The 115,343-nt window shown below is 51.6% G+C and carries 104 protein-coding genes, 3 tRNA genes and 1 pseudogene (2 of these 108 running past the window's edge); 46 read left to right on the plus strand and 62 right to left on the minus strand.

Translation table 11 applies throughout. The annotated features are described in order from the left end of the window. Together ytfR and ytfQ are read right to left on the minus strand one after the other, a co-directional pair. Window positions 1-1,052: the 5' portion of a galactofuranose ABC transporter, ATP-binding protein YtfR gene (gene ytfR / locus OGY71_RS22555; RefSeq protein ID WP_286613740.1), read on the minus strand. 451 nt of this gene lie to the left of the window's left edge; only the first 1,052 of its 1,503 coding nucleotides appear in the window; its start codon is at window positions 1,050-1,052; the stop codon falls past the left edge of the window. A 121-nt stretch (window positions 1,053-1,173) separates the two neighbouring features. Further along, window positions 1,174-2,130, minus strand: a complete 957-nt coding sequence (gene ytfQ / locus OGY71_RS22560; RefSeq protein WP_003025728.1) for a galactofuranose ABC transporter substrate-binding protein YtfQ — start codon at window positions 2,128-2,130, stop codon at window positions 1,174-1,176. 309 nt (window positions 2,131-2,439) lie between these two features. Here ytfQ and ppa point away from each other — a divergent pair, with 309 nt between their 5' ends. From ppa to OGY71_RS22575, 3 genes are all read left to right on the plus strand, one after another. Next, window positions 2,440-2,967: an inorganic diphosphatase gene (ppa, locus tag OGY71_RS22565; RefSeq protein ID WP_003025726.1), complete on the plus strand. Its 528-nt coding sequence runs from the start codon at window positions 2,440-2,442 to the stop codon at window positions 2,965-2,967. A 199-nt stretch (window positions 2,968-3,166) separates the two neighbouring features. Beyond that, window positions 3,167-4,237, plus strand: a complete 1,071-nt coding sequence (gene yncE / locus OGY71_RS22570; protein WP_003830402.1) for a 7-bladed beta-propeller protein YncE — start codon at window positions 3,167-3,169, stop codon at window positions 4,235-4,237. Between the two features lie 84 nt (window positions 4,238-4,321). Next, window positions 4,322-6,331, plus strand: coding sequence for a TonB-dependent receptor domain-containing protein (locus tag OGY71_RS22575; protein WP_286613743.1), 2,010 nt, complete (start codon window positions 4,322-4,324; stop codon window positions 6,329-6,331). Between the two features lie 57 nt (window positions 6,332-6,388). On the opposite strand, the gene OGY71_RS22580 is transcribed toward OGY71_RS22575, so the two are convergent. The 3 genes from OGY71_RS22580 to tamA are packed head-to-tail and all read right to left on the minus strand — an operon-like array spanning window position 6,389 to window position 12,242. Beyond that, the gene (locus tag OGY71_RS22580; RefSeq protein ID WP_003025723.1) at window positions 6,389-6,733 is read right to left on the minus strand and encodes a gamma-glutamylcyclotransferase family protein; all 345 of its coding nucleotides are present in this window, start codon (window positions 6,731-6,733) and stop codon (window positions 6,389-6,391) included. Window positions 6,734-6,735: 2 nt separating this feature from the next. Then, window positions 6,736-10,512 carry an autotransporter assembly complex protein TamB gene (tamB, locus tag OGY71_RS22585; protein WP_191221903.1) on the minus strand — a complete coding sequence of 1,259 codons (3,777 nt, stop codon included), beginning with the start codon at window positions 10,510-10,512 and terminating at the stop codon, window positions 6,736-6,738. Then, on the minus strand, window positions 10,509-12,242 hold the full coding sequence (gene tamA / locus OGY71_RS22590; RefSeq protein WP_003025718.1) for an autotransporter assembly complex protein TamA: 1,734 nt from the start codon (window positions 12,240-12,242) through the stop codon (window positions 10,509-10,511). Before tamA ends, tamB begins: the two co-directional genes overlap by 4 nt. A gap of 212 nt (window positions 12,243-12,454) precedes the next feature. On the opposite strand from tamA, the gene msrA reads away from it, so the two are divergent. Beyond that, window positions 12,455-13,093, plus strand: a complete 639-nt coding sequence (gene msrA / locus OGY71_RS22595; RefSeq protein WP_003830412.1) for a peptide-methionine (S)-S-oxide reductase MsrA — start codon at window positions 12,455-12,457, stop codon at window positions 13,091-13,093. A gap of 150 nt (window positions 13,094-13,243) precedes the next feature. Continuing rightward, on the plus strand, window positions 13,244-14,584 hold the full coding sequence (gene paeA, locus OGY71_RS22600; RefSeq protein WP_003830418.1) for a polyamine export protein PaeA: 1,341 nt from the start codon (window positions 13,244-13,246) through the stop codon (window positions 14,582-14,584). Between the two features lie 66 nt (window positions 14,585-14,650). On the opposite strand, the gene OGY71_RS22605 is transcribed toward paeA, so the two are convergent. Then, complete coding sequence (locus OGY71_RS22605) at window positions 14,651-14,857, minus strand: DUF1107 domain-containing protein (protein WP_003025710.1); 207 nt, start codon at window positions 14,855-14,857, stop codon at window positions 14,651-14,653. A gap of 328 nt (window positions 14,858-15,185) precedes the next feature. Between OGY71_RS22605 and OGY71_RS22610 the strand changes: the two genes are divergently transcribed. Then, window positions 15,186-15,743 carry a YtfJ family protein gene (locus tag OGY71_RS22610; protein WP_003830421.1) on the plus strand — a complete coding sequence of 186 codons (558 nt, stop codon included), beginning with the start codon at window positions 15,186-15,188 and terminating at the stop codon, window positions 15,741-15,743. On the opposite strand, the gene cysQ is transcribed toward OGY71_RS22610, so the two are convergent. Then, window positions 15,733-16,473 carry a 3'(2'),5'-bisphosphate nucleotidase CysQ gene (gene cysQ, locus OGY71_RS22615; protein ID WP_003830423.1) on the minus strand — a complete coding sequence of 247 codons (741 nt, stop codon included), beginning with the start codon at window positions 16,471-16,473 and terminating at the stop codon, window positions 15,733-15,735. The genes OGY71_RS22610 and cysQ overlap by 11 nt on opposite strands. A gap of 188 nt (window positions 16,474-16,661) precedes the next feature. On the opposite strand from cysQ, the gene cpdB reads away from it, so the two are divergent. Then, window positions 16,662-18,605: a 2',3'-cyclic-nucleotide 2'-phosphodiesterase gene (cpdB, locus tag OGY71_RS22620; RefSeq protein ID WP_126957072.1), complete on the plus strand. Its 1,944-nt coding sequence runs from the start codon at window positions 16,662-16,664 to the stop codon at window positions 18,603-18,605. A 47-nt stretch (window positions 18,606-18,652) separates the two neighbouring features. Here the strand turns inward: cpdB and OGY71_RS22625 are convergent, their stop codons facing one another. Further along, a complete protein-coding gene (locus OGY71_RS22625) occupies window positions 18,653-19,033 on the minus strand; it encodes a winged helix-turn-helix transcriptional regulator (protein WP_032934267.1) in 381 nt (126 codons plus the stop codon). Between the two features lie 90 nt (window positions 19,034-19,123). Between OGY71_RS22625 and OGY71_RS22630 the strand changes: the two genes are divergently transcribed. From OGY71_RS22630 to OGY71_RS22640, 3 genes are all read left to right on the plus strand, one after another. Next, window positions 19,124-19,972 carry an SDR family oxidoreductase gene (locus OGY71_RS22630; protein ID WP_063941647.1) on the plus strand — a complete coding sequence of 283 codons (849 nt, stop codon included), beginning with the start codon at window positions 19,124-19,126 and terminating at the stop codon, window positions 19,970-19,972. An 81-nt stretch (window positions 19,973-20,053) separates the two neighbouring features. Further along, complete coding sequence (locus OGY71_RS22635) at window positions 20,054-20,878, plus strand: AraC family transcriptional regulator (protein WP_126957070.1); 825 nt, start codon at window positions 20,054-20,056, stop codon at window positions 20,876-20,878. A 76-nt stretch (window positions 20,879-20,954) separates the two neighbouring features. Continuing rightward, complete coding sequence (locus OGY71_RS22640) at window positions 20,955-21,920, plus strand: DMT family transporter (RefSeq protein ID WP_063941648.1); 966 nt, start codon at window positions 20,955-20,957, stop codon at window positions 21,918-21,920. A 68-nt stretch (window positions 21,921-21,988) separates the two neighbouring features. Here the strand turns inward: OGY71_RS22640 and OGY71_RS22645 are convergent, their stop codons facing one another. Further along, window positions 21,989-23,560: a methyl-accepting chemotaxis protein gene (locus OGY71_RS22645; protein ID WP_126957068.1), complete on the minus strand. Its 1,572-nt coding sequence runs from the start codon at window positions 23,558-23,560 to the stop codon at window positions 21,989-21,991. 244 nt (window positions 23,561-23,804) lie between these two features. On the opposite strand from OGY71_RS22645, the gene ytfE reads away from it, so the two are divergent. Next, the gene (ytfE, locus tag OGY71_RS22650; RefSeq protein WP_003025690.1) at window positions 23,805-24,467 is read left to right on the plus strand and encodes an iron-sulfur cluster repair protein YtfE; all 663 of its coding nucleotides are present in this window, start codon (window positions 23,805-23,807) and stop codon (window positions 24,465-24,467) included. Window positions 24,468-24,625: 158 nt separating this feature from the next. On the opposite strand, the gene cycA is transcribed toward ytfE, so the two are convergent. Next, a complete protein-coding gene (gene cycA / locus OGY71_RS22655) occupies window positions 24,626-26,035 on the minus strand; it encodes a D-serine/D-alanine/glycine transporter (RefSeq protein WP_003830438.1) in 1,410 nt (469 codons plus the stop codon). 308 nt (window positions 26,036-26,343) lie between these two features. Beyond that, window positions 26,344-26,964 carry a BamJ family beta-barrel-assembly machinery protein gene (gene bamJ / locus OGY71_RS22660; protein WP_032934269.1) on the minus strand — a complete coding sequence of 207 codons (621 nt, stop codon included), beginning with the start codon at window positions 26,962-26,964 and terminating at the stop codon, window positions 26,344-26,346. A gap of 219 nt (window positions 26,965-27,183) precedes the next feature. On the opposite strand from bamJ, the gene OGY71_RS22665 reads away from it, so the two are divergent. Next, window positions 27,184-27,834, plus strand: coding sequence for a LysM-like peptidoglycan-binding domain-containing protein (locus tag OGY71_RS22665; RefSeq protein ID WP_003830442.1), 651 nt, complete (start codon window positions 27,184-27,186; stop codon window positions 27,832-27,834). A 64-nt stretch (window positions 27,835-27,898) separates the two neighbouring features. Here OGY71_RS22665 and OGY71_RS22670 read toward each other — a convergent pair whose 3' ends face one another. The 6 genes from OGY71_RS22670 to OGY71_RS22700 form a co-directional block, all read right to left on the minus strand. Then, entirely contained in the window at window positions 27,899-28,822 is a 924-nt protein-coding gene (locus OGY71_RS22670; protein WP_008786017.1) for a DMT family transporter, read from the minus strand. Between the two features lie 142 nt (window positions 28,823-28,964). Next, complete coding sequence (gene rplI, locus OGY71_RS22675; protein WP_003025676.1) at window positions 28,965-29,414, minus strand: 50S ribosomal protein L9; 450 nt, start codon at window positions 29,412-29,414, stop codon at window positions 28,965-28,967. A gap of 41 nt (window positions 29,415-29,455) precedes the next feature. Further along, on the minus strand, window positions 29,456-29,683 hold the full coding sequence (gene rpsR, locus OGY71_RS22680; protein ID WP_000135199.1) for a 30S ribosomal protein S18: 228 nt from the start codon (window positions 29,681-29,683) through the stop codon (window positions 29,456-29,458). A 4-nt stretch (window positions 29,684-29,687) separates the two neighbouring features. Beyond that, the gene (gene priB, locus OGY71_RS22685; protein ID WP_003025674.1) at window positions 29,688-30,002 is read right to left on the minus strand and encodes a primosomal replication protein N; all 315 of its coding nucleotides are present in this window, start codon (window positions 30,000-30,002) and stop codon (window positions 29,688-29,690) included. A gap of 6 nt (window positions 30,003-30,008) precedes the next feature. Then, window positions 30,009-30,404, minus strand: a complete 396-nt coding sequence (gene rpsF, locus OGY71_RS22690; protein ID WP_003025672.1) for a 30S ribosomal protein S6 — start codon at window positions 30,402-30,404, stop codon at window positions 30,009-30,011. Window positions 30,405-30,562: 158 nt separating this feature from the next. Further along, window positions 30,563-31,327 (minus strand): TSUP family transporter, encoded by a 765-nt coding sequence (locus tag OGY71_RS22700; RefSeq protein WP_003830447.1) that lies wholly within the window; start codon window positions 31,325-31,327, stop codon window positions 30,563-30,565. Window positions 31,328-31,626: 299 nt separating this feature from the next. Between OGY71_RS22700 and yjfY the strand changes: the two genes are divergently transcribed. Next, the gene (gene yjfY, locus OGY71_RS22705) at window positions 31,627-31,902 is read left to right on the plus strand and encodes a DUF1471 family protein YjfY (protein WP_003025668.1); all 276 of its coding nucleotides are present in this window, start codon (window positions 31,627-31,629) and stop codon (window positions 31,900-31,902) included. Window positions 31,903-32,033: 131 nt separating this feature from the next. Here the strand turns inward: yjfY and OGY71_RS22710 are convergent, their stop codons facing one another. Genes OGY71_RS22710 through ulaA form a run of 6 tightly spaced genes read right to left on the minus strand, consistent with a single transcriptional unit; the run spans window position 32,034 to window position 36,443 of the window. Further along, the gene (locus OGY71_RS22710) at window positions 32,034-32,720 is read right to left on the minus strand and encodes an L-ribulose-5-phosphate 4-epimerase (protein ID WP_063941652.1); all 687 of its coding nucleotides are present in this window, start codon (window positions 32,718-32,720) and stop codon (window positions 32,034-32,036) included. Next, the gene (locus OGY71_RS22715) at window positions 32,720-33,574 is read right to left on the minus strand and encodes an L-ribulose-5-phosphate 3-epimerase (RefSeq protein ID WP_003830452.1); all 855 of its coding nucleotides are present in this window, start codon (window positions 33,572-33,574) and stop codon (window positions 32,720-32,722) included. Before OGY71_RS22715 ends, OGY71_RS22710 begins: the two co-directional genes overlap by 1 nt. 9 nt (window positions 33,575-33,583) lie before the next feature. Then, complete coding sequence (ulaD, locus tag OGY71_RS22720; protein WP_003025660.1) at window positions 33,584-34,234, minus strand: 3-keto-L-gulonate-6-phosphate decarboxylase UlaD; 651 nt, start codon at window positions 34,232-34,234, stop codon at window positions 33,584-33,586. Between the two features lie 12 nt (window positions 34,235-34,246). Next, window positions 34,247-34,714, minus strand: a complete 468-nt coding sequence (gene ulaC / locus OGY71_RS22725) for a PTS ascorbate transporter subunit IIA (protein ID WP_003830454.1) — start codon at window positions 34,712-34,714, stop codon at window positions 34,247-34,249. 10 nt (window positions 34,715-34,724) lie between these two features. Continuing rightward, window positions 34,725-35,030, minus strand: coding sequence for a PTS ascorbate transporter subunit IIB (gene ulaB, locus OGY71_RS22730; protein WP_003025655.1), 306 nt, complete (start codon window positions 35,028-35,030; stop codon window positions 34,725-34,727). 15 nt (window positions 35,031-35,045) lie between these two features. Continuing rightward, window positions 35,046-36,443, minus strand: coding sequence for a PTS ascorbate transporter subunit IIC (gene ulaA, locus OGY71_RS22735; protein WP_003830456.1), 1,398 nt, complete (start codon window positions 36,441-36,443; stop codon window positions 35,046-35,048). Between the two features lie 367 nt (window positions 36,444-36,810). On the opposite strand from ulaA, the gene ulaG reads away from it, so the two are divergent. Continuing rightward, window positions 36,811-37,875 (plus strand): L-ascorbate 6-phosphate lactonase, encoded by a 1,065-nt coding sequence (gene ulaG / locus OGY71_RS22740; RefSeq protein WP_003025649.1) that lies wholly within the window; start codon window positions 36,811-36,813, stop codon window positions 37,873-37,875. A 106-nt stretch (window positions 37,876-37,981) separates the two neighbouring features. Continuing rightward, window positions 37,982-38,737: an HTH-type transcriptional regulator UlaR gene (gene ulaR, locus OGY71_RS22745; RefSeq protein WP_003025646.1), complete on the plus strand. Its 756-nt coding sequence runs from the start codon at window positions 37,982-37,984 to the stop codon at window positions 38,735-38,737. Here ulaR and yjfP read toward each other — a convergent pair. After that, window positions 38,734-39,483: an esterase gene (gene yjfP, locus OGY71_RS22750; RefSeq protein WP_286613746.1), complete on the minus strand. Its 750-nt coding sequence runs from the start codon at window positions 39,481-39,483 to the stop codon at window positions 38,734-38,736. The two genes, ulaR and yjfP, sit on opposite strands and share 4 nt — an antisense overlap. Window positions 39,484-39,664: 181 nt before the next feature. Here yjfP and bsmA point away from each other — a divergent pair, with 181 nt between their 5' ends. Together bsmA and yjfN are read left to right on the plus strand one after the other, a co-directional pair. After that, a complete protein-coding gene (gene bsmA / locus OGY71_RS22755; protein ID WP_057066585.1) occupies window positions 39,665-39,994 on the plus strand; it encodes a biofilm peroxide resistance protein BsmA in 330 nt (109 codons plus the stop codon). A gap of 147 nt (window positions 39,995-40,141) precedes the next feature. Further along, entirely contained in the window at window positions 40,142-40,417 is a 276-nt protein-coding gene (gene yjfN / locus OGY71_RS22760; RefSeq protein WP_003830465.1) for a DUF1471 family protease activator YjfN, read from the plus strand. 86 nt (window positions 40,418-40,503) lie between these two features. Here the strand turns inward: yjfN and OGY71_RS22765 are convergent, their stop codons facing one another. From OGY71_RS22765 to nnr, 21 genes are all read right to left on the minus strand, one after another. Then, window positions 40,504-42,126 carry an isovaleryl-CoA dehydrogenase gene (locus tag OGY71_RS22765; RefSeq protein WP_149335660.1) on the minus strand — a complete coding sequence of 541 codons (1,623 nt, stop codon included), beginning with the start codon at window positions 42,124-42,126 and terminating at the stop codon, window positions 40,504-40,506. Window positions 42,127-42,210: 84 nt separating this feature from the next. After that, the gene (locus tag OGY71_RS22770; protein WP_003830470.1) at window positions 42,211-43,377 is read right to left on the minus strand and encodes a glutathionylspermidine synthase family protein; all 1,167 of its coding nucleotides are present in this window, start codon (window positions 43,375-43,377) and stop codon (window positions 42,211-42,213) included. Between the two features lie 2 nt (window positions 43,378-43,379). Then, window positions 43,380-44,015 carry a DUF1190 domain-containing protein gene (locus OGY71_RS22775; RefSeq protein WP_003830472.1) on the minus strand — a complete coding sequence of 212 codons (636 nt, stop codon included), beginning with the start codon at window positions 44,013-44,015 and terminating at the stop codon, window positions 43,380-43,382. A 9-nt stretch (window positions 44,016-44,024) separates the two neighbouring features. Continuing rightward, complete coding sequence (locus OGY71_RS22780) at window positions 44,025-44,423, minus strand: DUF350 domain-containing protein (protein WP_003830474.1); 399 nt, start codon at window positions 44,421-44,423, stop codon at window positions 44,025-44,027. Window positions 44,424-44,442: 19 nt separating this feature from the next. Continuing rightward, complete coding sequence (locus OGY71_RS22785) at window positions 44,443-45,102, minus strand: YjfK family protein (protein WP_218667667.1); 660 nt, start codon at window positions 45,100-45,102, stop codon at window positions 44,443-44,445. 56 nt (window positions 45,103-45,158) lie between these two features. After that, the gene (locus OGY71_RS22790) at window positions 45,159-45,857 is read right to left on the minus strand and encodes a PspA/IM30 family protein (RefSeq protein WP_063941658.1); all 699 of its coding nucleotides are present in this window, start codon (window positions 45,855-45,857) and stop codon (window positions 45,159-45,161) included. Between the two features lie 15 nt (window positions 45,858-45,872). After that, window positions 45,873-46,277 (minus strand): YjfI family protein, encoded by a 405-nt coding sequence (locus OGY71_RS22795; protein ID WP_003830480.1) that lies wholly within the window; start codon window positions 46,275-46,277, stop codon window positions 45,873-45,875. Between the two features lie 124 nt (window positions 46,278-46,401). Then, window positions 46,402-47,133, minus strand: coding sequence for a 23S rRNA (guanosine(2251)-2'-O)-methyltransferase RlmB (gene rlmB / locus OGY71_RS22800; protein ID WP_003830482.1), 732 nt, complete (start codon window positions 47,131-47,133; stop codon window positions 46,402-46,404). A 72-nt stretch (window positions 47,134-47,205) separates the two neighbouring features. Further along, on the minus strand, window positions 47,206-49,668 hold the full coding sequence (rnr, locus tag OGY71_RS22805; RefSeq protein ID WP_126319451.1) for a ribonuclease R: 2,463 nt from the start codon (window positions 49,666-49,668) through the stop codon (window positions 47,206-47,208). Window positions 49,669-49,706: 38 nt separating this feature from the next. After that, window positions 49,707-50,132, minus strand: a complete 426-nt coding sequence (gene nsrR, locus OGY71_RS22810; protein WP_003830485.1) for a nitric oxide-sensing transcriptional repressor NsrR — start codon at window positions 50,130-50,132, stop codon at window positions 49,707-49,709. A gap of 216 nt (window positions 50,133-50,348) precedes the next feature. Further along, window positions 50,349-51,647, minus strand: coding sequence for an adenylosuccinate synthase (gene purA / locus OGY71_RS22815; protein WP_003025606.1), 1,299 nt, complete (start codon window positions 51,645-51,647; stop codon window positions 50,349-50,351). A gap of 102 nt (window positions 51,648-51,749) precedes the next feature. Continuing rightward, window positions 51,750-51,947, minus strand: a complete 198-nt coding sequence (locus tag OGY71_RS22820; protein ID WP_003025602.1) for a DUF2065 domain-containing protein — start codon at window positions 51,945-51,947, stop codon at window positions 51,750-51,752. Between the two features lie 82 nt (window positions 51,948-52,029). Then, on the minus strand, window positions 52,030-53,034 hold the full coding sequence (hflC, locus tag OGY71_RS22825; RefSeq protein ID WP_003830491.1) for a protease modulator HflC: 1,005 nt from the start codon (window positions 53,032-53,034) through the stop codon (window positions 52,030-52,032). Window positions 53,035-53,036: 2 nt separating this feature from the next. Then, window positions 53,037-54,290, minus strand: coding sequence for an FtsH protease activity modulator HflK (gene hflK, locus OGY71_RS22830; protein ID WP_063941660.1), 1,254 nt, complete (start codon window positions 54,288-54,290; stop codon window positions 53,037-53,039). 189 nt (window positions 54,291-54,479) lie between these two features. Beyond that, the gene (gene hflX, locus OGY71_RS22835; RefSeq protein WP_003830495.1) at window positions 54,480-55,760 is read right to left on the minus strand and encodes a ribosome rescue GTPase HflX; all 1,281 of its coding nucleotides are present in this window, start codon (window positions 55,758-55,760) and stop codon (window positions 54,480-54,482) included. Window positions 55,761-55,834: 74 nt separating this feature from the next. Beyond that, complete coding sequence (hfq, locus tag OGY71_RS22840; protein ID WP_003025584.1) at window positions 55,835-56,143, minus strand: RNA chaperone Hfq; 309 nt, start codon at window positions 56,141-56,143, stop codon at window positions 55,835-55,837. Between the two features lie 84 nt (window positions 56,144-56,227). Further along, window positions 56,228-57,178 carry a tRNA (adenosine(37)-N6)-dimethylallyltransferase MiaA gene (gene miaA / locus OGY71_RS22845; protein WP_003830497.1) on the minus strand — a complete coding sequence of 317 codons (951 nt, stop codon included), beginning with the start codon at window positions 57,176-57,178 and terminating at the stop codon, window positions 56,228-56,230. Then, window positions 57,171-59,057: a DNA mismatch repair endonuclease MutL gene (gene mutL, locus OGY71_RS22850; RefSeq protein ID WP_286613749.1), complete on the minus strand. Its 1,887-nt coding sequence runs from the start codon at window positions 59,055-59,057 to the stop codon at window positions 57,171-57,173. Before mutL ends, miaA begins: the two co-directional genes overlap by 8 nt. Before the next feature lie 9 nt (window positions 59,058-59,066). Continuing rightward, complete coding sequence (amiB, locus tag OGY71_RS22855; RefSeq protein WP_003830500.1) at window positions 59,067-60,398, minus strand: N-acetylmuramoyl-L-alanine amidase AmiB; 1,332 nt, start codon at window positions 60,396-60,398, stop codon at window positions 59,067-59,069. 16 nt (window positions 60,399-60,414) lie between these two features. Further along, window positions 60,415-60,876: a tRNA (adenosine(37)-N6)-threonylcarbamoyltransferase complex ATPase subunit type 1 TsaE gene (gene tsaE / locus OGY71_RS22860; protein WP_003830502.1), complete on the minus strand. Its 462-nt coding sequence runs from the start codon at window positions 60,874-60,876 to the stop codon at window positions 60,415-60,417. After that, window positions 60,848-62,395 (minus strand): bifunctional ADP-dependent NAD(P)H-hydrate dehydratase/NAD(P)H-hydrate epimerase, encoded by a 1,548-nt coding sequence (nnr, locus tag OGY71_RS22865; RefSeq protein WP_206160198.1) that lies wholly within the window; start codon window positions 62,393-62,395, stop codon window positions 60,848-60,850. Before nnr ends, tsaE begins: the two co-directional genes overlap by 29 nt. On the opposite strand from nnr, the gene queG reads away from it, so the two are divergent. Then, on the plus strand, window positions 62,394-63,533 hold the full coding sequence (queG, locus tag OGY71_RS22870; protein ID WP_126319459.1) for a tRNA epoxyqueuosine(34) reductase QueG: 1,140 nt from the start codon (window positions 62,394-62,396) through the stop codon (window positions 63,531-63,533). The genes nnr and queG overlap by 2 nt on opposite strands. 269 nt (window positions 63,534-63,802) lie before the next feature. Here queG and OGY71_RS22875 read toward each other — a convergent pair. The 3 genes from OGY71_RS22875 to orn all read right to left on the minus strand — a co-directional run bounded on the left by OGY71_RS22875 (window position 63,803) and on the right by orn (window position 64,733). Beyond that, window positions 63,803-63,878 (minus strand) — tRNA-Gly (locus tag OGY71_RS22875). A gap of 37 nt (window positions 63,879-63,915) precedes the next feature. Continuing rightward, window positions 63,916-63,991, minus strand: a tRNA-Gly gene (locus OGY71_RS22880). 196 nt (window positions 63,992-64,187) lie between these two features. Then, window positions 64,188-64,733, minus strand: a complete 546-nt coding sequence (gene orn / locus OGY71_RS22885; protein ID WP_003830507.1) for an oligoribonuclease — start codon at window positions 64,731-64,733, stop codon at window positions 64,188-64,190. Window positions 64,734-64,838: 105 nt separating this feature from the next. Between orn and rsgA the strand changes: the two genes are divergently transcribed. From rsgA to mscM, 3 genes are all read left to right on the plus strand, one after another. Continuing rightward, window positions 64,839-65,891: a small ribosomal subunit biogenesis GTPase RsgA gene (gene rsgA, locus OGY71_RS22890; RefSeq protein ID WP_286613751.1), complete on the plus strand. Its 1,053-nt coding sequence runs from the start codon at window positions 64,839-64,841 to the stop codon at window positions 65,889-65,891. A gap of 92 nt (window positions 65,892-65,983) precedes the next feature. Next, window positions 65,984-66,952 (plus strand): archaetidylserine decarboxylase, encoded by a 969-nt coding sequence (gene asd / locus OGY71_RS22895; protein WP_003830511.1) that lies wholly within the window; start codon window positions 65,984-65,986, stop codon window positions 66,950-66,952. 17 nt (window positions 66,953-66,969) lie between these two features. Further along, the gene (mscM, locus tag OGY71_RS22900) at window positions 66,970-70,284 is read left to right on the plus strand and encodes a miniconductance mechanosensitive channel MscM (protein ID WP_003830513.1); all 3,315 of its coding nucleotides are present in this window, start codon (window positions 66,970-66,972) and stop codon (window positions 70,282-70,284) included. A 94-nt stretch (window positions 70,285-70,378) separates the two neighbouring features. Here mscM and yjeM read toward each other — a convergent pair whose 3' ends face one another. Further along, a complete protein-coding gene (gene yjeM, locus OGY71_RS22905) occupies window positions 70,379-71,881 on the minus strand; it encodes a glutamate/gamma-aminobutyrate family transporter YjeM (RefSeq protein WP_240389566.1) in 1,503 nt (500 codons plus the stop codon). 214 nt (window positions 71,882-72,095) lie between these two features. After that, window positions 72,096-73,073, minus strand: a complete 978-nt coding sequence (gene epmA, locus OGY71_RS22910) for an elongation factor P--(R)-beta-lysine ligase (protein ID WP_079939036.1) — start codon at window positions 73,071-73,073, stop codon at window positions 72,096-72,098. 323 nt (window positions 73,074-73,396) lie between these two features. On the opposite strand from epmA, the gene frdA reads away from it, so the two are divergent. Genes frdA through frdD form a run of 4 tightly spaced genes read left to right on the plus strand, consistent with a single transcriptional unit; the run spans window position 73,397 to window position 76,687 of the window. Then, window positions 73,397-75,187, plus strand: a complete 1,791-nt coding sequence (gene frdA, locus OGY71_RS22915; RefSeq protein ID WP_003830519.1) for a fumarate reductase (quinol) flavoprotein subunit — start codon at window positions 73,397-73,399, stop codon at window positions 75,185-75,187. Further along, window positions 75,180-75,914 (plus strand): fumarate reductase iron-sulfur protein, encoded by a 735-nt coding sequence (gene frdB / locus OGY71_RS22920; RefSeq protein WP_003025540.1) that lies wholly within the window; start codon window positions 75,180-75,182, stop codon window positions 75,912-75,914. Before frdA ends, frdB begins: the two co-directional genes overlap by 8 nt. A gap of 10 nt (window positions 75,915-75,924) precedes the next feature. Then, entirely contained in the window at window positions 75,925-76,320 is a 396-nt protein-coding gene (gene frdC / locus OGY71_RS22925; protein ID WP_003025537.1) for a fumarate reductase subunit FrdC, read from the plus strand. Window positions 76,321-76,330: 10 nt separating this feature from the next. After that, complete coding sequence (gene frdD, locus OGY71_RS22930; RefSeq protein ID WP_003025535.1) at window positions 76,331-76,687, plus strand: fumarate reductase subunit FrdD; 357 nt, start codon at window positions 76,331-76,333, stop codon at window positions 76,685-76,687. Between the two features lie 41 nt (window positions 76,688-76,728). Here frdD and ampR read toward each other — a convergent pair whose 3' ends face one another. Continuing rightward, window positions 76,729-77,604, minus strand: coding sequence for a LysR family transcriptional regulator AmpR (ampR, locus tag OGY71_RS22935; RefSeq protein WP_003830523.1), 876 nt, complete (start codon window positions 77,602-77,604; stop codon window positions 76,729-76,731). 131 nt (window positions 77,605-77,735) lie between these two features. On the opposite strand from ampR, the gene OGY71_RS22940 reads away from it, so the two are divergent. After that, on the plus strand, window positions 77,736-78,881 hold the full coding sequence (locus OGY71_RS22940) for an extended-spectrum class C beta-lactamase CMY-2 (protein ID WP_000976514.1): 1,146 nt from the start codon (window positions 77,736-77,738) through the stop codon (window positions 78,879-78,881). 93 nt (window positions 78,882-78,974) lie between these two features. Beyond that, window positions 78,975-79,508 (plus strand): lipocalin family protein, encoded by a 534-nt coding sequence (locus OGY71_RS22945; RefSeq protein ID WP_001221666.1) that lies wholly within the window; start codon window positions 78,975-78,977, stop codon window positions 79,506-79,508. On the opposite strand, the gene sugE is transcribed toward OGY71_RS22945, so the two are convergent. Then, window positions 79,505-79,822 (minus strand): quaternary ammonium compound efflux SMR transporter SugE, encoded by a 318-nt coding sequence (gene sugE, locus OGY71_RS22950; protein WP_000118520.1) that lies wholly within the window; start codon window positions 79,820-79,822, stop codon window positions 79,505-79,507. The two genes, OGY71_RS22945 and sugE, sit on opposite strands and share 4 nt — an antisense overlap. A 256-nt stretch (window positions 79,823-80,078) precedes the next feature. Between sugE and OGY71_RS22955 the strand changes: the two genes are divergently transcribed. Then, entirely contained in the window at window positions 80,079-80,678 is a 600-nt protein-coding gene (locus OGY71_RS22955; RefSeq protein ID WP_003830562.1) for a LuxR C-terminal-related transcriptional regulator, read from the plus strand. A gap of 30 nt (window positions 80,679-80,708) precedes the next feature. Here the strand turns inward: OGY71_RS22955 and ecnB are convergent, their stop codons facing one another. The 3 genes from ecnB to efp form a co-directional block, all read right to left on the minus strand. Then, a complete protein-coding gene (gene ecnB / locus OGY71_RS22960) occupies window positions 80,709-80,855 on the minus strand; it encodes a lipoprotein toxin entericidin B (protein ID WP_003025482.1) in 147 nt (48 codons plus the stop codon). 107 nt (window positions 80,856-80,962) lie between these two features. Continuing rightward, a complete protein-coding gene (gene ecnA / locus OGY71_RS22965; protein WP_003830568.1) occupies window positions 80,963-81,097 on the minus strand; it encodes a lipoprotein antitoxin entericidin A in 135 nt (44 codons plus the stop codon). A 57-nt stretch (window positions 81,098-81,154) separates the two neighbouring features. Further along, the gene (efp, locus tag OGY71_RS22970) at window positions 81,155-81,721 is read right to left on the minus strand and encodes an elongation factor P (RefSeq protein ID WP_003025478.1); all 567 of its coding nucleotides are present in this window, start codon (window positions 81,719-81,721) and stop codon (window positions 81,155-81,157) included. A gap of 41 nt (window positions 81,722-81,762) precedes the next feature. Here efp and epmB point away from each other — a divergent pair, with 41 nt between their 5' ends. Then, window positions 81,763-82,791: an EF-P beta-lysylation protein EpmB gene (gene epmB / locus OGY71_RS22975; protein ID WP_003830570.1), complete on the plus strand. Its 1,029-nt coding sequence runs from the start codon at window positions 81,763-81,765 to the stop codon at window positions 82,789-82,791. Between the two features lie 184 nt (window positions 82,792-82,975). Further along, on the plus strand, window positions 82,976-83,839 hold the full coding sequence (gene yjeJ, locus OGY71_RS22980) for a YjeJ family protein (RefSeq protein WP_003830572.1): 864 nt from the start codon (window positions 82,976-82,978) through the stop codon (window positions 83,837-83,839). A gap of 178 nt (window positions 83,840-84,017) precedes the next feature. On the opposite strand, the gene OGY71_RS22985 is transcribed toward yjeJ, so the two are convergent. The 3 genes from OGY71_RS22985 to OGY71_RS22995 all read right to left on the minus strand — a co-directional run bounded on the left by OGY71_RS22985 (window position 84,018) and on the right by OGY71_RS22995 (window position 86,604). Next, a complete protein-coding gene (locus OGY71_RS22985) occupies window positions 84,018-84,371 on the minus strand; it encodes a DUF4156 domain-containing protein (protein WP_003025468.1) in 354 nt (117 codons plus the stop codon). A gap of 252 nt (window positions 84,372-84,623) precedes the next feature. Continuing rightward, on the minus strand, window positions 84,624-86,267 hold the full coding sequence (gene groL, locus OGY71_RS22990; protein ID WP_003830576.1) for a chaperonin GroEL: 1,644 nt from the start codon (window positions 86,265-86,267) through the stop codon (window positions 84,624-84,626). A gap of 43 nt (window positions 86,268-86,310) precedes the next feature. Further along, a complete protein-coding gene (locus OGY71_RS22995; RefSeq protein WP_000027827.1) occupies window positions 86,311-86,604 on the minus strand; it encodes a co-chaperone GroES in 294 nt (97 codons plus the stop codon). 275 nt (window positions 86,605-86,879) lie between these two features. Here OGY71_RS22995 and yjeH point away from each other — a divergent pair, with 275 nt between their 5' ends. Next, on the plus strand, window positions 86,880-88,145 hold the full coding sequence (gene yjeH, locus OGY71_RS23000; RefSeq protein WP_286613756.1) for an L-methionine/branched-chain amino acid transporter: 1,266 nt from the start codon (window positions 86,880-86,882) through the stop codon (window positions 88,143-88,145). Window positions 88,146-88,194: 49 nt separating this feature from the next. Here the strand turns inward: yjeH and OGY71_RS23005 are convergent, their stop codons facing one another. After that, the gene (locus OGY71_RS23005; RefSeq protein WP_003025457.1) at window positions 88,195-88,671 is read right to left on the minus strand and encodes an FxsA family protein; all 477 of its coding nucleotides are present in this window, start codon (window positions 88,669-88,671) and stop codon (window positions 88,195-88,197) included. Window positions 88,672-89,009: 338 nt separating this feature from the next. Here OGY71_RS23005 and aspA point away from each other — a divergent pair, with 338 nt between their 5' ends. From aspA to OGY71_RS23040, 7 genes and pseudogenes are all read left to right on the plus strand, one after another. Further along, window positions 89,010-90,446 carry an aspartate ammonia-lyase gene (aspA, locus tag OGY71_RS23010; RefSeq protein WP_003830668.1) on the plus strand — a complete coding sequence of 479 codons (1,437 nt, stop codon included), beginning with the start codon at window positions 89,010-89,012 and terminating at the stop codon, window positions 90,444-90,446. A gap of 115 nt (window positions 90,447-90,561) precedes the next feature. Next, a complete protein-coding gene (dcuA, locus tag OGY71_RS23015; protein ID WP_003830670.1) occupies window positions 90,562-91,863 on the plus strand; it encodes an anaerobic C4-dicarboxylate transporter DcuA in 1,302 nt (433 codons plus the stop codon). A 128-nt stretch (window positions 91,864-91,991) separates the two neighbouring features. Beyond that, entirely contained in the window at window positions 91,992-92,339 is a 348-nt protein-coding gene (gene cutA / locus OGY71_RS23020) for a divalent cation tolerance protein CutA (RefSeq protein WP_003025447.1), read from the plus strand. Next, window positions 92,315-94,024, plus strand: coding sequence for a protein-disulfide reductase DsbD (locus OGY71_RS23025; RefSeq protein ID WP_063941668.1), 1,710 nt, complete (start codon window positions 92,315-92,317; stop codon window positions 94,022-94,024). Before cutA ends, OGY71_RS23025 begins: the two co-directional genes overlap by 25 nt. A gap of 36 nt (window positions 94,025-94,060) precedes the next feature. Further along, on the plus strand, window positions 94,061-94,636 hold the full coding sequence (locus OGY71_RS23030; protein WP_008785982.1) for a transcriptional regulator: 576 nt from the start codon (window positions 94,061-94,063) through the stop codon (window positions 94,634-94,636). 152 nt (window positions 94,637-94,788) lie between these two features. After that, window positions 94,789-94,864 (plus strand) — tRNA-Phe (locus OGY71_RS23035). A gap of 163 nt (window positions 94,865-95,027) precedes the next feature. Further along, a pseudogene (locus tag OGY71_RS23040) lies at window positions 95,028-96,287 on the plus strand (tyrosine-type recombinase/integrase). Window positions 96,288-96,472: 185 nt separating this feature from the next. Here the strand turns inward: OGY71_RS23040 and OGY71_RS23045 are convergent. From OGY71_RS23045 to OGY71_RS23055, 3 genes are all read right to left on the minus strand, one after another. Beyond that, a complete protein-coding gene (locus tag OGY71_RS23045) occupies window positions 96,473-97,357 on the minus strand; it encodes an integrase domain-containing protein (protein WP_286613758.1) in 885 nt (294 codons plus the stop codon). A 926-nt stretch (window positions 97,358-98,283) separates the two neighbouring features. Then, window positions 98,284-98,490 (minus strand): helix-turn-helix domain-containing protein, encoded by a 207-nt coding sequence (locus OGY71_RS23050; RefSeq protein WP_286613786.1) that lies wholly within the window; start codon window positions 98,488-98,490, stop codon window positions 98,284-98,286. Window positions 98,491-98,492: 2 nt separating this feature from the next. Then, a complete protein-coding gene (locus tag OGY71_RS23055; RefSeq protein WP_063941671.1) occupies window positions 98,493-98,954 on the minus strand; it encodes a hypothetical protein in 462 nt (153 codons plus the stop codon). Window positions 98,955-99,392: 438 nt separating this feature from the next. Between OGY71_RS23055 and OGY71_RS23060 the strand changes: the two genes are divergently transcribed. The 8 genes from OGY71_RS23060 to OGY71_RS23095 form a co-directional block, all read left to right on the plus strand. Further along, the gene (locus tag OGY71_RS23060; protein WP_286613760.1) at window positions 99,393-101,369 is read left to right on the plus strand and encodes an ATP-dependent nuclease; all 1,977 of its coding nucleotides are present in this window, start codon (window positions 99,393-99,395) and stop codon (window positions 101,367-101,369) included. Between the two features lie 154 nt (window positions 101,370-101,523). Continuing rightward, the gene (locus OGY71_RS23065) at window positions 101,524-102,141 is read left to right on the plus strand and encodes a DUF6088 family protein (RefSeq protein ID WP_286613762.1); all 618 of its coding nucleotides are present in this window, start codon (window positions 101,524-101,526) and stop codon (window positions 102,139-102,141) included. After that, on the plus strand, window positions 102,141-103,208 hold the full coding sequence (locus OGY71_RS23070) for a nucleotidyl transferase AbiEii/AbiGii toxin family protein (protein WP_286613766.1): 1,068 nt from the start codon (window positions 102,141-102,143) through the stop codon (window positions 103,206-103,208). Before OGY71_RS23065 ends, OGY71_RS23070 begins: the two co-directional genes overlap by 1 nt. 182 nt (window positions 103,209-103,390) lie before the next feature. Then, a complete protein-coding gene (locus OGY71_RS23075; RefSeq protein ID WP_286613768.1) occupies window positions 103,391-105,718 on the plus strand; it encodes a tellurite resistance TerB family protein in 2,328 nt (775 codons plus the stop codon). A 3-nt stretch (window positions 105,719-105,721) separates the two neighbouring features. Next, on the plus strand, window positions 105,722-107,038 hold the full coding sequence (locus OGY71_RS23080) for an ATP-binding protein (protein ID WP_286613769.1): 1,317 nt from the start codon (window positions 105,722-105,724) through the stop codon (window positions 107,036-107,038). Continuing rightward, complete coding sequence (locus OGY71_RS23085; RefSeq protein WP_286613771.1) at window positions 107,035-109,230, plus strand: DEAD/DEAH box helicase; 2,196 nt, start codon at window positions 107,035-107,037, stop codon at window positions 109,228-109,230. Before OGY71_RS23080 ends, OGY71_RS23085 begins: the two co-directional genes overlap by 4 nt. Window positions 109,231-109,358: 128 nt before the next feature. Then, the gene (locus OGY71_RS23090; protein ID WP_286613774.1) at window positions 109,359-113,324 is read left to right on the plus strand and encodes a hypothetical protein; all 3,966 of its coding nucleotides are present in this window, start codon (window positions 109,359-109,361) and stop codon (window positions 113,322-113,324) included. Next, a protein-coding gene (locus OGY71_RS23095) for a hypothetical protein (RefSeq protein ID WP_286613776.1) crosses the window boundary here: on the plus strand, window positions 113,317-115,343 show its 5' portion. The gene runs 121 nt beyond the window's last position; only the first 2,027 of its 2,148 coding nucleotides appear in the window; the start codon lies at window positions 113,317-113,319; its stop codon lies beyond the right edge, outside the window. Before OGY71_RS23090 ends, OGY71_RS23095 begins: the two co-directional genes overlap by 8 nt.

Genomic DNA, 115,343 nt, shown 5'->3' on the forward strand with positions numbered 1-115,343 from the left:
GCAATAATGCCATCCGTTTTGCGATCCTCCGGACAGAAACCGATCCCCAGACACGAAGCCTGATGTGGCGAGCGCAAAGTCTGCGATTTGCCTTTGATCAGCGCACTTCCGCTGTCGGCGGGTTTAATACCGAAGATCACCTCCGCCGTTTCCGTTCGCCCGGATCCCAGTAGTCCGGCGAGACCGACGATCTCACCGGGACGCACCTGTAGATCAAATGGCGCGATGGTGCCTTTTTTGCCAAAGCCGCTGAATGCCGCCACCGGTTTATCACTCAGCAACGTGCGGCCCGCACGCTGTAGTGCATGGGTATCCAGTTCACGGCCCAGCATCATTTTGACCAGTTCGATCTGAGGCAGTTCTCGGGTTTCACGGCAGCCAACGAAGCCGCCGTTACGCAGAACGGTAATGCGATCGCTGACCTGATAAACCTGATCGAGAAAGTGGGTGACGAAGATCAGACTGACGCCCCGATCGCGCAGATGTCGCATCAGGCCAAACAGCATTTCAACTTCCTGGGTATCAAGGCTGGCGGTCGGCTCATCGAGGATCAGCACTTTCGCGGAGAGATCGATCGCCCGACAGATGGCGACGATTTGTTGCATCGCCACGGAAAAGCGGTTCAGCGGCTCGCGCACGTCGAGGGAAAAACCGTATGACGCCATCAGCTCCGTCGCGCATTTTTCCATTTGCTTGCGCTGAAGCAGGCCAAAACGCCGCGGTTCACGACCAATAAATAAGTTATCGGCAACCGACATATTGGGCAGCAGGTTCACTTCCTGGTACACGGTGCCAATCCCCAGTTGTTGGGCATGGGCGGTGTTTTTGGGGGAGATCGGTTGGCCTTCGAGCCAGATTGTGCCGCGATCGGCATGGTAAACGCCGGTCAGCGCTTTGATGAGCGTCGATTTGCCGGCTCCGTTTTCTCCCAGCAGCGCCATAATCTCGCCACGACGCAAGCTGAAATCCACGTTATCCAACGCTTTGACGCCGGGAAAGAATTTGCTTAATCCTTCGGTGCGGAGGATTTCCTGATGTTGGTCGGTGGTCATGGCATTCCTCCGGTACGAGGTCACGGCGTTTCGTAGGCCTGATAAGCGCAGCGCCATCAGGCAACAAATGCCGGATGGCGGCGTAACGCCTTATCCGGCCTACGGAAGACCGACAGAAAAACTAGTAGCCCATGTTTTTCTTCTTCTCTAACTCTTCTTTCGCCGTATCCGGCAGATAGAGGATCGACTTGGTAATGGTCAGCTTCTCAGGCATCGTGCCGTCTTTTTTGAATTTCTCCAGCGCGTCGAATGCCGGGCCGGCCATATTCGGCGTCAGTTCGACGCTAGCATTGGCTTCGCCGTCAATCATCGCTTTGTAGATATCCGGTACGCCATCGATAGAACCGGTGAGAATATCTTTGCCAGGTTTCAGGCCCGCTTCTTTGATCGCCTGAATCGCACCGATCACCATGTCATCGTTGTGGGCGTAAACCATACAGATGTTCTTGCCGTTGTTTTCCGCTTTGATAAAGCTCTCCATCACTTCTTTCCCTTTACTGCGGGTGAAGTCACCGGACTGAGAGCGAATAATTTTGATGTTTGGCGCACTGGCAATGGCTTCAGCAAAGCCTTTCTTACGATCGATCGCCACGCTGGCCCCAACGGTCCCTTGCAGCTCAACGACGTTACACGGCTTGCCGTCCACTTGTTTAATCAGCCAGTCGCCGATCAATTTACCTTCCAGCACGTTGTCGGCGGTGACCGTGGTCATATAGAGAGATTTGTCTTTTACATCGATGGAACGATCGAGCAAAAAGACCGGAATGTCGGCATCTTTAGCTTCTTTTAACACCGGCTCCCAACCCGTTGCCACGACCGGCGCAATAAAGATGGCGTCGACGCCCTGCGCAACAAATGAGCGGACTGCTTTAATCTGGTTTTCCTGCTTTTGCTGGCCATCAGCGATTTTCAGCGTAATTCCCCGCTTTTCGGCCTCGCTTTTCGCGACGTTGGTTTCTGCGGCGCGCCAGCCGGATTCAGAGCCAACCTGCGAAAATCCTACGGTTAAAGGGGCTGCCATTGCCATAGACGACATGGCTGCCGAAACTGCTGTGACTAAAAGTAAGCGCTTCCACATAAGTGCGTCCTCGTAGGGTGATTATTGTTGGTTAATTAACCGTTGCGAAAAAACTATAGACAATTGAGCATGTAACGGATTGCGTTACATCACACTTCAAAAAAGTAAATAAAACGTTAATCACAACTTTGTAATCGCTTTCATCTCACTATGAAAAATGCGGCTGAAGATATGGATTTTTCTGTCACGAGAGAGAGGTAAAAAGAAGAAAATGCACGCAGAGAAAGCGAAAACAAGCGGAGACATTCCGCGCGAGTTGGCTATAATACCCGCCACTTGTTTGCCATAGCTTATTTAAAGGAAACAGACATGAGCTTACTCAACGTCCCTGCCGGTAAAGACCTGCCGGAAGATATCTACGTTGTTATCGAGATCCCTGCAAACGCAGATCCGATCAAATACGAAGTTGACAAAGAGAGCGGCGCCCTGTTCGTTGACCGCTTCATGTCCACCGCGATGTTCTATCCGTGCAACTACGGTTACATCAACCACACCCTGTCTCTGGATGGTGACCCGGTAGACGTTCTGGTCCCGACTCCGTACCCGCTGGAGCCAGGTTCAGTGATCCGCTGCCGTCCGGTTGGCGTACTGAAAATGACCGACGAATCCGGTGAAGATGCGAAACTGGTTGCTGTACCGCACACCAAGCTGAGCAAAGAATACGATCACATCAAAGATGTGACCGATCTGCCGGAACTGCTGAAAGCGCAGATCACCCACTTCTTCGAACACTACAAAGATCTCGAAGCGGGCAAATGGGTGAAAGTTGACGGTTGGGACAACGCTGAAGCTGCTAAAGCTGAAATCGTTGCTTCCTTCGAGCGCGCGAAGAAGTAAGTTCGCGTTAGCTTAAAGCCCTGAACGCCAGCCCCTGGTTAGTAAGGGTTTCTTAATTTCTACTTTCTTTTCCCCCTCCCCTTCGCTGTTTTCTTTTTGACCTACCAGATTGGGTAGTCACATTTCATTTATGTTAATTGCGAATGAGATTAGATCTCATTATCATTCTCAGCATGTAAATAAATGTGAATAAAAGTCAATGAACCTCCACAATGTGAAGTCCCTGAAACGCTATTCCTGCGTGGCTCTCGCCATAGCACTGTTATTTACCAGCCTGTCCAGCGTGGCACAGACGCTACCTGAGAAAGATTTTCTGACCCGCGACGTTGGCAACGGCGTGTATGAACTGGCGGTTGATAGCCAGCAGAATGCGCTTTTTGCTGCCTCGTCGCCGTCGTTTGATAAAGATAAAACCAGCGGGCTTATCTATAAACTCGATCTGGAGAAACTCACCACGACTGAAGTTATCGAAACCAGCCGTCGTGCCTTTGCCACTGCCCTGGATGAAGAAAATCAGGTGCTGTACGTGGGTAACACGCTGGAGGGTTCCGTCACACTCATTGATACCCGCAGCGGTAAAGAGCTGGCGATACTGCAACTGAGCGAAGCCAAAAACCCGAAAGAAATTGTCCATACCCGCGAAATGGTGCTCGATAAACAGCATCACCGCCTGTACGTTTCCGGCGTGGCTGAAAAAGGCATTGTCTGGGTGGTGGATACGCAAAAGCGCGAGAAAATCGCTACCCTTGAAAACATGGGCCAGTATCCGACCGGCATGGCCGTCGATGCAAATAAGAACCGCCTGTATGTCGTAAATGGCCGCAACGAACTTATTACACTGGATACCACCAACCATCAAATTATTAGCCGCTTTAGCATTGAGCCAGGCAAAAAACATTTTTTCCTGAATATTGCTTTGGATGCAAAAAATAATCGCGCATTCCTGACCGATCCTGATTTAGCGGATGTACTGGTTGTTGATATTAATACCGGTAAGGTTATTGCCCCCATTAAGGTTATCAACTCGCTGGCGGTGATATATAACGAAAAACGCCAGGAAGTGTATATCACCCACCGAAATGCAAAACGCATCAGCATTGTGGACAGCAAGACTTATCAGGTAAAACAAAGCATTGAAACCAATGCGTTACCTAACAGCCTGGCGCTCTCGTCTGATGCCAACACCCTGTATGTCAGCGTCAAACAGCCGGAAAAAATGGCAGGTGTGAAGCCCGACTACGTGCTGAAAATCGACCTCTCCAAATATTAATAATTAAAAACGCTTCTGACACCTTGCAGCTTTTCTGGGCTGCAAGGTGATGCTTTTATTTTTTACTTTTCAGGTGTCTATATTATGAAAACGCGTCAACTTATTACGCTGACAGGGATCGTTGCATTCTCAGGCGGTGTTATTTTCCCCACTCAGGCAGAAGAACTCACCGAAACCTCACGCAATAGCGAAGATGAAATGGTGATCACCGCATCCGGGTTCTCGCAGCAAAAGCGCGAAGCGCCAGCCACCATTTCCGTTATCGATCGTAAAACGCTGGATATTCAGCCGGACCGTAGCATTGGTGAAGCGATTAAAAACCTTCCTGGCGTCTCGGTCACTAACAGCAGCGGCATGAACGCTGGCAGCATTATGATCCGCGGCATGGACCCGTCCTATACCGCGTTTATGGTCAACAGCGTCAAACAAAATACCGGTGAATCTCGCCCTTACGGGCATGACATCGGTACTGAAGCCAACTTCTTACCGCCGATGGAGGCCATTGAGCGTATCGAAGTTATCCGCGGGCCCATGTCCTCGCTGTACGGCTCAGATGCCATCGGCGGTGTGGTCAACGTTATTACCAAAAAACCGTATGGTGCAACAGAGTGGACAACGGCAATTGCCGCCAATACCTGGCTTCAGGAGCACCAGTATTTGGGTAATACCAGCCAGATGAATCTGTTTACCATGGGGCCGATTGTGCCCGATGTTCTCGGCCTTAGCGTAGCGGCCGACTGGCTCGACCGTCGCGATGACGATCGCAATAACTATTTCGGCAAACACAACCGTAAATCCGTTGATATGACGCTGGGCCTGGCCGCTAGCGAAAATAACCTGTTCGACCTCAATGTGGTCACCGGTGAGCAGGAGAAAAACCGTACCCAGAAGCGCGGCGCGCCGTGGTCATGGCTGTTCGATCGTAACGCCGCCACCCTAACGCATACCGGCTGGTATGCCGACGACACCATCGCAACGACCAACTACATAAACTATGAAAAAGGCCGTTCAAAGTACGTTTATGACAGCCAGTCGCCGCAGTATGTGCAGATGGAGAACTACGTCGCCAATTCGCAAACCACCTTCACGCTCGACAACCATAAACTGACCGTTGGGGCGAATTTCACCCGCGAAGAGCTGAATGACCGCTTTGATGTGGCCAACAAAACGCTGCCCGGATCTGAGCCAGTGACAAAAATCAGCCGTAACGGTTGGGCATTGTTTGCTGAAGACGGCTGGAGCATTGACGACTTCATCCTGACCACATCAGCGCGTATGGACCAGGATGATAACTTTGGCACACATATTACGCCGAAAATGTACGGTAACTGGGCCTTCAGCAATGACTGGGCGCTGAAGGGCGGCGTTTCCGCAGGTTATAAAAAACCTGAGCTGCGTGCGACATCCAGCGACTTTGTCACCCCATACGGCTCGACTGTACCTTATCCCTTCCTGACCGTCGGTAACGACGATCTGAAACCAGAACAAAGCGTTAACTCTGAGCTGGGCCTCTACTGGACGGGGAATGCGCTGTCGCTGGATAGCACCGTCTTCTATACGCAGTTCAAAGACAAAATTGCTGAACAAACCATTTGCGAAACCACATCGACGAATCAGTGCTCCGTGAATGGCTACAAGGCGGACTCCGTCAGTAAATACTTCAACGTCAGCAAGGCGGACGTGTACGGTATAGAACTGAATGCCGACTGGCAGATTAGCGCAGATGTGAAAGCCAACGCTAACTACACCTGGAACCACAGCGAACAGAAAAGCGGCGTAAACAAAGGCTACGCGCTCAACGATTATCCGCGCCATATGGCGAACCTGTCGCTGAACTGGGCGGCAACGCAGAGTCTGGACGTATGGAGTACGGTGAATTACCGCAGCAGTAACCGCAACAGCGGCAATAACTATAAGTATGATGACTACACGATGGTCGACGTAGGCGTACGTTATAAGCTCAATAAGCACACGCAGCTGATGGCAGGGATCTACAACGTGCTGGATGAGGATCCGAAACTGACGACTGCATGGAATGAATCCGCGCAGGTGGAAGGACGCCGCTATAACCTCGGCGCGCGCGTGGAGTTTTAAGCCTTTAATAAACAACGCCACCCGAAGGCGGCGTTGTTTATTCTGGTAGGCGATATATCAGTACTGGTCTCTGTCTAACCAGTTACCGCTTTCAATCAGCGTTAAGCCATCAACCGGACGTTGGTACACGTACATCCATGCACTTCCGTACGGCGTTTGAATTAACTGGCGTGCGTATTCACCGCCGCGGGTACGCAGAGCGTCAAGCTCTGCCAGCGTGGCGTTATCAATACGATAAACTTCCCCGTGTACTGTTCCATTTCCCGGAACCGCGCCTGGATAGTGGCCCAGGCTGTACAACTGGTAGTTATCGATACTGAAATTTCCCAGCAACAGGGCATTGGTCATCCAGTGGCTGTTGCCTTGTTTGGTTCGTAAACTGCCGTAGACAAATATTCGCATTGCTAAAACTCGAACTGATAGAGCAAATCAAGTGCCTGATCTACGCCAGACACTGCTTCCAGATATAGCTTAGGCATCAGACGATAACGTAGCGTGAGTGTCGCTAAGGAGTCAAATATACCCACACCATATTTCACCTGCAGACCTGGCAGTACGTATCCGCTGACAACCACCTGAGATGAGTCGCCCACCCCTTGCGTGTCCAGTGCCAGATTGCTTACGCCAAATGTCTCCCCGATTTTACCCACAACCTGACCACTTTGTGCAACCCCCAGACCAATAAGCATTGAAGTCATCGCTGCGCTATCGCTCTGTTCGCTATCCAGCCCTTGTCCACGTAGCAGGTAGGAAAGCGCCATTTGCTGCGACATTGCCGGGTCGGAGAAGATCTCCGCCTTCGGTTCATCGGCGGTACCGGTGACGCGAACGCCAGCGATCACATCGTCTTCGGTGGCATCTGGGTTACGAATCGCTTCGATGTTGAGCAACGGCTGATCCGGCGGACCGGAGAACAACAGCTCGCCCTTACGCACAATCAGATCCTGACCATAGGCGTGGAAGCGACCGCTCGGGATATTAATTTGCCCGTTAAGCCCCAGACCTTGCTTATCCTGCACCACTTTCAGATCGCCCGTCAGACGCGCTTTCAGACCAAAGGCGTCAAGACGCACGTTGTTACCAACGTGGATGTTCAGGTTGCTGTTGATCGGAATACCGGCGGTCTGCGGTTTCTCGGGCTGCAGATTGTTGTTAAGCATGACCATATCGCTGGAAACCCCAACCGCGCTTTCCGGCAGGTCATGTACCACGATACGCGCCCACGGCACATCCACGTTGCCATCGAGAGTAAACAGGCTTGGTGTAGCTTCAAAGACCACGTCCGGCGATACATCCAGGCGGACCATCGGCGGTACGGTAATACGTACCCTGCTGCCTTTAGCCGCAACGCGCGCCCGCCAGTTGTCTATCTGACTCCAGTCGGCATCGCCGCTCAGGTTAATTTCGCCCTGCTGCGTACGCACCACGCCCGCCAGCGTTGAGCGTGTTCCGGCGAAGTTAACAGCTAACTGGCTTGGCTGCATGTCAAACGGCATGAAGTTACCGTCAATATCCAGACCGCTCAGTTGCAGCTGTCCGAGCAACTGCGGGCTTTGCACATCTCCGCCCAGCCGCAGGTTGGCGTTGATCATCCCTGCCGCTTTTTCACCGCGCGAGAAGATGGGGTTCACCATCGCCAGATTGAAGTTGCGAATATTGACGTTACCGCCCAGATTACGACGCCCTTGCGGGTCCGTTACCTGCACCTGCCCGTCAAACTGCCCGTTGTTGGTCAGACGAATCAGCCAGCCCAACTCGGCACGGTTATTGTGCAGGTCGGCGGTCAGATTCAGCGTTTCAAACGCTACGGGGAGCGAGGCATCATTCACGCTTTGCGTGACCTTGACGTTACGTCCGCTCAGGGTGACCTGCCCCTGTGGCAGCCCCTCTTTGGTGGTGTCCCAGCTCACATCAGCTTTGCCAGTGAACACACCGCTGGCCTGGGTTGTCTCCGGCATAAACGGTTTTAGCATAGCCAGGTCGAAGCGGTTAAGGTTCACCACCGCGCGACCTTCTGCACCGGCATCAATGGTTTGTGGTACGCACAGCTCCGCATTCGGGTTGTTCCAGCAGTGCGGCCCGATACTAATTTTCTGTTCCTGATTACGATAATCCAGCGCGATAGCCCGGTTGAGCGACCACGGACCGACCGGCGTCTGGAAACGGGTATTGCTTAACTCTCCTTTCCAGCGCTGTTCTTTGCGATCAAAGCTCCCGGCAAGATCCAGTTGCCCGGAAACCGGCTCACCCTGAATGCGTAACTGCAGCTCATGCTGCTTTTCACTGCCTTTGGCGTTGAGCGTCACCAGACCAATATTCACGTCAGGTTGTACAATCCGCTCTACGCGAACGTTGAGATTACCGGCGATTTGCTCGGCCGATTTCACATCGCCTTCGACGCGCACCTGAGCAACGGAAAGTTCCTGCCAGCGCAGACCACGGGCGGTAATATCCGCCAGCAGCTGTGGTGCTTCAACCGTACCGCGAACTTTTACCAGCCCTTTCGCCGTACCGCCCAGCCCCGGCAGCGCGTTATCCAGGCTTGGGGCATCAATCGTCGCGTCGAGGTTAAGGTCTTTAACCCCCAGTTCGCCTTTTACGTCCGCACTGTTACGTCCCAGCTCCAGATGCAGGCCCGGGATCGTCCACTGCAGGTAGCTATTCCCCTTCAGCGAACCGTTCACATTGACCTTGTTCTGTTTCACGTTGCCGGTCAGCTTCAGCTCCGGAACCTCCATCTGCCAGCTTCCGCCGTACAGACTGCCGCGCGTTTTCACCAGGCCATTCAGTTTTGACGGCCAGTCCGGGATCGCTTTCACGGTATTGATACCATCCAGCGTTAGCTCCCCGCGCCAGCTGATCGCCTGCTGCCAGTCCACCAGCGCTTTCAGCTCAGTTTTCCCTTCCAGCGCCGCAACGCTGAGTTTATCGAGATTGATCTGTTGCTCGTTGCCTTTGGCGTCCAGCGTGATAATAGCCGGAGGAATATCCTGACCTTTCACGGCGGTACGCATCGACAGCGTATAGTCGGTCATCTTGCCGGTCAGTTTGAGCTTGATGTCATCGGCCTGGAACTGTTTCTCACCGGTAAACGGCCAGTAAACCTGCTTACTCACCACCTCAATGTTGAGCGGCAATCCGGCTTCTGCCAGGCGCGTCTGCGCACGCAGGTCCATATCCACCGGACCAGACAGATTGACGCCGACTTCCAGCTGTTCGCGCAGCGCGCCGCCAACCTTCAGCTTCACCTTTTCGCCTTTTAACGGGTCGATGTTTAGCGTGCTGTTTAACGTAATATCAACCGGCCACGTGTCGGTCAGTTGCGCCGTGCCGCTGGCTTTTACCGTTCCCTGATTCGAGTCGATATCCAGCGCGTCGAGCTTCATGTTGCCGTCTATGCTGCTCACTTTCAGCAGCATGCTATGTACCGTTAAATCCGTATCCCCAGTCACGCGCAGCTGCTCGCCGCGAAACTCTTCAATATTGAGATTGAGCGGCAGATGGACATCGGTCATTTCCGGCAGTACCGGCTTTGAGAACAGATCTTTTAGCGTTTCGCCGAGCGGCTTTTCATCCGGCTGCGGGTTTTGAATCTTCGGTTCGACAACCTCTTCCTGTGCCACTTCCGCCACTTTAGGCAGAGCAATCAGCAGCCCCTGTAATGACGTTGGCTTCAACGTCAGCGTTTTTTCCTGCCAGTTCAGGCCGGAAGTAAAATCCAGCACTGAAACCGTGGTGTCATCGATTTTGATATTGATGTTGTTCAGCGCCACGCGCGAAAGCGTGATGGGGTAAGGCGTGGAAAGATTAAGCGGACCGCTCTCTTCTTCCTCTACCGGCGCGGATGGCGGCATCTTTTTGCTGTCGATTGCCACGTTGATGTTTTTCAGCGCCAGATCGTTGACGCACAGGCTGCTGTCCCACAGACAGTTAAGCCCCACGGCCAAATGCACTTCACCAGCATTCACCGCCACGCCTGGCTGGTCGTAGCGAATATTTTTCAGTGATAGATCCCGCCAGCCGCCGGTGACCTGACCAATTTCCAGACCCGGAACCCACCGATTAGCTGCTTTGAAGATCAGATGCAGGCCCGAGGTGGTACCGACGAGGAACGCCACCGAGCCTAACAACAGCAGGATAAAAATCAGCACGCCGAGGCTTATCTTCTTCCATAAACTCATAATTCAGGCCCCAGACCGATGTAAAACTGTAAACCATGTTCATCTTTGTCGCCGACCGGGACGGCAAAGTCGAGCTTGATAGGTCCCACTGGTGATTGCCAGCGTACGCCGACCCCGGCACCGGTTTTGAAATCGCTTCGGCGAATATCGCTGACCGCTTCACCGCTATCGACAAACATCGCGCCCCACCATTTACCGGTCACGTTGTACTGGTATTCCAGCGAGCCAGTTGCCAGCTTAGAGGCCCCTTTCAGCTTGCCGTCGCTGCCTTCCGGCGAAATAGATTTGTATTTGTAGCCGCGAATACTGCGATCGCCCCCGGCAAAGAAACGCAGGTCCGGCGGTACTTTGTCGAAGTCTCCGGTTTCAATCCAGCCGAGGTTGCCGCGCATCACAAAGCGATGCCTGTCGTACAGCGTGCGGATCCAAACGTTTTGCGCCTGGAAGACGGAGAAATCAACGTCTGAACCCCAGGCCGTGTTGGAGTAATCAATGGAATAACGCTGAGAGTCGCCCCAGACAGGCATCAGGCCGCCGCGTGAGCGCGTCCGGCTGATCATCACGCCCGGATAGAGCAGCATAGTGGTGTTGGTGACGTTACCCTGGGTAAAGTGGTCGAGGCTCCAGCGCAGGTTAATCGCGCGCTGCCAGCCGCTGGAGAGGTCCCAGTAGCGGGAAACCGCAAGCGTTGTAGAATCCTGCTCGGTGTCGTTTAAATCGGTACGCTTAAAGCCGCCCTGTACCAGGTAATACTGTTCCAGCGGGTTCTTTAACAGCGGCATTTTATAGCTGAAATCAAGCACCTGCTCTGGCGCCGAGATACTGGCGCTGGTCGTCAGGCTATGGCCGTAGGAGTTCATCCACGGCTTTTTCCACGAGGTCTTCACCCGTGGCCCGACGTCAGTTGAATAGCCGACCCCGGTTTCGATGGTGTTTTCGGTTCGCGGTGAGACCACGCCTTTCAGCGGCAGCACTTTGGTTTTGCGGGCTTTATCAAACTCCGGTGCGACGACCACGGAATTAAACCATCCGGTCGCCGACAGACGACGGTTCAGTTCGCCCAGATCTTTCGACTCGTACTCTTCACCTTCTTTAAAGGGCACCAGATTTTGCAGATACTCATCGCGAATTTGCGAGCCTTCAAAAGTGACATGCCCAAAGCGATAGCGTTCGCCGCTGTTGTAATCGATATCCCAGAACGCCTGGCGACGCTCAAGCGCTATTCCAAGCTGGCTTTTATTAAATTCACTGTCGAAATAACCTTTACGCAGCGCCACGCTGGTGAGTGACTTTTTGAAGTTGTCATAGTCCCCCTGATTCAGCACGGTGCCGATTGCCGGGCGCGTTTTCAGCAGATCCAGATAATCTTTATCCGTACGCGCGCCACCGCGCAAAATCACCTCAGTGCCACCAATCAGCACCGGCTCGCCGGGGGTCACTTTGGCAATCAGCACCTGGCGGCCTTTCGCCGGCGGTGGACGCAGTTCAAAATCAATGGTCGGCTCAAAGTAGCCCAGCGCTTTTAGCCCTTCGCGGATGGCATCATCAACGCGCGCACGAAAGCGTCGGTCTGGAGTGACTTCATCACTTTGAATCGTGGACAGCTGCGCACGGACGTTTTTCTCCAGCGGTCCTGATAATCCTTCGACCTGTAAGCGAACATTCGCGGCGGCGGCGGATCCACTTAAGCACAGTAATCCCACCCAACATAACTGACGGATATGTGGCACATTTTCTCCTGAATATCCTTTTTTCCCACCCCTGGAAAAAAATACTATGCCGTTCCTCGGCTTAACAAAAAATCAACAATAAGAGTTGAAAAACAGACGACAACCCAAATATTTCTTATGTTTAACTCTAGACGTATTCACGCCGTTTATTGTGGGCAAAGACGCGTCTCGTTACAACCTTAACCCAAATGACTGATTTCGGGAGAACGGCCGTGAGTTTATTTGATAGAAAGCATCTTGTTACTCAAGCAGATGCGCTACCTGGACGCAACACCCCGATGCCAGTGGCAACGCTGCATGCGGTTAACCAACATTCGATGACCAATGTGCCCGACGGTATGGAGATAGCTTATTTCGCCATGGGATGCTTCTGGGGCGTTGAGCGTTTATTTTGGTCATTGCCAGGGGTCTACAGCACGGCGGCCGGGTACACCGGCGGCTACACCCCAAACCCAACCTATCGGGAAGTGTGTTCTGGCGATACCGGGCATGCCGAAGCGGTACGCATCGTCTATGACCCGCATGTTATCAGCTACGAACAACTGCTGCAGGTGTTCTGGGAAAATCACGACCCGGCTCAAGGCATGCGTCAGGGGAACGACCAGGGCACGCAGTATCGCTCCGCCATTTACCCGTTAACGCCGGAACAAACCGCCGCCGCACAGGCCAGCCTTGAGCGTTTTCAGGCAGCAATGACCGCCGCAGGCGACGAGCGCACCATTACTACGGAAATCACTACGGCAACCCCGTTCTATTATGCCGAGGACGATCACCAGCAGTATCTGCACAAAAATCCTTACGGATATTGTGGCATTGGTGGTATTGGTGTTTGCCTGCCGCCACAAGGATAATTTCCCCCTCTGGCGACTTTACAGTGCCTTACGCTATACTAGCTTCTGAATTTACCGGCTCACTTCCACGAGCCGGTTTTCAATGTGTATTTCACACGGATTTATCAACTTCTCCCTTCCGAGGATCTGACCTGAACGGTCGGATAAGATATGTTAAACAGTATTTTAGTCATTCTCTGCCTGATCGCCGTGAGTGCGTTTTTCTCGATATCTGAGATCTCGCTTGCTGCATCACGCAAAATAAAACTTAAACTGCTTGCCGATGAAGGCAACGTAAACGCACAACGTGTTTTGAAGATGCAGGAAAACCCCGGCATGTTTTTTACCGTCGTGCAAATTGGCCTTAACGCGGTCGCCATTCTCGGCGGTATCGTCGGTGATGCAGCATTCTCCCCGGCGTTTTACAGCCTTTTCTCGAAGTACTTCACTCCAGAGCTGTCCGAACAGTTAAGCTTTATTCTGTCGTTCTCGCTGGTTACTGGCCTGTTCATCCTGTTCGCGGATTTAACCCCGAAACGCATCGGTATGATTGCGCCAGAAGCTGTGGCTTTGCGTATCATCAACCCGATGCGCTTCTGCCTGCTGGTCTTCCGCCCGCTGGTATGGTTCTTTAACGGTCTGGCAAACAACATTTTCCGTCTGTTTAAGATCCCAATGGTGCGTAAAGATGACATCACCTCGGACGACATTTACGCCGTGGTCGAAGCGGGTGCGCTGGCGGGTGTTCTGCGCAAGCAGGAGCATGAGCTGATTGAAAATGTGTTCGAACTGGAATCCCGTACCGTCCCGTCTTCAATGACCTCGCGCGAGAATATTATCTGGTTCGATCTCCATGAAGATGAGCAAAGCCTGAAGAACAAGGTGGCGGAACATCCGCACTCCAAATTCCTGGTGTGTAACGAAGATATCGACCACATCATTGGTTATGTTGATTCAAAGGATCTCCTCAACCGCGTACTGGCGAACCAAAGCATGGCGCTGAACAGCGGCGTACAGATCCGCAATACGCTGATCGTCCCGGACACGCTGACGCTCTCTGAAGCGCTGGAAAGCTTCAAAACCGCAGGCGAAGACTTTGCCGTCATCATGAACGAGTACGCGCTGGTGGTGGGGATTATCACGCTCAACGACGTTATGACGACGCTGATGGGCGATCTGGTAGGCCAGGGTCTGGAAGAGCAGATTGTGGCGCGCGATGAAAACTCATGGTTGGTCGACGGCGGTACACCGATTGATGACGTGATGCGCGTGCTGGATATCGACGAATTCCCGCAATCTGGCAACTATGAAACCATTGGTGGTTTTATGATGTTCATGCTGCGTAAAATCCCGAAACGCACCGACTCGGTGAAGTATTCAGGCTACAAATTTGAAGTGGTGGATATCGATAACTACAAGATCGATCAGCTGCTGGTGACGCGTCTGGACAGCAAACCTACTGTTTTGGTACCAAAACTGCCAGATGCAAAAGAAGAGGCAAAGGCGTCTTAACGCCCTACAGAAACATCAACGGCTCCCATCAGGAGCCGTTTTTTTAACTACTGCATAGCACTTTGATCAAGCCATCTCAGTTTGCAGACGCAAGACCTGACGGTTAACTTCGGACATCACGGAAAAATGCAGTTTGTCCTTCACTTTTGGGATAAGAATCTTACCCTTATCAAATTCAAAAGCGCCTACATCCTTGATATATAACCGTCCACGAAACAGGATCTTCACGTACTTCGCCACCTGCAGCGGGTTGTATCGTTGGAAAATTTTCATTGTTGTCTCCTGCTGAGCATTACGCCTTTGCGGTACCACAATCGGTCCGACAATCCTCAGGCGCAAATTTTAATGCCCTATGACTATAGACTATCTCGTTGATGTTTCCAGCGTGTATAAGTTTATTTACCTTCAAGTTACAATTATTCAGAATTATCTTTTCAACGCTTCGCTGTCTTCAGTATAAGCCTTCATTTTTCGCAGGATTTGTGCGCCCGTCCGCAAACTGGCATCGCGCTTGCGGGAAAAAGCATCATTCGCACATATGATTAAATTCCAGACCCAAGTGGTCGGATCACCTGCAAAATAAAAGAAAGAAGGAAAAACTATGACCTTACGAAAACTGCTGGCGCTGTCGTGCCTGCTACTGCCGATGATTGCCTCCGCACATAAGTTTGAGACTGACCAGCGCGTACCGCCGGTGGGGATCGCCGATCGCGGCGAACTGATTCTCGATAACGATAAGTTTAGCTACAAAAGCTGGAATAGCGCGCAGTTGCCAGGCAAAGTGCGAATTGTGCAACACATTGCCGGACGCACCTCCGCCAAAGAGAAAAATGCGACGCTGATCGAGGCAATCAAAGCCGCCAACCTGCCTCACGACAAATACCAGACCACCACTATCGTCAACACGGATGACGCCATTCCCGGCTCCGGTATGTTTGTGCGCAGCAGTCTGGAGAGCAATAAGAAGCTCTACCCGTGGTCGCAATTCATTGTCGACAGTAATGGCATTGCGCGTAAAGCCTGGCAACTGGATGAAGAGAGCTCCGCTATCGTCGTACTCGACAAGGACGGACGCGTGCAGTGGGCAAAAGATGGCGCATTAACGCAGGAAGAGGTGCAGCAGGTAATTGCCCTGCTGCACAAATTACTCAGTAAATAGAGACGCGGAAGCCGGGGTTGAGGAACGATTCACGTGGGGTGTAATCCAGAGGTTTCCCCTGCCAGTCGTGAACGTGCGCTCCGGCTGCGGCGGCAACGGCATGGCCAGCGGCGGTGTCCCACACGTTGGTTGGCCCAAAACGCGGATACAGCTGTGCGTGCCCTTCCGCCACCAGGCAGAACTTCAGCGATGAGCCAATCGAGGTGGTCTGGTGCTCACCCAACTGTTGCAGATACTCTTTTAACTCATTGTCGGCATGCGAGCGGCTAATGACCACCAGCGGCGGACGCGCGTCACGAACCTGAATTTGTTTGCGTACGCCGCACTCTTCTTTCCACGCTTTACCTTCTGCTGCGCAGTACATCACTTTCATTACCGGCGCGTAAACCACGCCCAGAACCGGCTTTCCTTTCTCGATTAGCGCAATATTGACGGTAAATTCACCGTTACGCTTAATGAACTCTTTGGTCCCGTCCAGCGGGTCCACCAGCCAGTAGCGCTGCCAATGCTGGCGAACATCCCAGCCAGGAGGCGCCTCTTCAGACAGAACCGGAATATCCGGCGTCAGCGCCAGTAATCCTTCGAGGATCACCGTATGCGCGGCGATATCTGCCGCCGTGACCGGAGAATCATCCTGCTTGCTGGTAATCTCCATCGGTTTGATTCCATCGTAGACCTGCATAATGGCATCGCCCGCGTTCCGTGCAAGCTGGCATACATGTTCTAGCATTCTCCACCTCGTTTCTGTCAGTGGTGTTAACTTATTGTTTTACTTATACCCGATCGTCAGGGGATCCGCCAACTGTGATAGCGTCTGCGGTTTTAAACGCTATATTCATGTCATGATTCACAGTTCTGTAAGCAAGAAGATTTATATACATTTTCTTTTGTGGCTTAGATCTTAAAAGGATGCCCCTGATGATTAAGTTTAGTGCAACGCTTCTGGCAACGCTGATTGCAGCCAGCGTCAATGCCGCGACCGTCGATCTGCGTATAATGGAAACCACTGATTTGCATAGCAATATGATGGATTTCGATTATTACAAAGATACACCGACTGAAAAATTCGGTCTGGTACGTACGGCAAGTCTTATCAACGCTGCGCGTGGTGAAGTCAAAAACAGCGTGCTGGTTGATAATGGCGATCTGATTCAGGGCAGCCCGCTCGGGGATTACATGGCGGCCAAGGGGCTGAAAGCGGGCGAAACACACCCGGTATATAAGGCGCTGAATACCCTGGATTACGCGGTGGGTAACCTCGGCAACCATGAATTCAACTACGGTCTGGAGTATCTGCACAACGCGCTGGCCGGGGCGAAATTCCCTTACGTTAACGCCAATATCATCGACGTTAAGACCAAGAAGCCGCTATTTACGCCTTACTTGATCAAAGACACTGAGGTGGTCGACAAGGAAGGGAACAAGCAAACGCTGAAGATTGGCTATATCGGCTTTGTGCCACCGCAGATTATGACCTGGGATAAAGCCAACCTCAGCGGCAAAGTCACGGTGAACGACATTACGGAAACTGCACGCAAATACGTTCCGGAAATGAGAGAAAAAGGCGCCGATGTCGTGGTGGTGGTTGCTCACTCCGGGCTTTCTGCCGACCCATATCAAACGATGGCGGAAAACTCCGTTTATTACCTCAGTGAAGTACCGGGCGTGGATGCCATTATGTTTGGTCACGCTCACGCCGTCTTCCCGGGTAAAGACTTTGCCAATATTAAAGGCGCAGATATCACAAAAGGTACGCTGAATGGGGTTCCTGCTGTGATGCCGGGTATGTGGGGCGATCACCTGGGCGTGGTGGATTTAGTGCTGAATAACGACAGCGGTAAATGGCAGGTCACTCAGGCGAAAGCCGAGGCGCGCCCGATCTATGACGCCGCAGCAAAAAAATCACTGGCAGCAGAAGACAAAAAAATCGTTGAGATCCTGAAAGCCGATCACGATGCCACGCGTGAGTTTGTCAGCAAACCGATCGGTAAATCCGCCGACAACATGTACAGCTATCTGGCGCTGGTACAGGATGACCCGACCGTACAGGTGGTGAACAACGCGCAGAAAGCCTATGTGGAACACTTTATTCAGGGCGATCCGGATCTGGCAAAACTGCCGGTACTTTCCGCCGCCGCGCCGTTTAAGGTCGGTGGACGCAAGAACGATCCGGCAAGCTTCGTAGAAGTCGAAAAAGGTCAGTTAACCTTCCGTAACGCCGCTGATTTGTATCTCTATCCCAACACTCTGGTGGTGGTGAAAGCCAGCGGTAAAGAGGTGAAAGAATGGCTGGAATGTTCCGCCGGGCAGTTCAATCAGATTGATATCCACAGCAGCAAACCACAGTCGTTGATTAACTGGGATGGCTTCCGTACCTATAACTTCGACGTGATTGACGGCGTGAATTATCAGATTGATGTTTCACAACCCGCCCGCTACGACGGTGAATGTCAGACCATTAACCCGAAAGCGGAACGTATTAAAAATCTGACCTTTAACGGCAAACCAATCGATCCGAATGCCACCTTCCTCGTCGCGACCAACAACTACCGCGCCTACGGCGGTAAGTTTGCCGGAACCGGCGACAGCCACATCGCGTTTGCCTCTCCGGATGAAAACCGCTCGGTGCTGGCGGCGTGGATTGGTGCAGAGACGAAGCGTACCGGTGAAATTCACCCGGCGGCAGATAACAACTGGCGTCTGGCGCCAATTCATAGCGACACACCACTGGATATTCGCTTTGAAACATCACCGTCTGATAAAGCCGCGGCATTTATTAAAGAGAAAGGCCAGTATCCGCTGAAGAAAGTCGCGACCGATGACATCGGTTTCGCTATTTATCAGCTGGATTTAAGTAAGTAATTTTCGTGCCGGATGCGGCGCAATAGCGTCTTATCCGGCCTACAAAACTACGCAGCCCGTTCGTCCCGCTGCGCTAAAACCTGCGGCAAATTCAGTTCTATCCAGTCCGCCAGCGCGGCAACTTTATCGCTCACCTGCTCACCCAACGGCGTCAGGCTATACTCCACGTGCGGCGGTACCACCGGATACGACACCCGATTGATAAACCCGTCATGCTCTAACGCTTGCAGGGATTGCGCCAGCATCTTTTCACTGACCCCGCCCATCTTACGGCGCAAATCGCTGAAACGGTGCGTACCGTCGCGCAGCGCCACCAGAATCAACACGCCCCAGCGGCTGGTGACATGTTTTAACACCTCGCGGGAGGGACACTGTTCGGCAAACAAGTTGCCATCGCGTAACTGCTGGGAGAGCGTCGAAGCTGTCATTTTCATACTAACCTTTTTGTGCGTACTTACTAAAAGTAAGTTTAGGTGTTAGCGTGATTAAACACAAGACCAATACCAAGGAGTCACTCCATGATCGCAATTACCGGCGCCACCGGCCAACTGGGCCAACATGTTATTGAATCTCTGCTGAAAACCGTTCCTGCCAGCCAGATTGTGGCAATTGTGCGTAATCCCGCTAAAGCGACGGCGCTTAGCCAGCAGGGCATTACCGTTCGTCAGGCGGATTACAGCGATGAAGCCGCCTTGACGGCTGCCTTACAGGGTATCGACAAGCTACTGCTAATCTCCTCCAGCGAAGTGGGACAACGCGCCTCGCAGCATCGCAACGTGATTAACGCAGCGAAAGCCGCGCACGTGAAATTCATCGCCTACACCAGCCTGCTGCACGCCGACACCTCCCCGCTGGGGCTGGCTGATGAGCATGTGGCAACCGAGAAGATGCTGGCTGAATCCGGTATCGCATACGCGCTGCTGCGTAACGGCTGGTACACCGAAAACTATCTCGCCAGCGCACCGGCTGCACTGGAACACGGCGTGTTTATCGGGGCTGCAGGTGAAGGCAAAATCGCCTCAGCGACCCGCGCCGACTATGCCGCTGCCGCCGCGCGCGTCATCAGTGAAGACGTTCATTCCGGTAAAACTTATGAGCTGGCGGGCGACGCAGGCTGGACCCTGAGCCAGTTGGCTGCCGAGCTGGCAAAACAGAGTGGTAAAAAAGTGGTGTATCAGAATCTGAGCGAAGCAGATTTTGCCGCCGCACTTAAAGGTGTAGGCCTGCCTGCCGGGCTGGCGGACATGCTGGCTGACTCAGACACTGGCGCCTCCAAAGGCGGTCTGTTCGACGACAGCCATACGCTGAGCAAACTGATTGGTCGCCCGACCACCTCGTTGGCTGACAGTGTCAAAGGCATCGTGTAAGTGTTAAAAATTAGTTAATTGTGGTGGCATCCCCGCGCATCCTCTCTGATAATGACAGGATGATGCGTGGGGAGAGAAAACGTGCAAGGTGTACCTGAGCAGTTTATTGATGAGAAAGACAGCGCCCGCTTTCGCCATCTGGCGCAGGTGCCGGGCGTTGAGCTGTATCATGCGCACATCTCGCGTTACGCTTTCGAGCCGCACACCCATGAAGCGTTTGGCATTGGCGCGATAGAAGTCGGAGCCGAACGTTTTCGCTATCGCGGCACGCAGTATGTTGCCCCCGCCCATTCCGTCGTCACCATGAATCCCGATGAGCTGCATACCGGCGAAGCCGAAACCGCCGACGGCTGGCGCTATCGGATGATTTATCTTGAACCCTACCTTCTGGAAGAGGTCACCGGGATCCGCCACTGGTGGTTTCATGACGTAACGCGTCACGATCCGCTGCGCTCGCGCCAGATCTGCTCGCTGATCCACAGCCTGTGGAACACGGAAGATCCGCTGGCGCAAAAAGGACTCCTACTCGATCTGATCGACACGTTCCAGCCACTGGCCCGCCATGCGCCGGTATTGACGGAGGGGGCGCATCGCTTTGAACGGGTACGCGAGTATCTGCACGATAATTATATGCATCCGGTCACGCTCGACGAGCTGGCGCGGGTTGCATCGCTGAGTCCCTGGCATTTTCAGCGCCAGTTTAAATCTCATTTCCACGTCACGCCGCATCAGATGCTGATGGCGATCCGCCTATGGCGAGCCAAAGGTTTTCTCACTTACGGTATGCCCGCCGCAGAGGTCGCCGCCGCAACCGGCCTCACCGACCAGTCGCATCTCACCCGCGCGTTTACTCATCGCTACGGCATTACGCCGGTACGTTATCAGAAACAAGTCGTCCGGCGTTGATCAGCAATCTCATACAATACGGCGGCATTTTTCCTGCCTACACTCGACTCATTGTTAAACGATGTGGATGTCAAAAATGATTAGCGGTGTGTTGTATGCCCTGTTGGCCGGGCTGATGTGGGGATTAATTTTTGTTGGACCGCTGATCGTACCGGAATACCCGGCGGTATTGCAGTCGATGGGGCGTTATCTGGCGCTGGGGCTGATCGCATTGCCGATTGCCTGGCTGGGACGTGCGCGCCTGCGTCAACTTGTGCGGAAAGACTGGGTAACTGCGCTGACGCTAACAATGATGGGGAATCTGATTTATTACGTTTGCCTGGCAAGCGCCATCCAGCGCACCGGCGCACCGGTCTCCACGATGATTATTGGTACATTACCGGTGGTGATCCCGGTCTTCGCTAACCTGCTCTACAGCCAGCGTGACGGCAAATTATCATGGTGGCGTCTGTCGCCTGCGCTGGTATTGATTGGTATAGGACTGCTGTGCGTGAATATCTCGGAGCTGAATCAGGGGTTACCAGACTTTAGTGGCTGGCGTTATGGTTCCGGCATCGCGCTGGCGCTTGTCTCGGTGGTGTGTTGGGCATGGTATGCGCTGCGTAATGCCCGCTGGCTGCGCGAGAATCCGGATAAGCACCCGATGATGTGGGCGACGGCCCAGGCTCTGGTAACGTTGCCTGTTTCTCTGGTCGGTTACATTGCCGCCTGCCTGTGGCTTAACGGGCAAACGCCGGACTTCGCTCTGCCCTTCGGTCCGCGTCCGGGCGTGTTTATCGGTCTGATGATAGCCATTGCGGTATTGTGTTCGTGGGTTGGCGCATTGTGCTGGAACGTCGCCAGCCAAAAATTACCGACGGTGATCCTCGGCCCGCTGATTGTCTTCGAAACGCTGGCTGGCCTGTTGTACACCTTTATTCTGCGCGAGGAATTTCCACCTCTGCTGACGGTTAGCGGAATTGCGCTGCTGATGGTTGGGGTGGTGATAGCCGTCAGAGCCAAGCCACAGAAACCGAGCGTCGTGGTGGTTTCACAATCATAATGTGCCGGATGGCGCTGCTTATCCGGCCTACAAGGATTGTACGATCTCATGTAGGCCGGATAAGGCGTTTACGCCGCCATCCGGCGCGACACTTTAAACACCGCTACCGTCTGGTTCAACCGCGCGGCCTGCTCTTCAAGCGCGGCAGCGGCGGAAGCGGACTCTTCTACCAGCGAGGCGTTTTGCTGGGTCACGCGATCCATTTCGGCAACCGCCTGGCCTACCTGATCGATACCCCGACTTTGTTCATCAGAAGCTGAGGCAATCTCCCCCATGATGTCGGTCACGCGGGTCACGGCGCTAACTATTTCCGCCATCGTTTCGCCCGCTTCATGCACCAGCGCCGTGCCGGCATTGACCCGATACCCCGAGTCATCAATCAGCGCTTTGATCTCCTTCGCCGCCTGGGCACTACGCTGCGCCAGCGTCCGAACCTCGCCTGCGACCACGGCAAATCCGCGTCCCTGCTCGCCCGCACGCGCCGCTTCCACCGCCGCGTTTAGCGCAAGGATATTGGTCTGGAAGGCAATGCCGTCGATAACATTGGTAATTTGCGCGATTTTGCTGGAACTGGTGGCGATTTCATCCATCGTACGCACCACGCCATCGACCACGTTTCCGCCTTTTTGCGCCGTTTGTGAAGCATTTTTTGCCAGACTGGTCGCCTGACGCGCGTTATCTGCGTTCTGTCTCACGGTTGCGGTAAGTTGTTCCATGCTGGCAGCAGTCTCTTCCAGAGAGGCGGCCTGCTGCTCGGTACGTGAAGAGAGATCGTTACTGCCTGCGGCGATTTCACCCGCGCCGGTATAGATGGTATCGGCCCCGTCACGCACCACGCTGACCGTATTCGCCAGCGCCTGCTGCATGTCACGGACGTTGCTTGCCAGCAGCGCCATTTCATTACTGCCATCGGCGCTGATGGGGTGCGTCAAATCGCCTGCGGCAATGTGGCGAATATGTCCCATCACCTCGTGGAGCGGCTTGAGCAGCACTCGCTGCATCGCCAGCCAACTGGCGATAATCACGGTGACGACAATCAGCATCACCGCGGACAGCAGCCAGATTATCTTCTGGTAATCACTCTCATTGTCCTGCACTCCGGCAGTGGCCAGCGCCGTTTGCGCACTACGCCATTGCCGATAAACTTCCTGCATGGCCGTTTGCTTTTGCTCGGCATTCTGCTTGAACATCTCTTCCAGCTTTCCTTCAGCCAGCAGCACGTTCATTTTTGCCAGCGTCGCAGAATAGATGCCGTACTGCTCTTCCAGTCGATCGGCCAGATGCTCATCCAGCCCAGGCGTTTCCGGCAGAGCGTAGTATTTATCGTAATGATCTTTCGATTCGGCCAACAGGCGATTTGCCGTGTTCACCAGCTCCTGCAACTGACCGCCGTTAATCTCGCTGGCCATCGTTCCCTGTAAACGCAGCATGCCCCGGTTGAGCGTGACGCGAGCCTGGTTCAGGCTAATCCACGCATCGGTAAACTCGGCCACGTTCTGGCTGGAAAGTTGAGACACGTTAAAGTTCTGCTTATCGTTATTGAGTGCGCCAATAAAGACGCCCGCGGAGATGAGCTGCATTGCGCCCAGCGCGAGTAACACGGTGATAAGTAAGGTTATCACTTTGATTCGTTTGAACATCTGTAGCCTTTTATTATGCAGGTATTGTCTGAGGTCTAACTATCGGCAGCGGCGTGCGCTTATTTAATCCTGTCGTGCGGCTTTTTTCACCGTACCTTTCCTTTCCAATAAGATTCAGCATCTTAACGAGATAAGAAATTTTCGTGACGTCCATCACAAAACACCCCACCCCGAAAGGGTTATATCCTTTGCCATAAGTTGCATTTAAAATACATCTTATATTATTAAGAATGAGGTAACGGCAATGTCATATCGCGATCAACCTTTAGGTGAACTGGCGCTCTCTATTCCTCGCGCTTCGGCCCTGTTTCGTAAATACGATATGGATTACTGCTGCGGCGGTAAGCAAACGCTGGCACGCGCTGCCGCGCGTAAAGAGCTGGATTTAGACGTTATTGAGGCGCAGCTTGCGCAGCTGGCTGAACAGCCGCTGGAGAAAGACTGGCGTACCGTGGCTCTGGCTGAAATCATCGACCATATCATCGTGCGTTATCACGACAGACACCGCGAACAGCTGCCGGAGCTGATCCTGCAGGCCACTAAAGTTGAACGCGTTCACGCAGACAAACCGAACGTACCGCGCGGTCTGGCGAAAAACCTGACCATGCTGCATGAAGAGCTGTCCAGCCACATGATGAAAGAAGAACAGATCCTGTTCCCGATGATCAAACAGGGCATGGGTAGCCAGGCGATGGGGCCAATCAGCGTGATGGAAAGCGAACATGACGATGCGGGTGAACTGGTAGAAGTGATCAAACACATCACCCATAACGTAACGCCGCCACCAGAGGCCTGCACTACCTGGAAAGCCATGTATAACGGCATTAACGAGATGATCGACGACCTGATGGAACACATCAGCCTGGAAAACAATGTTTTGTTCCCGCGTGCCCTCGCAGGTGAATAAAAAAAGGCGCCCGAGAGCGCCTTTCTGAAGTCCGAATTCGGCCACTGCATATGTGGCCTTTTTTGTGTCAGAACGTAGACCTGATAAACGCAGCGCCGGCGGCATATGCCGGATGCGGCGTAAACGCCTTATCCGGCCTACATCTCACTGCTTAGCGATTATCGCGTACCTGCCATACGTTTCTTACCGATGAACAACCAGCCCAGACCCAGCGCGATGAACCACAGCGGCGTGACGATCAGCGCCTGACGGGTATCATCTTCCAGCGTCAGCAGTACCAGTACGAAGACGAAGAACGCCATACATACCCAGCACATCAGCTTGCCTAACGGCATCTTGTAGATTGATTTTTCATGCAGGTGAGGACGCTGCTTGCGGTACACCAGGTATGAGCAAAGAATGATGGTCCAGACGAACATGAACAGAATCGCCGATACGGTGGTGATCATGGTGAAGGCGCCAATCACGCTCGGGTTCACGTACAGCATCACCACGCCGCCCAGCAGACAGATACAGGAGAAGGTTAAACCCTTCGCCGGAACTGCGCGTTTAGACAGCTTGGCAAACGCTTTAGGCGCAACGCCTTCCTGCGCCAGACCGAACAGCATACGGCTGGTAGAGAACACGCCGCTGTTTGCAGAAGAGGCAGCTGAAGTCAGCACCACAAAGTTGATCAGGCTCGCCGCAGCAGGCAGACCAACCAGCACAAACAGTTCAACGAATGGGCTCTTGGTTGGCACTACCGAGCTCCACGGCGTAACGGACATAATCACGATCAGCGCAAAAACGTAGAACATGATGATACGGATCGGAATCGAGTTAATGGCGCGCGGCAGCGATTTTTCCGGATCCTTGGTTTCCGCTGCGGTCGTACCCACCAGCTCAATACCCACAAACGCGAACACCGCTATCTGGAAGCCGGCAAAGAAGCCGCTCAGACCTTTCGGGAACCAGCCACCGTCATTCCACAAGTGCGTGAACGATGCCTGAACGCCGGTTGGCGACTGGAAGTGCGTCAACACCATCACCAGACCGACGACAATCAGGCCGATGATGGCGACGATTTTGATCATCGCAAACCAGAACTCCATCTCACCGAACATTTTTACGGTGGCGAGGTTGAGGCTCAGCAGCAGCACGATCACCGCCAGCGAGGCGACCCAGTCTGACAGTTCGGGGAACCAGAATTGCGCATACGCGGTAATCGCGACAACGTCTGCCATTCCGGTAACGACCCAGCAGAACCAGTAGGTCCAACCGGTAAAATACCCAGCCCATGGCCCGAGCAGGTCGGAGGCGAAATCACTAAACGATTTGTACTCCAGATTCGAGAGCAGCAATTCACCCATTGCACGCATCACGAAAAACAGCATAAAACCGATGATCATATACACAAAGATGATCGACGGTCCGGCGAGACTGATGGTTTTACCGGAGCCCATAAACAGGCCAGTACCGATAGCGCCACCAATGGCAATAAGTTGAATATGACGGTTTGTGAGATTGCGCCGTAGCGACTGTTCAGACGACGCCTCTTCAGCGGTGTCGACTTTTACCTGATCTACCATGTTTTTTCTTCCTGTACCTGTCTGTGTTGTTCAGGCTCTACGGCCTTTAGTGTGTCTATGATACGACGATCCTGTTATCAGGACTCATCGATATTAGGTAAGAATTGGCGGGATGAATACTAAGATTTAGATATAATGTTAATTTAATGTTTAAAGTGAGTGTCATATCACTCTGATAGCGCGAATCAGCTCACAAAAATACACGCTGATGGGGCATTTGCAAGATAAAATATCGACAACGACGTAACTATAGATTTTCACGCTATTTTTTTGTTCCCCCCGGCCTTGGGGGGAACAGAAGTCACTGCTTACAGGATCTCAAGCAGCTCAACTTCGAACACCAACGTGCTGAACGGAGGAATGGACGCGCCAGCGCCACGCTCGCCGTAAGCCAGTTCCTGAGGAATAGTCAGTTCCCATTTGGAACCTACCGGCATCAGGGTCAGCGCTTCAATCCAGCCTGGGATTACGCCGTTAACCGGGAATTCAGCTGGTTCGCCACGTGCGACAGAGCTGTCAAACACGGTACCGTCGATCAGTTTACCGGTGTAGTGCACGCGAACGCGGTCAGTACGTGCCGGAATAGCACCTTCACCCTGGGTCAGAACACGGAACTGCAAACCAGATTCAGTGCTGTTCACACCGTCTTTCTCACGGTTTTCTTCCAGATATTTGACGCCATCAGCCGCCATAGCCTGGAAACGCTCGCGACGTACTGCGTCAGCGCGTTCGTGGATTTCACGCAGTGCGCGATGCACAACATCAACCGGCACTGCCGGGTGCTTACCTTCCAGCGCGTCAGCGATACCCGCTACCAGCGCTTCAGGCAACAGTCCTTCCAGTCCGGATTCGCTCAGCTGTTGTCCTACCTGCAAACCAATGCCGTAGCTTGCTTGCGCTTCGATAGTGTCAAAAGTCGGGTTAGCCATCATATTTCCTTTCATCGGATGTAAAGTAGCGGGCAGCATATCAGCCATGCCGCATCCGGTAAAACTTTGTCTCGGGAACAGATGACAAATCGCGAGGAAACATAAACAATAGGAATATCCCGCGTTGACGTCACGAAAGCGGGTAATATGACGAACATCATAGCGTTAGCCATCTATACTCTATGATCGAGGAACGAGACGCGGAGCAGGAGGAAAGCCATGCCCGGGCGCTTTGAATTAAAACCAACCCTGGCGAAAATCTGGCATGCACCGGACAATTTTCGCATTATGGACCCGCTACCGCCTATGCACCGCCGCGGCATTATTATTGCCGCTATTGTGTTGGTGATAGGTTTCCTGCTCCCTTCCAGTGACACCAGCGATGCCCCTGTGGTGACGCGTACTGCCCAGCTGGATTTACAGTCACAGTCGCAGCCACCGACCGAGGCTCAACTGCAGGCACAGCTCGTCGCGCCGCAAAATGATCCCGGCCAGGTCGCTCCGGTTGCGCCAGAGCCAATCCAGGAAGGAGAACCTGATGCGCAGCCTCAGGTCCAGCAATCTCAGCCGCAGACACAACCTTTCCAACAGGATAGCGGAATTGACCAGCAGTGGCGCTCCTACCGCGTAGACTCAGGTAAAACGCTGGCGCAGGTATTCCGTGACCATAACCTCCCGCCAACCGATGTCTATGCGATGGCACAGGTTGAAGGCGCCGGAAAACCACTGAGCAATCTGAAAGACGGTCAGATGATACAGATCAGGCAGAATGCCAATGGCGTGGTGACGGGATTAACCATTGATACCGGGAATGGTCAGCAAGTACTGTTTACCCGCCAGCCTAACGGCAGTTTTATCCGCGCCCGTTAAGCGCTGTGACCCCGCGATTCCAGGCCTGATAAGCGATAGCGCCATCAGGCATCAAGGTGAAACGTCAGCGTTTCACCTTGTTCACCCACCAGATCCCCGAACACACCAGCACCAGCGCTACCGCATATTTCCATTCGAGAATGTTTTCACCGAGGAATATTGCCGACAGTACTGCTCCCGAAACCGGGATCAGGAAGTTAAACGGCGCAATCATCCCCACGCGATTATGCTTGAGCAGAATACTCCACAAGGCGAAAGCGACCGAAGAGAGTAACGTCAGGTAGCCGAGAATCGCCACCGAAGATGCACCGTGTACGGTTAGCGTGCCGCCAAAAGCGTAGCCGCCGATAACCAACGCCAGGCCGCCACCGCCCAACTGGTACCCTGTCATTACCGTCGGGTCCACCGTCTGAGAAATACGTTTTCCATATAGCGTGGCAGCAGAGAGAATAAAAGCTGCCATCACTACTGAGCCGTCACCTAACAGGCTGAAGCTAAAATCCATTCCGCTGCTAAAGTTCACCACCATTACGCCGGTAAAGCCGAGAATACAGCCCAGCGCTTTGTTGTAACTCAGTTTGTCGTTATGGTAGATAAAATGGGCCAGCAGCACGCTGAAGAAGGTCCCGGTCGCATTCATGATGGACCCTTTCACTCCCGTCGTGAACGCCAGGCCAATGTAGAAAAAGATGTATTGCAGCGAGGTTTGCGTTAGCCCCAACAGCGTGAGTTGGCCGTACTGACGCGGACTTAACCGGCCAATCGGTTTACGCTGCGCTACCGCCAGCAGTAGCAGCAATAATCCCGCAAACAGAAAGCGATATCCGGCAAAGACAATCTTTGAGGGAATGTCATCCGTGGCAATCTGGAAGATCTCATATCCGCTTTTGATCGCCGGATAGGCACTCCCCCACAGCAGGCAGCAGAACGCCGCGCTCAGGTAGACAACATTTTTACGTGCAAACAGAGGTTGGTGCGTTGGTTCCATTCCATCACCACTTTGAAATAATGTTTTATTTTTGTGATTATCCCGAAAAGGATAAAGAATAGCCAGAGAGAAAAGCGGGGGAACAGAAAAGCAAAACGCCGGCACAGGGCCGGCGCTTTTACGCGGTCATCAGAATAAAAACTTATTCTGCAACTACGTTTACAGTCAGCTTAGCAAACACTTCGCTGTGAACCTGGAAGCTCACTTCGTGCTCGCCAGTGGTACGCAGAACGCCGTTCGGCAGACGAACTTCGCTCTTAGCTACTTCAACGCCAGCTGCAGTTACAGCGTCAGCGATGTCGCGAGTACCGATGGAACCGAACAGTTTACCTTCGTCGCCAGCTTTAGACGCGATGGTTACGGTTTCCAGTGCGTTGATTTTCTCAGCACGAGCTTCAGCAGCGGACAGAACGTCAGCCAATTTAGCTTCCAGCTCAGCGCGACGCGCTTCGAAAAATTCAACGTTTTTCTTGGTAGCAGGAACAGCTTTACCCTGTGGTACCAGGAAGTTACGAGCATAGCCCGCTTTAACGTTAACCTGATCACCCAGGCTACCCAGGTTTGCTACTTTATCAAGCAGAATAACTTGCATTACCTTATCCTCTCAAAGTCGTATTAATGGACCGTGACCGATTACTGATGACGATCAGTGTACGGCAGCAGGGACAGGTAGCGAGCGCGTTTGATAGCGCGAGCCAGCTGACGCTGGTATTTTGCACGGGTACCGGTGATACGGCTTGGGACAATCTTACCGCTTTCGGTGATGTAGTTTTTCAGCGTAGCGATATCTTTATAGTCGATCTCTTGAACGCCTTCCGCGGTGAAACGGCAGAACTTGCGACGACGGAAATAACGTGCCATATGGCTAGTCTCCAGAATCTATCAATTCAATCTGCTCGGCATGCAGAACCATTTTGCTCAGGCCGTTCTTTGCTTTGTGGCAAGAGATGAACCCCTGAACGGTCACTGCGCTACCGACCGTTATACTGTGAGTAATGGCCTGGTTTTCGTGTCCGCTAATAATAACGGGCATTTGGCACCACGCCTGCCGGTGAAACCCGGCTTCCTCCTGCACAGAACGATGCTCAAGCACGAACTGGCAATGAGGAATTCCTGATGGACTGACCTTTCGAAGGGGGGCCCTGCACACAGTGCCGGACAACGCCAGACGGTTGGTCATCAGAAATTACTCTTCAGAATCCCCAGCTTCAGCATCATCTGCGGTTTCGTTAGCGAAATCATCGCGACGTTCACGACGCTCGTCTTTCGCTTTAACCATCGGAGATGCTTCGGTAACAGCGTGTTTAGTACGCATAACCATGCTGCGGATAACGGCATCGTTGAAGCGGAAGGTAGTTTCCAGCTCATCGATCACTTCCTGCGGCGCTTCAACGTTCATCAGAACGTAGTGAGCTTTGTGCAGTTTGTTGATCGGGTAAGCCAGCTGACGGCGGCCCCAGTCTTCCAGACGGTGGATCGTGCCTTCTGCACCAGTGATGGCAGCAGTGTAGCGTTCGATCATACCCGGAACCTGTTCGCTCTGGTCAGGATGGACCATAAAAACGATTTCGTAATGACGCATCGAATTGCTCCTTACGGATTATTCAGCCTCCTGTCTGGGTCAGCCGAGGCCCATGGAGGCAAGGAACGTGTTAAAGGTCGGCTGAAAAATGACGCGTCATAATACTGGGGTCAGCAGGTAAACTCAAGGTGCTTGTACGATTATTTATCATGTCGCTATTAATACATATCCAGCAGCATTTTGATGCTGATGCAAATGGAGACAATGACAATCATGGGTCGGATGACTTTCTTACCGCGCGTCAGTACGACTGTCGCACCAAGACGTGCGCCAAGGGATTGCCCTGCAAACATCACCAGCCCAAGCGACCAGATCATTTTACCGCCGAAAATGAAGAACAAAATCGAGGCGATGTTCGACGCCAGGTTAATAAAATTCGAGTGGATTTGCGCTTTATCAATACTGTATCCCCACAGCAGGATATAGCTGAGGGTATAAAAGGAACCTGCCCCAGCACCGAGAAAGCCATCATAAAAACCAATACATCCCCCACCGATCAACGAGAAGAGAAACAGGGATACCTGCTGCTTTCTTTTCGGTTCGCTAAGGTTTGGCGCAAAAATAAAGTAAATGGCGACTGCGATAATCAGGATTGGGAGCAGTTTCTTCAGCAGTTCCGGTTCAATGAACTGGATAAGCGTCGTTCCCAGCGCAGAACCGATAAAGGCAGATAAAAACACATACTTGTGCTCCTGCACGTTGATATGTCCCCGGCGTAAAAAGTAAATTCCAGAGGTCAGAGAGCTACCCAGAGCCTGAATTTTATTGGTTGCCAGCGCATTAGCCGGGGGTAAACCAGAAATTAAGAGTGCGCCAATAGAGAGAAATCCACCACCGCCCGACACCACGTTAATAAAGCCAGCCACCAGCGCGACCATAAACATAACCACGAAATAGCTGAAATCCATGAATGAAGTATCCATAAGTTTTTGCCTTATTATCATAAAGTTATATTAATTATCCGGCTCACTATAAACGGCGTACTCAACCGATTAAATTGACTATTTGGTAAGAGCTTATGCGCGAAAGGCAGGTATTTTTTCACCGCAGCGGTATACACCAGCAGACTGTTAATTAAAGAAAAGATGGCTATGCGGTAATTTTTTGAACAACTGCATCAGAAATGGTCGCTATCGACTGCGCTGGTAGCGGTTAAAATTACATCAGAAGTTAATCACTCACAGGAGAGAGGCAACCAGAGACCGCAGTCGAGGAGGTACATATGCGAGCCCGTGTTTTGACCCTTCTGGCTGTGCTTTTGCTCAGTGCAAATGCAACGGCAGCCATCAAAATTGATAACCATCAGGCCAGGAACATGGATGATGTGCAGAGCTTAGGCGTCATTTACATAAATCATAACTTCGCCACTGAAAGTGAAGCCACTCAGGCCCTGAATGAAGAGACCGATGCGCAAGGCGCAACCTACTACCACGTGATCCTCACCAGGGAACCCGGTAGTAACGGAAATATGCACGCCAGTGCAGATATTTATCGTTAACACCAGAAATAACCAACGAGAACATTGCCACAGTTTGACTTGCCCCCTTCACTGGGGGCTTTTTTTGCAAAACAATCCCGAAGCCAGACCGATCTCATCCCCATGAAGAGTTGGCTCCGGAACGTTTATTCCTACTTCTGCCCGTAATAGGCATTTGGGCCGTGCTTACGCATGAAGTGCTTATTCATCAGATAACTGTCGATGGGGCTGAGCGCCGGATTAATACCGCGCGCAATCCATGCCATTTTTGCCACTTCTTCCATCACCACCGCGTTATGTACCGCGTCGTGAGCATCTTTGCCCCAGGCAAACGGGCCATGCTGGTACACCACTACGCCTGGCGTATGCAAAGGTTCCACCTCCCCCAGCGTTTCAACAATCACCCTGCCGGTATTTAGCTCATACTCATCCTGAACTTCCGCTTCAGTTAACGCCCGGGTGCAGGGAATATCACCAAAGAAGTAGTCCGCATGCGTCGTACCGAGCGCGGGTATTGCCAGACCTGCCTGCGCCCATGCCGTCGCGTGGGTTGAGTGAGTATGCACCACGCCGCCAAGAGAGGAATAGCGACGATACAGCGCCAGATGGGTGGCGGTATCGGAAGAAGGACGATAGCGTCCTTCCACCACGTTGCCGTGCAGATCCACAACTACCATGTCGTCCACTGTCATTGTATGGTAGTCGACGCCGCTGGGCTTAATCACCACCAGCCCGCGTTCGCGGTCGATGGCGCTGACATTACCCCAGGTAAACGTCACCAGCCCGTAGCGCGGCAGATCCATATTGGCCTCAAAAACCTGCTGTTTGAGTTTTTGCATTATACCGCCTCCACCAGACCGGCGCTGGCCATACGCGCTTTCACCCAGTCGCGCGCCTTCACCACTTCACGTGCCGGGTCGTCCGACGTTTCACTCCACATCTCAATCAGGTATGGCCCGCAATACCCACTCTGTTTGAGCGTCGCAAAACAACGTTCGAAATCGACAACCCCTTCACCAAACGGCACATTTTTGAATACGCCGGGTTTGGTATCCTTCACGTGTACGGCAACGATATGGCCCATTCCCGCCTGCAGCTCCATCTGCACATCGTTGTCCCACGCCGACAAATTGCCGATATCGGGATACAGCTGGAACCACGGATTGTTGAGATAGTGAGCGTATCCCAGCGCCTTACTGATCGAATTCATCAGTGGATAATCCATGATTTCCATCGCCAGCGTCACCTGTGCACGGCTCGCCATCTCTACGCTTTCTTTCAGCCCATCGCGAAACCGACGACGCGTTTCGTTATTGGCCTGCTGGTAATAAACGTCGTAACCCGCCAGTTGAATAACGCGAATACCGATATCCTGCGCAAACTGAATGGCTTTACGCATGATCTCCAGCCCCTGTTCGCGTACCGCATCATCTTCACTACCAAGCGGGAAACGACGATGAGCGCTCAGGCACATGGACGGTACCCGTATCCCTGTCTCAGCGATTGCGGCCACCAGCGCCAATCGCTGCTCGCGGTTCCAGTCAAGACGCGCCAGGCGAGCGTCGGTTTCATCAACCGACATTTCGACAAAGTCAAAGCCCAGTTCCTTCGCCAGCTGCAAACGCTCCAGCCAGCACTCCCCGCCGGGGAGTGCCTTTTCATAAATACCGAGCGGGACCTGTTTCGACAACATAGTCGCTCCTTATCCCCACAGCTGGGCGATAGAACGTTTGAACTGACGGGCCGCTTCCACCGGAGAGGCGGCATCGCGAATGCTGCGACCGGCAATAAATACGTGAATCGGAATTCCCTGAAACAGCGGCAGATCTTCCAGCGCCAGACCGCCGGTGACGGTGACTTTAAAGCCCATCTCGGACAGGCGTTTGATCGCGCTGATATCCGCTTCTCCCCACGCCACGCCCGCCGCCTGCGCATCACGGCTGCGGTGATACACAACTTGCCCAATCCCTGCGTCACGCCATTCCTGGGCCTGCTCCCAGGTCCAGTAACCGGTCAGTTCAATCTGCACGTCGCCGTTAAATTCTTTCGCTACCTCCAGTGCCCCCTTGGTGGTGTTGATATCCGCACAGCAGATGACGGTGACCCAGTCAGCGTTGGCTTCGAAACACATGCGGGAGAGGATTTTTCCCGCATCGGCAATTTTGGCGTCCGCCAGCACAATTTTATGCGGGTAAAGCGCCTTCAGATCGCGAACGGCGCGCACACCCTCTGCCACGCAAAGAATAGTTCCCACCTCAATGATATCGACCTCTTCGGCAATCAGACGCGTCGTTTCATACGCAGAAGACATTGATTGGTTATCCAGCGCAACCTGCAACATAGGTAATGACATTTTGGTATCCTTTTAAACAGCCGCCGCAGTGGCGTTATCAATTAAATCCAACACTTCCTGCGCGGTGCGACAGGCGCGTAAACGGTCGAAATTGGCTTCGTCATCAAAGAGATTCACGATCTGCATGATGCCCACTTCCTGATGTGTGTTGGCGTCAACTGCCGCCATCGTTATCAGAATATCGACCGGGTCGTTATCTTCGTGGTTAAACACCAGCGGTGATTTCAGCGTCACCAGCGCAAAACCGGTTTTCTTGACCCCTTCCTCCGGACGGCCGTGCGGCATTGCCAGGCCAGGCGCAATCACAAAGTACGGGCCAAACTGCTCAACGCCATCAAGGATGGCCTGGTAGTAGCGTGGTTCAACCACATCGGCCTTAACCAACAGATCCACACCAAGCTTTACCGCTTCCTGCCAGGTACTGGCCTCGGCTTGCAAAAGGATGGAATTATTGTCTGTTAGCGAGTCACGTAATTTCATATGCCGCCCCTTACTTCACGTCCTGCGGGAAATGCGCTTTGATCACTTCCAGCAGTTTTGGCCCAAAATCGGCAGGAGACAGCATGTTGCGTACGCCAACGACATATTTATTGCCAGAAACGGTAATCTCACCGGCGATATGCGTAGAGGCGATGATGATATCCGCGCCGCTCAGTTCACTTTTGTATTCACCCACAGCGCAGCTGTTTACCGTATGGTCAATATTTGACTGGGTTAAAAACTGGTCCACCTTCATTTTCATGATCATGGAACTGCCCTGCCCATTGCCACACACAGCCAGAATACGTACGGTCATAATCGGAACTCCTTATTAAGCAGAGTGTTCTGCCAGTTGTTTTTCTGCGTCTTCCTCAGCGCGCAACGTGCGTCCTGCGAAAAACATATAAGCCAGTGCAATCAGAATAATGACGGCCATAAACACGATGCCGATGGAGGCAAAGCCTTGCATCATCGGCGGTGCCAGAATTGACCAGTCCGCCATGCCCATCCAGGCGCTCATACCGGTGAGTTTCACCGCCCAAACGCAGCCGAAGATTTCGATCATCCCCATCACCAGGCAAATCTTGAGCGCCGCGCGCCAGCCGCCAAAGTGGTTAGCAAATACGCCGATGGTGGCGTTCGAGAAGAACATCGGGATAAAGCCTGGGATAATCAGGATGGAAGAGCCGCAGGCAACCAGAATACCTACCGCAATCAGTTGGCCGATGGTGCCCCACATAAAGCCCCAGACCACCGCGTTGGGGGCAAAGCTGTAAATGGCTGCGCAGTCGATAGCCAACACCGCGCCGGGGATCAGACGTTGAGAGATACCGTTGAACGCTTCTGAAAGTTCAGCAACGAACATACGTACGCCCTGGGTGATGATGAAGATAGCGACAGCAAACGAAAAACCGGTTTGCAGGATATACACCGTCCAGTGGGTTTTACCCGCCATCGCCTGAACCACATCAATGCCGAAAGAGAGCAGGATCGCCCCGAAAAAGATGGTCATCACAATCGCGGTGGAAACGATGTTGTCATGGAAGATATTCAGCCAGCCTGGCAGCTTGAGATCTTCTACGCTCTCCTCTTTCTTACCCAGATACGGCGCGACTTTGTAAGCAATCCAGGAGGCGAACTGCTGCTGGTGACCGATGGAAAAACCGCAACCGTCAGTTACTTCCTGCGTCGGTTTGTACATCATATTGGAGGTAATGCCCCAGTAGAGCGACACCAGCACCGCGGTACAGATGATGGTGGTCCACATCGGGTAACCAAAGATGTAGAAAGAGACAGCAATCAGCCCCGCCTGCTGGAACATGATGTGCCCAGTCAGCATGATGGTTCGAATGCCGGTAATACGCCGTAGCAGTACGTAACAAATGTTCAGCGCCAGCGCTAACAGTACGGCGTACCCTACCCAACTGTATGCATCGCCCATTCGTTCGATGGTTGCCATCATGGAGGCATAGGTATCGGAGATCGCGCCATTGATACCGTAAACCTCAGACATCTTCGCCACCACCGGTTTAAACGTGCTGGTCAGAATGCCCGACCCTGCCTGCAATAACATAAAACCGATAATCGTTTTGATCGTGCCTTTGATAATGACGCTGACACTTTTACGCAACAGGATGTAGCCGAGGCAGGTCACAATACCCAACAGCAACGGTGCATTGGTCATGACCTGATTAAAAAAGACGGTAAAGATGTTGTAGAGGATCTCCATAACGATCTCCAGTAGACGAAGTTGCTGAACATTCATTACAGATGCCCAGGATGTTGTGCCCTCACTCTAATTTTCAAAAGTAATCACAACAAGATTGAATTTGATTAAATGTGATGAAGTACGCAAATAATTCTCTTACTTGCAGAGTGGATTTACTTCAAATTCACACTCGTCAAAATAAATTCATTTAAAACAATAAAATACAAAAATACATTTCATATAAACCATCTTGTCACGTTGTAATTTGTTCGCATTTTCCCATTCAACACCAAAAATCAGCGCATTGCCTTCTTGAGAAAATGATGTCAGTATCAATCAAAACAAATCATAATTTGATTCAACTTGAACAAACATGAAGGTAATTGCGATGAGTAAAGTAAAAAGCATCACGCGTGAATCATGGATTCTGAGCACATTCCCGGAGTGGGGAAGCTGGCTCAATGAAGAGATCGAGCAGGAACAGGTCGCACCTGGCACTTTCGCTATGTGGTGGCTTGGCTGTACCGGTATTTGGCTAAAGTCTGAAGGCGGAACTAACGTCTGCGTCGATTTCTGGTGCGGTACGGGTAAACAGAGTCACGGTAACCCGCTGATGAAAACCGGTCACCAGATGCAACGCATGGCGGGCGTGAAGAAGCTGCAGCCAAACCTGCGCACCACGCCGTTTGTTCTTGATCCGTTTGCCATTCGTCAGATCGATGCGGTGCTGGCCACGCACGATCATAACGATCACATCGACGTAAATGTTGCGGCAGCCGTCATGCAGAACTGTGCCGACGACGTGCCGTTTATTGGACCGCAGACTTGTGTGGATCTGTGGATCGGTTGGGGTGTACCAAAAGAGCGCTGCATCGTGGTAAAACCTGGCGATGTGGTGAAAGTGAAAGATATTGAAATTCATGCGCTTGATGCGTTTGATCGTACGGCATTGATCACGCTTCCTGCCGATCAAAAAGCGGCAGGCGTGCTGCCGGATGGTATGGATGCCCGCGCCGTAAACTATCTGTTCAAAACGCCGGGCGGTACGCTTTATCACAGCGGTGATTCACACTACTCCAACTACTATGCAAAGCATGGCAATGAGCACCAGATCGACGTCGCGCTCGGATCCTACGGCGAGAACCCACGGGGTATTACGGACAAAATGACCAGTTCCGACATGCTGCGTATGGCGGAGGCCCTGAATACAAAAGTGGTGATCCCTTTCCATCACGATATCTGGTCAAACTTCCAGGCAGATCCTCAGGAGATCCGCGTACTGTGGGAGATGAAAAAGGATCGGCTGAAGTATGGCTTTAAGCCTTTTATCTGGCAGGTGGGTGGCAAGTTCACCTGGCCGCTGGACAAAGATAACTTTGAATATCACTATCCGCGCGGCTTTGACGACTGCTTCACGATTGAACCGGATTTACCGTTTAAATCGTTCTTGTGATCCACACAAAATGCCGGGCCATCCCGGCATTTTTTCCCATTTACTTTAGTATTTCCAGGCTATTTCAAATATCATCTTTTCAAATCAATTTGTATCGGAATAGCTCATGACTGAAGCACAAAGACATCAAATATTGCTGGATATGCTGGCGCAGTTGGGCTTTGTTACCGTTGAGAACGTGATTGAGCGTCTGGGGATTTCACCCGCCACAGCACGCCGGGACATCAACAAACTCGATGAAAGCGGCAAACTCAAGAAAGTCCGCAACGGCGCAGAAGCTATTACCCAGCAGCGACCGCGCTGGACGCCAATGAATCTGCACCAGGCACAGAACCACGATGAAAAAGTTCGCATTGCCAAGGCGGCATCCCAGCTTGTGAATGCAGGTGAAAGCGTGGTGATCAACTGCGGATCGACCGCCTTTCTGCTGGGTCGCGAAATGTGCGGCAAGCCGGTGCAGATCATCACTAATTATCTGCCGCTGGCGAACTATCTGATCGACCAGGAGCATGACAGCGTGATCATCATGGGAGGGCAATATAACAAAAGCCAATCCATCACGCTTAGCCCGCAAGGCAGTGAAAATAGCCTGTATGCCGGGCACTGGATGTTCACCAGTGGCAAAGGGTTGACCGCGGACGGACTGTATAAAACGGATATGCTGACCGCGATGGCCGAGCAGAAGATGCTTAACGTGGTGGGCAAACTGGTGGTACTGGTCGATAGCAGTAAAGTCGGTGAACGTGCGGGAATGCTGTTCAGTCGCGCCGACCAAATCGACATGCTGATTACTGGCAAAAATGCAAACCCTGAGATTCTGCAACAGCTTGAAGCTCAGGGCGTGAGCATTATGCGCGTTTAAAGGTGCTGGCGGAAAAACGTCACTGTTGCGGCCAACGCTTCTGGCGTGATGCGATGTCGTACGCCCGCTTCCCACAGGCAGGTCAGATTGTTGTCCAAACCTGCCTGAATCAGCGCTTGCTGTAAGCGGAAGGTTTCAACAGCCGGCACCACATCATCATCCTGTCCATGCCACAGCAGCAACGGCCTGTCAGCGAGGCGTGGTAACTGATGCGTAACATCCCATTCGGCAAGCGGGGCGATAACGGCATCAAATTCCGCCTGCTGCTCTGGGGTCTGAACCTGTAAAGGGGGAAAAAGCGTCTGCGCAAGCCGGGTAAAATAGCCTGAACCCATCAGGCTGGCTACACATTTAACCTCAGGATGGCGCGCCATTATGCCCAATGCTGTCATTCCCCCCATCGACGCCCCACCGACGGCAAGCCGCTCATCTGAAAGCCAATTTTCCGCCTCCAGCGCCGCACGTAACGTCGTAAACTCCTGCATATTTTGCTGCAAAATATGCCAGAAGCGGCGCATTCGCACCCTGGCATCGCTTTTGAAGCGAGCGCCATGGTCGGGCGCATCTGGCATGACGACACGGAACCCGGCCTGAGCCAGCGCAACGGCAAAATAGCTGTAAACCAGGCTTGAAGAGGTAAACCCGTGATAGAAGATAACGCAAGGGAGTGAACATTCGCGTTTGCCAGCCGGAACGGCGTGCAGGACAGGTATACCCGCCAACTGTCGTGTTTCAATTTCGATCATTTGTCGCCTCTTTCTTTCTGGTATGCCATGCAGCAATACTTAACGCAAGCGAATGTGTTCGGCAATGATTCATAATGTTGAGAACTGGGTTACGCTTTCGCAACATTTTCATTCGAAAATCGCGTGAGAGATAACAATTCGGGAACATTCCCCTAAAGGGAAATTAATAAGGCACTACACTATGGCTATCAGGAAACGAGATAGAGTTATGCGTCGGTTTGCCTCTTTGTTGTTGGTTATGTTTTTAAGCGCCTGTAGCGTGCTACAGGGAACGCCACAACCCGCACCGCCCGTTGCCGACCACCCGCAGGAGATCCGCCGTGACCAGAGTAATGGGTTACAGCGATTAGGGACGGTTAGCGCGCTGGTAAGAGGCTCTCCGGATGATGCGCTGGCAGAGATCCGTGCCAAAGCCGCCGCGGCTAAAGCTGATTACTACGTGGTTTTATTAGTGGATGAAACTATCGTGACAGGCCAATGGTATTCACAGGCTATTTTGTATCGTAAATAACATTGGGTTGAAATTTAGTCAGCTTTACATTGCTTTGCGCCCCTATGCGTTTACCTGTGCACAATAAACCAACAGCAGGAAGCTTGAGGTTTATTATCGCGATGGAATGCCCTGCCGTGTGTAGGGGTACGAATAATGGAGCTGACGATGAAACAATCACTTGCCTTATCCTCACTGCTGCTTTCTGCCGGACTGGTAGGTACTACGGCGCAGTCTGCCGAATTCGCCAGTGCTGACTGTGTTACTGGCCTGAACGAAATTGGCCAGATATCTGTCAGTAACATTGCAGGAAATCCGCAGGATGTAGAACGTGTTGTCGCGTTAAAAGCGGATGAACAAGGTGCCTCATGGTATCGGATCATTCAAATGTACGAAGATCAGCAGCCCGACAACTGGCGCGTACAGGCCATACTCTATGCTTAACACATTGCCGGATGGCGTAAACTTATCTGAGCTACAGTGAACTGTAGACATGATAAGACGCGAAAGCGTCGCCATCAGGCATATTATTACCGTAATCCCCCAGTTGCCCGCAGAAGCAAATCGTTCAGCACCTGCTCAGACAATCGTAGTCCCCCCCGCGTATCAAGCATAATTTGGCACCAGGCCTGCGCCACTGGTGGAGAGGCATAGCGCAACATCTGCGCTCCGCAACCAAGCAGGAAAAGCTGCTGCGTAATCTCCCGCCCCAATGCCTCGCTGGGTTTACGTAAACGCTGCTGGAGCTGACGCACCATTCGATCGTAATGTCGGTCTTGCCCTTTGACTTCCGCAAAGGCTTCACTGAGCATCTCGTATATGCCGGGTTGTTTGGTTAGTACCCGCAATACATCAAGGCACATAATGTTGCCAGAGCCTTCCCAGATACTGTTTACCGGCATTTCACGATACAAACGCGGCAGCTCGCTCTCCTCGCAATAGCCAATCCCACCCAGCACTTCCATCGCTTCTGCCACAAATGGCATACCGCTTTTGCAAACGGAGAATTTCGCCGCTGGCGTGAACAACCTGGCCCACAGCGCTTCTTTAGCATCAGCACGACGGTCCCAGGCCCGCGCCAGTCGAAACAGTAACGCCGTTTGACCTTCCAGTTGGAGCGCCATCCGACCTAACACTTGGCGCATCATCGGTTGTTCAATCAATGGCTTGCCAAAAACTTGCCGCTGGTGAGCATGGTAAATCGCGACGGAAAAAGCACGTCGCATCATACCGTGACTGCCGAGCGCACAGTCAAAACGCGTCATCCCCCCCATTTTCAGGATATGGCGTATACCTTCCCCTTCTTCACCCAATAGCCAGCCAATCGCATCGTGGAATTCTACCTCGCAGCTGGCGTTGGAGCGGTTGCCTAACTTATCTTTCAATCGCTCAAGACGGATAGCATTACGCTGCCCGTCAGGTAAAAATCGCGGCACAAAAAAGCAGGATAATCCTCCCTTAGCCTGGGCCAGCACTAAATGGGCATCGCTTTGCGGCACGGAGAAAAACCACTTATGTCCCACCAGCCGATACGAGCCGTCAGCAAGACGTTCTGCCTGAGTGGTATTGCTCAGCACATCTGAACCACCCTGCTTCTCGGTCATGCCCATGCCGATAAGCAGCCCACGCTTTTGCCCTCCGGGCAGTAAATGCGAGTCATAACGGTCGCTTAGCAGCGGCGTAAGCCAGTCGTGAAAGGGGGCGGGTAACATTTGAAGTAACAGCGGCGTGGCGGCAAAAGTCATGGTCACCGGACACAACGTGCCAGCTTCAACCTGCGCATGCAGCATGAAACGCGCCGCCCGTGCAACAAATGTTCCCTGCCTCGCATCTTCTTCCCAGGCCAGATTATGTACGCGGTTGGCGCACAATCCCTGCATCAGCAAATGCCAGGCAGGATGAAAACGCACATCATCCAGCCGCTGCCCCTGCGGGTCGTAGCGCAACAGTTCAGGTGGAAAAGCATTGGCCAGACGACCCAGTTCGAGCGACTCGGCAGTCCCTAGCTGCTGACCAATACTGGCGAGAAGATCGCTGTCCCAACCAGCGCCTTCGCGGATAACCGCTTCGCACAGCGCGCCATCGGACAAATATAAGTTACTGTTATTGAGCGGTACAGGTTGGTTAAAAACGGTATGCGTTTGCCAGTGCATTGTGTCTCCCTCCTTCAATGGCCGTCGCTTTAAGTATGGTCAGAACCACATTATTCGCGACGGAGGGAGATCACAAAAGTACGGTTAGCCAGCAATATAATGAGGAATAAAACGAGAAGTATCTTTAGTGATCAAAGTATTATCCTCGCGGATCCCCATACCACAGGCTTCATCATCCACAATCCAGCTGCCAATCAAAGTGTAGCTGTCGCCAAAGCGCGGTAATGGCTGAAATGCCTGATAGATCATCGGTTCTTCGGCGTAATCACCCTCGGCATGCTCAACGACCTGCTGCTGACCATCAAAAATGGTGACATTTCCCCCTTCACGGGAAAATATCGGTTTGCGTACATAGCTTTCACCAGCTGCAATTTGTGGTGTTTCACCGTCAAACCAGGCGGGCAGCAGGTTGGGATGGTTGGGAAAAAATCGCCACAGCAATGGCATCAGCCCTTTATTGCTGAGTACGCTCTTCCATAACGGCTCAACCCACTGTTCGCGGCGATGGCGCAGTAAGGGGCCATTTTCATCTCGCATCATCCACTCCAGGGGATAGAGCTTAAAGGCGCGACGAATGACGTTATCATCCAGGTCCGTGAGAACACCGCCAACGCCAAGCCCCAGATCTTCGACGTAAATAAACCGTGACTCTTGCCCAGCCTGCTGCGCGCAATCCTGTAAATACAGCACCGTGGTACGATCTTCGTCAGTATCTTCGCAGCAGCAAAAATAGAAGGGCTCCGGGCTATAAAGCTCAGCAAAACGGGAGATTAGCCGCTCCTGAATGGCGTTGTACTGGTCGGCGTCGCGTGTGATCACCCCGCTGCGACGCGCATCTTCCAGCCATAGCCACTGGAAATACGCTGACTCATAAAGCGACGTTGGTGTATCCGCGTTGTACTCCAGCAGCTTGACCGGGGCGTTATTTCCGCACCAGACAAAATCCATGCGGCCGTACAGGGAGGGATCGCGATTGCGCCAGCTTTCGGCAATAACGTCCCAATACAGCGGCGGGATCGCCAGTTGCTGCATAATCTGTTCGTCGTTAACTGCTCGTTCGACGACATCCAGACACATCTGGTGCAGTTCCGCAGTGGGTTTTTCGATCTGCTCTTCCACTTGCCGGAGCGTAAAGCGGTATGCCCGGCTCTCATCCCAGTAAATCTCGTTATCGATAATATGAAAATCAAAGCCGTGATCGTAGGCGATCCGGTCCAAATCCTGACGAACAGGGACATCATGTCGCAGCATCGTTAACCTCCCCAGTGCCCACGCGCGCTGGACGAACGCCCGTAGCCGCCGCGTGAAACCGTCGAGACTTTCTTCGTCGTATAACTATGGCTGGTTGCAGTATCATGTTTTCCACTACCGGAACGCCAACTGTAATCCCCGGAAGTTGTACGCCAGACCGGGCGCGAAGCATAGGAAGAACCGCCGCTGCTATAAACATATTGTTCGTCGCGATTTTTGCGAATGACGCGGCTGAGTAAAAAACCGGAGAATATCGGCACCCAGCTTTGATCGATGCTGTCGAGATAACAGTCGCCAAACTGTGTCTGACAGCTCTGCTTGCTCATTTGCTTTGGCAGGTTAGAGTAGAACTCTGCTTTCGCATTGTTCCAGCCATCGGCACAAACGGTGGCGCTATTGCCATCGTCAATACATTCACTCACCGCGGAGTAAAAGGTACCATCACCATCGTTATTGCCGTCATCAGCACATCCTTTGAGGACAAAAAACGCCGCTCCGCCCATAATGGCCAGCGTCAGGTATTTTCCACTGTAACGGCTGCGTTTTCTTGCAAAGGGGTTCGCCGGACGCCCAATTCGCGTGATGGCAGAATGCCCTTGCCCCCTGTTTTTGTTTCCGGATTTACGTTTTCTTGCCATGATCGTCCATTACCATGTCATGCAGGCGGCGTTAAAAATACCCCCCGCCAGGGCGGCGGTCCCCATAAATAATCCCGCTGCAGTATTATGATTAATAATTTTTTCACTCAGTGCCGGCATGTATAAACGCACACCGCCGTAAATGACGAGTTGTATCACCAGCGCGATGCCGCCCCAGGCGAAATAATCCGGAATGCTGACGGCGTTAATTGCCGCGCTGGATAACGGAATAACGTAGCCCAGCAACGTGCCGCTAAAGGCCAGTGACGCTGCTGTATTATTATTTTTAATCAGTTGCCATTCATTGTGCGGCGTAATTTTTGAGTATATAAACAGAAAAACGATCACCATGGCTGCGCCAATAAAAAAATAGGCGCAAAAAGCCAGCAATGAATCCAGTATGTGCATTGTGTAACCTTCCCTGAAATTAACCAATTACATTAAGTGATGTTAATGGAATATCTACACCCAGCGCCCGCGAGAATACCCATTCAGGCTCTCCCAGCTCATTAAACGATTCTTCACCGTTCAACAGCAGGTATTCCCAGGTATCATCTGTAACCTGTCGCTGATAGCCCATGGTAAAATTATGTACATTCCATATGGCATGCTGATGATTTTCTACTTTTTCCAGCATATAAACCGGCTCAATATTCCCCGGTTCTTCCTCGTTAAAAAAGCGTTGCCAGCGCTCTTCCTGCCAGCTCAGCGTCGGCGTCCCTATTACGGACGGGCTAATGGCAGACTGCCAGTGTTTTTTCTGCGAAATCCCGTAACTTTCCGCATAAACAAAGAATTTGATATCGTCGATATCATCGATGTCTGAGCCGCCCGTGGTATTGATTTGCAGAAACTCTTCTCCGGACGTGTAGTAGCGAAAAATCTGGCTTCCGCCGCCTAAATCAATGTGGCTGGCGGCTGCAACGGTGTACTCCTCACCAGGCAATTCGATCAATAGTGACCCTTCAAGCAGACGAAATGCCAGCGTGTTAAGCGTAAAACCAGCATTCAGATGTAACCCTAACGGCCCGCGAGCTGGCGCAACAGCAGCCTCTTTACCGAATAATCGCTGGAAAAAACTCATCATAATTTTCCCTTAATGATCTGCCAGCCTTCTTTCGAGGCTGGCGCATTTCACGACGTTTACTCGCCTTGCTGACGCTGCAGTCGTGCCAGTACATCCTGAGCCGAACTTTTATTGCTCGCCCCAATGCCGGCTTCGGCCAGCTTCTCATCCAGGTCACGCCCATCCGCAACCTTTTCCAGCTGCGCAGCGGCATCCAGACGGGCCTGACGCTCAGCCTGTCGCGTTTGCAAACGCTTGAGCGACTCTGCGGCTGTAGACACACTCGAAGACGCGCCTACGGTCGAGGTAGTCACTGTCTGCTGGGCGCGCTGCATCGCTTCCGTCGCCTTTACCACCTCAAGCTGCTGTTCAAACTGTGCAATCCGTTGTGCGGTTGCACTCACCGCTTTTTCAACGCCATCCCGCGACACTTCAAGGTTAGCGAGTACTTGCTCTTCTGCAGCAATGACATTCTCTAAGCGGGCAATTTCTTCTGCAACTTCGTTGATTAGTGACGGGTTAGCGTTTTTACTCAGCGCTTCCAACACTCGTGTTTCCAGACTAGATTTACGCTCACGCAGATCGTTCAACTTGTCATTACTCAGCCTCACGCGCGCCAGCAAGTCTACTCGTGATTTTCCGGCTTTATCCAGCTCACCTTTCGCATCACGGATATGCTGCTCCAGCATGCGGACCCCCTGCGCTTCTTCAATTGACTCTTCCGCCTGAGAAAGTACGGACTTGCCGAGGGTAAACAGGCTTTTTAAAATTCCCATAAATAGCGTTCCTTGTTATTCGTGAGTGTATTCTTCAGTGATTTCAGCCAGATCTAGCGCGTTTTCCGCAAGCGTAGTCATCTCCAGCACTACATCATCCAGTGATGAATTAAGCGAAAGTGCTCCAAATGCGACGTAATATTCATCCTGCTGAACGCGAGAAATCCCCACGGAAGACAGAGGAAGGAGTTTCTGATTACGTAATAAGAAAATATTGAATTCATTTTGCTGATTAATACTGCAGACAGGACAAATAACTGTTTCAATAATTATCTGGCGGGATGTGAATAAAATACCGAGTGATAAATCACCATAATCATTCATTTTGATAATTAATGATTGCTCGTTATATTCAATATCTATATTTAATTCAGGAAGAGTTTGTACTGCTTCAGCAAGCAACTGCGGAGTCCATGCCATATATTATCCATATATAATTTAATTAGAAATAAATGAAATGAATATCATTTTCTACCCTTTATCATACTCGTTTAAAATAAAAAAAAGCCACCCGAATCCGGGTGACTTAGTCTGAAAAATAAGTTTAACCGCGCTGGCGGACGGCTTCAAACAGGCAGATACCCGTCGCAACTGAAACGTTCAATGACGAAACGCTCCCTGCCATCGGGATGCTGATCAGTTCGTCACAGTGTTCGCGGGTCAGACGGCGCATACCTTCACCCTCTGCGCCCATCACCAGCGCCAGACGACCGGTCATTTTACTCTGATAGAGAGTATGGTCGGCTTCACCTGCGGTTCCGACGATCCAGATATTCTCTTCCTGCAGCATACGCATGGTGCGCGCCAGGTTGGTCACGCGGATCAGCGGTACGCTTTCTGCCGCACCACAGGCCACTTTTTTCGCCGTCGCATTCAACTGTGCGGAACGATCCTTCGGTACGATTACAGCATGTACGCCAGCGGCATCGGCGCTACGCAGGCATGCACCCAGGTTATGCGGATCGGTGACGCCATCGAGGATCAAAAAGAACGGCTGATCGAGCGTGGCAATCAGATCCGGCAGATCGTTTTCCTGATACTGACGACCCGGCTTCACGCGAGCAATAATTCCCTGATGTACCGCACCCTCGCTTTTCTCATCCAGAAACTGACGGTTAGCCAGTTGAATGACAACACCCTGTGCTTCCAGTGCATGGATCAGCGGCAGCAGGCGTTTATCTTCACGACCTTTGAGAATAAAGACGTCCTGGAAGCGCTCAGGCGCACGTTCCAGCAGGGCCTGCACCGCATGGATGCCGTAAATCATTTCACTCATGAATGTACTCGTTAATAGTTTATGCGTAACGCCGGGCAACGCGAAGGTTGCCCGACTTACAGTCTATGGCTGTTATTGTGCGACTTTCTTTTTCGCCGCACGTTTAGCTTTAGTGGCGGCAGCAATTTTAAGCGTTTTTGCCGAAGGCTTTTTCGCTTTTTTATCGCCTTTCTTCTCAGCCGCATTCTTTTCCGCCTGAGGTTTGGCTCTGCCTTTCTTCTCGCCGCGGAAAGCGCTGTCCGGCTCGAAATTCACCTTTTTGCCCATCTGACGACGTTTACCGGTATTTTTACCCGCATCGCCTTTTTTGGCTTTTTCGCGGGCGGTTTTACCTTCATTACGCGGCGCACGTTCGCTGGAGATCAAGCTGAAGTCGATCTTACGCTCGTCCATGTTGACTGCTTCCACGCGAACTTCCACTCGATCGCCCAGGCGATACATCTGGCCGCTGGATTCCCCCGTCAGGCGCTGCCCAACCTGGTCGAAACGATAGTAGTCGTTATCCAGAGAGGAGACATGCACCAGACCATCGATAAACAGTTCATCGAGACGGACAAAGAAACCAAATCCGGTCACGCTGGCAATCACGCCTTTGAAGACATTACCCACCTGGTCCAGCATGAAGTCGCACTTCAGCCAGTCAGAGACATCGCGCGTGGCTTCATCAGCACGGCGCTCGGCCATCGAACAGTGCTGACCCAGTTGCAGCATCTCTTCCATCGAATAATGGTAGCCACCAGTTTCCGTGGTGTTGCCCTTATGGCCCTGCTCCTGCGCCAGCAGATACTTAATCGCCCGGTGCAAGGAGAGATCCGGGTAACGACGGATCGGTGAAGTAAAGTGCGCATAAGATTGCAACGCCAGGCCAAAGTGACCACGGTTTTCCGGATCGTAAATCGCCTGCTTCATCGAACGCAGCAGCATGGTTTGCAGCATTTCTGCGTCAGGACGGTCAGCAATCGACTCCAGCAGTTCAGCGTAATCACGCGGCTCAGGTTTGTTGCCACCAGGCAGCTCCAGCCCCAGCTCTGCCAGGACGGAACGGAACGAGTTAATCGCTTCGGTCGTCGGCTTATCGTGAATACGGAACAGCGCTGGCTCTTTGGCTTTCTCAACGAATCGTGCCGCGGAGATGTTCGCCATGATCATGCACTCTTCAATCAACTTGTGCGCGTCGTTACGCTGCGTCTGCTCGATACGCTCGATACGGCGTTCAGCATTGAAGATAAACTTCGCTTCTTCACTCTCAAACGAGATACCGCCACGCTCTTCACGGGCTTTATCCAGCACTTTGTAGAGGTTATGCAGCTCTTCAATGTGTTTAACCAGCGGTGCGTACTGCTCACGCAGCTCCTGGTCGCCCTGCAGCATGTGCCAGACCTTAGTGTAGGTCAGACGTGCGTGGGAACTCATGACCGCTTCGTAGAATTTAAAGCCGGTTAAACGGCCTTTCGACGAAATGGTCATTTCACAGACCATACACAACCTGTCCACCTGCGGGTTGAGTGAACACAATCCGTTAGACAGCACTTCCGGCAGCATCGGAACAACCTGCGACGGGAAGTAAACGGATGTGCCACGGCTACGAGCTTCCTGGTCCAGCGGAGTCGGCGGGCGAACGTAATAGCTTACGTCAGCAATCGCCACCCATAAACGCCAACCACCGCCGCGTTTCTTCTCGCAATAAACCGCATCGTCGAAGTCGCGCGCATCTTCGCCATCGATAGTCACCAGCGGCAGATCGCGCAGATCGACACGTCCTACTTTCGCCTCTTCCGGCACTTCTTCTTTCAGTCCGGCGACCTGTTTCTCAACCGCCTGAGGCCAGATATATGGGATTTCATGAGTACGCAGGGCCATATCAACGGCCATGCTGGTTCCCATGTTGTCACCCAGCACTTCAACAATTTTACCCACCGCTTTGGTGCGGCGAGTCGGGCGCTGGGTCAGCTCAACCACGACCACAAAACCCATACGAGCGCCCATTACCTCTTCCGGCGGGATCAGGATATCGAAGCTCAGGCGGCTGTCGTCTGGGACGACAAACCCAACACCAGCATCGGTGAAGTAGCGGCCGACAATCTGGCTGGTTTTCGGCACCAGTACGCGCACAATACGCGCTTCGCGGCGACCTTTACGGTCCGCGCCCAACGGCTGCGCCAGCACCTGATCTCCATGAATGCAGGTTTTCATCTGCTCGCTGGACAGATACAGGTCATCTTTGCGGCCTTCAACGCGCAGAAAGCCGTAGCCATCACGGTGGCCAATAACGGTACCTTTCAGCAGGTCGAGACGCTCCGGCAGCGCATAGCATTGACGACGGGTGAAGACCAGTTGTCCGTCACGCTCCATCGCGCGCAGGCGACGACGCAGCGCTTCTTGCTGCTCTTCACCTTCAATATTGAGTTCAGCGGCCAGCTCATCGCGGTTGGCCGGCTTTTCACGTTTAGTTAAATGTTCGAGGATAAATTCCCGGCTCGGGATAGGATTCGCGTATTTTTCTGCTTCGCGTTCCTGGAAAGGATCTTGTGACATGTCGGTTCCTCCGTCATCATCGCTGCTGGCGGGAGTCGTTACTCCACCAGCAATAATTTATAAAGCGGTTGATTCTTTTCAACCAAATCAGCAAGTGTGTAGTTGTCCAGTTCCGTGAGAAAACTTTGCACTGCTTTAGAAAGCGCCTGTTTGAGTCTACAGGCCGGGGTAATGTGGCAAAACTCGCTGCTACAGTTGACCAACGATAAGGGTTCCAGCTCGCGAACCACATCACCAATACCAATATCCTTAGCGGGTTTACCCAGGCGGATACCGCCATTTTTTCCTCGAATAGCAGTAACAAAGCCCGCCCGGCTAAGTTGATTGATTATTTTGACCATATGATTACGGGACACGCCGTAGACTTCTGTCACCTCAGAAATACTGGTCATACGTCCTTCGGGAAGTGACGCCATGTAGATTAGCGCACGTAATCCGTAATCGGTGAAACTTGTTAACTGCACATCAACCTCAGGAAAAGGGATAAAACGGATAAACCTGGTAGTATTAATTACATTGATGATAAACCAGCCACCAGCCAGGTCGCTAATTTATTTCAGTTCGGGAAGGAAAAAAGCGAGGAACTTACGTGATTTTAAGCCGGATTCTGATGCAAAGCACCTTATCCGGCCTAAATTAGTGCAAGCGCAGCGCCGTTTGACGCTACGCTATAACCAGAATTATGCGTCGAACGGGTCGCGCAGGATCATGGTTTCAGTACGGTCTGGGCCAGTTGAGATAATATCAATCGGCACACCGGTCAGTTCTTCAATACGCTTGATGTAGTTCAGCGCTGCCTGCGGCAGACCGCTACGTTCCTTCACGCCGAAGGTGGATTCAGACCAACCCGGCATGGTTTCGTAAATCGGCTCGATACCTTTCCAGTCGTCAGCTGCCAGCGGAGTAGTCGTTACTTCGCGGCCATCCGGCATACGGTAAGCAACACAGATTTTCACCTCTTTCAAACCGTCCAGTACGTCCAGTTTGGTCAGGCAGAAGCCAGACAGGGAGTTAATCTGTACTGCACGGCGTACAGCAACGGAATCCAGCCAACCGGTACGACGACGACGACCGGTGGTCGCGCCATACTCGTTACCTTGTTTGCACAGGAACTCGCCAACGTCATCAAACAGTTCTGTCGGGAACGGACCCGCACCTACACGAGTAGAGTAAGCTTTGATGATACCCAGAACGTAGTCCACATAACGTGGGCCCAGGCCGGAGCCGGTTGCCACGCCACCTGCGGTGGTGTTGGAGGACGTTACGTACGGATAGGTACCGTGGTCGATATCCAGCAGCGTACCCTGCGCACCTTCAAACATGACGAAATCGCCACGCTTACGCGCCTGGTCCAGCAGATCGGAAACATCAACAACCATTGAGGTCAGGATGTCGGCGATAGCCATCACATCATCCAGCACTTTCTGGTAGTCAACTGCTTCAACTTTATAGAAATTCACCAGCTGGAAGTTGTGATATTCCATCACTTCTTTCAGTTTTTCAGCGAAAGTTGCTTTATCAAACAGATCGCCAACACGCAGACCGCGACGAGCTACTTTGTCTTCATAAGCTGGACCGATACCACGACCGGTAGTACCGATCGCTTTCTCGCCACGCGCTTTCTCACGAGCGTTATCCAACGCAACGTGATAATCAAGGATCAGCGGACAAGCTTCAGACAGCAGCAGGCGCTCGCGAACCGGGATACCACGATCTTCCAGTCCTTTCATTTCTTTCATCAGCGCGGACGGAGACAGAACAACACCGTTACCGATGATGCTGATTACGTTTTCGCGAAGAATGCCTGATGGAATAAGATGGAGGACGGTTTTTTCACCGTTGATTACGAGAGTATGGCCTGCGTTGTGACCACCCTGGTAGCGCACAACATATTTAGCCCGTTCAGTCAGAAGATCGACGATCTTCCCTTTACCTTCGTCACCCCATTGGGTGCCCAGTACGACGACGTTGTTACCCATTTTTCAAAATCACCGTTTGCTTAAAAATGGATTCTACCACCGCTTTTTCAGATATACAGCACTTTTTGCATGCGAAAATCCGCAAATTAGTCTACTTATTGATCAGCCAATCGTTTTCCTCAACATGTAGTAGACCACAACGCCCGCAACCACAAGACCTCCACCAAAACGACGCAAAATATTTTCGGGAAGTTGCGCCATTGCGGAGATCATTTTCTTCCATGCGCTGGGATAAAGCATCGGACCCAGCCCTTCCAGCACCAAAACCAGCGCGAGCGCCAGCAAAATTGTTGAATTCATCCATCGCCCTTATATAAAAAGAAAACCACCGCATCCCTGGAGATGCCGGTGGTTTTGCTGCTTTAAAACCGCTGGAACGCGATTAGCGTGTCGCGGTATTTGGTGTCTTCATGTAGCGGAAGAAATCGCTGTCCGGGCTCATGACCATCACGTCCTGATTCCCTTCAAAGCTCTTCTCGTAAGCACGCAGGCTACGGATGAAGGCGTAGAAGTCAGGATCCTGACTGAACGCATCGGCAAACAGCTTAGCGGCTTCTGCATCGCCTTCACCGCGCATAATACGGCCCTGACGCTCAGATTCTGCCAGCGTTTTAGTGACTTCATAGTCAGCCGTTGCACGCAGTTTTTCCGCCTCTTCCTGGCCTTGTGAACGATGGCGACGCGCTACCGCTTCACGCTCAGCGCGCATACGGTTGTAGATAGCCTCGGACACTTCAGCAGGCAGGTTGATTTGCTTAATACGCACGTCAACCACTTCGATGCCCAATGCCGCCATACTGTTCGGATTGATGACCGGTACTTTACCGTTCGTTTCAGCCTGAACACGTTCAGCCGCTTCGGCAATCGCGCTATCTGCTGCCGGAGTCGCCACTTCATCTTCCGTGCCAGCAGAACCGGAGTTCAGCGCGTCACGCACTTCCAGGGTCAGACGACCGCGGGAATCGGTAACGATGTCCTTCACGTCCAGACGACCAATTTCAGAACGCAGACGGTCAGAGAACTTACGTTTCAGCAGGACTTCCGCCTGAGAAACATCGCCACCGCCCGTTGCCAGGTAGTAACGGCTAAAGTCACTGATGCGCCACTTGATGTAGGAGTCAACGATCAGGTCTTTCTTCTCTTTGGTAACAAAGCGATCGGCCTGGTTGTCCATGGTCTGAATACGCGCATCCAGCATCTTCACAGATTCAATAAACGGAATCTTGAAGTGCAGGCCTGGTGCAACAACCAGCGGCTTGTTTTCATCGTCACGCAGAACTTTACCAAAGCGCAGAGTAATACCGCGCTCGCCTTCTTTGACCACAAAGACAGACATGAACAGAACTACCAGAACGATGATGATAATCGCAATAACTGACTTACGCATCGTTATTCCCCCTGACGCTGGTAGTCGTTACGCTGCGCATTCGCGCGGCGTTGGTCCATAATATCGCCCTGACTGGTGGACGAAGTGTTGCTTGCTCCAGTGCTGGAAGTCGTTGCTGGCGGAAGACGCAGCAGGTTTGAACTGCTGTCAGTCTTTGTTGCTGGCGCACTACCACCTTTCAGCATTTGATCCAGCGGCAGAACCATAAGATTGCTACCTTTATCGTTAACCAGGACTTTGCGGGTATTGCTCAGCACTTTTTCCATGGTTTCGATATACAGACGCTCGCGGGTAATTTGCGGTGCGGCTTTATATTCCGGCAGAATTTTTGCGAAGCGAGCCACTTCACCCTGTGCTTCCAGGATGGTCTGAGTCTTATACGCACGTGCTTCTTCCAGAATACGCTGCGCCTGACCGTTTGCACGCGGCTGAACTTCGTTGGTGTACGCTTCCGCTTCACGGATGTACTGCTGTTCGTTTTCACGTGCTGCGATAGCATCGTCAAACGCGGCTTTTACTTCTTCCGGCGGACGTGCAGCCTGGAAGTTGACGTCCAGCAGGGTGATACCCATGTTGTACGGACGGATCGTTTCTTCCAGTTCACGTTGGGTGTCGCTACGAATAACGGTACGCCCTTCGGTCAGGATACGGTCCATGGTGTATTTACCGATAACCCCACGCAGGGCGCTGTCAGTAGCCTGACGCAGACTGTCATCCGCGCTGGTTACGCTAAACAGGTAACGCTGCGGATCGGTCACGCGGTACTGTACGTTCATTTCGACGCGCACGACGTTTTCGTCAGAAGTCAGCATGACGCCGGATGCGGCAAGTTCACGCACGGCTTCAACGTTGACCGGTGTCACTTCGTCGACAAAGGTCGGTTTCCAGTTCAGACCCGGTTCAACCAAATGGCTGAATTTACCGAAGCGTGTCACCACGCCGCGTTCCGCTTCTTTAATGGTATAGAAACCGCTGGCCGCCCAGATAATGACGATAGCGGCCGCTGCGATAGTAAAGACTCGACCGCCCAGTTGCGGACGCGGGCCTTGCGATGAACTACCGCCGCCAGAGCCAGTACCTTTACCGCCACCCAGACCACCGAGCTTTTTACTCAGTTTGCGGAAGATATCGTCCAGATCGGGAGGTCCCTGCTCGCGACCACCTTTGTTTCCATTTCCCTCAGGGTTGCCGCCAGGTTTGCTGCTTCCCCAGGGGTCGCGGTCTTGTCCGTTATTACCGGGCTGATTCCACGCCATTTTTGTGCTCCATATTTGTTATGCGATGCTATACCTGCGTCTTTTGCGCTGCCGTTGCGTTGGCTGCGTCCCTCAACGCCAGTCACATAGTTGACTATGCTCCTGGAGATTTCAGGACTTGCCGCCTTCCTGCCGCACAAAATCCACAAGGTATAGAGGCGAAAAAATCTTCAGGCCATATCCGTCAGATCAGACAACATAGTCTTCCAGTGCCGGTTCTTGTTTACAGAGGCGACGCCAGTCTACGATCGGCATACGAACCTGCAGACCTACGCTGCCGTCCTCCTCCATCCACTCTTTTTCTATTGCCTGAAGTTGATAAAACCGGCTTCTCAAACGCCCTTCCTGCGGCGGCAAACGCAACGTATGCTGCGCCACCTCACCGGAAAGTCGCTCAGTCAAAGCCTGAAAAAGTTGTGGTATACCAATCCCCGTTTGCGCTGATACCCAAACGCGAATGGGTTTATTCTCTTCATCTCTGTCGATACGCGGCTCAAAGTCATCCAACATATCGATTTTATTCATCACCAGCAGAGTCGGGATCTCATGCGCATCGATCTCTTCGAGCACCGTATCGACGGCCTCAATGTTTTCCTGCACACGAAAGTCTGCTGCATCAATAACGTGCAGCAGCAATGTCGCCTGACGTGTTTCCTGCAAGGTGGCCTTAAACGCCGCCACCAGGTCGTGCGGTAAATGACGGATAAACCCAACGGTATCCGCCAGCACTGTCTCACCCACGTCCGCAACGTCTATTCTGCGTAGCGTCGGGTCCAGGGTCGCAAACAGCTGATCCGCTGCGTAGACCTGGGCTTCGGTGATCTGGTTGAACAGGGTGGATTTTCCGGCGTTGGTATATCCCACCAGTGATACGGTTGGGACATCCGCTTTCTTGCGCGACTGTCGCCCCTGCTCACGTTGCTTTTCAACTTTTTCCAGGCGCGACTGTATCTGCAAAATGCGATTACGCAGCAAACGACGGTCGGTTTCGAGCTGGGTTTCACCCGGGCCGCGCAAACCAATCCCGCCCTTTTGCCGTTCAAGGTGAGTCCAGCCACGGACCAGACGCGTAGCCATATGGCGCAACTGCGCCAGCTCAACCTGCAACTTACCCTCATGGGTTCGCGCACGCTGGGCAAAAATATCTAAAATGAGACCAGTCCTGTCGATAACAAGACACTGGCACAACTGTTCCAGGTTACGTTCCTGGGCAGGGCTTAGAGCATGATCAAAAATCACCACCGCAGCGCCAGTCGCTTTTACGGCTTCGGCAATTTCGATTGCCTTACCTTCACCAACAAAATACTTCGGGTGCGGTGCTTTACGGCTCCCGGTAATCACCTGCATTGCTTCGACACCGGCGGAAGAAACCAGAGATTCAAACTCCTGGAGGTCTTCCATATCTTTGTCTTGCGAAAAATAGATGTGTACCAGTACCGCCTGCTCACCGGCATCATAACGGTCAAACAAGCGTCAACCCCTTAATATAAATCAACGGGGAACGCAGGATCGCTGGCTCCCCGTATGTAAAACAGCTAATAACCTTATTCGGTTTCTTCGCTGTCCTGTTGCGCAGATGAACCTTGCGCGTTGCTACCGTGATGGTAGTTGCTGCCTGTGCCGCCGGTGGCATTATTGCTGTGATGAGAAACCGGACGAGACGGGACAACAGTAGAAATCGCGTGCTTATAAACCATCTGGCTGACCGTGTTTTTCAACAGGATCACGAACTGATCAAAAGACTCGATTTGACCTTGCAGCTTAATACCATTCACCAAATAAATAGAAACTGGAACACGTTCCCGACGCAGTGCGTTCAGGAACGGATCTTGTAAAGATTGCCCCTTAGCCATTCTCTCTTTTCCTTATATGCTTATTTGTACTTTGAACCTTTCGATTCTGAAAAATTGCGCACGATACGTTTCAATTGTACACATTCAGTTCGCGATAGCACCAACAACCTGTAATACTTCGTTTCGCGCCTGGTCAGGCTTTTCACTGTCAAGCCAGTGCACCCCTTCCCAACCACGCAACCAGGTTACCTGTCGCTTCGCCAACTGCCTCGTGGCGCAAACACCTCTATAAACCATTTCATCGTATGAAATTTCACCTTCAATGTATGACCACATCTGGCGATACCCTACACAACGAATGGAAGGCAAATCCGTATGCAAATCTCCACGGGCAAAAAGCGCCCGGACTTCTGCTTCAAAACCTGAAGCTAACATCTGATGAAAACGCTGCTCAATTCGCTGATGGAGCAGTTCACGGCTCGCCGGGGCGATTGCAAACTGATGCACCTGATACGGCAAAGCATCTCCTGACGTTTGCGTCAGCTCCGTTAAAGTTTTACCCGAAATGAAAAAAACTTCCAGTGCCCGGGAAAGTCTTTGCGGATCATTTGGATGAATACGCGCCGCAGCCACGGGATCGATGTCCTGAAGCTGTCGGTGTAACGCGTCCCAACCCTGCTCTGCCGCCTGCTGCTCAATTCTGGCCCTGACTTCCGGGTCCGCCGACGGTAACGGCGACAGTCCTTCAAGCAAGGCTTTGAAATATAACATTGTGCCGCCCACCAGCAACGGGATACGCCCCGCGGCGGTAATGTCGGCCATCTCGACTAACGCATCGCGACGAAAATCCGCAGCGGAGTACGCTTGCGACGGATCGCGGATATCCAACAATCGGTGCGGCGCGGCCTGTAATTCAGCTGCATCAGGCTTGGCTGTACCGATATCCATCCCCTTGTAAATAAGGGCGGAATCAACGCTTATCAACTCTATAGGCAAAACTTTACGCAATTCAATTGCTAATGCCGTTTTACCGGAGGCCGTTGGCCCCATCAAAAAAATCGCCTTTGGCAGGCTCGCCTTACGGGTATCACTCATGTTTCAGGGCATTCATTACCGAATGTAAATCAACAGGTTGTAACAGACCACCCGGCGGTGCCTTCACGAGTTGTGGGCAGAGCCGCTCAACATCCGCTAACAGCGTAATCGCCTGTGCCATGCTCCACTGTGGATGCTCGCTCATCAGGTTACGTGCGATCCACTGTGCAATATTGCCCGGCTCGAATACGGATTGCTGCGCCAGGTAGCCTATCAGTTCAGGAATCAAGATTTGTAAATTTTGTTGGCGTAAGGGTAAAGGCACAGCCCGGATGGTCACATGCTGCGCATCCAGCTGAAATTCAATGCCCAACTCAGCCAGTTGGCTCTGTCCTTTTTGCAGTGCCGCTTTTTCATCGGCGGTCACTTTTAAACGTAAAGGGATCAGTAACGGTTGAGCACAAACCGTTCCCTGACCCGGCGTTAACTGCGCCTGACACAGCCAACGCTCAGCCACCGGCAATGCCAACAACTGAATATGACCATCGCATTCGAGTAACGCGCAGTCTGCACCAACAATCGTTAGCACCCGGCCAAAGCCCTGACTACTGCCAGTCAGAGGCGTCGATGACGTTTCAGAGACCGGCGTTTTCCGCGTTGGAGCCGGCGTCTGCATCAGTTGCTGATAGATTTCGCCCTGCTGCTTTTGGTATCCGGGTTGAGCATGAGGCCAACTGGCTCCCGCCTGACGGCCACCGCCACTACTACTGCCACCGCTACTGCCACTTCCAGCACCAGCGGATGCTGAGTACCGCGGTGTCGCAGGTTCACGCGCGGGAGCAGGCTCGGCAAAATGGTTGCGTCCAGCAGCTAGGCGGTTTTCCGGGATGTGCCTTGGGGCGGGTTCGTCGTTATCAGCCAACGGCAGCGGCGTTTCAAGCTGCTGTTGCAGGACGCTCAACACGCCCTGGTAAATAAAATCGTGCACCAGGCGGGATTGATGGAAACGGACCTCATGTTTAGCTGGGTGTACGTTGACATCCACTTGATGCGGATCGATTTCCAGATACAGCACAAATGCGGGCTGTTGATCGGCTCCCAGCTTATCTTCACAAGCCTGGCGGATAGCATGGTTGATCAGCCGGTCACGCATCATCCGACCATTCACATAGCAGTACTGGATTTCTGCCAGTGCTGCCGTTGTGTGGTTAGGATCGGCCACCCAGCCACGCAATGTTAAATCGCCATGCTGCCATTCGATCGCCAGCGCATGCTCCAGAAATGGCGTGCCGCAAATCGCGCCCAGCCGGCGCTCTTTCTGCCCATCCGCGGCCACTGCCCGGTACTGTCGCACCACTTTGCCGTTGTGCGATAAATTTATCGTCACATCAAAACGTGCCAGCGCAATGCGGCGAATAATCTCGTCGATATGATTAAATTCGGTTTTCTCGGTGCGCATAAATTTGCGCCGCGCCGGGGTGTTGTAGAACAGATCTAGCACCTCCAGCGTGGTTCCCACCGGATGCGCAGCGGGTTTAACTGTGACATCCATGTCACGCCCTTCGGCATACGCCTGCCAGGCTTCGGGTTGTTCTTGCGTACGCGACGTCAGGGTTAAGCGAGACACGGAGCTGATACTGGCCAGCGCTTCGCCGCGAAATCCGAGGCTCACGATGGCTTCAAGATCGTCAAGCGAGGCTATTTTACTGGTGGCATGACGCGCCAACGCCAACGCCAGCTCGTCTTTTTTAATCCCACAGCCGTTGTCACGAATACGGATAAGCTTCGCGCCGCCGCGTTCAATATCGATATCAATGCGCGTCGCACCGGCATCAATGCTGTTTTCCACCAGCTCTTTCACCACTGACGCAGGCCGCTCTACCACCTCGCCTGCGGCAATCTGGTTCGCCAGCTGTGGCGGTAGAACCTGAATCGGCATGGCTAATCCTTAATTTGTTAACGTGTTACCCGGCGATATGGCGCTGGCGGTTTGCGCCGGTGCGCCCTGCGGCCCGGTTTGCATCGGGTGCGCCTGGAAATAGTTACGCAATCCTTTGTAAATCGCCTCAGCCAGCTGCTGCTGGTAATCATCGCTCGCCAGCAGACGTTCTTCGCTGTTGTTACTGATAAAGCCGGTTTCAACCAGCACTGACGGGATATCAGGCGAACGCAGTACGCCGAGGCTAGCGTGTTCCGGGCGACGCTTATGCATCGAACCAATACGTTCTAACTGGCCGATCATGCTGGTCGCCACATCATACCCGACGCGTTGCGAATGACCGAACTGCAGATCCAGTACAGCCTGGCTGAGATAAGGATCGGACTGGCTGTTTGCCAGCACATCGCCCGCGCCGCCCAACAGCTCCGATTGCTTCTCGTGCTGTTCCAGCCAGCCGGCCATCTCACTGTTCGCCCGACGGTTTGACAGCACCCAAACGGAAGCACCTGTGGCATCACGGTTTGGTGCGGCATCCGCGTGAATAGAAACCAGGAAATTGGCGTTTTGTTTACGCGCGACGTCTGAACGCCCCATCACCGAGATAAAGTAATCACCATCACGAGTGAGAACGCCTTTAAACATCGGGTCATCATTGAGCAAACTGCGCAGCTTGCGCGCCACGGCAATCGTGACGTTTTTCTCACGCGTGCCGCCAGGACCAATAGCACCAGGATCCTGTCCACCGTGTCCGGCATCAATGGCAATCACCACTTTATCGCCGTTGCTGGAACTGGCGCGCGCCGCAGGGCGCGTAGAGGTATTGCTGTTAGTCACAGCCGTAGTGCGATCGTTTTCCGCTTTAAATGGATTGCGCGCTGGCTCGACAGGACGTGGGGCAACAATCGGCGCTTCAACACGCTTTGCAACCACGGGAGGTGGAGGCGGCGGCGGTGGCGCATCAGCGTTGATGGTAAACACGACGGTATAATTGCCGCCGTTCTGGCGTTTTACTGCTTCGGCTTTACCGTTCTCTGTTAAATCCACCACCAGTCGCAGAGACTGCGCATCTTTTGGCGTGCCGGAACGGATAGATTTCACCAGATTATTGCCGCTAAACAGCAGCGGTAATCCCTGAATCACTCCGGTTTGTTTAATATCCAGCGCGACGGTTCGTTTCCCGTCCTGCGAAACGGCATATTCAGGATCGCCAATAAAGCTCAGCGTAATCCGCGCCTGCTGATCGCCATTAGATACCTGAAGATCGGAGAGGCTGGCGGCCCCTGCCTGCGCGCACAGCAGGACCAGGGTTGCCATCAGCCAGTTTCTGATGCGATAAATCATCCCGCCACCCTTAAGGTTAATCGGCTAAACGCGCCAGCAATAAATCACCTGATGAGGAGACTGCGCTTACACGCGCCTCTCGACCTTGCGCCTGATATTCAATGTGTATTTCGACGTCCGGGTCTGGCAGTACACCTTTACCTTGTTGCGGCCATTCCACCAGGCAGATGGCATCATTGGCAAAATAATCGCGGATCCCCATAAATTCCAGCTCCTCTGGGTCCGCAAGTCGGTATAAATCGAAGTGATATACCATCATGTTATCGAGTGAATAGGGTTCAACCAGCGTGTAGGTGGGGCTTTTTACATTACCTTTATGACCTAATGCCTGCAGAAATCCCCGGCTGAAGGTGGTTTTACCCGCCCCCAGGTCGCCGTACAAATATATAACCGTCGCGCCGTCACAGGCTTTGGCTACCCGCAGTCCCAGGTCTAAAGTCGCCTGCTCATCAGGTAGTGGAATTACTCGATTCATCATGATAAACGTCAATCACATCAGGGTTAACAATACGCTGTAGCGTGGTAAAGAGATCTGTCGCCAGCATGCCGCGCGTACCAAAACGCGCCGCCAGCACATCCGCCGCCGCTCCGTGCGCAACACATCCCGCACATGCTGCATCATACGGGGTAAGCTTCTGTCCGAGCAATGCGCCAATAATACCGGAAAGTACATCCCCCATTCCGCCGCTGGCCATCCCGGCATTGCCGGTATCAATAATACCCAACTCCGCCTGTTCAGCAGCAACAACCGTACCCGCGCCTTTCAGCACCACAACGCCTCCGTACCGTTTTACCAGACGTTGTGCACAAAGTAAGCGATCGTCTTCAATTTCTGCAATGGAACAACCCAGCAGTCGCGCGGCTTCACCTGGATGCGGCGTGATCACGCGATTGTGACGTTTATCGGGGTTGATTGCCAGCAGGTTCAGCGCATCCGCATCCCAAAGCATCGGTTTGCGAAAATTCTCCACTTTTTGCAGCGCTTTTTTGCCCCACTCCTGCTGACCAAGCCCGGGGCCTATCACCACTACATCCGCCCACGCCAGGCTCTCTTCCAGCGTCTGCGGCGTCAGCGTATCGACCATCAGTTCCGGTCTGGCTGTCAAAATAGGCGCAATGTTTTCACTGCGCGTCAGCACTTTGACCAGCCCGGCGCCTGCACGCAGCGCGGCTTCCCCGGCCATGCGTATTGCGCCTGCCGTTCCGTGGTCACCGCCGATAATCACCAGCCGACCGTGGGAGCCCTTGTGCGAGGTGGGTCGACGCGGCGTTAGCCAGTGCGCAAGCTGTTGAGCATCAAAACGTTGAATTGGCGCATTCTGCCCCGCCAGCCAGTCGTCCAGCCCAAGTGCGTTAACATGCAGACGCCCGGTGACATCGCGCGCTTTACCGGTGAGCAGGCCCGGCTTGAGTGCAATAAAGGTAATGGTATGCGCTGCGTTGATGACCGCGCCCGGCGTCGCTCCCGTCTGCGCCAGCAGGCCGGAGGGAATATCTATCGCCACGGTGGGGGCTGGGTGAGAATTGGCACGTTCAATCAATACTGACAGAGATTCACGCGGTGCGTGTTTTAAGCCAGTGCCTGTCAGCGCGTCGATTATCACGTCCACGTTATCTGGCCAATTGATATCAACCGCGTGAATGACGCCACCCGCGTTAAGCCAGCCATCACGCGCATGCTGCGCCACCTCGGGGAGCGGTTTGTCACTCTCCTGTGCCAGCAACGTGACTTCAAGACCCAACGCTTTGGCAAGTCTTGCTACTACGTAACCATCGCCGCCGTTGTTGCCATGACCACATAGCACCAGCCAGTGCCGGGCGTTCGGATAAGCCTCACGAGTGATCTGAAACGCCGCCTCTCCCGCCCGTTGCATCAGTTCGTAAAGCGTCAGCCCAGAACTGTCTGCCGCCTCTCGCTCCATCCGCCTGATGTCATCGGCGTGCCAGATGGAGTGTGGTATACTTGCGGGGTTTTTCTTCATTGTATGGTCCGTCATGTCAGAGCCCCTCGATCTCAATCAGTTAGCGCAAAATATTAAGCAGTGGGGGCTGGAGCTTGGCTTTCAGCAGGTCGGTATTGCCGATACCGACCTCAGCGAAGCGGAGCCCAAACTGCAGGCCTGGCTGGACAAACAATACCACGGCGAGATGGACTGGATGGCCCGTCACGGCATGATGCGCGCCCGACCTCACGAATTATTGCCCGGTACGCTACGTGTCATCAGCGTACGTATGAACTATCTTCCTGCCAATGCGGCCTTCGCCAGCACGTTGAAGAACCCTTCGCTGGGTTACGTCAGCCGTTACGCGCTTGGCCGCGACTACCATAAGCTGCTACGTAACCGCTTAAAAAAGCTGGGGGAGATGATTCAACAGCACTGCGTTTCGCTGAATTTTAGACCTTTTGTCGATTCTGCGCCCATTCTTGAGCGTCCGTTAGCGGAAAAAGCCGGGCTTGGCTGGACAGGTAAGCACTCACTTATCCTCAATCGCGAAGCCGGTTCATTTTTCTTCCTCGGGGAATTACTGATCGATTTACCCTTACCGGTCGACCAACCAGCAGAAGAAGGATGCGGGAAATGCGTCGCCTGCATGACCATCTGTCCCACCGGGGCCATCGTTGAACCCTACACGGTGGATGCGCGCCGCTGTATCTCTTATCTCACTATCGAACTGGAAGGCGCGATCCCGGAAGAATTTCGTCCCTTGATGGGGAATCGAATTTACGGCTGCGATGATTGCCAGCTTATTTGCCCGTGGAACCGCTATTCACAGTTGACGACAGAGGATGACTTCAACCCGCGCAAGCAGCTTCATGCTCCGGAGTTAATAGAGCTGTTTAGCTGGAGCGAAGCGTGGTTTTTAAAAGTCACGGAGGGGTCTGCCATTCGTCGTATTGGCCACCTGCGCTGGTTGCGAAATATCGCCGTTGCGTTGGGTAATGCTCCCTGGAATGAAGCCATTCTTCGCGCACTGGAAAGTCGCAGAGGTGAGCACCCACTTCTCGACGAACATATTGAGTGGGCGGTTGCTCAGCAAATTGAGAAGCGAAATACCTGCGTAGTTGAGGTGCAGCTACCGCAGAAACAACGTTTGGTCAGGGTCATTGAGAAGGGTCTGCCGCGCGACGCTTAAGTCATCCACAGCTTGTGTATAAAAATAAAAACACATTGATATTCAAGAGGGAAAAAATCGTCAAGTGATCGTATTAACAATTTGAAATGATAATTAAACCAGTAATTTCAAATAGTTAAAATGATACTATTCACCCGGCGAAGTTTTTTGCATTCCAGGAATAATACCCGAACCTGTGGATAAGTCTGTTTACAAGAGTATGTCAATGACGAAACAAAACGTCCCCAACGTGATTATTCGTTGTGGATATTTTTATTGAGGTAAGAATTTGGAGCGGGAAACGAGACTCGAACTCGCGACCCCGACCTTGGCAAGGTCGTGCTCTACCAACTGAGCTATTCCCGCTTGGGTGTGTCTGTGCTTTACAAGCACTTTCAAATTTTGGAGCGGGAAACGAGACTCGAACTCGCGACCCCGACCTTGGCAAGGTCGTGCTCTACCAACTGAGCTATTCCCGCAAATCTGTACTGCTTTTGTTGCTGTCGTAATTCGCATTTCTGCGTCGTTACGGGAGGCGCATTATACGAGAAATCCGTTTAGCTGCAACCCCCCTGAAAGCGTTTTTTTCGAAAATTCGTTCAAGTGATTAATTTACAATCAAGCTGAGCAATTTAGCGTCAAAAACCCGGTGACGCAAGCCACCGGAGAACAAAATCAAAGATTAATAAAATGTTCGCGATAGTAAGCAAGCTCTGCAACAGATTCACGAATGTCGTCCATCGCCTGATGTGTTCCCTGCTTGGTGAAGCCCGCAAGGATTTCCGGCTTCCAACGACGCGCCAGTTCTTTGAGCGTGCTGACGTCCAGATAGCGATAATGGAAATACGCCTCCAGCTCCGGCATGTATTTAAACAGGAAACGACGATCCTGCCCGATGCTGTTGCCACAGATAGGTGATTTCCCTTGCGGAACCCACTCTTTCAAAAAAGCCAGCGTGGCCAGTTCTGCTTCACGATCGCCCATGGTGCTCGCCTTCACGCGCTCCACCAGCCCGCTCCCGGTATGCGTACGTACGTTCCAGTCATCCATTAATGCCAGCTGTTCGTCGGACTGGTGCACCGCAATTGTCGGTCCTTCAGCCAGAATATTCAGGTTGGCATCCGTCACCAGCGTGGCGATCTCAATAATGCGATCGCGCTCGGGATCCAGACCTGTCATCTCCAGATCGATCCAAATCAGGTTGTTTTCATTGGCACTCATGCTATTTTCCACCCTTCAGCGTCACATTCAGTGTGACTACATTCATCTAAAATTGTGTGTATCATAAATGTTTTGCCCATCATGGGCGACCAGGAGCCAGTCCGATTGAGTAAGAATAAACTCTCCAAAGGCCAACAGCGCCGTGTGAACGCCAATCACCAGCGTCGTCTTAAAACGTCCACGGAGAAGCCCGACTACGACGACAACCTGTTTGGCGAAACCGCCGAAGGCATCGTTATCAGCCGTTTTGGCATGCATGCCGACGTAGAGTCTGCTGACGGTGAAATTCACCGTTGCAACATCCGCCGTACAATTCGCTCGCTGGTGACCGGCGATCGCGTAGTCTGGCGCCCGGGTAAAGCGGCAGCTGAAGGCGTGAATGTCAAAGGTATCGTTGAAGCGGTACACGATCGTACCTCGGTACTGACACGACCCGACTTTTACGACGGGGTAAAGCCTATTGCCGCCAACATCGACCAGATCGTTATTGTCTCAGCCATCTTACCCGAGCTGTCACTCAATATTATCGACCGGTATCTGGTAGCCTGCGAAACGCTACACGTTGAACCGATTATCGTGCTGAATAAGATCGATCTGCTGGATGATGAAGGCATGGCCTTCGTTAACGAACAGATGGATATCTATCGCAACATTGGCTATCGGGTGTTGTTGGTATCAAGCCGCACAAAAGACGGCCTAAAACCGCTTGAAAAAGCATTAACCGATCGCATCAGCATTTTTGCCGGTCAATCGGGCGTAGGTAAATCCAGCCTGCTCAATAATCTCCTCGGCCTGCAGGAAGAGATCCTGACCAATGATGTCTCTGACAACTCCGGCCTTGGACAGCACACCACCACGGCCTCTCGCCTGTATCATTTCCCGCACGGCGGCGACGTTATTGACTCCCCTGGCGTGCGTGAGTTTGGACTGTGGCATCTGGAGCCGGAACAAATCACGCATGGCTTTGTCGAATTTCATGACTATCTGGGCCATTGCAAATACCGCGACTGCAAGCATGATACCGATCCAGGCTGCGCTATCCGTGAGGCTGTAGAAAAAGGGGCCATAGCCGAAACCCGGTTTGAAAATTATCACCGCATCCTGGAAAGCATGGCGCAGGTAAAAACGCGTAAAAACTTTTCTGATACAGACAACTGACAACTAAGCTAAGCATCGCTAGAATCGTCCCCCTTTTTTCAGGATCCGGCCCGTATGCCGGATCGGGAACAAATTATGGCCTGGAGGCTACCTTGTTAAACTCATTTAAGCTTTCGCTACAATACATTCTGCCGAAACTATGGCTCACTCGCCTGGCGGGTTGGGGTGCGAGCAAACGAGCGGGATGGCTGACCAAACTGGTTATCGATCTGTTCGTGAAATATTACAAGGTCGATATGAAAGAGGCGCAAAAGCCGGACACCGCCAGCTATCGCACCTTTAACGACTTCTTTGTTCGCCCGCTGCGCGACGATGCTCGCCCGATTAACACCGATCCAAACGTACTGGTCATGCCCGCTGACGGCGTGATCAACCAGTTAGGTAACATCGAAGAAGACAAACTGCTGCAGGCTAAAGGGCACAGCTATACCCTTGAAGCGCTGCTGGCTGGCAACTACCAGATGGCGGATAAATTCCGCAACGGTACGTTTGTAACCACTTACTTGTCTCCACGCGATTACCACCGTGTACACATGCCGTGTAACGGTATCCTGCGTGAAATGATGTACGTGCCGGGCGATCTCTTCTCTGTAAACATCCTGACTGCGCAAAACGTACCGAACCTGTTTGCCCGCAACGAACGTGTAATCTGTCTGTTTGATACCGAATTTGGCCCGATGGTGCAGATTCTGGTCGGCGCGACCATCGTCGGCAGCATTGAAACCACATGGGCTGGCACCATTACCCCACCACGAGAAGGCGTCATCAAGCGCTGGACCTGGCCGGAAGGCGAAAGCGAAGGGTCGGTGGCGCTGTTGAAAGGTCAGGAAATGGGCCGCTTTAAGCTCGGTTCCACCGTCATCAACCTGTTCGCACCTGGCAAAGTTAACCTGGTTGAGCAATTGCAGGATCTGTCCGTGACTAAAATCGGCCAGCCAATGGCCATCTCGACCGAGACTTTCGTGACACCAGAGGCAGAACCGGCCCCGCTGGCGAAAGAAGAGATCGAAGCAGAACACGATGCCAGCCCGCTGGTTGACGACAAAAAAGACGAAAGTTAAACATAGGAATCGCTGCTGTGCGCCTGATTATCACTTTTCTGATGGCCTGGTGCCTCAGCCTGGGGGCGTACGCTGCGACGGCCCCCGATGCCAAACAACTCACCCAGGAACTGGAGCAAGCAAAGGCGGCAAAACCCGCTCAGCCAGAAACCGTTGAGGCGCTCCAGTCCGCGCTGAATGCCCTTGAGGAGCGTAAAGGCTCTCTCGAGCGCGCCCAGCAATACCAGCAAGTTATTGATAACTTCCCCAAGCTGTCCGCAACGTTACGCGCGCAGCTTAGCAACCTGCGTGATGAACCGCGCAATGTGCCAACCGGACTCACTACCGATGCGTTAAACCAGGAGATCCTCCAGGTTAGCAGCCAACTGCTGGAAAAGAGTCGTCAGGCCCAGCAGGAGCAGGATCGCGCCCGGGAAATCGCCGACTCGTTAAGCCAGCTTCCTCAACAGCAAACCGATGCCCGCCGCCAGCTCAATGAGCTTGAGCGACGCATTGGTACCGCCAACGGCAATTCCGCACAGAATCAGGCGATGCAGGCTGAATCCGCCAAACTTAAAGCCCAGGTCGATGAACTGGAGCTGGCGCAGCTTTCTGCCAATAACCGTCAGGAACTGGCGCGTATGCGCTCCGAACTGGCGGAAAAACAGAGTCAACAACTCGACACTTACCTTCAGGCTTTGCGCAATCAACTCAACAGTCAACGTCAGCGTGAAGCTGAGCGAGCGCTGGAAAGCACCGAACTGCTGGCGGAAAACAGCGCGGGACTGCCGGAAGGCATTGTCGACCAGTTCAAGGTGAACCGCGAGCTGTCTCAGGCCTTAAACCAGCAAGCACAGCGTATGGACCTGGTCGCTTCGCAGCAGCGTCAGGCCGCCAGCCAAACACTGCAGGTGCGTCAGGCATTGAATACGCTGCGAGAGCAGTCTCAGTGGCTTGGGGTTTCAAATATGCTGGGAGAAGCGCTGCGAGCGCAGGTATCCCGTCTGCCGGAAATGCCTAAACCTCAGCAGTTGGATACCGAAATGGCGCAGCTTCGCGTACACCGCATGCGCTATGAGGATCTCCTCAACAAACAGCCGCAGCTGCGTCAGATTCATCAGGCCGATGGACAACCGCTGACCGCTGAACAGAGCAGCATCCTCAACGCCCAGCTACGGACCCAGCGTGAGCTGCTGAACTCATTGTTACAGGGTGGCGATACGCTGATCCTTGAGCTGACCAAGCTCAAAGTTTCCAACAGCCAACTGGAAGATGCGCTAAAAGAGGTCAACGAAGCGACGCACCGCTACCTGTTCTGGACGTCAGACGTTAGCCCTATCTCCCTCTCCTGGCCTGTCGACATAGTTCAGGATCTGCGGCGTCTGATTTCATTAGATACGTTTAATCAGTTGGGCCAGGCCAGCATCATGATGCTGACCAGCAAAGAAACGCTGCTACCGCTGTTCGCGGCGTTGGTGCTGGTTGGCTTTAGCCTCTCTTCGCGCAAGCACTTCACCCGTTTCCTTGAACGCTCGTCCGCGCGGGTCGGGAAAGTCACCCAGGACCACTTCTGGCTGACAATACGCACGGTATTCTGGTCAATACTCGTCGCTTCGCCGTTGCCAGTGCTGTGGGCAACGCTCGGTTACGGATTGCAGGAAGCCTGGCCTTATCCGTTGGCTGTCGCGATCGGCGATGGCGTTACCGCCACGGTGCCCATGCTGTGGGCGGTAATGATCTGCGCTACCTTTGCGCGTCCCAACGGTCTGTTTATTGCCCACTTTGGCTGGCCGCGGAACCGCGTCGCGAAAGCCATGCACTATTACCTGATGAGCATCGGGCTGATTGTCCCGTTGATCATGGCGGTGATTATGTTTGATAACCTCAATGACCGGGAATTCTCCGCCTCACTGGGGCGTCTGTGCTTTATTCTGATTTGCGGTGCGCTGGCTGTCGTAACCCTGAGCCTTAAACGCGCCGGGATACCGCTGTACCTCGATAAAGAGGGCAACAGCGATAACATGGTCAACAGCATGCTATGGAATTTGCTGATGGGTGCGCCGCTGATTGCTATTCTCGCCGCAGCGGTGGGCTATCTCGCTACGTCACAAGCCTTGCTGGCGCGTCTTGAAACGTCCGTAGCGATTTGGTTCTTATTACTGGTGGTGTATCACGTTATCCGCCGTTGGATGCTAATTCAGCGCCGCCGCCTGGCGTTTGACCGCGCCAAGCATCGACGCGCTGAAATGCTGGCGCAGCGCGCGCGAGGCGAAGAAGAACCACCGCATTCCACCAGCCTTGAAGGCGCGATTGACGTTGATGAAAGCGAAGTGGATTTGGATGCTATCAGCGCACAATCACTGCGCCTGGTGCGTTCTATCCTGATGCTTATCGCCCTGCTCTCGGTCATTGTACTGTGGTCAGAAATTCATTCCGCTTTCGGCTTCCTGGAAAACATCTCGTTGTGGGATGTCACCTCCACGGTTCAGGGCGTGGAAAGCTTAGAACCGATAACGCTGGGCGCAGTGCTTATCGCGATTCTGGTGTTTATCATCACCACCCAGTTAGTACGCAACCTGCCCGCGTTGCTGGAGCTGGCACTACTGCAACATCTTGATTTAACCCCCGGTACCGGTTATGCCATCACCACCATCACCAAGTATCTGCTGATGCTGATTGGCGGTCTGGTTGGCTTCTCGATGATCGGTATTGAATGGTCCAAACTGCAATGGCTGGTGGCGGCTCTCGGTGTCGGTCTGGGCTTTGGTTTGCAGGAGATCTTCGCCAACTTTATTTCCGGCCTGATAATCCTGTTTGAAAAACCAATCCGCATTGGCGACACGGTGACGATTCGCGATCTTACCGGTAGCGTGACGAAGATTAATACCCGTGCCACCACTATCAGCGACTGGGACCGCAAAGAGATCATCGTGCCCAACAAAGCCTTTATCACCGAACAGTTTATCAACTGGTCGTTATCCGATTCCGTTACCCGTGTGGTGTTAACCATCCCGGCACCGTCGGAGGCGAACAGCGAGGAGGTTACGCAGATCCTGCTGACTGCCGCGCAGCGCTGTTCTCTGGTTATCGATAATCCGGCACCTGAAGTCTTTCTGGTTGACCTGCAGCAGGGGATTCAAATCTTCGAACTGCGTATTTATGCCGCAGAGATGGGGCATCGCATGCCGCTGCGCCATGAAATCCACCAACTGATTCTGGCAGGCTTCCGCGAGCACGGTATTGATATGCCGTTCCCTCCGTTCCAGATGCGTCTGGAGAGCCTCGGCGGTAAGCAAACAGGGAGAACATTAAGTTCTGCAGGAAGAGGTAGTCGCCCGGCAGGGAGTTTGTAACGCACAATGCGGGCAAGAAATGCCGGATGGCGACCCGTTGGGTCTAATCCGGCCTACGAAGATGCTACTTTGTAGGCCGGGTTAGGCAGGTCGTTTATTCCACCGCCCACTCAGGCTCGTTGATCGTGCGACGGCTGTAGTTCTGATAAATCGCCATCGCCAGCAGTGAGAAGAAGATCGGACCGCCGGTCATCCACAGTGCGCTGTTCCAGTCTCCGGCTTCAATTACCGGCTGGATGATAGTGAACACGTTGGCAAACGTCACCACCAGCACGACCACTCCCGTTGCCAGCAACGTCGCCGCTCGGGTTTTAAACACAACAAACGGCCTTTCCAGACCCGGATGGGATTTAAAGAACGGAAACGCCAGCGCCAGGAACAGATACGGCAGCGTCATCGAGACGTTCGCCATCAGCGTCAGTTTGTTATAGAACGCTGAAGCCGTATCGCCACCAAATGAAACCAACAGGATAAACAGGCTCACCAGCAGGCACTGTAACCACATTGCCGTCGTCGGCATCCCTACGGCATTCAGTTTGGTCATCGGCGCGGGCCACAACGCCTTCGGCGTGCCCTGAATAATCGCTTTCAGCGGTGAGTAGCTGAGGGTGAAAAAAGCGCCGGTGTAGGCAAGGAACATGGAAAGCCCGGTAATACGTGCAAACCATACGCCCATCACCATTGCGGCATCAGGGGAAAGATGTAGCGCATTACCCAACGTCATTCCGAGGCTTTTCATCAGGATATAGGTAATATTCCCGAGGTTAACTGAGCTATTACTTAATACCTGCTGCCAGTTAGTGCTAACGCCCCATAAAAAGATGGCCAGTGAATAACCAACAGAAATGACAATAGCGGCAAAAACAATGCCTTTAGCAAAGTTCTTTTCTGGTTTTTCTGTTTTATCAACCAGTCCCCCCACAGCTTCAATTCCGCCGTAAGCAAAAATGGCAAACACAACAAATGACAACATTGCCAGTCCGGACTGATATCCGGGATTAGGCGAAGTGATGAAATTAATATCCTGTGCAAAGTGGCCACCAGTTAATAACAAAATAGCGACACTCACTAACAACAGAACTAAATTAAGACACATTACGGCAATTCCACCTACAGCCGTAATACGCGCAATCTTATTAATACCCCGGGATGCCACGCAGGTCACCAGGATCATCCAACCGACGGCGAGCAACCCGACAACCTGCGTAGGCTCAAGCCCTGCAATACGCCAGTGCTGCGTCATGTCTGCGCCAAACAAGAAGGTTGAAAAAGGTACCCAGACTTTCGCCGCAGTGCTTACCATCCATATCACATAAGAAGAAAACCACATAAACGTGCCGATAAACGCATAACGCGGTCCAACGCTATTATTCATCCACGAATAGATTCCCCCCTCTTCTTTCCGATAGGCAGAACCCATTTCCGCCATCATTAAAGCAAATGGAATAAAGAATAATAATGCAGAAAATATATACCACGGTATTGCACTATACCCCATTAAATAGAACGCGGAGGGGCTATTAGCAAAACCGAAAACTGACGTAAATATCATGAGAATGAGACCTATCAGGCTCATCTTTTTTATTGTTTGGGTCATTAAACCATCCCTTACTCTGGCAAGCGTTTAACAAACGCCGCTCACCGGTTGGCACTGCTCTCTTTGCAGAGTTCAGCGATAAAAAAATCAACACAGAATTGATACCTAAACGATATCAAATATCCAGGTGTAAATTGTGGCTATTAGAGGGGAAATGAAAAAATATGCTACAAAGTGGCGATTAAGCCGCCACTTTGTATTGCAGAAGAGTAAGTTATGCGCGATCGACGGTAAATGCGATTACCTCGGCCAGGCTCTCTGCGCCCAGCGCGAGCATCACCAGACGGTCAACACCCAGCGCCACGCCTGAGCAATCCGGCATGCCCACTTTCAGCGCTTCCAGCAGGTTGGTATCGATAGGTTGCTGCGGCAGGCCACGTGCGGCGCGTTTGCGGTTATCCTGTTCAAATCGCTGCTGCTGTTCGCGCGCGTCGGTCAATTCATGGAAACCATTCGCCAGCTCAATACCTTTGTAATAAACCTCGAAACGTTCAGCCACGCGGTGATCTTCGGTACTGATTTGCGCCAGTGATGCCTGGCTGGCCGGGAAATGATACACAAACGTCGGTTTGTCTTTACCAATATGCGGTTCAACGCCCATCGTAAACAGCAGTTGCAGTAAGGTATCCCGGTCTTCTTCGGTATCAGCGATATTGCTGAGATCCAATTTCGCCGCCGCTTCCCGCAGTTGGGTTTTATCCGCAGACAGCGGGTCAATCTCCAGATGGCGCTGAAAGGCCTGCTGGTAAGAAAGGCTTTCCGCAGGCGAACAGTCCAACACCTGCTGGAGCAAATCATCCACTTCATTCATCAGGCGATACATATCGTAATGCGGACGATACCACTCAAGCATGGTGAATTCAGGGTTGTGATGACGCCCCATCTCTTCATTACGGAAGCTGCGGCATAATTGATACACCGGGCCGCACCCTGCCACCAGCAGGCGCTTCATATGGTATTCAGGGCTGGTCATTAAATAGAGATTCATTCCCTGGGAGTGCCCAGGGCCGACGAAACGCGTTTCGAACGGGAACAGATGGATGTCCGTCACCGTTGCCTGACTCATACAAGGGGTCTCAACCTCAAGCACGCCACGATCGGCAAAAAAGCGGCGAATCTCCGCTATAATTGCTGCACGTTTCAACAGATTGGGGATGGACGCGCTCGGCTGCCAGGTTGCCGTTTCGCTCATGGTTGTTTCTCCGATTTAAGACAAGGGCACGAAGTCTACTCGTATCGCGCTAACGAGACAAATTTCGCGCACCAGTAATCAGCACTGGCAATTGGATAAAAAAAGCGACACAGGGTGGTTTAGTAATTAAATTAATCAAATTCAATGATAATTCCCCCCTCTGATACGCTAAAAAAATCGAACACGTCAAATTTCCCGCACATCCCTAAGACTATACTATTGTACCTATAAAGGAGCAGTGGAAACGCGTTCATAACCTGTTTGAAGCCGATGAAGCATCTGATTCAGGCAGGGATGAAATAACAACAATCTGGAGGAATGTCGTGCAAACCTTTCAAGCCGATCTTGCCATTATAGGCGCCGGTGGCGCGGGATTACGTGCTGCAATTGCTGCCGCACAAGCAAATCCCAACGCTAAAATCGCACTGATCTCAAAAGTGTACCCAATGCGCAGCCATACCGTTGCTGCCGAAGGCGGCTCTGCTGCTGTCGCGCAGGATCATGACAGCTTTGACTACCATTTTCACGATACGGTAGCAGGCGGAGACTGGCTGTGTGAGCAGGATGTCGTGGATTACTTTGTCCACCACTGCCCAACTGAAATGACGCAACTGGAACAATGGGGCTGCCCATGGAGCCGTCGTGAAGACGGTAGCGTCAACGTACGTCGCTTCGGCGGCATGAAAATCGAGCGTACCTGGTTTGCCGCGGATAAGACCGGCTTCCACATGCTGCATACGCTGTTCCAAACATCTTTGCAGTTCCCGCAGATTCAGCGCTTTGACGAACACTTCGTTCTGGATATCCTGGTTGACGATGGCCATGCTCGTGGTCTGGTTGCCATGAACATGATGGAAGGCACGCTGGTGCAAATCCGTGCTAACGCTGTCGTGATGGCAACGGGCGGCGCAGGTCGTGTTTACCGTTACAACACCAACGGCGGCATCGTAACCGGCGACGGTATGGGCATGGCGCTGAGCCACGGCGTTCCGCTGCGTGATATGGAATTCGTTCAGTATCACCCAACAGGTCTGCCAGGCTCCGGTATCCTGATGACTGAAGGCTGCCGTGGTGAAGGCGGTATTCTGGTTAACAAAAACGGCTACCGTTATCTGCAAGACTACGGCATGGGTCCGGAAACCCCGCTGGGCGAGCCAAAAAACAAATACATGGAACTCGGTCCGCGCGACAAAGTTTCTCAGGCGTTCTGGCACGAATGGCGCAAAGGCAACACCATTTCCACTCCGCGTGGCGATGTGGTTCACCTCGACCTGCGTCACCTCGGAGAGAAAAAACTGCTCGAACGTTTACCGTTCATCTGCGAACTGGCGAAAGCTTACGTGGGTGTCGATCCGGTTAAAGAGCCGATCCCGGTACGTCCGACCGCGCACTACACCATGGGCGGTATCGAAACCGATCAGCACTGTGAAACCCGCATTAAAGGTCTGTTCGCTGTCGGCGAATGTTCCTCTGTTGGTCTGCATGGCGCTAACCGTCTGGGCTCTAACTCCCTGGCTGAACTGGTGGTCTTCGGTCGTATGGCCGGTGAGCAGGCTGCAGAACGCGCTGCAACGGCTGGCGCTGCAAACAGTGCCGCTCTTGATGCACAGGTTGCTGGCGTTGAAAAACGTCTGAAAGATCTGGTTAACCAGGAAGGTAACGAAAACTGGTCTAAGATCCGTGACGAAATGGGCCTGTCCATGGAAGAAGGTTGCGGTATCTACCGTACGCCGGAACTCATGCAGAAAACCGTTGATAAGCTGGCGGAACTGCAGGAACGCTTCAAGCGCGTACGTATCACTGATACCTCCAGCGTCTTCAACACCGACCTGCTGTATACCATCGAACTGGGTCACGGTCTGAACGTTGCTGAATGTATGGCGCACTCCGCTCTGGCGCGTAAAGAATCCCGCGGCGCGCATCAGCGTCTGGATGAAGGCTGCACCGAGCGTGACGATGTGAACTTCCTCAAACACACCCTCGCCTTCCGCGATGCTGACGGCACGACTCGCCTGGAATACAGCGACGTGAAAATCACCACTCTGCCACCGGCTAAACGTGTTTACGGTGGCGAAGCGGAAGCAGCCGATAAGAAGGAGAAGGCGAATGGCTGAGATGAAAAACCTGAAAGTTGAGGTGGTGCGCTATAACCCGGAAACCGATACCGCGCCGCACAGTGCTTTCTACGAAGTTCCTTATGATGAAACCACGTCACTGCTGGATGCGCTGGGCTACATCAAGGATAACCTGGCACCGGACCTGAGCTACCGCTGGTCCTGCCGTATGGCGATCTGCGGCTCCTGCGGCATGATGGTCAACAATGTACCGAAACTGGCGTGCAAAACCTTCCTGCGTGATTACACCAACGGCATGAAGGTTGAAGCGCTGGGCAACTTCCCGATTGAGCGCGATCTGGTCGTCGACATGACGCACTTTATCGAAAGCCTGGAAGCGATCAAACCGTACATTATCGGTAACCCGCGTACACCGGATCAGGGTCCAAACACCCAGACTCCGGCGCAGATGGCGAAGTATCATCAGTTCTCCGGTTGCATCAACTGTGGTCTGTGCTATGCAGCGTGTCCGCAGTTCGGCCTGAACCCTGAGTTCATTGGACCGGCTGCGATTACGCTGGCGCATCGTTACAACGAAGATAGCCGCGACCACGGTAAGAAGGAGCGTATGGCTCAGTTGAACAGCCCGAACGGCGTCTGGACCTGTACTTTCGTGGGCTACTGCTCCGAAGTCTGCCCGAAACACGTCGATCCGGCTGCGGCCATTCAGCAGGGTAAAGTTGAAAGTTCAAAAGACTTTCTTATCGCTACCCTGAAACCACGCTAAGGAGTGCACGATGACGACTAAACGTAAAGCCTATGTGCGGCCAATGACGTCCACCTGGTGGAAAAAGCTGCCATTTTATCGTTTTTACATGCTGCGTGAAGGCACGGCGGTTCCGGCAGTCTGGTTCAGCATTGAACTGATTATCGGCCTGTTTGCACTCAAGCATGGTGCAGAGTCCTGGATGGGCTTTGTCGCCTTTTTGCAAAACCCGGTGGTGGTAATCCTTAACATTATCGCCCTGGCAGCAGCGCTGCTGCATACCAAAACCTGGTTTGAGCTGGCGCCAAAAGCTGCCAACATCATCGTAAAAGACGAAAAAATGGGGCCAGAGCCGATCATCAAAGGTCTCTGGGCAGTTACTGTGGTTGCGACAGTAGTCATACTGTTTGTTGCCCTGTTCTGGTAAGGAGTCCGGAATGATTAATCCAAATCCAAAACGCTCTGACGAACCCGTATTCTGGGGCCTGTTTGGTGCAGGCGGTATGTGGAGCGCAATCATTGCGCCGGTAATGATCCTGCTGGTAGGCATTATGCTGCCGCTGGGCTTTGTTCCTGATGCTTTCAGCTATGAACGCGTACTGGCATTCGCTCAGAGCTTCATCGGACGTGCGTTTCTGTTCCTGATGATCGTTCTGCCGCTGTGGTGTGGTTTACACCGTATGCACCACGCGATGCATGACCTGAAAATCCACGTGCCTGCTGGCAAATGGGTATTCTACGGACTGGCAGCAATCCTGACCGTTGTAACGGCTATTGGTATTCTGACCATCTAAGTACATGCGTTAATAATCAGGCCCGCCATTGGCGGGCCTTTTTATTTGTGCAGCACTCCTGTCAACCAACGGGAAAATTCACGCATCGCGGGTGTCTCCGGACGCGATTGCAAACGCGTTATCCAGTAACTTCCCAAATCAATCTGCGTTAAAAACGGTTGAACGATTCGTTCCCTACTGAGTAAATGCGTGAACATTCTGACTGGCGCAATTGCCACACCGATCCCCGCCTGCGCGGCTTCCAGCATGGTGACGGACGAATCAAACACCACCACGTTGTGCGTCGGTGACGGAGGCGCCTCTCCGGCGGCCTGCATCCAAAGCGTCCATTCATCCCGCCGATACGATCGTAATAACGGAAATTTCAGGATGTCCGCAGGCGTTTGAATCTGCGAAGCCAATGTTGGCGAACACAGTGGAGACATCAGCGCGCTACATAAATATTGCGCGTCGGTATCGTGCCAAGCTCCCCCTCCGTAGCGAATGGTATAATCCAGCCCTTCGGCAGCGGGATCCACGCGGTTATTATGGGTAGAAATATGCAAATCAACATGCGGGTAACTGCGCTTAAAATCGCCCAGTAGAGGAAACAGACACCCAACCGCAAAGGTCCCCACCACGCCAATTTTAAGTTTTTCCTGGGTGTGTTTGGTAGCAAAACGATCCAGCATCCCCGCCATACGATCGAAAGAGTCATTAAGTACAGGTAACAGACTTTCCCCTTCAGTCGTCAACATTAATCCACGAGAACCGCGCACAAAAAGCTGACAATTTAGCTGCTGCTCCAGCGCTTTTACATGCTGACTGATGGCAGAATGCGTCACGTTGAGCTCAATCGCGGCGCGGGTAAAACTGAGATGTCTGGCGGCGGCTTCAAAAGCCCGCAGCGAGTTAAGAGGGATATAGCTACGCGTCATCATCCGGCCTGTTAGAAAAACTTATATCTGCTGCTAAATTTAACCGTTTGTCAACACGGTGCAAATCAAACACACTGATTGCGTCTGACGGGCCCGGACACCTTTTTGCTTTTAATTACGGAACTGATTTCATGATGAAAAAATCGTTATGCTGCGCTCTGCTGCTGACAGCCTCTTTCTCCACATTTGCTGCCGCAAAAACAGAACAACAGATTGCCGATATCGTTAATCGCACCATCACCCCGTTGATGCAGGAGCAGGCTATTCCGGGTATGGCCGTTGCCGTTATCTACCAGGGAAAACCCTATTATTTCACCTGGGGTAAAGCCGATATCGCCAATAACCACCCAGTCACGCAGCAAACGCTGTTTGAGCTAGGATCGGTTAGTAAGACGTTTAACGGCGTGTTGGGCGGCGATGCTATCGCCCGCGGCGAAATTAAGCTCAGCGATCCGGTCACGAAATACTGGCCAGAACTGACAGGCAAACAGTGGCAGGGTATCCGCCTGCTGCACTTAGCCACCTATACGGCAGGCGGCCTACCGCTGCAGATCCCCGATGACGTTAGGGATAAAGCCGCATTACTGCATTTTTATCAAAACTGGCAGCCGCAATGGACTCCGGGCGCTAAGCGACTTTACGCTAACTCCAGCATTGGTCTGTTTGGCGCGCTGGCGGTGAAACCCTCAGGAATGAGTTACGAAGAGGCAATGACCAGACGCGTCCTGCAACCATTAAAACTGGCGCATACCTGGATTACGGTTCCGCAGAACGAACAAAAAGATTATGCCTGGGGCTATCGCGAAGGGAAGCCCGTACACGTTTCTCCGGGACAACTTGACGCCGAAGCCTATGGCGTGAAATCCAGCGTTATTGATATGGCCCGCTGGGTTCAGGCCAACATGGATGCCAGCCACGTTCAGGAGAAAACGCTCCAGCAGGGCATTGCGCTTGCGCAGTCTCGCTACTGGCGTATTGGCGATATGTACCAGGGATTAGGCTGGGAGATGCTGAACTGGCCGCTGAAAGCTGATTCGATCATCAACGGCAGCGACAGCAAAGTGGCATTGGCAGCGCTTCCCGCCGTTGAGGTAAACCCGCCCGCCCCCGCAGTGAAAGCCTCATGGGTGCATAAAACGGGCTCCACTGGTGGATTTGGCAGCTACGTAGCCTTCGTTCCAGAAAAAAACCTTGGCATCGTGATGCTGGCAAACAAAAGCTATCCTAACCCTGTCCGTGTCGAGGCGGCCTGGCGCATTCTTGAAAAGCTGCAATAACTGACGATGAGGCCCAGGATATTGGGCCTCCTTTCTTTCTCTTTTTTTCCTGTTGTCATCTACACTTAACAAAAATACAGCAAGGAAAATCCCATGCGCATTTTGCCCGTCGTTGCTGCAGTTACGGCTGCATTCCTGGTTGTCGCGTGCAGCTCCCCGACACCGCCGAAAGGCGTTACCGTGGTAAATAACTTTGATGCCAAACGCTATCTGGGAACCTGGTATGAAATTGCGCGCTTCGACCATCGTTTCGAGCGCGGGTTGGATAAAGTGACCGCAACGTACAGCTTGCGCGACGACGGCGGCATCAACGTTATTAATAAGGGCTATAACCCTGACAGGGAGATGTGGCAGAAAACGGAAGGGAAAGCCTATTTCACCGGCGACCCAAGCAGAGCCGCGCTTAAGGTTTCGTTCTTCGGCCCCTTCTATGGCGGGTATAACGTAATTGCACTCGACCGGGAATATCGTCACGCGCTGGTTTGTGGTCCGGATCGCGACTACCTGTGGATCCTTTCACGGACCCCTACTATTTCAGATGAAATGAAACAGCAAATGTTAGCCATCGCGACCCGGGAAGGGTTTGAGGTGAATAAACTGATTTGGGTGAAACAGCCCGGCGCTTAGTGAGTGCTCAGCTTCAGACCAATAATGCCAGCAACGATCAGCCCAAGGCTCAGCAAACGTGCCGGGCTGGCAGACTCACCCAGCAGCAAAATTCCTGTAATGGCCGCCCCAACAGCGCCAATACCGGTCCAGACCGCATAAGCGGTTCCTACAGGCAACGTGCGCATTGCCCAGGAGAGCATGGCGATACTGACGATCATCGCCGCAATAGTGATAATGCTTGGCGTAAGACGCGTAAAACCGTGGGTGTATTTCAGGCCAATCGCCCAGACGACTTCGAGCAAACCTGCAATTAATAAAACGATCCAGGACATATCAGGCTCCAGAACAATGGGGCCGTCCCCGGTGAAAGAAGCGTTTGCAGGTCGTCCTGCAAAGCTGATGTGTGAAATGGCATTTTTGCCCGGAAGAAAATGAATTTCAACCTTTTTATTCACTGCCTGCTAAAAGCAAGAATTAAGCATAATTAGCGGCGTAGTTCCCGCATTTGGCACTCATCGGAGTTCTCTATGATGAAGGGCTTTCTGAAACCAGAAAGTCGATTGCCCCTCTTCTGAATGCGAAACGTTTATGCTTAAAATTTTAGTGATTGACCGGTGCCACTTTACCCGCACAGGGATAGAGGCCTTGCTTAATCATTCTGGCAGGTTCAGCTCCTCATTTCTGGTATCAGGAATCAATAATCTCCTGTTAGCAAAAGAGCATATTTTGCAATGGAAACCGCATCTGGTGATCGCGGATTTATACAGTTTTATTAGCGAGACGCACTCCAGTCCGCCAATTAAACCTTTTTTTATGAGTTGTGGCGTCATCCCACTAATTTTACTGCAATCAGCAGACAGACAGCATGCCCCCATCGTGCCCTCTCAATCCGTAGCCCATTCGGTCTTGACCAAGCACACCACGCTGAACACACTCTCCCACACAATTCAGGAAGCGCTTCAGGTTCGCCCCGCATTAGAAATAGCCAAAAATGCCACGCCTTTGCTTACGCCGCAGGAGGAGAAAGTATTATCAATGTGGATGGATGGTGTGAGTAACAATGCCATTGCCGCCGCGCTCAGCATTCATGGCAAAACGGTCTACACCTATAAGCGGAATATCCGTATGAAACTGCACCTGGGGAACCGCTTCTCGCCGTTCCTTTCACTCCCAGGGAAGGGTGATTAACGGTACGACACGACGTCGTACCGTTCTTCATTATTGCTGAGCTTTTGTCGCTGCACCAGAAATGGCGCTACCGCCTTCAGAAATATCCTGTCCTACGCCTCGTGTGGTATTACACGCGGTTAAAACGGAAGAAAGTACCAACACAGAAAAGATCGCAGCAATTGTCTTCTTAACCATAACGTCTTCCTTTTCTAGCCAATATTGTTTGTGTATAGCTACTTAATAATAGACAAGATCCGGGAGTGTGATGGATAAACAACCGTTTTTAAGACTATATGAAAGGATTAGCTGGCGGCGTGAGAAATTGAATTGCCAAGATGTTTTATGTCTTCACCGAAGCCGCGCGCGGTATTGCATCCCGTCAGGAGGGTGCTGGTGAAAAGGAGTAGCATTACAAGACCGAGAAGACGTTTCATCATTCCTGCCCTGGAAAAAGTATGGCGCAGCAACCTGCGCCATAAGATCAAATGGAAGACTTATTTTACGCGAGAAACGTATTCGCCGGAGCGGGTATCCACTTTGATCACTTCGCCGATCTGTACGAACAGCGGAACTTTAACGACTGCGCCGGTAGACAGGGTAGCCGGTTTGCCGCCAGTACCAGCGGTATCGCCTTTCAGACCTGGGTCGGTTTCAACAACTTCCAGCTCAACGAAGTTCGGCGGAGTTACGGAGATCGGCTGACCGTTCCACAGGGTCACGATGCATTCAGCCTGGTCCAGCAGCCATTTAGCGTTATCGCCTACCGCTTTCTCGTCAGCAGCCAGCTGTTCGAAAGTGGTGTTATTCATAAAGTGCCAGAACTCACCGTCGCTATACAGGAAAGTCAGGTTCATGTCGGCTACGTCTGCGCCTTCAGCGGAGTCAGTAGACTTGAAGGTTTTCTCTACGCGAGTACCGGTCAGCAGGCGACGCAGCTTAACGCGCGCAAACGCCTGGCCTTTACCTGGTTTAACGAATTCGCTGGCTTCAACCGCATAAGGTTCGCCGTCCAACATGATTTTAAGACCAGCACGAAAATCGTTGCTATAGTACGTTGCCATAAGGCCCTCTGAAAATTGTTAACTGGTAGCTAAGCCACAAAATGGCGCATATTGTAACCCTAAATACCCCATCCAGAGAAGATTGGTTATCGCAACTTGCCGATGTTGTGACCGATCCCGATGAACTTCTGCATCTTTTGAATATAGACGCAGATGAAAAACTGTTGGCCGGACGCGACGCGAGACGGCTTTTCGCCCTGCGCGTGCCGCGCGCGTTTATTGCCCGCATGGAGAAAGGTAACCCGGACGATCCGCTTTTGCGTCAGGTACTTACCTCCCAGGAAGAGTTTGTTGCCGCGCCAGGCTACTCAACCGACCCGCTGGAAGAACAGCACAGTGTGGTTCCCGGTCTGCTGCATAAATATCGCAATCGGGCACTGTTGCTGGTCAAAGGCGGTTGTGCGGTGAATTGTCGCTATTGCTTCCGTCGACACTTCCCATATGCCGAAAACCAAGGCAATAAGCGCAACTGGCAGGTCGCTCTCGACTACATTACCGCGCATCCTGAGCTGGATGAAATCATCTTCTCTGGTGGCGATCCGTTAATGGCCAAAGACCACGAACTGGACTGGTTGCTCACGCAACTGGAAGCCATTCCGCACATTAAACGCCTGCGTATTCACAGCCGTTTGCCGATAGTGATCCCTGCGCGCATTACCGAAGGACTGGTCGAACGTTTTGCGCGCTCCTCTCTGCAGATTCTGCTGGTCAATCACATTAACCATGCCAATGAAGTTGATGAGACGTTTCGCCAGGCGATGGGTAGTCTGCGCGCCGCGGGCGTTACGCTACTCAACCAAAGCGTATTGCTGCGTGGCGTGAACGATAACGCACAAACCCTGGCTAACCTTAGCAACGCACTATTTGATGCCGGTGTGATGCCCTATTACCTGCACGTGCTGGATAAAGTACAGGGTGCCGCCCACTTTATGGTCAGCGATGATGAAGCACGTCACATTATGCGTGAACTGCTGACACTGGTTTCCGGTTACATGGTCCCCAAACTGGCGCGTGAAATTGGCGGAGAGCCAAGTAAAACGCCGTTGGACCTGCAGTTACGCCAACAATAACCATTATTGAGTGTCCGATTCCGGACACTCGCTATCGATCACGATTATTTAATATCCCTGCAGGTGGAGCCGCACTTTTAATATGTGCTATTTTAACTCGCAGCGCGCAATTAGTTATTTGCAAAAAATATAAATCAAGTCAAATCTAGATTTTCAATAAATATATGGTTAGGGAGAACCTTTGATGGCTATAAGTATTAAGGGTGTTAATACCGGCGTTATTCGTCAAAAGAATGAATTTGTTGCCTTGGCATTGAAGATTAAAGAACCAAGAAATAAAGAGTCGCTGTTTTTTCTCTCTCCACTTGGACTTAGAGACCTGCTTATCGCGCTGGAGAGCCGGCTGTTCGCCATTTCTCAGCTAAACAAAGACGAGCGTATGCAATATGAAAAGACATGCGATAAAGCCAGCAAAAAAATGCACGAGAATATTCCGTCAATTCAGGAAGATGAACTAAAAAATGCGGATATTAACCGTCGCATAAATTCGCTGATGTTAGTGGATGACAAAGGCGAGAATTTAACATTTTCTCTGACGTTACATGACGGACAAACATGCGAATTACTGGTTAATGAATTACAGATTCAGGTGTTGGCGCATGCAATTATTCACGCAATAAATAATGCTGGCATGAGAGAACTCGCGCTACGAATAACATCGCTGCTGGATTTCCTGCCGCTGTACGATGTTGATTGTCAGCAAAACGACAATCTGGAATACGACTCTTATACACAACCCGAATGGAAACATAACCTGTTTAATCATTATCTGGCGATTATTTACCGCTATAAAGATGATAAAGGAAAAGCCCAGTTTTGTGGTTCGGTAGTGAAAACTCGCGCCCTTTCCGGTAGCAAAGAAGCCGAAGCCATTACTCGCCGCCTTCTCGACTTCAGCCCGCGGCTGAAAAAACTTGCCGGTGTACCGTGCCAGGTGTTTGTCAGAACGTTGACGGGTGATAAGGCGCAAAAGCTCAATCAGGATCAGTGCCTGCGCGCACTGCATCATTTACGCGTTCAGTCTGCGCATAAAACTCAGAATGCCTGATGGCGCTGCGCTTATCAGGCCTACGATTGCATGAGCCTGTCCAGGCCACTTTATTACACAAAATCATTCAATCTGCATCGCGGCGGCAAGCGAAGAAATCCCCAGGAGCATAGATAACTATGTGACTGGGGTTTCATAGCGCAGTCAACAAAGAGGCAGCTTGAAGGATGAAGTGTAATCAGTTAGGGCACTTATAAACCTGACCAATCATCTCACTGGCGGTAGGAACAAAGCTGGACAGCATTCCCTGCGATGGGCTGCTGACGCCATAAATCACGTTACCGCCCATTGCCGCAGCCTGGTTACGCAGATCGTTTGCTGCGCCACGCATTGAGCCGCCCTCTTCGCCGTGCTGGCCTGAAAGCCAGTTGCTTTGCTTACCGGTTGCGGTGCCTATCAATTGGCACTCTGCACCAGGCTTGTCTTCAACAAAACGTACGCTTTGCCCGGCAGAACTCAGTTCGTTGCTGGAGCTACAACCCGCCATCAGTAGCGCGGCACCAACGATCCCTGCTAAATATTTCACGTGCATGTCATTCCCCATAATCAATTAGTTGGACGTTTTGTCCGTAGCTGAATCATATACTAAAAAGATGACCAAAAGAAAAACCCCCGGACATTTCTGCCCGAGGGTTTCTCAATTCTGGGAGATGAGCACCCAAATCATTCTGGTTGCAGGAAGGCGGCCAGTTTGTTAATCCCCAGGAGCTTACTCAAGTAAGTGACTGGGGTTAGCAAACGCAGCCAACGCATCTGCGGCCTGAAGGATGCAGGGTGTGGGCAATTACATCATGCCGCCCATACCACCCATGCCACCCATACCGGCAGCACCTAAGTCAGGCGCATCGCCTTTCGGCAGGTCGGTAACCATGCACTCGGTGGTGATCATCAGACCCGCAACAGAAGCCGCGTACTGCAGAGCAGAACGAGTTACTTTGGTTGGATCCAGGATACCCATGTCGATCATGTTGCCGTATTCTTCAGTTGCAGCGTTGTAACCGTAGTTACCGTCACCAGCTTTCACGGTGTTAGCCACTACAGACGGCTCTTCGCCGCAGTTCAGTACGATTTGACGCAGTGGGGATTCCATTGCGCGCAGCGCAACTTTGATACCTACGTTCTGGTCTTCGTTCTGACCTTTCAGGCCGGCAATTTTAGACGCTACGCGAATCAGCGCAACACCACCACCAGCAACCACGCCTTCTTCTACCGCAGCACGGGTTGCGTGCAAGGCATCTTCAACGCGGGCTTTCTTCTCTTTCATTTCAACTTCAGTCGCAGCACCAACTTTGATTACCGCAACGCCGCCTGCCAGTTTCGCTACGCGCTCCTGCAGTTTTTCACGGTCGTAGTCAGAAGTTGCTTCTTCGATCTGCTGACGAATCTGAGTTACGCGACCCTGGATTGCAGCTTCATCGCCCACGCCATCGATGATGGTGGTGGTATCTTTGTTGATAACAACGCGTTTCGCCTGACCCAGATCTTCCAGAGTTGCTTTTTCCAGCTCCATACCGATCTCTTCAGAGATAACGGTACCACCGGTCAGGGTAGCGATATCCTGCAGCATTGCTTTACGACGATCGCCGAAGCCTGGTGCTTTAACTGCAGCGACTTTCACGATACCGCGCATGGTGTTAACAACCAGAGTTGCCAGCGCTTCGCCTTCAACATCTTCAGCGATGATCAGCAGCGGTTTGCCTGCTTTCGCTACAGCTTCCAGAACCGGCAGCATTTCGCGGATGTTGGAGATTTTCTTGTCAGCCAGCAGGATGAACGGGCTTTCCAGCTCTACTGCGCCAGTTTCCGGCTTGTTGATGAAGTAAGGAGACAGGTAGCCACGGTCGAACTGCATACCTTCAACCACGTCCAGTTCGTCCTGCAGACCGGTACCGTCTTCAACGGTGATCACGCCTTCTTTACCGACTTTGTCCATCGCTTCAGCGATCAGTTTACCTACGGTTTCGTCGGAGTTAGCGGAGATGGTACCAACCTGAGCAATAGCTTTAGAGTCGGAGCACGGTACGGACAGTGCTTTCAGTTCTTCAACTGCAGCAGCGACAGCTTTGTCGATACCACGTTTCAGATCCATCGGGTTCATGCCCGCAGCAACGGCTTTCAGACCTTCAGTGATGATGGACTGAGCCAGTACGGTTGCGGTGGTGGTACCGTCACCTGCAGCGTCGTTCGCTTTAGAGGCAACTTCTTTCACCATCTGCGCACCCATATTTTCGAACTTGTCTTCCAGTTCGATTTCACGTGCTACGGAAACACCATCTTTAGTGATGGTCGGTGCACCGAAAGATTTATCCAGAACTACGTTACGGCCTTTTGGACCGAGGGTAACTTTCACTGCATCTGCCAGTACGTTTACGCCGCGCAGCATTTTCACACGAGCGTCGTTACCGAATTTTACGTCTTTAGCTGCCATTTTCTCTTTCCCTTAAATTCGTATGTTCAGTGTCGTTCGCGGATTAGGCTTCAACAATCGCCAGGATGTCGCTTTCAGACATGATCAACACTTCTTCATTGTCGATCTTCTCAGATTTAACACCGTAGCCATCGTTGAAAATAACGATATCGCCGACTTTCACGTCCAGCGGCTGTACGGTACCGTTGTCCAGGATGCGACCCTTACCGACAGCGATGATTTCGCCACGAGTTGATTTACCTGCTGCAGAACCAGTCAGTACGATGCCGCCAGCAGATTTGGATTCAACTTCTTTACGTTTGACGATCACACGATCATGTAACGGACGAATACTCATTGATAGCTCTCCTTTGAGAAAGTCTTTATCAGTTATGGGTGACGCCGGCCCGTAAACGGTTTCCCGGCTAGTGACCAGAGAGATGGGGATGGGGTTTTGTGCCTTCAAGGGGGCAAGCGAAAAAAATTTTTTATCAGCAGAAAATCCCGTCAAAACGCCGACGCACCTCACATTTCATAACGATTTCAGTCACGTCGTCATAAGCAAATCTGATTGTGATACCATCAAAAATCTGCGCTGTAGCCCGGTCAATGGGCATAACCGGATAACAACTTATGAGCGGACTGAAACAAGAGCTGGGACTGGCTCAGGGCGTTGGCCTGTTGTCTACATCATTGTTAGGTACAGGCGTTTTTGCCGTCCCCGCGCTGGCCGCACTGGTTGCGGGCAACAACAGCCTGTGGGCATGGCCGGCGCTGATTGTTTTGGTCTTTCCCGTAGCGATTGTCTTCGCCGTACTGGGTCGTCATTTTCCCAGCGCAGGCGGTGTGGCGCATTTTGTCGGCATGGCCTTTGGTTCGCGCCTGGAGCGCGTCACCGGATGGTTATTTTTGTCGGTCATTCCTGCCGGCTTGCCTGCGGCATTGCATATCGCCGCCGGATTCGGTCAGGCGATGTTTGGCTGGCATGACGAGCAGCTTTTGCTGGCTGAGCTCGGTACGCTGGCATTGGTTTGGTACATCGGCTCCCGCGGCGCAAGCTCCAGCGCGAATCTACAAACGGTCATTGCCGGGCTGATTGTTGCCCTGATTGTTGCTATCTGGTGGGCGGGCGATCTGACACCTGGCGAAATCCCCTTCCCTGCGATTACCGATATTGAGCTTCCAGGCCTGTTCGCCGCGTTGTCGGTCATGTTCTGGTGCTTTGTCGGCCTTGAAGCGTTTGCTCACCTGGCGTCTGAATTCAAAAATCCGGAGCGAGACTTCCCACGCGCACTGATGATCGGCCTGCTGTTGGCGGGGTCTGTTTATTGGGCATGCACCGTTGTCGTTCTCCATTTTGGTGCCTACGGCGAGCAAATGGCGGCCGCAGCGTCGCTGCCAGAGATCGTCGTGCAACTGTTTGGCGTACAAGCTCTGTGGGTCGCCTGCATCATTGGTTATCTGGCCTGTTTTGCCAGCCTCAACATTTATATACAAAGCTTCGCCCGGCTGGTCTGGTCGCAAGCGCAGTATAAGCCGGAGAGTTATCTGGCTCGTCTGTCCCCCCGCCACCTTCCGCGCAATGCGCTTAACGCCGTATTGGGCTGCTGCGTAGTCAGTACTCTGTGCATCTATATGCTGCAAATCAATCTCGATGCGTTAATCGTCTACGCCAACGGCATCTTTATTATGATTTATTTGTTGTGCATGTTGGCGGGGTGTCGATTACTGAAAGGGCATTATCGCGCACTGGCGGTCATTGGTGGTCTGCTGTGTCTACTGCTACTGGCGATGGTCGGCTGGAAGAGTCTGTACGCGTTGATTATGCTGGCAGGACTGTGGCTGTTTTTACCCCGCAGGCCAGATAAGGCAACGTTGACGCCATCATCCGGCCTATAAACACTTTTGCCGGATGGCGCTAACGCTTATCCGGCCTACATACTGATGCTTAATCCCGGCGATCGTCTTTATGTTCGATGCTGTCGCGCTTGTCATCCTTGCGCTGAAATTCACCATCAAAAGTCTCACCGCCGCCCGTTCCGGCGCTAAAACCACCGCCAGGCATACGCGAAAAACGCAAATGTGGCAGCAGTTTCATCGTCAGATGTTTTTGCACCGGGGGTAATAAAAGAAGAAGACCGAGGAAATCGGTGAAAAATCCGGGCAGCACCAACAGCAGACCGGCAATAATCAGCGATACGCTTTTGATCATTTCTGCAGCCGGACTTTCACCTGCCGCCATTTTCTGTTGCATCAGTAAAAAGTTCTTAAATCCCTGATTACGAACCAGAGACATACCGATAACCGATGTAAAAATAACCAAAATCAGCGTCATCAGGACGCCCATCACATGGGCAACCTGAATGAAAATAGATATCTCTATGTAAACATAGAGAAAAATGGCAAGTAATGGTATCCAGCGCAAAGGGATCTCCTGTTAATAACAGCCGTTTTGTTCAACTTCTGTTCGAAAAATTATGTTAATCGCATCGATTTGATATTGTGGTGGTTAGCAAAATTTCAAGTGGCTTGTACACTAATATTTAGGGTTAATCACAAAGGGGTGATCCATTTCACAGAATAATAAATAAGGGGTAAATTCCACGCTTTAAGTGATCCAGATTACGGTAGAAATCCTGAACCAGCATATGATCTCGGGTATCAGACCGATGCAGGGGATAATCGTCGGTCGAGAAACAATCGAAATCACATATATCCTGTGTGTTTAGTCAAATCATTGGCAGCTTGAAAAAGAAGGTTCACATGTTAAACAACATTCGTATCGAAGAAGACTTGTTGGGTACCAGGGAAGTTCCAGCGGACGCCTACTACGGTGTCCACACTCTGAGAGCGATTGAAAACTTCTACATTAGCAACAACAAAATCAGCGATATTCCTGAATTTGTTCGCGGTATGGTAATGGTTAAAAAGGCAGCGGCTATGGCCAACAAAGAGCTGCAAACCATTCCTAAGAGTGTGGCAAATGCCATCATCGCGGCGTGTGATGAAGTCCTGAATAACGGAAAATGCATGGATCAGTTCCCGGTAGACGTTTACCAGGGTGGTGCGGGTACCTCCGTCAACATGAACACCAACGAAGTTCTGGCCAATATCGGTCTGGAACTGATGGGTCACCAGAAAGGTGAATATCAGTACCTGAACCCGAACGACCACGTTAACAAATGTCAGTCTACCAACGACGCATACCCAACTGGCTTCCGTATCGCTGTATACGCATCCATCATCAAACTGGTTGATGCACTGAACCAGCTGCGCGAAGGCTTCGAGAAAAAAGCTGTTGAATTCCAGGACATCCTGAAAATGGGTCGTACCCAGCTGCAGGATGCTGTACCGATGACCCTCGGTCAGGAATTCCATGCTTTTAGCGTACTGTTGAAAGAAGAAGTGAAAAACATTAGCCGTACCGCTGAGCTGCTGCTGGAAGTTAACCTCGGCGCGACAGCAATCGGTACTGGTCTGAACACGCCGAAAGAGTACTCTCCGCTGGCAGTACAGAAACTGGCTGAAGTCACCGGCTTCGCCTGTGTTCCGGCAGAAGACCTGATTGAAGCAACTTCTGACTGTGGCGCATACGTTATGGTGCACGGCGCACTGAAACGTCTGGCTGTGAAGATGTCCAAAATCTGTAACGACCTGCGTTTGCTCTCCTCTGGTCCGCGTGCAGGTCTGAACGAGATCAACCTGCCGGAACTGCAGGCTGGTTCTTCTATCATGCCAGCTAAAGTGAACCCGGTTGTTCCGGAAGTCGTAAACCAGGTGTGCTTCAAAGTCATCGGTAACGACATCACTGTAACCATGGCATCTGAAGCTGGTCAGCTGCAGCTGAACGTAATGGAGCCGGTCATTGGTCAGGCAATGTTTGAATCCATTCACATTCTGAGCAACGCTTGCTACAACCTGCTGGAAAAATGCGTTAGTGGTATCACTGCTAACAAAGAAGTCTGTGAAGCATTTGTATTCAACTCCATCGGCATCGTTACTTACCTCAACCCGTTCATTGGTCACCACAACGGCGACATCGTCGGTAAAATTTGTGCCGAAACCGGTAAGAGCGTACGTGAAGTTGTCCTGGAGCGCGGTCTGTTGACCGAGTCTGAACTGGACGATATCTTCTCTGCACAGAACCTGATGCACCCTGCTTATAAAGCAAAACGTTATACTGATGAAAGCGAACAGTAATCGTGTAGGGTAGTACCGGAGAAGGCACGTCATGATGACGTGCCTTTTTTCTTACTCGAAGTTACTTAAAAACAACAATTTAATATCAACTTGTTAAACAACAAGGAAGGCTAATATGATAGTTTTAGAACTTATCATCGTTTTGCTGGCAATCTTTTTAGGTGCCAGACTTGGGGGTATCGGTATTGGATTTGCAGGTGGGCTGGGTGTTCTGGTTCTCGCCGCTATCGGCGTAAAACCCGGTAATATCCCGTTCGATGTTATTTCCATCATCATGGCGGTTATCGCTGCCATTTCAGCTATGCAGATTGCAGGTGGTCTGGACTATCTGGTTCATCAAACTGAAAAACTGCTGCGTAAAAACCCGAAATACATCACGATCCTTGCACCTATCGTGACCTATTTCCTGACCATCTTCGCAGGTACCGGCAACATCTCTCTGGCAACGCTGCCAGTTATCGCCGAAGTTGCGAAAGAACAAGGGATCAAACCTTGCCGCCCGCTCTCTACTGCAGTGGTTTCTGCACAGATTGCGATTACGGCGTCTCCAATCTCCGCAGCCGTGGTTTACATGTCTTCCGTAATGGAAGGTCATGGCATCAGCTACATTCATCTGCTGTCCGTGGTCATTCCGTCCACCCTGCTGGCTGTTCTGGTCATGTCCTTCCTGGTAACTGCACTGTTCAACTCCAAACTGTCTGACGACCCGATTTATCGTAAGCGTCTGGAAGAAGGCCTGGTTGAACTGCGTGGTGAAAGACAAGTTGAAATCAAAGCTGGCGCAAAAACTTCTGTTTGGTTGTTCCTGCTGGGCGTGGTTTGTGTCGTCGTATATGCGATCGTCAACAGCCCAAGCCTCGGTCTGGTCGCTAAACCGCTGATGAACACCACCAACGCAATCCTGATCATCATGCTGAGCATCGCGACGCTGACCACGATCATCTGCCGCGTTGAAACTGACTCCATCCTGAACTCCAGCACTTTCAAAGCCGGTATGAGCGCCTGTATTTGTATCCTGGGTGTTGCATGGCTGGGTGATACCTTCGTATCTCACAACATTGACTGGATCAAAGATACTGCAGGTAGCGTAATTCAGGGTCATCCGTGGCTGCTGGCTGTCATCTTCTTCTTTGCTTCTGCACTGCTGTACTCTCAGGCTGCAACCGCTAAAGCACTGATGCCGATGGCTCTGGCTCTGAACGTTTCCCCACTGACTGCTGTTGCGTCTTTCGCCGCGGTTTCTGGCCTGTTCATTCTGCCAACCTACCCAACTCTGGTTGCGGCAGTTCAGATGGATGACACCGGTACAACTCGCATCGGTAAATTCGTCTTTAACCATCCGTTCTTCATCCCGGGTACTCTGGGTGTGGTTCTGGCTGTCTGCTTCGGCTTCTTGCTGGGCAGCTTCATGCTGTAAGTTTTTCCTGCAGGGTGCCTGGGCGCCCTGCAGTTCCTCCTCCCCACCCCGCTTTAACTAACATCCTTCCCTCGTCCGTTGTATAGTGACCACTCTTTTGCTGGTTACTCTGTTCTTTCGAGGTGTTTATGCTTGATGTAAAGAGTCAGGATATTTCCATCCCCGATACCGTTGTGGTGCTCTGTACCGCCCCGGATGAAGCAACCGCCCAGGATCTCGCCGCCAAAGTGCTAGCGGAGAAGCTGGCTGCCTGTGTGACCCTGCTACCCGGTGCGACCTCCCTCTACTATTGGGAAGGCAAACTGGAACAGGAATATGAAGTCCAGATGATTTTAAAAACCACCGTCACACACCAGCAAGCCCTTCTCGATTGCCTGAAGTCACATCATCCGTATCAAACGCCTGAACTTCTGGTTTTACCCGTCACTCACGGAGACTTTGATTACCGCTCATGGCTCAACGCATCCTTACGCTGATCCTGCTGCTGTGCAGCACATCTACCTTTGCCGGATTATTTGACGCGCCTGGCCGCTCGCAGTTTGTTCCTGCCGATCGGGCGTTTGTTTTTGATTTTCAGCAAAACCAACACGATCTGAACCTCACATGGCAGGTTAAAGATGGCTACTATCTGTATCGCAAACAGATAAGCATTGCGCCATCTCAGGCCGATATTGCTGAGGTAAAACTACCGCCAGGCGTCTGGCATGAAGATGAGTTTTACGGCAAAAGTGAGATTTACCGTAAACAGCTGACTGTCCCGATCACGGTCAATCAGGCTAAGTCTGGCGCAACATTAACGATCACATACCAGGGCTGCGCCGACGCCGGATTTTGCTATCCGCCAGAAACAAAAACGGTGCCATTAAGTGAAGTGTCTGCCGGTTCTGCGGCGGCCCCTGCGCCAGCCCCAGCCACTGCAGATCCGCAAGAGAAACCGCAGCCCACGGCCCAACTCCCCTTCTCCGCGCTGTGGGCATTGCTGATCGGAATTGGTATCGCATTTACGCCTTGCGTACTGCCGATGTATCCGCTGATTTCCGGTATCGTACTGGGTGGCAAGCAACGCTTATCAACCGGACGGGCATTGCTGCTGACGTTTATCTACGTTCAAGGGATGGCGCTCACCTATACCGCGCTGGGTTTGGTTGTTGCAGCCGCCGGTTTGCAGTTCCAGGCCGCGCTTCAGCATCCCTACGTCCTGATTGGCCTTGCCGTCATCTTTACGCTGCTGGCTCTGTCGATGTTTGGCCTGTTCACGCTGCAACTGCCCTCATCGCTTCAAACGCGCCTCACGCTAATGAGTAACCGCCAGCAAGGCGGATCTCCCGGCAGCGTCTTTGCGATGGGAGCGATTGCTGGCCTCATCTGTTCTCCTTGCACAACGGCCCCGCTAAGCGCGATTTTGCTGTATATCGCTCAGAGCGGGAACATGTGGCTGGGAGGCGGCACACTGTATCTGTATGCTTTGGGGATGGGATTCCCCCTGATGCTGATTACCGTATTTGGCAACCGCCTGCTGCCTAAAAGTGGCCCATGGATGGAACATGTCAAAACCGCTTTTGGCTTTGTCATTCTGGCGCTTCCCGTCTTCTTACTCGAACGTATCGTTGGCGACGAGTGGGGCGTTCGCTTATGGTCACTGCTAGCCGTCGCGTTCTTTGGCTGGGCGTTCATCACCAGCCTACAGGCAAAGCACGCCTGGATGCGTATCGTGCAGATTGTCCTGTTAGCCGCAGCACTGGTAAGCGTGCGTCCATTGCAAGACTGGGCGTTCGGCGCACCACATGCTCAAACCCAGGCACATCTTAACTTCACGCCGGTGGCATCGGTAGATGCGTTAAATCAAGCACTGGCGCAAGCTAAAGGCAGGCCAGTCATGCTGGATCTGTATGCCGACTGGTGTGTAGCCTGTAAGGAATTTGAAAAGTACACGTTCAGTAATCCGCAGGTTCAGCAAGCGCTAGGCAACACGGTGCTATTGCAGGCAGATGTGACAGCAAACAATGCCCAGGATGTCGCTCTCCTGAAACATCTACAGGTTTTAGGTTTGCCGACTATCTTGTTCTTTGATGCCGAGGGGAAAGAGCACCCGGAAGCTCGGGTTACGGGCTTTATGGATGCCGCGACCTTCAGCGCACATTTGCGCGATCGCCAACCGTGAGCGACACTTGCAACAGGAAATACGGAGGAGAATACCGTGCAACGTGAAGATGTCCTGGGAGAAGCCCTGAAATTACTTGAGGTGCAAGGGATAGCCAATACCACGCTGGAAATGGTGGCCGAACGCATCGATTATCCTCTGGATGAACTGCAGCGCTTTTGGCCCGATAAAGAGGCCATTCTGTACGATGCGCTACGCTACCTCAGCCAGCGGGTGGATATCTGGCGGCGTCAGCTTTTGCTGGATGACACGCTGAGCGCTGAGCAGAAATTACTGGCGCGCTACACTGCGCTGTCCGAATGCGTGAGCAATAATCGCTATCCCGGCTGTCTGTTCATCGCCGCCTGTACGTTTTACCCCGATCCCGGGCATCCGATCCATCAGTTAGCCGATCAGCAAAAAAAGGCGGCACATGACTTCACCCATGAGCTGCTGACTACGCTGGAAGTTGACGACCCGGCAATGGTCGCCAAACAGATGGAACTGGTGCTGGAAGGCTGCCTGAGCCGCATGCTGGTTAATCGTAGCCATGCTGATGTCGAAACGGCACACCGCCTGGCTGAAGATATCCTGCGCTTTGCCCAGTGCCGAATGGGCGGTGCGCTGACCTAAGCGAGCATTACCTGTTTTCGTCGCCTCTGCCGGATAGATTTGTGCAAACTTCAGGCATAACCATGCAGATTGCCGCAATATTAAGCGGTTGAACAATGTTTCCAGAAATTTGATTGACTGACAGACGTGAATACGGTTTAATGCGCCCCGTTGCCCGGATAGCTCAGTCGGTAGAGCAGGGGATTGAAAATCCCCGTGTCCTTGGTTCGATTCCGAGTCCGGGCACCAAAATTTAGTTTCATGGCGTTCTTATAAGTCCTGAAACATTAGAAAATCAGTAAGTTAAAGAAACCTGATGGTGCTGAAAAGTTCTGTCAGGTTTTTTGACATCCAGAGTTTTTGGGGGCTTAATTGGGGGTCTGTTGGTTCGATAAACTCTGGAGCCCCCGCTATGCCACTCACCGATACCGCCATCCGTAACGCCAAGCCCATCGACAAACCTTACAAACTCAGCGATGCGCAGGGCTAATACCTGCTGATTAAGCCCAACGGTTCTAAACTCTGGCAACTTAAGTACCGCTTTGGCGGCAAGGAGAAGAAGCTGGCGTTTGGCGCTTACCCAACCGTTACGCTGGCAAATGCGCGTAAGCTGCGTGAAGAGGCCCGCGCCGTACTCAGCGCAGGCGACGATCCGGGGGTAAAAAAGCAGCAGGAGAAGCAGGCAAAGAAAAGCGGTAATACCTTTGAAGAAATCGCCCGTAAATGGGTGGCAGGTAATATCCGCTGGACGGAGGCACACGCCGCCAAAGCCCTGCGCTCGCTGGAGCTGCACGTATTTCCGCTGATTGGCAGGATCCCCGTTGCCGACCTGAAAACCGCCGATCTGCTGATCCCGCTGCGGGTGGCGGAGAGAAAGGGCAATCTGGAGACCGCCGCGCGGATCCAACAGCGCACCACCGCGATCATGCGCTATGCGGTGCAGGAGAGTCTGATCGCCAGCAATCCGGCTAACGATCTGACAGGCGCCATTGCGCCGCCGCCGAAAAATCACTACCCCGCCCTGCCGCTGGAGAAAATGCCAGAACTGCTGGAGCGCTTCGAGAGCTATTCCGGCAGGCTGTTAACCCGTCTGGCGGTACAGCTTAACCTGCTGATCTTTATTCGCTCCAGTGAACTGCGTTTTGCCCGCTGGACGGAGATCGATCTGGATGGCGCAATGTGGACTATCCCCGCCGAACGTGAGCCGATCCCGGGTGTGCGCTATTCAGAACGCGGCGCAAAAATGAAAACGCCGCATCTGGTGCCACTGTCAAAACAGGCGGTCACGGTGTTGAAACAGCTAAAACTGCTGTCCGGCAACAGTGAACTGCTGTTTCCCGGCGACCACGATCCGCGTAAGCCGATGAGCGAAAACACCATCAACAAGGCGCTGCGGGTGATGGGCTATGACACGAAGGTGGACGTGTGTGGTCACGGCTTCCGCACGATGGCCTGTAGCGCGTTGATCGAGTCCGGGCGCTGGTCGAAAGACGCCGTGGAACGGCAGATGAGCCATCAGGAGCGTAACAACGTTCGCGCCGCGTATATCCATAAGGCGGAGCACCTCGACGAGCGCACGCAGATGATGCAGTGGTGGTCAGACTATCTCGACGCCTGTCGGCAGAAGTTTGTTGCGCCATACCGGTATGACAAGCAGGTTCAGGTGGCCTAATCCCGTTAACGCGCCACGCAGGAAAGCAGATCTCAGTGGATCTGCTTTTTTATTTGCGCCAGCCCCAAATCCATTGAGCTGCGCCAGTTACAGCCCTTTGGCCTTTTCCGGTCTGGCGCTGTTACCCTTAGCGCTCCTTTACTCCTGCGGCCTTTTGCTTTTCATGATTGCACCAGATCAGGAAATTATTCCTCTTCTTCCCATCGTCCGTAAACCTGCGCCACATACCGCCCGCGCCCGTCGCCGTGGCCCAGATCCATTGAGGTCAGCGCCAGCGCTTCTTTGTCGCTAAATCCCTGTGCCAGATAGTGGCGGAGCGCATCCTGCGTCCACGCATAGCGCAATGAGTGCGGGGTATAAATCCCCGTCAGCCCGGCCTTCACTATTTCTTTGCGCCAGTAATTCATCGCTTTCTGGAGATTGGGCCGGTCAATCAGCCTGCCGTTACGTTCTTCTGCAACAGTTAAGGCATTTTCCAGCGCTTTTTTCACTGCGCCAGTATCCTGAATAATGGTTTCACGCGGACGATGGCCTTTGGTGCCAAACACCACCGTCAGCCGGGTCTCGCCGCGTTCCAGTGCCTGTATCCACGTTTTCAATGACTGACAGCACTGTACCGCTTCCTGCGAGCGTAGTCCCATCAGCCTTGCCAGCTCCAGCGTCGCCGCCAGCCCTGCGTCTTTATCACGGACGGCTTCCAGCACCTTGCCGTAATACTCCGGCGTGATGGCCCGGTTGGTGCCGTTACGGGATGCGCCAGCCAGCCCTAATGATTTATTGGTCAGCCGCGAATGTTCCACCACCTGCTTACGCCCGGCCTGTTGCAGCACGCCACGCAGCGCGGCCATTTCATTTTGCAGCGTCCGTTTACCGATTTCCTGCGCCAGTCGCGCCTGAATATAGCATTCGATATGGCGAACCTTGATCTGCTCCACCCGCTGGATCTGGATATTCAGCGAGCGTAAATGGCGGCTGAACCGCTGCACAATGTGAATGCGGTCATCCACCGTTTTAAAACTGCCGCCCGCTTTTTTCGCCAGCGCCTTCATTTCACTACCCAATTTGCCCATAGCTCCCCCTTGCCGCTGTTAAAAGGCACAATCTGGCCCCGGCGTATGCTGTGTGGCTGCGCCAGAACGATACCTTCACGCCGGGGTGGCAGGTTGTTGAGGTGTAGGGAGTTTCAGACTGTACGCGGTACAGGCTGCCTGCGTGAGCAGGAAATTCTCCGGGGCGTCATGCCCCCCTCGGTATCGATCTTTTTCTCCTTTTCTGAACCGACAGCGACCTGAAAACGGTGTGTCAGTGCGGGGGATTGAGGGCGCTGGCCAGATTTTCCGTGGCTTGCGTCGGCGTGGTGGAACGGCGTCACTTGCGCACGCGTTGCGGGACTCAAGTGACGCCCGGTCAGGTGTCGTGCTCTGAAAGAGCCAATTCTGGTGCAGGTTTACGGTCACGCGGCAGCAAAGCCGGACGTCTTTGCAGGCCGCAGCCCGTAACGTAAAGGGCGCTGATGTGGCAGCAGGTGCTGGATTTACCGGAAAGTTTCCGGTGCGGTGAAACATTGACCAGAGATCTGGCGCAGGTAAGAGGCGCTGAAATTCAGCAGGTGTAAGTGAGCCGTGAAATCGGGTGATTTCCGGTTGATTGGAATGACAGCCGATGAACTGGCGCAGCTAAAGAGTGTATCTGAGCCTCCGCCGCGATGTTCTGCGACCCGGTGTTTGCAGAGGTCTGCACCGGTAAAGGGATCAACCGTCCTGACGGAACAGGTGCTTCTTTCAGGTTGCGAAGCAAAGGGCGCTGTCAACGACAGCATAGAGCAGAAGGGAGATTACACCCGGTTTGCACGGATGAAAAGGGGAAACCTTTTTTCCGGGAATTGAGTTGGTTGTGGATTTTTTCGTCATTCTGTGAATGACAGCCTGCCGCGCTTCGCTTGTCTTCTCCCGATCTTCCGCCAGCATAAGCTGACAGAAGATCGGGAGAGTCTGTTTTAACGTGGTCTGAGATAACGGGAAGGCCAGATTTGCACACCTAACTCTTCGGCGATCAGCCTCTCACCCTTGGGCCAGTGCCTGATCAGCGCATTTGCCAGCGTGGAGGACGCCAGCCCTGATTTGCGGGAGACCGCGGACAGCGACGTCCCCTGCTTTTTCAGCGCCGCGATAATATCGGCGGAATGCCAGTCCGGCTGCATCATGATCATGCCGCCTCCCCGTCAATAAACTTCACGCCGTCGGCAGTACGCAACCAGCGCGGCGCTTTCATTTCCGCCGCGAAGTAGTTGATCAGGTCGTACAGCAGATAACTCAACTGTTTCTCCTTTTCAGAAGAAAATCCCTGCTCCGCCAGCGTCTGTGTCAGGGCAAGGCAGTAGCTACAAAGCTCTGTGCATTCGGGCCCAAACTGAGGGGAGTTTGCCGGGAGAGTATCAACAGTCAGGCTTTCAACAAGATGGGGCGGGACGGGTTCTAACAGCGTGGGCTGGAGCAGCGTCAGAGCGGCGTTGAGTCTGCCGCAGATCGCCATTTTTAACGCGACATCTTTACTTTCAATCAGGGTTTCGGCGAAGTTTTCGCAGTGGCTGGCAAGGACGGTGAAGTCCGTGGTGGCATTGAAGGGAACAGCAAGTAACGGATGTGTTTGAGTGGGGATCGTAGCCATAGTGGCAGCCTCCAACAAAAGTTGATAAACCACCACCTGAGAGGTCAATCTCGTGGGTGGTGGAACTGGACGGAGTTGACCTTACCGGCTTTGTTGGCAACCGGCGCACCTTGCGGTGCCCCCGCCCAGCCCACCATTGAGGTATAGCCGTGCGTACGACATAAAAAAAGACGCAGGCGCGTCAATATGTCGCCAACAAAATATATTCAGGAGGTCAATCCCGGCACCTGAATTTGCAGGTGCGAATGAAGGATACTGCGATTAGCGGTTAACAGCAAGCGAGGTTATGGAAGACAGATCGCAAACAGAAAAACTGTCTTTAAATTGTACACCCATCTCAAAATAGATAATTATCAATAAATTAGTGTGACATCAAATTATGCTTCTCCATTCGTTATTAACATAAACTTCCTTTGCATGTTAATAATCCCGGAGTAAATGATGTCTGTAGAAAACCGTTCAAAGCTGCTTCGTATGACCATCCGCAACATTGGATGTATAGGAAATGAAGGTGTCGATATTGCGCTTGATAATATTGTTTGTCTGGTAGGAAAAAATAATGCCGGTAAGTCTACTGTTCTCAGAGCCTATGAATTAGCCAAAGGAAGCGTATCATTCGATCCCGCGCATGACCGACACCAACACGCTCAACCGGAACAACCTTCTGAAGTGCTTCTCGAAGTGCATATTCCCCGAGGTATTGGCAACGTTGATGACAGATGGAAACAGGAAAGAGATGGATTTCTTGTTGTAAAAAGCCGCTGGCAATGGTGCGCACCTGATTTTCAGAAAGTCCGTACTACATGGGATCCCACCGGAGGCGATGGACAACAGGGCTGCTGGGCCGAGGATGGCAAAGCAGGCGGTGCCGATCCGGTATTTGGTTCCCGGCTTCCCAGACCGCTACGGATTGGCTCGCTTGAAGATGCGGCAAAAACGGAAGAACTGTTACTTAAACTTGCCCTGTCTCCCCTGTTCACGGAAATGGAAAAAGCCCGGAGTAATCCAGAATCCGATCTGGCAAAAGCGATTGAAAGTGTTTCCTCCAGTATGAACGCCCTCAGCGAGCAACATCAGGAACATTTCAATGGTATTGCGGGTAAGGTCTCGACGGGATTCAAAAGCATTTTTCCCCGACTGGATGTTAGCCTTAACGTGTGTGCGGCACCGCTTGTTCCCAAAGTTGACGAACTTATTAAAAATGGTTCGAGTTTAAGAATTTCGGATGGAAGAGCTGATACCGATTTGGCTCAGCAGGGAACCGGGGCTCGCCGAGCATTATTCTGGGCAATGCTTCAGGTTCATAATGAGCTTAATCGCGATAAAGAAGTGCGGAGTGACTATCGCAAACGTGTCGAAAAAGACATAAACGATCTAACCAAAAAGGTGGCGAAACCACCGAGAGGAAGTAACCCAGAACAGCTATCACAAGAGCTGGCTCAGGCCAGAGCATTACTCGAAGCACATGATAGCGGCGCTCCAATCCCGGACAGCCCGGAAGATCCTGCCTTTCCCGGCTACCTGCTATTAATTGATGAACCAGAAAACGCTTTGCACCCTATGGCAGCCCGAGCGGCTCAGCGCCATTTATACCAACTGGCAAAAAATCCCGACTGGCAGGTCATTCTGACCACCCATTCGCCTTATTTTATCAATCCGTTTGAAGACCACACTACCATTGTGCGTTTAGATCGGGAAAGAGATGACGACCAGTCTCCGGTAACGCCGAGAACCTATCGTTCAGATCTGATTGAATTTGAAGGCGATGATAAACAGCGGCTTCAGGCATTACAGCACATCGATCCCAGCTTTTCTGAGGTCTTTTTTGGTTCACACCCTGTACTGGTTGAAGGCGATACGGAACATGCTGCGTTTATGGCATCCATCATAGAGCGCAATCATGCGCTGATGGATCAGGTCGCTATCATTCGCGCTCGGGGAAAAGCCATACTGGTGCCGCTGATAAAAGTACTTACGCATTTCAAAATTGATTTCAGTCTGGTGCATGACGCCGATTCACCGCAGAAATCAAACGGTACCAGAAATGGTATGTGGACAGAAAACGAAAAAATCAAAAATACTATCCGACAGGCCAGAAATGAAGGGATTACGGTTCGCCACCGCGTCAGTGTGCCTGATTTCGAACGTTTTTTGGGCGAAGACGAAGCATCGAAAGATAAACCACTGAATGCTTATCTGCAAATTACTCAGGACGAAGGCCTGGCTGCTGGTGTTCAGGACTTATTGACTGCTCTCCTGACCTCCGAACAGCTTTCTCCTTTTGAGACAGTCATAGATACCGATCACTACATGCAACAGTTGCTGGAGCAGGTTACCAGTTGGGCAGAGCTGCACGGTAAACAAGACGACCCCAGATTCAGACGCAATGCGGAACCACTAAACGCTGAGGTTTGATACAGAAACCGACAGGGTCATACTTCATATCGACCCTGTCATTAAATATTTTAATGTAGACTAATTTTTGCTGACATCAATACGCTTGTATACCTTGATAGATATGGTCTAAAATAAAATCACATAGGTATTAAACGTCAGTACAGGAGAATCAATGTCTGTTGCCGCTCTGGCCCGCCAGCGGGTTCATCGCATGAAGCGTGGCATCCCCTTTTCCATCAGCGGATTTTATTCGCTGGGAAGCCGTGCGTCGGTACAACAGGCAATGAGTCGTCTGGTCAAAGAAGGCCTGCTGGTCCGGATTGAACGCGGTTTTTACTCCCGGCCAAAACCATTGAAAAATCTTCCATCCGTAAACGTTGTCGCCAGCGCCAATGCCGTTGCCGCAGCATGGGCAAAAGAGCGCGGTTACAAAATCACCCTTCAGGGACTGGAAGCCGCTTACCGGTTAGGGCTGCAAACGCAGGCGCCGGTTAAACGCATCTACTGGTCAAACGGCCCTACGCGAGAGTTCCGTGTCGGCAATGAGTTGATCCGGATCCAGCATAAATCAGCAAGTAGGTTACGTTGGCTGAACCGGCCTGAAGGAGAGCTGATGCGCGGTTTGCTGAGTCTGGATCAGCAACATACCCCACCGGAAACGCTAAAGAATGCTTTTCATCGGCTGAGCATCCCGCCCGCTAAAGCGCGACAGATTGCCGGAAAGTTAATGAATGAGCCTGCGCTTCACGCGTGGCGCTCACAGCTGATAACGTTGCAAAAGGCGCTCTGATGGACATTTTTGATTACTACCGGAGCGCATCACAACGTCGCGAGCTTCAGGAAATCCTCTCTTACGCGGCGCAGCAGCATCCCTCCGGGCTGGGAGCCAGCTTTCTGGAAAAGGATCTTTGGGTAACAGAGATTCTGCGGCTGCTTTTTAATGAGGATCTGCTGGGAGATTTATCTGTCGCGTTTAAAGGTGGAACAGCGTTAAGCAAATGCTGGAACGTGATTGAGCGTTTTTCTGAAGATATCGATCTTTCTGTTCACTGGGCCGATCTGGCAGGTCACTCAGAAGAGGAAGAACAGCAGGCGTGGGAGCAAAGCACGCTAAATAACAGCCAGAATCGCCGGTTCAGAGAGCAGCAGCAAGAGCGCTTAACAGAATGGACAAACGCGCTGGCAGAACGGTTAAACCAACGCTTTCAGGCTTATGAAATTCCGGGCCTTGAAGCAAAAATGGAACCCGACAGCGGTGGCGAAAAAGTCGATATCTATTTCCCACGGGTGAAAGAAGACAGTATGGCCTATCAGCGCGATCATATTCTGTTGGAATTTGGCGGACGAAATCGTGGCAAGCCAACCGATCTGATGCCTGTTGTAAGCTATCTGTCCGGGATCGCAGGCATGGATACACTCCAGTTACCCACCGCGACCGTAAACGCTTATGACACCGGTTATATTCTTTGGGAAAAGCTGACAGCGCTGCACCAGTTCTGCACGCAAACCAAAGCGCCAAATCCGGCCCGACTGGCACGCCACTGGTATGATGTGGATTGTCTGCTGAGTAATCATTTTTCCAGCCCCTATGAAACGCTGGAAGCCATGCGCAATGTGGTCGAGATGAAGCAACGTCGCTGGTCTGTGCCGGGTGTGGACTTTACTCAGGTGATTGTCGGAAACTTGCAACTGTTGCCTGACGATGCAGAACGGTTCGCCGCGATCGCCGGGGATCATCAAACGGCAGTAGAAGGGGGAATGTTCTTTCGTGAGCCTGACGGATTTGCTGATATTGCTGACCGCCTTCACCATGCTCAGGATAATATCAATCGTTTTATGTGTGGTTCATCGATATAAATTATTCCTGCTAATTGATCCCTCAGCCATATGACATAAGCCTTTTGAATAATATGGTTTTATGCTTGTACTCCAGCCCATTCGCGGTATCATTTTACGATCTCTCTTCCAGTTTTATGCTTACCGCCTTTGCCGATAGTTGAACAATGCCGGGAAGCGTTATCAGCAATTAAGGGCACGGAATGGGCTTCTGGATATTTGTTATTATGCTGGCGGTTATCTGGCTTCTGTTTTCCAAAAAGAAAAAATCGCTGCCCCCCAATATAAACAGCAAAATCATCACCAAAACAAATTACTCATCCCGACAAGAATCTCTCAATAAGCCAGACAGCAGCGTGACAAATATGCATTCTCAGGCATCCGATGATGACGAACTGGCAACCTTTAGCTTTGTTAATGGTCAGGCAGTGGAATACAGCACCAGCCGCCAGCCCTCGCGAGAAAGCGCCGCCCGGCGCAATACTACGCCAGCGCGATGGGTCAAACCGGGAGAAAGCATCACCATCCAAAACGTCGTCATTAATCACGGTCATTTTTATTTCGGCGGACGATTAAAAACACATTCATCAGGGGAATATGGCTATCTTTATAACGATGGTTCCGACGCTTCTCTGGTTAATGACTCTTTATCCATTGAGCCTGGTTCACGCCACTATTATGATGAATCGCTGGGATATTGGCCCACCTTTGCCACACTCTCCCCTCGCTGCCGTGGTGCCTATCTTGACTGGCTGGCAAGCGATCGCAGCGATGCGAGTTGCCCTGTTGGCTATGTTTTTATCTATTTTTATGGTCTTGAACGCCGCGTACTGGCAGATGGCACACAAGAATCCATTTCTGACAATGAATTCAAAGCATTATTTGAAGAGATATCGCGCCTGAGAACCGTATTTCAGGCAAGCGGTTCCTTCCGGCATTATGCAACGCAGTTGCTGGAAATGATGATCATTCTCAGACCAAAGCTGCTATCTATGCACAGCGAAAACGAGTATTTTTCGTCGAGGAGTTCATTACTGTTCAGATTAAATCTGGCGACGGTGGTCGATAAAGGACAACCTGTTTGTGCCGATCTGGCACTGGCATGGATACACTATTTTCCTGATTACACCCTGCGTACGCCTGCCCGTCGATGTCATGCTGAATTTTCCGCGTTATTCAAACAGCGTTATACCCAAAAATACGGTGACGGTATTGTCGTCAAACCCAATAAAACACGGTTGCATCTAAGCTATACCCCCGCCAGTGGTACGCTTCGGGAACTTCAGGTAAAAAAACAGATGGATCTTCCCGATCCCAGCGTTTTAAAAGCCCCAGTTCAGAAATTAATTTCTGTTGCAGAATCCTGTATCAACGCACTGGATGCCTACAGTCGCTATCTCGGTAAAAAAGATGCCTCAGCAAGCGATGTCGCCGCCATCATGCTGCTTCCCGATGAAATACTGACCGAAGACGCAGAACACCTGTTTGCTGAATTTAAACATTGGGCAGATGATAAAATCCGTGACTATTCAGGACTGGCGACAGTAGCTGATTTCTGGGCCAGACTGGGTATGCCTGTACCGGATAAGATTAATAAGAAAGAAGCCGAGCTGATGCAAAATTTCGCCAGGCGAGCAGGCTACGGCATTGCGCCGGATATGCGCTATCACCTTGTCCGGCCAGAACCAGAAGGACATATTGTTTTATTTCCCGAAGGACATGCGGAATTCTACGTACCGTCGGCGGAATTTACATCAGTCTCTGTGGCGCTTCGGCTGGGCGCCATGATTGCACAAATGGACAAGCGTGTGGACGTTGCTGAACAGGCCACGCTGGAAAAAACCATTGATCACAATGATGCGTTGTCGCCAACAGAAAAACGTTCGCTGCACGCCTACCTCACCTGGCGGCTCAATACGCCTGCAAATCAGGCCGGCCTGAAAGGTAAAATTGAGCAACTCAGTGATAAAGATAAATCCACTATTGGCAACGTGATTATCAGCGTCGCCTGCGCAGACGGAAAAATCGATCCGGCTGAAATTAAGCAACTGGAAAAAATCTACGCCAGCCTTGGTCTGGATTGTAGTTCCGTCACCAGCGATATCCACCGTCTGTCAACCGCAGAAACAACGCCGACAGCTACGTTACAAACTCCATCAGCGACGAGCAGCGCGTTTTCTCTTGATGAACGGATCCTTGCCCGTCATGAGTCTGATACCACGGACGTACGCCAGTTACTGAACACCATATTCACCGAAGATGAACCCGCAGATGAATCCCCGGCGGAGATCCCGCCACACGCTGGCGCAGGTCTTGATGAAGCACATCACCAGCTTTACCAACGTTTGCTGGAAAAAGAGCGCTGGGCGCGAAACGAAGTCGCTGAGCTATGCCAGCAATTTAATTTGATGCTAAGCGGCGCGATTGAGGCAATTAATGACTGGTCTTTCGAACAGGTTGACGCCCCGGTGCTTGATGATGACGATGATATTTACGTTGACCTGGAAATTGCACAAGAACTCAAAGGATAATTTATGTCTGGCATTCGTATTCGTCTCAAAGAAAGAGACGCCATTATTCAGTCACTGAAGTCAGGCGTTACGCCTAAAATTGGCATTCAGCATATTCAGGTTGGTCGGGTCAACGAGATAAAAGCGCTGTATCAGGATATTGAGCGTATCGCCGATGGCGGTGCTGGATTCCGGCTGGTTATCGGGGAATACGGTTCCGGTAAGACATTCTTTTTAAGCGTTGTGCGCTCAATCGCACTAGAGAAAAAGCTGGTGACAATCAGTGCCGATTTATCCCCGGACAGGCGTATCCACGCGACGGGTGGACAGGCGCGTAACCTCTATTCTGAGCTAATGAAAAATCTGTCCACGCGCAATAAGCCGGACGGAAATGCATTATTAAGCGTGGTTGAGCGCTTTATTACGGAAGCCAGAAAAGAAGCAGAAAGTAGAAATGTGCCGGTTCCGACGATTATTCACCAAAAGCTCGCTGACCTGTCTGATATGGTTGGCGGTTACGATTTCGCCAAAGTCATTGAATGTTACTGGCAGGGCCACGAGCAGGATAATGAGACATTGAAATCAAATGCCATCCGCTGGCTAAGAGGTGAATACTCCACGAAAACCGACGCCCGTAACGATCTGGGTGTGCGCACCATTATTTCTGATGCCTCTTTCTACGATTCGCTAAAGCTGATGAGCCTGTTTGTCCGTCAGGCTGGATACGCGGGTCTGTTGGTGAATCTGGATGAGATGGTCAATCTGTACAAACTGAGCAATACGCAGGCCAGGGTTGCGAACTATGAACAGATACTGCGTATTCTGAATGATTGTCTGCAAGGAACGGCTGAGTATATTGGCTTTTTACTTGGCGGTACGCCAGAGTTCCTGTTCGATCCGCGCAAGGGGCTATACAGCTACGAAGCGCTCCAGTCACGACTGGCGGAAAACAGCTTCGCCCAGCGTGCCGGGGTGATTGATTATTCGTCCCCTTCCCTGCATTTAGCCAGCCTGACGCCGGAAGAGCTCTATATTCTGTTGAAAAACCTTCGTCACGTTTATTCCGGCGGCGATGCGGATAAGTATCTGGTTCCTGATGATGCGCTGACGGCATTTTTACGCCACTGTAGCAACACTATTGGCGATGCCTATTTCCGTACGCCACGAAACACGATTAAAGCCTTCCTGGATATGCTGGCCGTGCTGGAACAAAACCCGTCCATTCAGTGGTCGCAGTTAATTGCCGGTGTTGCGATCGCGGAAGAAAAACCCAGCGATATGGATGAAATAACGTCGGCAGAAGATACTGACGAGGACGGTCTGGCTGATTTCCGATTATGACGAACGAATACCAGCGGCTGGATCCACGGATACAGAAGTGGATATACCGGCAGGGATGGGCCGATCTCCGGGAACTGCAAAAAAAAGCCGTTCCACCGATATTAGCGGGCGATCGGGATGTTCTGATCAGCGCCGCAACTGCCGCGGGTAAAACAGAAGCTTTTTTCCTGCCCGCCTGTTCTGCCATTGCGGATATTCAGGGCGGTTTTGGCATTTTATACATTAGCCCACTTAAGGCCCTGATTAACGATCAGTATAGACGGCTGGAAAGCCTCGGCGATACGCTGGAGATGCCGGTCACGCCCTGGCATGGCGACGTTGCGCAGAGCAAAAAACTAAAAGCGAAGAAAAACCCTGCCGGTATTCTGCTTATTACCCCGGAGTCGCTGGAAGCGATGCTGATCCGCAACGCGGGATGGTTAAAGGAGGCTTTCACTCCACTGGCGTATATCGCCATTGATGAATTCCACGCCTTCATCAGTTCTGAGCGGGGTATGCAGCTTCTCTCTCTGTTAAATCGAGTCGATCACCTGCTGGGAAGAATCGACAATCCAGTTCCTCGGGTCGCACTCAGCGCAACGCTGGGAGAACTGGAGCGAGTACCGTTATCTCTGCGGCCAAATCAACGTCTGCCCTGCGACATTATTACTGATAGTCAGACTCACGCCACGCTAAAAGTGCAGGTGAAAGGTTATCTGGAACCGCTGACCACCTCGGGCCAGCAACCGCCGCCGTCGGCAGAGACGCAAATCTGCCATGATATCTTTCGCCTCTGTCGCGGTGATTCCCATCTGGTGTTCGCTAACAGTCGCAAACGGACCGAAAGCATTGCCGCTACGCTTAGCGATCTGAGTGAAGCGAGCATCGTTCCCAATGAGTTCTTCCCCCATCACGGCTCGCTGTCCAGAGATCTGCGTGAAACGCTGGAACAGCGACTTCAACAAGGCAACTTACCTACCACTGCCATCTGTACGATGACGTTAGAGCTTGGCATCGACATCGGTAAAGTCAGCTCCGTCGTGCAGGTTACCGCCCCCCATTCCGTAGCCAGCCTGCGCCAGCGTATGGGGCGTTCCGGTCGGCGCGACTCGCCTGCCGTATTGAGAATGCTGATTGCCGAACATGAACTGACGCCAACATCAGGTATTGTCGACCAGCTCAGGCTTCAGCTCGTTCAGTCGCTGGCCATGATCCGCTTACTTATCGGCAGCAAATGGTTTGAGCCAGCCGATACCCGGCAGATGCACTATTCCACCCTGTTCCATCAGATTCTGGCGATCGTGGCGCAGTGGGGAGGGGTACGTGCCGATCAGATCTGGTCACAGCTATGCCAGCAAGGGCCATTTCAGAAAGTCAAAATCGATGACTTCAAAACGTTATTGAAGCATATGGGGGAGCACCAGTTTCTGACCCAGCTATCAAGCGGCGAACTGGTTCTGGGCGTTGAGGGCGAACGTCAGGTAAATCAATACACCTTCTATGCCGTGTTCAGCACACCGGAAGAGTTTCGTATTGTAGCAGGGAGCAAAACACTGGGCTCTATCCCCGTTGATTCCCCCCTGATGCCTGACCAACATATTATTTTCGGCGGTCGACGCTGGAAGGTCACCGATATCGATAGTGATAAAAAAGTCATCTATGTCGAGGCGACAAAGGGTGGGCAGCCGCCGTTATTTGGCGGACAAGGGATGTCCATTCATGATGTCGTCCGCCAGGAAATGCTCACTATTTATCGGGAAGGCGACTACCGCATCACCATTGGCGATCGCAAAGCCGATTTTGCCGATACCACGGCCAGAAACCTGTTTGATGAAGGGCTACACTGTTTTCGCAACAATAATCTGGCTTCGGAATGCTTTATTCAGCAGGGGCAGCATGTCTACATTCTTCCCTGGCTGGGCGATCAAACCGTAAACACGCTGTCAGCATTACTTATCCAACGCGGTTTCAAGGCGGGCTCATTTGCTGGTGTGGTTGAAGTGGAAAAAACCACGGTAGCGGAAGTTAAGCAGACGTTAGCCAGCGCACTTCAGGAAGGGCTACCTTCCGAATCCCGTCTTGCCGAAAGCGTCATTGAAAAGTGCCTCGAAAAATATGATGAGTATTTACCGGAGGCGTTGCTGACGCAGGAATATGGGTTACGTGCTTTTGATGTTGAGCGCGTGGAGGAGTGGTTGCAGGGGCATTTGTAGGCGAGCAAAACCAATACTCACTGACAAAATCAACGAACGATAAATGAATCAAAAAGCAACTGATAATAAGACCGGGATATTCGACTAAACGCACTGGCCCCCAGAACATAAGGACAAGGTAAAATACAATGTCAAAAAGAGAAATTTTACGGTTGCCTGATGCTATTCATCAGGAAATTACGAAAGCAAGGAGCAATGCAGGTAAGTTCTATGCTTTTAGCGAATCCGAAACTCCATTATTAATTCAGTCGCAAGATGGTACATCCAGCGGAAAAACCTATAGCGTTTTTTATCAATACATACAAAGTATAAATTCCGCAACGTTACCCGGAAATGGGCATCGTAACCTGGTTTTCATCACCCCTTTAAAATCGCAAATTGACATTCCCTCAGAACTTGTCGAGTTGGCCAGCTCGAAGCAAATCCTGATACTCCCCTATCTCTCGTTACGCGATGTTGCGGACTTAAGTTTTACCACTTGGGTGAAACAAACGGATGGAGACGAAAAAGATAACCAGCAACGTTATCTCGACTGGATACACACTGGCTGTAGCATACTGAAAGACAAGACTCAGTTGGTTTTTGAACGCCTGAGATCCGATATACAGGCGAGAGCTACACTTGAACTACGGCTTAAAGCGGAAGTAAGAGCTGGAGCCACAGACGAACAGGTAAAAATAGAAGAAGAATTACTCACCAGCGGCTATAAGCTCACAGGACGCCTACAAGAAGCGGCCATCACATTACTTAATACCCTCAATACCGATTTCGAAACACTGCTGGAGAGAGCTGGCCAAGAAAAACTCGCTGGTTTAGCAGTAGAAATGGTGAAACATCTTTTCCCATTTCATATAGCACTGTACAGGCGATGTATTCTGTTAGCGACAACTAAAAAATTTGACGGTAGCGTACTCCTTCTGAAACGAGATAATGAAGGAATTTATCATAAAAGCAGCCAGTCACTTGATCATGTTCTTGGGCAAAAAAAACACCAAGATAAAAATCCTCTGGAAGAATTAACCTCAGTTACACCGGGAAAACGTCTTGAAAAATTAAAACAGGAGTACTGGGTTCATGATAGCGACTCGCCTTATGCACAGCGAGATATTCGGTTTACTTTAGTACTTGATGAAGAGCACGAAGCCTACAAAATTTTCCAACAAACAGTATGCAAGATATTACTTAATGACGATCTGCAATTACCATCAATTCTTGCAACATTACATCGCGTTCTCGAGTATATAGACGAGTGCAGAGGGAATGAGCGAGCACCTGGGTATGAGCCATTAGATGAGTATGTTTGTGAAATAAATAACGCACTATTGCGGTGTGATTTACGCCCCGGTTTTGATCTAAAAAAAATGACTCAATTGTTTAGCAATAATATGCTTGATGTCGTTGTTGATAGCCGGAATACAGAACAAGTGATTGCGCTTATAGGTAATGTTTTCAGCTATCAAATCCAACGCTTCTACAGAGAAGACGATCTTCGCCACATACGGCTTCGTAGCCACGGACGACAATCCTATACGGAAATTTACGTAAGCGCCGAGGACGATGAAGATGCTGGAAATGATTTTAGTCTCTATGAATTATACCAAACAATCACCGCAATCCTTGCAGCTTCAGCAAAGCTTAAAAATCCATCGCGGGTACAGCAAATGCTGTCGCAACAAGATCAAGCTAACCAAAACAATCCATTATCATTATTTATAGGTAAAGCACAGCAAATTAAGGGGGAAGCTTCATATCTTTTATCAGGAAGCTCAACGGACGAACAATTAATTGATGATTTTTTTACTTACTTTCAACCTAAGACGCTTTTTTCATTAGCTCCTCGGGAAAAGGTTATTATTGAATCTGGCCAACTAAAGGGTTGGGTTTTACTCAAATTCCGTATGGAACTTATCAAGGAACTTCCTGAAGTCGCTCTGCTTCGTGTTCTGTATCAAACACATAATACGGTGATCCTGCTATCAGCTACAGCAGGCTTTCCTGGTACTTACAATGGGCAATATAGCCGCCCCTTTCTTGCCGACTATGCACACCATCTCGGCTACCAGATTAAGTGCAGAGATGTGAAGTCTGCCGCTCCGTTAGCAACTATCCGTAAATTAAGAAACATTCATCGTCCCGTTAATATTGAAATATTCGACGATCAAAAAAGTGAGCTTTCTCCATTAATTAATGACCCCATATTCAAAAAAGTGCTAAAGATATGGGAAGGTCATCTCGAACACTATTTAACGTATATACAACGTCATCGCTATCGTAAACGCGAATTTCATCGCGAGCTACAAGCAATGCTCCTCGCAGCCTATACCAGTCGGCATACTTTGTGTATTGGCCTCAGCGCTCGCTTTTCTACAATCTTAGGTAAATTTCTGCAAGCGACACTCAATAGCTCTACTCCTCTGAATGGGCTGAAAATTTTAGACACTGATAATCGGCGTGGAAATGATACACCTCGTGTATTTGAAGTAAAACCTTTCGACAACCTGCATACCCTACGAGTCGTTATGTTCGACTCAAAACTTAACCGTGAGGATCCCGTCCGGGACTATTTGCGTATTGATCAGCCTAATTTGACTATTTTTATGATTTCACATTTCAAAGGGGCAGGAACTGGGCTCAACTACTACATTGCCTACCCAGAAACGGATGCTGGAGGACAATCGCTAGAAGTTGATTTTGATGAACTTTCGATGGTATGTGATAGCTTCTGGAGTCAGGTTAACGCCGCAGGCACACGCAACACACTGGAAAACTATGTAACATTGCTTAAGCACTACACTCACGGAAGTATGCTTCGTCGCGCAAATGACTTTGAAACCGACCTAGTAGATTCAGATGCAGCACGAATGCTTGATGATGAACATATAGTAGAACTTCATAAAGTGGCCATGCAGACCATTGGCCGGACTGAACGTCGCGATGCAAAAATGCAGGGGACTATCAGGTTACCTTCTGGCGTACATTTGAATGCGATACGCGTCTTCCGCGATCTAGCGCGGTATCCCGATGCCAGATCTCTGCTCGCATCACTCAGCCTCCATAACAATCATTGGTTTGAAAAAGCACGACACGATTTAGAAAAAGCCAGTTTTAATACGGATGAACAGCGTGTTGATTTCGAACAGCGCGTGTTAAATGCCAACGCAATGTATAAAGATTTTGAAATCGAGTTTGTCGAAGTAATTTTAAAAAACGCCAGAGCCGGAGACAAAAATGCCATCCAGCTTAACGAAGACTTACGCCATTCTGATAGTTTTCAAAACCCTCAAAAATATATCAACCGATTAAAACGCAATCCTATAATTAAAAACAGTAATTATATGAAATTATGCATTGGAAATTTCTTCCTAGAGCGCACCACCGATTTGGAAAATATTATTTTAGCAAGAACAATGCAATCAGATGGCCTTACAGATATTTCTGCGGGTAGTTCACCTTATGAGCCTGAACACTATTTACCCCAATATCATGAGGGTATGAGTGAAGAATGTGGTGACCTCGAAAAACGCGTATTTCCAAGACTCTTGAGATTAGAATCCGAGCCATTAAAGAGGTTTATTCCTATCCCAGCATTAATTCCATTGCTTATTGGAAATATTGGAGAGTGGCAATTTCATCAAGCGTTAAAAGCGGCAGGAATAAAACCCTTAGCACCTGAACAGATAATTTTACAGTTAGGTAGCGAGTGCTATGAATTGTTTGATGTCTACTTAATCAAAAAAGATCATTTATTTGCTATAGACGTTAAAAACTGGATGATGGGAAAGAATAACCGTGATATTTCGAAAAAATTGCACACAAGTGCTTTAAACAAAGTAGAAATATTAAATAAGATTGTCAGCGCTAGCACTTCTCTGAATAAAGTTTCTGCTGTCTACCTTAATACGCGGCATGGACTCAACTGCCTAAATGATCGCGCGGAGAAATTTAAATCCACACAAATCTTTTACTTTAACCTTTTGAAAGTTGTTTCTTATTATGAAAAAGATATTAGTTCAAGTCGGTACGAATCAAAAATAACTAGAAAGATACTAATTAATCGTACACTTATGAATATGTTAGGATATGAAAATGAGTGAAATAATGGAATTAAATCAACCCAGAAATGCAGTTATAACAATGTCCTCTGAATGGGATATTCACCCTTCTCCCTATGCACCGCTTGCCAGAACACAATTGTTCGATATTGCTGAACAAGTAGAGAGTGTATTGGAAAAAGTTCTTAAGTTACCTTCATCGGATGGATGGGGTATCGATGTAGCATATATTAGAAAACCTAAACCACTTGAAGTTAGCTATGATGAATACATCAGCGGGGTTCATCGAGACATTAATAAACTCTTAAGCGAAAAATTACATTTAGACACCCCTAAAAAATTACGCTATCACTCTTTTTCATTGAAAGATTACCATCTAGCTTTATTTATCACCCCCAATCCAAGACCTTACAGTCAATGGGCTACTGAAATAATAAAGTTAGGTTTTGATCACTATAGAATAGCCCAAGAAGTTATTGCGCTACATCTTAAGTTAATACTACTAAAGAACGCCGCCCAATATTTCTCTTTATCGCCAATTTCTTATAATAGTGATTTATATTTTTCAGCAAGCTTACAAAACGATAAGCCAAACAAAAACAATGAATATTATATCGATGCTTTGAAATTTTCCATTTTTTATTCCAAGTATAATGATCTAACATTTGAACTGAAGGCTGTTTGCTTTCGAGCGCAACCAGAAGCATCTGGGATTAATACAGATCTTGGCCGATTTCTCATCAATGAGAACAAAAATATTGACCTTATAGAAACAGTAAATGCTAAGCAATTTGGCAATCTGCCTTATATGCGCTTTGCAAACAAGCCCTACTCTGGATGCCAAAACCACGCAGAAAACCTAATACAAAAATTAATCACTGAAATTCTGGCTTCAGCAAATATTGCATTTACTCCGCGTATTTTTCAAGCATCTCATCGCCAATTAAAATTTTTAGAAACACCACATACTGCGCTTCACCGTCCTCTTATTATCATTGATAATCTAAAAAACGATGAAGATGAAAAAGCACACCAAAATTATCTACATTACCTCCAGCAAGAATTAAATGCGGAATCTGTAGTTAATGCTCAGGATATAAATCATCTTGATAATGATAAAAATTATTTAGTTCTCAATAGCTCACAAAAGGAAAATGGTTCAAGTATTACATTAGAAATCATGGATGATGACGGTGAGGTTAGAAATAATAGTTTCAACACAACCTGGCAGGTTCTCGACCTTGCTAAACAGGGTAAACATGAACAACTGGATTATTACTCGAAGCTTAAAGTCAACTTAATATTAGATTTTAATAAAAATTATCAACAAGTCATTCAAGGATGTAATGTTGACTCAATACTACGCTCCCAAAAAGATCCTGAAACAGGAATTACTCGAAAAATATTAAAAAAAATAGAACCGTCCAAGTTAGCAATGCTCCGCAGCGAACTTTGGCTCAAAGAAGCAATACGAGGATTGGGTAAGATATCGGGACTCCAAATAGCTGATGGCTATTTTACGTTAGTAGCAATCCGTTGTCCGTGGGAAAAACGGCGTAAACAAAAAGCCTTCTACGCTGCAGTTACTCCCATAGAAATTAAAAATGGCACACTAACGATCCAAATGCCTAAGCTGTATGAACGGGAACAGGAATTACGCCACACCGTCTCTGGTATGACGCAGGCATGTATAGAGCAAATCAGAGACAACGATTTTTTTCTTATCGATCATCAACGTAATGTTGTCCTGTGGCGCTATAACACAAGCAGAGTTCCACGCTTAATAGGTGCAGCAGATCGCTGTTCTCTACAGGTAGCGGAGTTCAATAAAGGTGTGTTAAATAAGCGAGGCGCAGCTGATGAGACGTGCTTTCCTTACTACCTGACTCCCAAACCAAAAGGCCATCGTCAAAATCAGTATCAGCAACTGTTTATTGAAGATAATGGCTATAGTGCAAATTTGTTCTGTACTCGGAGCAATCAGCCAAATCGGAGCATGGATAAAGCGGTACTAGTATATAATCTGATGGCAAAAGATTTTGAAGGGCATTCCATAGAAGT

Origin of the sequence: Citrobacter sp. Cpo109 (genome assembly GCF_030332565.1) — a bacterium.
Lineage (GTDB): Bacteria > Pseudomonadota > Gammaproteobacteria > Enterobacterales > Enterobacteriaceae > Citrobacter > Citrobacter portucalensis.

Coding starts and splice junctions, on each gene's coding strand:
- ytfQ (WP_003025728.1), bottom strand. CDS start 2,130: ATGTGGAAGCGCTTACTTTTAGTCACAGCAGTTTCGGCAGCCATGTCG.
- ppa (WP_003025726.1), top strand. CDS start 2,440: ATGAGCTTACTCAACGTCCCTGCCGGTAAAGACCTGCCGGAAGATATC.
- yncE (WP_003830402.1), top strand. CDS start 3,167: ATGAACCTCCACAATGTGAAGTCCCTGAAACGCTATTCCTGCGTGGCT.
- OGY71_RS22575 (WP_286613743.1), top strand. CDS start 4,322: ATGAAAACGCGTCAACTTATTACGCTGACAGGGATCGTTGCATTCTCA.
- OGY71_RS22580 (WP_003025723.1), bottom strand. CDS start 6,733: ATGCGAATATTTGTCTACGGCAGTTTACGAACCAAACAAGGCAACAGC.
- tamB (WP_191221903.1), bottom strand. CDS start 10,512: ATGAGTTTATGGAAGAAGATAAGCCTCGGCGTGCTGATTTTTATCCTG.
- paeA (WP_003830418.1), top strand. CDS start 13,244: ATGTTAAACAGTATTTTAGTCATTCTCTGCCTGATCGCCGTGAGTGCG.
- OGY71_RS22605 (WP_003025710.1), bottom strand. CDS start 14,857: ATGAAAATTTTCCAACGATACAACCCGCTGCAGGTGGCGAAGTACGTG.
- OGY71_RS22610 (WP_003830421.1), top strand. CDS start 15,186: ATGACCTTACGAAAACTGCTGGCGCTGTCGTGCCTGCTACTGCCGATG.
- cysQ (WP_003830423.1), bottom strand. CDS start 16,473: ATGCTAGAACATGTATGCCAGCTTGCACGGAACGCGGGCGATGCCATT.
- cpdB (WP_126957072.1), top strand. CDS start 16,662: ATGATTAAGTTTAGTGCAACGCTTCTGGCAACGCTGATTGCAGCCAGC.
- OGY71_RS22625 (WP_032934267.1), bottom strand. CDS start 19,033: ATGACAGCTTCGACGCTCTCCCAGCAGTTACGCGATGGCAACTTGTTT.
- OGY71_RS22630 (WP_063941647.1), top strand. CDS start 19,124: ATGATCGCAATTACCGGCGCCACCGGCCAACTGGGCCAACATGTTATT.
- OGY71_RS22640 (WP_063941648.1), top strand. CDS start 20,955: ATGATTAGCGGTGTGTTGTATGCCCTGTTGGCCGGGCTGATGTGGGGA.
- OGY71_RS22645 (WP_126957068.1), bottom strand. CDS start 23,560: ATGTTCAAACGAATCAAAGTGATAACCTTACTTATCACCGTGTTACTC.
- ytfE (WP_003025690.1), top strand. CDS start 23,805: ATGTCATATCGCGATCAACCTTTAGGTGAACTGGCGCTCTCTATTCCT.
- cycA (WP_003830438.1), bottom strand. CDS start 26,035: ATGGTAGATCAGGTAAAAGTCGACACCGCTGAAGAGGCGTCGTCTGAA.
- bamJ (WP_032934269.1), bottom strand. CDS start 26,964: ATGGCTAACCCGACTTTTGACACTATCGAAGCGCAAGCAAGCTACGGC.
- OGY71_RS22665 (WP_003830442.1), top strand. CDS start 27,184: ATGCCCGGGCGCTTTGAATTAAAACCAACCCTGGCGAAAATCTGGCAT.
- OGY71_RS22670 (WP_008786017.1), bottom strand. CDS start 28,822: ATGGAACCAACGCACCAACCTCTGTTTGCACGTAAAAATGTTGTCTAC.
- rplI (WP_003025676.1), bottom strand. CDS start 29,414: ATGCAAGTTATTCTGCTTGATAAAGTAGCAAACCTGGGTAGCCTGGGT.
- rpsR (WP_000135199.1), bottom strand. CDS start 29,683: ATGGCACGTTATTTCCGTCGTCGCAAGTTCTGCCGTTTCACCGCGGAA.
- priB (WP_003025674.1), bottom strand. CDS start 30,002: ATGACCAACCGTCTGGCGTTGTCCGGCACTGTGTGCAGGGCCCCCCTT.
- rpsF (WP_003025672.1), bottom strand. CDS start 30,404: ATGCGTCATTACGAAATCGTTTTTATGGTCCATCCTGACCAGAGCGAA.
- OGY71_RS22700 (WP_003830447.1), bottom strand. CDS start 31,327: ATGGATACTTCATTCATGGATTTCAGCTATTTCGTGGTTATGTTTATG.
- yjfY (WP_003025668.1), top strand. CDS start 31,627: ATGCGAGCCCGTGTTTTGACCCTTCTGGCTGTGCTTTTGCTCAGTGCA.
- OGY71_RS22710 (WP_063941652.1), bottom strand. CDS start 32,720: ATGCAAAAACTCAAACAGCAGGTTTTTGAGGCCAATATGGATCTGCCG.
- OGY71_RS22715 (WP_003830452.1), bottom strand. CDS start 33,574: ATGTTGTCGAAACAGGTCCCGCTCGGTATTTATGAAAAGGCACTCCCC.
- ulaD (WP_003025660.1), bottom strand. CDS start 34,234: ATGTCATTACCTATGTTGCAGGTTGCGCTGGATAACCAATCAATGTCT.
- ulaC (WP_003830454.1), bottom strand. CDS start 34,714: ATGAAATTACGTGACTCGCTAACAGACAATAATTCCATCCTTTTGCAA.
- ulaB (WP_003025655.1), bottom strand. CDS start 35,030: ATGACCGTACGTATTCTGGCTGTGTGTGGCAATGGGCAGGGCAGTTCC.
- ulaA (WP_003830456.1), bottom strand. CDS start 36,443: ATGGAGATCCTCTACAACATCTTTACCGTCTTTTTTAATCAGGTCATG.
- ulaG (WP_003025649.1), top strand. CDS start 36,811: ATGAGTAAAGTAAAAAGCATCACGCGTGAATCATGGATTCTGAGCACA.
- ulaR (WP_003025646.1), top strand. CDS start 37,982: ATGACTGAAGCACAAAGACATCAAATATTGCTGGATATGCTGGCGCAG.
- yjfP (WP_286613746.1), bottom strand. CDS start 39,483: ATGATCGAAATTGAAACACGACAGTTGGCGGGTATACCTGTCCTGCAC.
- bsmA (WP_057066585.1), top strand. CDS start 39,665: ATGGCTATCAGGAAACGAGATAGAGTTATGCGTCGGTTTGCCTCTTTG.
- yjfN (WP_003830465.1), top strand. CDS start 40,142: ATGAAACAATCACTTGCCTTATCCTCACTGCTGCTTTCTGCCGGACTG.
- OGY71_RS22765 (WP_149335660.1), bottom strand. CDS start 42,126: ATGCACTGGCAAACGCATACCGTTTTTAACCAACCTGTACCGCTCAAT.
- OGY71_RS22770 (WP_003830470.1), bottom strand. CDS start 43,377: ATGCTGCGACATGATGTCCCTGTTCGTCAGGATTTGGACCGGATCGCC.
- OGY71_RS22775 (WP_003830472.1), bottom strand. CDS start 44,015: ATGGCAAGAAAACGTAAATCCGGAAACAAAAACAGGGGGCAAGGGCAT.
- OGY71_RS22780 (WP_003830474.1), bottom strand. CDS start 44,423: ATGCACATACTGGATTCATTGCTGGCTTTTTGCGCCTATTTTTTTATT.
- OGY71_RS22785 (WP_218667667.1), bottom strand. CDS start 45,102: ATGATGAGTTTTTTCCAGCGATTATTCGGTAAAGAGGCTGCTGTTGCG.
- OGY71_RS22790 (WP_063941658.1), bottom strand. CDS start 45,857: ATGGGAATTTTAAAAAGCCTGTTTACCCTCGGCAAGTCCGTACTTTCT.
- OGY71_RS22795 (WP_003830480.1), bottom strand. CDS start 46,277: ATGGCATGGACTCCGCAGTTGCTTGCTGAAGCAGTACAAACTCTTCCT.
- rlmB (WP_003830482.1), bottom strand. CDS start 47,133: ATGAGTGAAATGATTTACGGCATCCATGCGGTGCAGGCCCTGCTGGAA.
- rnr (WP_126319451.1), bottom strand. CDS start 49,668: ATGTCACAAGATCCTTTCCAGGAACGCGAAGCAGAAAAATACGCGAAT.
- purA (WP_003025606.1), bottom strand. CDS start 51,647: ATGGGTAACAACGTCGTCGTACTGGGCACCCAATGGGGTGACGAAGGT.
- OGY71_RS22820 (WP_003025602.1), bottom strand. CDS start 51,947: ATGAATTCAACAATTTTGCTGGCGCTCGCGCTGGTTTTGGTGCTGGAA.
- hflC (WP_003830491.1), bottom strand. CDS start 53,034: ATGCGTAAGTCAGTTATTGCGATTATCATCATCGTTCTGGTAGTTCTG.
- hflK (WP_063941660.1), bottom strand. CDS start 54,290: ATGGCGTGGAATCAGCCCGGTAATAACGGACAAGACCGCGACCCCTGG.
- hfq (WP_003025584.1), bottom strand. CDS start 56,143: ATGGCTAAGGGGCAATCTTTACAAGATCCGTTCCTGAACGCACTGCGT.
- miaA (WP_003830497.1), bottom strand. CDS start 57,178: ATGAGTGATACCCGTAAGGCGAGCCTGCCAAAGGCGATTTTTTTGATG.
- mutL (WP_286613749.1), bottom strand. CDS start 59,057: ATGCCGATTCAGGTTCTACCGCCACAGCTGGCGAACCAGATTGCCGCA.
- amiB (WP_003830500.1), bottom strand. CDS start 60,398: ATGATTTATCGCATCAGAAACTGGCTGATGGCAACCCTGGTCCTGCTG.
- tsaE (WP_003830502.1), bottom strand. CDS start 60,876: ATGATGAATCGAGTAATTCCACTACCTGATGAGCAGGCGACTTTAGAC.
- queG (WP_126319459.1), top strand. CDS start 62,394: ATGTCAGAGCCCCTCGATCTCAATCAGTTAGCGCAAAATATTAAGCAG.
- nnr (WP_206160198.1), bottom strand. CDS start 62,395: ATGACGGACCATACAATGAAGAAAAACCCCGCAAGTATACCACACTCC.
- orn (WP_003830507.1), bottom strand. CDS start 64,733: ATGAGTGCCAATGAAAACAACCTGATTTGGATCGATCTGGAGATGACA.
- yjeM (WP_240389566.1), bottom strand. CDS start 71,881: ATGACCCAAACAATAAAAAAGATGAGCCTGATAGGTCTCATTCTCATG.
- epmA (WP_079939036.1), bottom strand. CDS start 73,073: ATGAGCGAAACGGCAACCTGGCAGCCGAGCGCGTCCATCCCCAATCTG.
- frdB (WP_003025540.1), top strand. CDS start 75,180: ATGGCTGAGATGAAAAACCTGAAAGTTGAGGTGGTGCGCTATAACCCG.
- frdC (WP_003025537.1), top strand. CDS start 75,925: ATGACGACTAAACGTAAAGCCTATGTGCGGCCAATGACGTCCACCTGG.
- frdD (WP_003025535.1), top strand. CDS start 76,331: ATGATTAATCCAAATCCAAAACGCTCTGACGAACCCGTATTCTGGGGC.
- ampR (WP_003830523.1), bottom strand. CDS start 77,604: ATGACGCGTAGCTATATCCCTCTTAACTCGCTGCGGGCTTTTGAAGCC.
- OGY71_RS22940 (WP_000976514.1), top strand. CDS start 77,736: ATGATGAAAAAATCGTTATGCTGCGCTCTGCTGCTGACAGCCTCTTTC.
- OGY71_RS22945 (WP_001221666.1), top strand. CDS start 78,975: ATGCGCATTTTGCCCGTCGTTGCTGCAGTTACGGCTGCATTCCTGGTT.
- sugE (WP_000118520.1), bottom strand. CDS start 79,822: ATGTCCTGGATCGTTTTATTAATTGCAGGTTTGCTCGAAGTCGTCTGG.
- OGY71_RS22955 (WP_003830562.1), top strand. CDS start 80,079: ATGCTTAAAATTTTAGTGATTGACCGGTGCCACTTTACCCGCACAGGG.
- ecnB (WP_003025482.1), bottom strand. CDS start 80,855: ATGGTTAAGAAGACAATTGCTGCGATCTTTTCTGTGTTGGTACTTTCT.
- ecnA (WP_003830568.1), bottom strand. CDS start 81,097: ATGATGAAACGTCTTCTCGGTCTTGTAATGCTACTCCTTTTCACCAGC.
- efp (WP_003025478.1), bottom strand. CDS start 81,721: ATGGCAACGTACTATAGCAACGATTTTCGTGCTGGTCTTAAAATCATG.
- epmB (WP_003830570.1), top strand. CDS start 81,763: ATGGCGCATATTGTAACCCTAAATACCCCATCCAGAGAAGATTGGTTA.
- yjeJ (WP_003830572.1), top strand. CDS start 82,976: ATGGCTATAAGTATTAAGGGTGTTAATACCGGCGTTATTCGTCAAAAG.
- OGY71_RS22985 (WP_003025468.1), bottom strand. CDS start 84,371: ATGCACGTGAAATATTTAGCAGGGATCGTTGGTGCCGCGCTACTGATG.
- groL (WP_003830576.1), bottom strand. CDS start 86,267: ATGGCAGCTAAAGACGTAAAATTCGGTAACGACGCTCGTGTGAAAATG.
- OGY71_RS22995 (WP_000027827.1), bottom strand. CDS start 86,604: ATGAGTATTCGTCCGTTACATGATCGTGTGATCGTCAAACGTAAAGAA.
- yjeH (WP_286613756.1), top strand. CDS start 86,880: ATGAGCGGACTGAAACAAGAGCTGGGACTGGCTCAGGGCGTTGGCCTG.
- aspA (WP_003830668.1), top strand. CDS start 89,010: ATGTTAAACAACATTCGTATCGAAGAAGACTTGTTGGGTACCAGGGAA.
- dcuA (WP_003830670.1), top strand. CDS start 90,562: ATGATAGTTTTAGAACTTATCATCGTTTTGCTGGCAATCTTTTTAGGT.
- cutA (WP_003025447.1), top strand. CDS start 91,992: ATGCTTGATGTAAAGAGTCAGGATATTTCCATCCCCGATACCGTTGTG.
- OGY71_RS23025 (WP_063941668.1), top strand. CDS start 92,315: ATGGCTCAACGCATCCTTACGCTGATCCTGCTGCTGTGCAGCACATCT.
- OGY71_RS23045 (WP_286613758.1), bottom strand. CDS start 97,357: ATGGGCAAATTGGGTAGTGAAATGAAGGCGCTGGCGAAAAAAGCGGGC.
- OGY71_RS23050 (WP_286613786.1), bottom strand. CDS start 98,490: ATGATGCAGCCGGACTGGCATTCCGCCGATATTATCGCGGCGCTGAAA.
- OGY71_RS23055 (WP_063941671.1), bottom strand. CDS start 98,954: ATGGCTACGATCCCCACTCAAACACATCCGTTACTTGCTGTTCCCTTC.
- OGY71_RS23060 (WP_286613760.1), top strand. CDS start 99,393: ATGATGTCTGTAGAAAACCGTTCAAAGCTGCTTCGTATGACCATCCGC.
- OGY71_RS23065 (WP_286613762.1), top strand. CDS start 101,524: ATGTCTGTTGCCGCTCTGGCCCGCCAGCGGGTTCATCGCATGAAGCGT.
- OGY71_RS23070 (WP_286613766.1), top strand. CDS start 102,141: ATGGACATTTTTGATTACTACCGGAGCGCATCACAACGTCGCGAGCTT.
- OGY71_RS23075 (WP_286613768.1), top strand. CDS start 103,391: ATGGGCTTCTGGATATTTGTTATTATGCTGGCGGTTATCTGGCTTCTG.
- OGY71_RS23080 (WP_286613769.1), top strand. CDS start 105,722: ATGTCTGGCATTCGTATTCGTCTCAAAGAAAGAGACGCCATTATTCAG.
- OGY71_RS23085 (WP_286613771.1), top strand. CDS start 107,035: ATGACGAACGAATACCAGCGGCTGGATCCACGGATACAGAAGTGGATA.
- OGY71_RS23090 (WP_286613774.1), top strand. CDS start 109,359: ATGTCAAAAAGAGAAATTTTACGGTTGCCTGATGCTATTCATCAGGAA.